Source organism: Bradyrhizobium sp. CCGUVB14 (genome assembly GCF_024199935.1).
GTDB lineage: Bacteria > Pseudomonadota > Alphaproteobacteria > Rhizobiales > Xanthobacteraceae > Bradyrhizobium.
Map to the genome: position 1 here is coordinate 8,160,993 of NZ_JANADS010000001.1, position 112,093 is coordinate 8,273,085.

Consider the following 112,093-nt stretch of genomic DNA (forward strand, 5'->3'; position numbering starts at 1 on the left):
CCGGGGTTGAACTTGACCAGCCAGTTACGGGTGAAGCTCGGAATGATGCGGCCGCCGATCAGCGAGATCAGCAGCACGACCACGCCGATACCGACGCGGATGCTGACATCGGCAGCGCCCTCGTAATGCGCTTCGAGATGGAAGGCGACATTGCCTGATAGCAGCAGCAGCACGAGCACTACGACGGGCAGATTGCGCCAATTGCCGCCGGCGATGATCTCGCGCGTTGCGGCCGCAACGACCAGCGTCAGGAAGGCCGCGTCGACGGCGAGCGCGAATGCCCAGCCGATCTCGGCGGACAGAACCACCGCCCCGCGCCCGGCAAGCCAGACCACCAACAGCGCGCCCAGCGACGTGCCCTGGATCGGCAGCCGTCCCGTCCAGTTCGGGATCGCCGTGAACAGGAACCCGGTGATCACAGCCGGCAGGAAGCCGTAGAGCATCTCGTGGACGTGCCAGTCCCGCGGCGCGAAGGCCGACGTCACCGACAGCTCGCCATAGAACATCGGCAGCCAGACCAGGATCGACAGCCCGGCCTGGATCGCGGCGAGCAGGAAAAAGGGCCGAAAGCTGTTCGCAAACAGCGGCCAGCCCTGAAAGTTACGGGATCGGGCGCCAGCCATGGGGCAACTCCTGTGAATTCGGACCATTACTTGGATCGTCATCTGGAAAAATACTGCCGTCCGGCCGGTCCGTTTTGCGCTATCGCAAACACCCCGACGATTGCAGGTGCCATCACACTCCCTGATGCCAAGGAGGCAGTATGGCCAAGGTCGACACATCGCTGGTTGCGCATTTGCCGCTGTTTGCCGGCGTCAAGCCGGAAGACCTCGAGGAGATCCTGCGCGAGGCCCGATCGGTGCGCTATCCCAGGAACACCGCCATCTTCGAGCAGGGCGCGGATGCGCAATCCTTCTTCCTGCTGCTGCATGGGCATGTCCGCGCGGCCAAGACCACACCGACCGGCGAGCAGATCGTGGTGCGCTATGTCACGCCCGGTGAAACCTTCGGACTGGCGATGGCGATCGGTGCCGCGCAATATCCGGCGACCGCCATGGCGGTCGATGACAGCGTCGCGCTGATCTGGCCGAATTCGGCCTGGCCGCGGCTGATCGAGCGGTTTCCGGCGCTTGCCGCCAACACGATGCAGACGGTCGGCAAACGGCTGCAGGAGAGCCACACCCGCATCCTGGAAATGTCGACCCAGCAGGTCGAGCAGCGCGTCGCGCATGCACTGCTGCGGCTCGCCAGCCAATCCGGCAAAAAGCTCGATCGCGGTATCGAGATCGATTTCCCGATCAGTCGCCAGGACATCGCGCAGATGACCGGCACCACGCTGCACACGGTGAGCCGCATCCTCAGCGGCTGGGAGAGCCTGGGCCTGGTCGAGAGTGGCCGCCAGCGCATCATCCTGCGCGATCCGCACCGGATCGTCGTGCTGGCGGAACGCAACCCGGACAGTGGTGCGGCCTGAAATATTCCCTCTCCCCGTTCTTACGGGGAGAGGGTTAGGGTGAGGGGCTTCTCTCCACACGCGAAATCGCTGTGAGACCTGTACCCCCTCACCCGGATTGCATCTTTGCGATGCAATCCGACCTCTCCCCGCAAGCGGGGCGAGGTGAACACGGCCTCAACCTCGGAAGACAGGAGTGAGGGCGCCTCCGCTTACGGCGAAAGCTCGCCCTCACCCGGGAGGCTGCGCGCCCCCGCGCAGACTCCAATTCGCCTCATGCCGGCACGCATTCGCTCAGCGCGGCGAGAAACTTGTCGCGGTCGATGCCGTGCTCGCGGCAAGCATCGTCCACGGTGTGGAAGGTCGCGATCGGACAGCCGACACAGGCCATCCTGAAGGCGAGGAACACGCGGATCGTGTGCGGCGCCGCACGCATGATATCATCGACCAGATCGTCGGATCGGAAGGGCATGGACAACTCCGTTCCGAACAGACGATAGCGGAGCGGGGCTGCGTTTCTTTGCTGAAGCGCAAGCTGGCGGCGACTACACCGCCCGGCTGTGCAACTGCTTGCCCGGATCGAGATGCGCATCGAACGCGGCGGCCACGCTGCGGACCAGGAAGCGCGAGTCGTTCGCGACCGCGAGGCGATCGCCGTCGAGCCTGACGACGCCGTCCGAGATCAACGGCTTCAGCCGCGGCGCGGATTGCAGCATCGCCTCCGACTTCGCGCCATGGCGCGCGCAGATGTCGCCGAGATCGGCGCCGAACTCGCACATGATGCGCTCGATGATGTCGGCACGCAGCCGATCGTCATCGGTGAGCCCATAGCCCTTCGCGGTGGCGAGGCGGCCATCCGCAATATGCTGCGCATAGGCACCGATCTGCACCGCGTTCTGGACATAGCCCTGCGGCAGATGTCCGATCGCACTGGCGCCAAAGCCGAGCAGCACCTCGCTCTGGTCGGTGGTGTAACCCTGGAAATTGCGCCGCAGCGTCCCCTGCTCGAAAGCCACCGCCATGGCGTCATCGGGACGCGCGAAATGATCGAGCCCGATCTGCACATAGCCGGCCTCCTTCAGCGCGTTGGCGATGGCGCAAGCCTGGTCGTGGCGCGCGAGGCCGTCCGGCAGATGCGCCTCATTGATCATGCGCTGGTGCTTCTTGAAATCGGGCACATGCGCGTAGCCGAACACCGAGAAGCGGGCCGGCGCCAGTTCGAGCGAGCGCCGCACCGTGTCCAGGCACGATGCGATCGTCTGGTGCGGCAGGCCGTAGATCAGGTCGAAATTGATCCCCCTGATGCCGGCGCGCTGGAGCATGTCGACGACGGAGGCCGTCTGCTCAAAGCTCTGCACCCGGTTGATCGCGCGCTGCACGACCGGATCGAAACTCTGCACGCCGAGGCTCGCGCGGTTGACGCCGGAGAGCCGCATGGCCTCCACCATCTCCGATGTCAGCGTGCGCGGATCGATCTCGACCGCGATCTCGGCCGAGGGCAGCACGAAGAACGCGTGACGCATCGTCGCCATCAACTCCGCAAAGGCCTCCGGCGCCATGATCGTCGGCGTACCGCCACCGAAATGGATGTGCTCGACCTTGATGCGGCGCCCGATGGCCTCGGCGACCCCTGAGATTTCGCTGCGCAGCGTCCGCTGATAGGCAGCGATCAGCCCGTCGCGGCGAACGATCTGGGTATGGCAGCCGCAATACCAGCACATCTCGCGACAGAACGGCACATGCAGATAGAGCGATGCACTGGCGCCCGCGGGCAGCTCGGACAGCCAGCGTGCGTAGGCGTCGGCGCCAACCGCCGGCGAGAAGTGCGGCGCGGTCGGATAGCTCGTGTAGCGCGGCAGTCTCTCTTCGCCGTAGCTCGCTGCGAGATCAGTCCTCATATCTTACCCATTCGTCGATTGATGCCGCCTGCGGATACGGCAAGCTGCGAATGGCACTGGATTACCCGCTTTCGAACCCGCGACCTTGCGCTCGCTCAAAGTCCGAGCACTGTGCCGCACACCGGAAAACCTCTTAAGGAATTCACCGGAGGCGAATCCGGCAAAAGCTTGTCGCAGCGCAAACACTCTTGCCGCAACAGGCGCACACTGCATCCGTCATCAAAACCCTTTCACATGAAGGATGCCTAGCGATGTTCACCCGCAGAGCCGCATTGATCAGCGCCGCCGCGACCGCCCTGATGCTCGCGACACCCGCCTTCGCTGCCAGCGATCTCAAGCTGCCGCGACAGAAGGTCGAGCTGGTCGCCCCGCCCTTCGTGCACGCGCACGAGCAGGCGACGACGCAAGCGCCCAAGATCATGGAGTTCAAGATGACCATCGAGGAGAAGAAGGTGGTCATCGACGACAAGGGCACCACCTTCCAGGCGATGACCTTCAACGGCTCGATGCCGGGCCCGCTGATGGTCGTGCATGAAGGCGACTATGTCGAGCTGACGCTGGTCAATCCCGCGACCAACAGCATGCCGCACAACATCGACTTCCACTCCGCGACCGGCGCGCTCGGCGGCGCCGAGCTCACGCTGGTCAATCCCGGCGAGCAGGTCGTGCTGCGCTGGAAGGCAACGCGGACCGGCGTGTTCGTCTATCACTGCGCCCCGGGCGGCCCGATGATCCCCTGGCATGTCGTCTCCGGCATGAACGGCGCCGTGATGGTGCTGCCGCGCGACGGGCTGAACGACGGCAAGGGCCACGCGCTGAAATACGACAAGATCTATTATGTCGGCGAGCAGGACATATACGTGCCGCGCGACGAGAAGGGCAATTTCAAATCCTACGACTCGCCGGGCGAAGCCTTCACCGACACCGAGGAGGTGATGAAGAAGCTGATCCCCTCGCACGTCGTGTTCAACGGCAAGGTCGGCGCGCTTACCGGCAAGAACGCGCTGACGGCCAAGGTCGGCGAGAACGTGCTGATCGTGCATTCGCAGGCCAATCGCGACAGCCGTCCGCATCTGATCGGCGGCCATGGCGACTATGTCTGGGAGACCGGAAAATTCTCCAACCCGCCGGAGACCGGGCTCGAGACCTGGTTCATCCGTGGCGGCTCGGCGGGAGCCGCGATGTACAAGTTCCTGCAGCCCGGCATCTATGCCTATGTCACGCACAACCTGATCGAGGCCGCCGACCTCGGCGCCACCGCGCACTTCAAGGTCGAAGGCAAGTGGAACGATGATCTGATGACCCAGGTGAAGGCGCCTGCTGAGATACCGGCTCCCAATACCAACTAGACGCGACAAGGGGCCGGCCATCGCCGGCCCCTTCTTCTTTCGGGGGAAAGTCATGCTGATTGCATTCAAGCTCAAATTGCTCCTCGCCTGTGCCGCCGGGTTCGCAGGACCGCTGGCCGTTGCGCCGCTGGTCTCCGAGATGTCGACGCGCGGCACGCAGGGCGAGCCTGTGACCGTCGAGATCGTGGCGGGCAGCTTCGCCTATCGCGAGGCCGGCGACTTCACGCGCGCCGGGCAGCAGGCCGAGGCGCCGCTGCGCACACTTCAGTTCGCGCGGCCGCTTCACATCATGCGCGAGCAGGTCTCCTCCGCGGACTACCAGCTTTGCGTGCGTGACGGCGAATGCCACGCGCTCGATCGCGGCGTGACGATCGCGCCCGACCGCCCCGCGGTACAGGTGAGCTGGCACGATGCACAGGCCTATGCCAGCTGGCTGTCGCGCAGGACCGGGCATCACTATCGCCTGCCGAGCGATGCGGAATGGGCTTTCGCGGCGGGCTCCCGATTCAAGGACGATGGCGCGCCGGTCGACGCGGACGATCCCGCGAAGCGCTGGATCAGCCGCTACGAGCGCGAATCCGAACGCGACCTGTCCGACACGACGGCCTATCCGTTCGGCAGGTTCGGCCTGAACGAGCGCGGCGTGTCCGATCTCGCCGGCAATGTCTGGGAGTGGACCTCGACCTGCTTCGTGCGCTCGCGCGTCGACGCTTCAGGCAATGCCGGCCGCCCGACGGTGAATTGCGGCGTGCGCGTCGCCGAAGGCGCGCACCGCGCCTATGTCACGGACTTCATCCGCGACGCCCGCGCCGGCGGCTGTGCGCAAGGCGTGCCGCCCGCCAATCTCGGCTTCCGCCTCGTGCGCGAGGAGCGGTCGTGGGTGGCGAGCGTGTCGGCCCGGTGGGGCAAGGTGTGGGCGGCGCGGTCGTAACCACACACGCCGTCGGCGCGATCAAATCGCGCGCGCAAACATCCGAAAGCCCGGTGCGCCGATGATCGCCTCGAAGGCGGGATCGCGTTTCTCTTCCGCAAGGACGAAGCCGGCCTTGGCATAGGCGCGCTCGGCGGGCTCGTTGCCGATCAGGAACGAGATCGTCGCGCGGGCAAAGCCGGCCGCCCGCCCCTTCTCCAGCGCATGGGCGATGAGCGCCTGCACCAGGCCGCGGCCGCGATAGGCAGGATCGGTTGCGACGTGCTCGATCATCCAGTCGCCTTCGCCGCCCTGCACCCAGCAGGCCCGCGTGTAGGCGGCGCGTTGGCGGATGGCATCCAGCTCTGTAGCCGAAAGCCCGGTCGCAAAACCGACTTCCTCGACCGCGCGCCAGGCCGAGAGCCCGGTGTTCGCCGCAGGCACGGCGCAGAGCGCCGCGACCGGCTTCCCGTCGATCTCAGCAACCAGGAACTGCGAGACGTGCCACATCGACACCGTGCGTGCCGTCGTCACGCGCGCGATGAAATCGAGGCATAGGGATTCGGGCCAACCGAGCGCGACGTCGAACCAGCCGCGCGACCGGTAGCCGCGCATCGATGACAGGATGATTCCTGCGATGAAATCGGCGTCTTCGGGACGCGCAGACCGTATCGTCATGCGCGCCCCTTGCGACGACCTTACGTGTTCTTCAGCGCGACGCGGAATTCGGCTTCGGTCTTGGCCTTGACCTCGTCGAGCGTGACGCCGTCGGCGAGCTCGATCAGCGCCATGCCGCCGTCGCCGTGCTTGTCGATGGTAAAGACGGCGAGATCGGTGACGACCATGTCGACCACGCGCTCGCCGGTCAGCGGCAGATTGCACTTCTTCAGGAGCTTGGCGCCGTCCTTGGCGGAATGCTCCATCACCACGACGACGCGCTTGACGCCGGCGACGAGGTCCATCGCGCCGCCCATGCCCTTGACCATCTTGCCGGGGATCATCCAGTTGGCGAGATCGCCGTTCTGGGCGACCTGCATGGCGCCGAGGATCGACAGATCCATATGGCCGCCGCGGATCATGCCGAAGGAATCCGCGCTCGAGAAATACGAGGTCGAGGGCAGCTCGCTCACGGTCTGCTTGCCGGCGTTGATCAGGTCGGCGTCCTCTTCGCCCTCATAGGGGAACGGGCCCATGCCGAGCATGCCGTTCTCGCTCTGCAGGCTGACGTCGACGCCGTCGGGGATGTAGTTCGAGACCAGCGTCGGGATGCCGATGCCGAGGTTGACGTAATAGCCGTCGCGCAATTCCTTCGCGGCGCGCGCAGCCATCTGTTCACGGGTCCAGGCCATATCGATCTCCTGATCTTAAGCTGCGGTGCGCGGGCGGGTGTTGCGGAATTCGATGCGCTTCTGGGCCGTACCGACCTCGACGATGCGCTTCACGAAGATGCCGGGCGTGTGGATGTGGTCGGGATTGAGTTCACCGGCGGGAACCAGATGCTCGACCTCGGCCACCGTGATCTTGGCGGCGGTCGCCATCATCGGGTTAAAGTTGCGCGCGGTCTTGCGGTAGATCAGGTTGCCGGCGGTGTCGCCCTTCCAGGCGTGTACGATGGCGAGGTCGGCGAACAGGCCGCGCTCCATCAGATATTTCTCGCCGTCGAACTCCTTCACTTCCTTGCCTTCGGCGATCAGCGTGCCGACGCCGGTCTTGGTGTAGAAGGCCGGGATGCCGGCGCCACCGGCGCGGATGCGCTCGGCCAGCGTGCCCTGCGGGTTGAATTCGAGTTCCAGCTCGCCGGCGAGGAATTGCTGGGCGAACAGCTTGTTCTCGCCGACATAGGACGAGATCATCTTCTTGATCTGGCGGGTCTCAAGGAGGCGGCTGAGCCCGATGCCATCGACGCCGGCATTGTTCGAGACAACCGTCAGACCCTTGACGCCGGAGTCGCGGATCGCATCCGACAGCGACTCGGCGATGCCGCAGAGGCCGAAGCCGCCCGACATGATCATCATGTTGTCCTTGAGAACGCCCTCAAGAGCCGACTTGGCGTCGGGATAGACCTTGTTCATGCAAAAACCCTCGACTGAAGCTGCGGCCGGCAGGCGTCGCGCCCTTATTGGCGGCGATTATTAGGCGAAATCGTCCGAAGCCGTCAATGATACGGGGTTCTCCGTTCCGAGAGCCGGTGGTAGAAGCTGCCCACGCCGTGGGCAGACCCGTCCGCGGCCTTGAAAGCGACAAGAAAACCCATCAAGTTGCGGGGGTTGGGCGTGGGGGCGCGCAGGTTTCCCGCCCCGCCCTTTTGGCTCCAGCGACCAACCCGATCAGGACATGCCATTGACCATGGCCCAAGGAATGAAGCGCCTCGGGACGCCGATCGCGGCGCTGCTCGGCGTCGCGCTGATCGCCCTGATCGCGACCTCCTGGCTCATCAACCGCGAAGCGTTGCGCAAGGCGGTGGAAGCGCAGATTCGCGACGTCACCGGGCTCGAGCTCAGCGTAGCCGGCAACATCGACATTTCCGTGCTGCCGGCGAGCTACATCTCCTTCCATGACGTCGGCCTCAAGGGCGGCGGCACCGCCGACCCTGCGCTCCATGTCGACGTGCTCACCGCCAATCTCAGGCTCCTGCCGCTATTGCTGCAACGGTTCGAGATCGCCGACCTGACGCTGCTGCGGCCGCACATCCATGTCAGCCTGAAGCCGGACGGCGAGAGCAACTGGACCCCCTTCATCCAGACCATCGCACGGACGATGAAGCCCGGCGCCGACAGCCAGGTCTCGTTCTCAGAGATCAGGATCCAGGACGGCGTGCTCAACTACGAGGACGTCGCCACGCAAGCCACCGAGAAGTTCGAGGACATCGATCTGTCGCTGGCCTGGCCCTCGATCTCCCGCTCCTTTGCCGCGACCGGGCAGTTCGACTGGCGCGGCGAGCGCGTCGACGGCTCGATCAGCTTTGCCGATTTCGTCGCGGCACTTTCGGGCGACCGCTCGGGCCTGAAGGCGCGGATCGCAAGCGCGCCGCTCAAGCTCGCCTTCGACGGCAGCGTCGCCAACCGCACCAGCCCGATGATGGAGGGCACGCTCACCATCGACAGCCCGTCCTTGCGCAACGCGCTGCGCTGGGCCGGCCAGCCGCAGCCCGGCAGCGGCGGCTTCGGTCGCTTCGCGCTGAAGGCGCGCGCCAATGTCGTCGGCGCCTCGATCGCGCTGACCAACGTCAATGTCGAGCTCGACGGCAATGCCGCCGAGGGCGTGATGACCTACGCCAATAACGGCCGGCAGACGCTGCAGGCGACGCTCGCCGCCGACGCGCTCGACTTCACGCCTTATATCTCCACCTTCCGCCTGCTCGCGAGCGGCGCGCGCGACTGGAACAGGCAGCTGTTCGATCTCAACGGGCTTTCCAGCACCGACCTCGACATGCGCCTGTCGGCAGCCAGGCTGACCGTCGGCCCGACCAAACTCGGCCGCACCGCGATCGGCGCGAATTTGCGCAACGGCACGCTGGCGCTCTCGGTCGGCGAAGCGCAGGTTTATGGCGGCATCGCCAAGGGCTCGTTCGGCATCTCGCGCTCCGACAGCGTCGCCGACATCAAGGCACAATTCCAGTTCACCGACGTCGATCTCCAGGCCTGCGCCTCCGAACTGTTCGGCCTGAACAAGCTGTCCGGCCGCGGCAATATCAACGTGTCGCTGCTCGCTTCCGGCTCCAGCCCGTTCGGCCTGGTGCAGTCGCTCGACGGCACCGCCACCGTGACCGGGCATGACGGCGCGATCGCGGGCTTCAACGCCGAGCAGCTCTTGAAACGGCTGGAGCGCCGGCCGCTGTCCGGCGGCGGCAATTTCCGCAACGGCTCGACGCCCTTCGACAATCTCACGATCGCCGTGAAATTCGCCGACGGGATCGCCACCGCCGAAGACATCCGCATCGAGGGACCTTCGGCGAAGATCACGCTGACCGGCACCGCATCGGTGCCGACGCGCGAATACGACATGAAGGGTGTGGCGAGCCTCAACACAACGTCCGGCTTTCAACTGCCCTTCATGGTGCAGGGCCCGTGGGACGATCCGCTGATCTTTCCCGATCCCGAGGCCCTGATCCGCCAATCGCCTGCGGCGTCTCCCTTCCTCGATCTCTTGAAGCAGCGCATCACCGGCGGAAAGCGACAGGCGCCGGAGGGATCGCCGACGGCCGAGAACGCCAAGGAGAGCGCGAAGTCCAACTGAGGACGGCGTCCGCGACATCAGCGAATTGATCGGGGCGAATTGATGCGGCGATCGCATCGATGCCCGCGTTAAGCATCTCCTTTAGCCTGATACCCCTCGACCTAGGTCTGACAACATGCCGCTAGATCGGATAGCGGCCATGGGCTAGTGTTTTATCCGACCGGTTAAAACACCGGCGGCTTGAGGGAGAAAAACGTGAAATCCAAGGTTATTGGCGCAGTATCACTGGCGGTCGCTGCGGCCGGGCTGTTTGCAGCCGCTGCACCCGCATTTGCGCAGCAAAAGACGATTACGGTCTGGTGGGGCAAGGGCTTCTATCGCTCCGAAGACGACGCGCTGCTCGAGACGATCAAGAAGTTCGAAGCCAAGACCGGCATCAAGGTCGAATTGTCGCAGTACGCGATCCAGGACATGATTCCGAAGACGGTCGCCGCACTCGACGCCGGCACCGTGCCCGATGTCGCCTATTCCGATTCCTATGACGTGCAGGCGCAGGGCAAGTGGGCCTATGAGGGCAAGCTCGAAGACCTGACCGACGTCATGGAGCCGATCAAGGACCGGTTCGTGCAGAACACGCTGGACGCCTCGATCCTCTATAACGACGTCACCAAGAAGAAGGCCTATTACGGCTTCCCGCTGAAGCAGCAGAGCATGCATGTCGAGATCTGGAGCGACATGCTCGAGAAGGCCGGCTTCAAGGTCGCCGACATTCCGACCGACTGGGCAGGCTACTGGACGTTCTGGTGCGACAAGGTGCAGCCGGCGATCCGCAAGGCCACCGGTCAGCGCATCTACGGTGTCGGCCAGCCGATGGGCGTGGAATCCACCGACGCCTTCCAATCCTTCTACACCTTCATGGACGCCTATCACGTCAAGCTGGTCGACGACGACGGCAAGCTGCTGGTCGACGATCCCAAGGTGCGCGAGAACCTGATCAGCGCGCTGAAGGACTACACCGACACCTACATCAAGGGCTGCACCCCGCCCTCCTCCACGACCTGGAAGGATCCGGACAACAACGTCGCCTTCCACAACAAGACCATCGTGATGACCCACAACTTCACGATCTCGATCGCGGCGAAGTGGTTCGAGGATTCGCAGAACCAGGCGCTCACGCAAGAGCAGCGCGACGCCGGCAAGAAGGCCTATGAGCAGGACATCGTCACGGCGTCCTTCCCGAAGGCGCCGGATGGTTCGACCATCCGCTACCGCTCCGACGTCAAGACCGGACTGATCTTCACCGCGGCCAAGAACAAGCCCGAGGCCAAGCAGTTCATCAGCTTCCTGCTCCAGGAAGACAATGTCCGCCCCTATATCGAGGGTGCGCTCGGCCGTTGGTTCCCGGTGACGAAGGAAAGCCAGGCCAGCCCGTTCTGGCAGGCCGACAAGCATCGCAAGGCGGTCTATAATCAGTTCACCGGCGGTACCGCGCCGTTCGACTTCACCAAGAACTGGAAGTTCACGATTCTCAACAACGAGAACATCTGGGCCAAGGCGATGAACCGGGTTGTCAGCGAGAAGGTCCCGGTCGACAAGGCCGTCGACGAGATGATCGCCCGCATCAAGCAGGTTGCAGGTTGAGTTCTCTTTCTTCCTCTCCCCGCTAGCGCGGGGAGAGGCAAAACGCTAACACCGGCCGCCTCGTGCGGCCGGAAGTCCTTTCAAAGAGTCCTGAAGAATGGCGATCACGCTCTCTGGCGATCAGTCGATCCCCGCCCCACCCCTGTCGCAGCGGCTGACCCCGGCGCAGGTCTGGGGCATCGTGCTGCTCGCGCCCTATCTGCTCGTTTTCCTCGCCTTCGTCGTCTACCCCGTCTGCTACGGGCTGTGGCTGGCGCGGGCCCCGTCCAACTATGTCGCGCTCTATAATGACCCGATCTTCGCGCGCGCTGCGGTCAACACGCTGATCTTCCTGGTCATCGGCATCAACATCAAGATGCTGATCGCGCTGTTCCTGTCCGGCTTCTTTGCCATGCAGCGCACCTGGATCAAATGGCTCTCGGTGATCTTCATCCTGCCCTGGGCGGTGCCGTCGATCCCGACCATCCTGTCGGTGCGCTTCATGCTCAACCCCGAATGGGGCGTGATCAACCACCTGATCTTCTCCTTCACCGGCGATGACGGCCCGAACTGGCTGAACGACCCGACAGTGGCGCTGAGCATGGCGATCGGCGTCCACATCTGGAAGTCGCTGCCGTTCTGGACGCTGATCCTGATCACCGGGCGCCTCGCGATCTCGCACGATCTGTTCGAGGCCGCCGAGGTCGACGGCGCCAGCTGGTGGCAGAAATTCCGCTTCATCACCTGGCCGTCGATGCAGACGCTCTATATCACCTGCACGCTGCTCTCGATGATCTGGACGCTCGGTGACTTCAACAGCGTCTATCTGCTCACCGGCGGCGGCCCGGCCGACCTCACGCACGTGCTGTCGACGCTCGGTATCCGCTATCTCCGGCTCGACCAGCTCTCACTCGCGATGGCCTCCATCGTCTGCGCGATGCCGTTCGTCCTGCCGCTCGTGTATTTCATGATGAAACGGTTGTCGCGATGAAGCTTCCCTCTCTCCGTGACGTCGCGACGGAAGCGCGGCTGCTGCTGATCGGCATTCCCGTCTTCCTGTGGACGATGATCCCGATCTACCACATGTTCCTGTTCGCGATCTCTCCGAAGGAGGACGCGTTCTCGGGCAAGCTGTGGCCGGACCATCCGACGCTGCACAACTTCGAGATCGTGTTCAAGCAGCAGCACTACTTCCTGCGCGACTTCTACGTCCAGTTCTGGAATTCGACGTTGATCGCAGCTGCGGTCGGCGCGCTGACGCTGTTCATCGCCACGGCCGCAGCGTTCTCGATCTCGCGGCTGAAGGTGCCGGGCGGGCGCATGGTGCTGAACCTCGCGCTGTTCACCTATTTCATCCCTGCGGCGTTCCTCGCGGTGCCGATGTACCGCACCATGGGCAATTACGGCCTGCTCAACAATCACTGGGCGCTGATCCTGGCGATGGTGACGATCGCCAGTCCTTACGCGATCTGGGTGCTCAAGCAGGCCTCCGACAAGCTGCCGGTCGAGCTGGATGAAGCCGCGGTGATGGACGGCGCCACCACGCTGCAGATCTTCCGCCTGGTCTATCTGCCGCTGATGATGCCTTCACTGGTCGCGATCGGCACCTATGCGGTGCTGCTGGCCTGGAACGAATATCTCTACGCGTTCCTGCTGCTCTCGAACGATCGCGAGATCACGCTTCCCGTCGCGCTCGGCAACTTCCTCGCCGCCGACGATTCGCCCTGGGAGCTGCTGATGACCACCGGCTTCATCTACGCGCTGCCGCCGGCCGCGGTCTACTACGCCTTCCGCCGCTACATGGTGGGCGGGCTGACAGCGGGCGCCGTGAAGTCCTGAACTTCGGCTGCGCGCTGCCCCCGGCGAGGGATGGCAGCGCGCTAGATGTCCTCAGGCCGCCTTGCGTACGGTCTGCAGAAACTCCGCGACGGCTTTCTTGAGCGCGCGCGCCTGATCCTGCAATGCCGAGGCCGCCGAGAGCGTGGCTTCGGCGCCGGCGTCGGTCTCTCCGGCCACGGTGCGAACCGCGCCGACCTGGTCGGTCACCGCCGCCGTGCCATTCGCCGCCTGCTCGACATTGCGGGCGATCTCGCTGGTCGCAGCGCCCTGCTCCTCGACCGCCGAGGCAATCGTGGTCGCGATCTCCGTCATCTCGGCGATGGTCTTTCCGATCTGGCCGATCGCGGCGACGGACTGTCCGGTCGAGCCCTGGATCTCGGCGACGAGCCCGGCGATCTCCTCGGTGGCGCGCGCGGTCTGCGTTGCAAGGCTCTTCACCTCGTTTGCGACCACGGCAAAACCCTTGCCGGCATCGCCGGCACGCGCAGACTCGATCGTGGCGTTGAGAGCCAGCAGATTGGTCTGGCTCGCGATCGCCTGGATCAGCTGAACCACTGTGCCGATCCGCTCGGCGGAATCCGACAGCGCGCGCATCAGCGCCTCGGTGCGGGAGGCCTCTTCCTTGGCCTGGTCCGACACCGATACGGAGCGGGCGACCTGGCTCGAAATCTCCTTGATCGAGGCGGCGAGTTGATGGGTCGCGGCCGCAACGGTCTGCACATTCGAGGAGGCCTGGGCCGATGTCGAGGCGACCTGCTCGGCGAGCGAGCGGCCGCGCTCGGCGACGCGGGCGAGACTCTGGGCGCTATGCCCCATCTCCTCGGCGCGGCTCGAGACGCCGCCAATGACGCCCTCCATGCCGCTGTCGAAGCGATCGGCAAGCTGAGCCATCATCGATGCACGTTCCGTCTCGGCTGCGGCGCGCTGCGCGGCAGCGCCCTGCTCCATGCGCCGGACGGTCTGAGCGTTCTGGCGGAACACTTCGACGGCTTCGGCCATATGGCCGATTTCGTCGCCGCGCTCGCCGCCCGGGATCGCCTCATCGAGCTCGCCCTTCGCGAGGCTCTGCATGCGCAGGGTCATCTGGCCGATCGGCCGCGACACGCTGCGCCCGAGCAGCCAGGCCAAGAGTGCCCCCAAAGCGAGTGCAGATGCCGCGACGGTGAACACGAGATTGCGCGTATGCTCGACCGATTCCGCCGTGAGCCGGCTCTGCTCGGTGCGCACCGCACCGAGAGCCTTGCTGATCTCGGCGGCCTTGGCGTCGATTGCACCGCTGGATTTGACGAGGTCGGCTTGTGCCTTGCGCAGCTCGCCCATCGCCGCAGAAAGCTCCGTCAGCGTCGCCGATTGGTCGGCCAGCACCTTCTTCAAGGCCGTAATCAGACTCTTCAATCGCGGCGCCTCGACAGCGGCGATCTCCGCCTCACTGTCGGCAATCGCGGCCTGCGCGTAGCCGATCGTCAGCGAGACGTCGTCGGCATCGACCTGGGCCTGGGTGATGGTGAAACGCAGCATCGCGACGCGCATCGCATCCACGGTGCCGGCAAGACGCAGCGGCTGGAGCAGGCGCTCGGGCTGGTTGGCGAGCGTCACATTGATCGCACCGACATCGAGGCCCGCCGAGGCACCGAGCGATTCGCCCTTGGTGCTGGCAATGCGCAGACGATCAACGGCACCGGCGACCGCCGTGAAGGATTTCCGGTAGGTCCCAAGCGCATCCACCAGCGCGCTTCGACCAGAGGCAATCGCCGGCAGACGCGCAAATTGCTGATCGACCTGATCAAACGTAGCGCCGAAATTGTCGATCGCCTTCATGGCGCTGTCGCGGTCGCCGAGATTGCGCGTGCGGATGAATTTCTCGACGGTGACGTTGGCCGAGAGCAGCGCGGCGTGCACCCTCGCCATGCCGGCATCGCCATCGGCGCTGGTGACGAGCTCGCCGACGGTGCCGCCGATCTCAGCCAGCCGCAACACGGCGAGCAGTGCCAATACGCAGAGAAAGCCCAGGACCAGCGCGAAGCCGCCGAAGATGCGTGGGCGGATGCCGATGCGCGACAGAAGCAATGTCAGGTTCATGATTTTTTCCGGAGAATTACGGCGTAGCCCGGATCCGGGCGAGCAGATCCTTGCCGAAGCGCTTCTCGAATTCGGGCTCCAATGGCTTCACGGCATCGATGAAGGGCTGGCGGTCGACCTTCTCGGTGATCTCCATGCCGCCCTTGCGAAGCTCCTCGATCTTCTTCGCCTCTTCCGCGACGCCACTCTTCCAGGTCGCCTCCGCGCCGGCCTTTGCTGCGGCGATGATGGCGGCCTGGTCCGCGGGCGCGAGGGCCTGGAACACTTCGCGATTGGCGACGAAAGCAATGGGGGCGAAGAAATGACCGGTGAGGCTGGCGTATTTTTGCACCTCCTCGAGATGGCTGGCGGCGATTGTCGCGACCGGGTTCTCCTGCCCATCGATGCGGCCGTCCTTCAGCGCGGAATACACCAGCGTGAACTCCATCGGCACGACCTCGGCGCCGAGCGCCTTGAAGGTCATCTGATAGACCTCGTTCGGCAGGACACGGATCTTCAACCCCTGGAGGTCGGCGGGCGAATGAATCGGTCGCTTCGAATTGGTGACATTGCGAAAGCCCTGCTTGCCGATCGCGAGCAGCACCAACCCCTTGTCGGCGAAATGCTTGGCGAACAGGGCGCCAACCGGCCCATCCGCAACCGCCTTGGCTTGCGCAGCATCGCGGAAGAGAAAGGGAACGTCGAAGACGCCGAATTCAGGAACGGCGGAGCTGACCACCGAGCCCGACAGCGTCGCCATGTCGACCACACCGCTGCGCATTGCGGCCAGGATCGCCGTCTCGCTGCCCAAGGCGTTGCCGGCCCGCGCATCCAGGATGATTCGGCCCTGCGCGACCTCGGCGAGCTTGCGGCGAAATTCGTCCGAGCCGATCTGTTGCGGCGACTGCGGCGAGCCGTTGTACACCAGCGACACCATCTGCGTCGCGGCAGCCGACGGCCGAACGGCAAGACAAAACAAGGCCAGCGCAGTGCTGGCCACACCAATATAGAATCGCTTCATCGCCCTCTTCCCCAAGCGAGGCGACGATAGCCAGATAAGCTATATGAACTGTTAACCTAGATTCCGGGCGGTGCCCAAGCGCCGCAAGTCAGCTCCTGGAACGGCTCTCCGCGCTCTTGCGCCGATACGCGAGCAGCAGCGCGATCATCGAGCCGAAGAAATAGCCGGCGGTTGCGCCCGAGATGGCGCGGCCGACGATGATGGCCACCGCGCGGTCGCCCGCATCGATCGCAGAGATCACGCTCACCGTGTACTGCAGAGTGAAAACGACGAGATTGCGGATCAGTGCGAACGCGCTGCCCGGACGGATGATTTCTCCGGTCTTGTGATCCACGTCGAACGGACGCGGCGTCAGCACGCCGAGAGGCAGAAGCACGAGGGCCGCCACGATCCACGCGACGATCGGCCATTGGGTATCCTGCTGCCCGAAGCCGATCCGCGAGACGCCCCAGACGATGAACACGATGGGGACGATCAGCGCGCGCCAGATCGCGACCTTGCGCGGCTGCATCGCCTTGATGCCCTGCCAGACGAGGTAAGCGAGCAGGATCCAGACCCAGGGCGGCGTATGGATCAGGATCTGATAGGCGAACATCATGACGACCTCCGGATCACAGCGGTGCTGCGCTCTCGCCCTGCGAGCTCGACAGCTTCGTGGCAAGCGAGGCGATGACGATGACGACCGCGATCAGGGCGATCACCAGCGTGCAGATCGCATTGATCTCGGGCTTCACACCCAGCCGCACCTCGGAATAGATCCGGATCGGCAGCGTCGCCGAGCCGGGCCCCGTGGTGAAGCTCGCGATCACGAGATCGTCGAGCGAGAGGGTGAAGGCGAGCATCCATCCGGCGACGATCGCGGGCGCGATCAGCGGCAGCGTCACCGACAGAAAGGCCCGAACGGGCGCGCAGCCGAGGTCCATCGCCGCCTCCTCCAGCGAGCGGTCGAGCGAACCGAGGCGCGACTGAACCACGACGGCGACGAAGCACATCGTCAGCGTGGTGTGGGCGATCGTCACCGTCCAGAAGCCGCGCTCGGCGTTCAGCGCCACGAACAGCAGCAACAGCGACAATCCCGTGATCACCTCCGGCATCACCAGCGGCGCATAGAGCATGCCGGAGAACAGCGTACGGCCACGAAAGCGTTCGCCACGAGACAGCGCCACCGCGGCCAGCGTACCGATCAGCGTGGCGATGGTCGCGGACGCAACCGCGACCCGCAGGCTCATCCAGGACGCCTCGATCATGGCCCGGTCGGCAAAGAGCTCGCGATACCAGCGCAGCGACCAGCCGCCCCACACCGTCACCAGCCGCGAGGCATTGAAGGAATAGATGACGAGAATGAGGATCGGCAGATAGAGGAAGCCGAGGCCGAGCGCGAGCGAAGCGATGTTGAAGCGGGACAGGCGGGAGAATTTGCGCATCTCACCGCTCCTCCAATTGCCGCCGCTGCAGCCGCTCGTAGAGCAGCAGCGGCAGCAGCAGCACCACGAGCAGCACGATCGCCGCGCTCGAGGCGACCGGCCAATCCTTGTTGGTGAAGAATTCGAGCCACAGGGTCTGGCCGATCATCAGCGAATTGGAGCCGGCGAGAAGATCCGGGATCACGAACTCACCGACAACAGGGATGAAGCACAACAGCACGCCGGCACCGACGCCTGGCAGTGACAGCGGGAAGGTCACCAGCCAGAACACCTGCCACGACGGCGCGCCGAGGTCGCTTGCGGCTTCCTCCAGCGCCGGCTCCATCTTGGCGAGCGTGGCGTAGAGCGGCAGGATCATGAACGGCAGATAGGAATAGACGATGCCGATATACATCGCGGTATCGGTGGACAGCCACACCACCGGCTCGCTGACCAGATGCAGCGCCAGCAGGATCTGATTGAGCAGGCCGTCATGCTGGAGGATGTTGATCCAGGCATAGATGCGGATCAGGAACGAGGTCCAGAACGGCACGATCACCAGCACCATCGCCACCGCCTGCCAACGCTTCGGCAGCCGCGCCATGCCATAGGCGATGGGATAGCCGATCAGCAGCAGCAACGCGGTCGCCGTCACCGCAACGGTGAGGCTGCGCAGATAGGCGAACACATAGATGTCGTCGGAGGCGAGCAGCCTGAAATTGTCGATCGAGAGCGCGGCAAAGGCCGCGCGGATCGCGGACCACCCCGCCGTCAGGTCGAACACCGGCTCGTAAGGCGGCTGCGCGATCGCCGTCTGCGACAGGCTGATCTTCAGCACGAAGCCGAACGGCACCAGGAAGAACAGCACCATCCAGACATAGGGCGCGATCGCGGCAAAGCGCGCCGGTCGCGCGAAAATCCGGCGCGCGCTCATGACGTCAGCACCACGCAATCGTCGGGCGTGAACCAGGCGACGATCTGCTGGTTCAGGCTATGGGCATCGACATCGAGGCGCGCACTGTTGGCGACGGACGCCCGCACCATGCCGCCGGTATCGAGCTTCACCTTGTAGGTGGTGGTGCCGCCGAGATAGCAGATGTCGGCGATCACGCCATCCAGCCGGTTGATCGCGTTTTCATGACCGGCCTCGCTCACGGGACCACGACGCGACAGCTTGACCTTCTCGGGGCGGATCGCGACCGAAAACCTGCTGTCGCCGAGGGGCTGGCGCGGCTCGGCCACCACCAGCGTACCCGCATCGCGCGTGCCGACGACCAGGCGATGACCGTCGCGCAATTTGGACTCGGCGTCGAACAGATTGATGTCGCCGACGAACTCCGCGATCCAGCGCGAGCGCGGTGCCTCGTAGAGCTCGCGGGGGCCCGCGACCTGGGCGAGCTTGCCGGCGTTCATCACGCCGATTCTATCAGCCATCGTCATCGCCTCTTCCTGGTCGTGGGTGACGATGATGAAGGTCATGCCGAGCCGGCGCTGCAGCTCCATCAGCTCGCCTTGCGTGCTTTCGCGCAATTTCTTGTCGAGGGCTGCGAGCGGCTCGTCGAGCAGCAACAATTGCGGCCGCCGCGCCAGCGCGCGGGCCAGCGCGACGCGCTGGCGCTGGCCGCCCGAGAGCTGATCGGGCTTGCGCTTCTCCAGCCCGTCGAGCTTCACCAGCGCAACCATCTCGGCCACGCGCGTCGCGATATCGGCGCGCGCCATGCGTGCGCGCTTGAGGCCAAAGGCGATGTTGTCGCGGACCGAGAGATGCGGAAACAGCGCGTAGTTCTGGAACATCATGTTAATCGGGCGCTCGTGCGGCAAAGCCTGCGCGATGTCCTTGCCGCCGAGCAGGATGCGCCCTTGGTCCGGCGCCTCGAAGCCCGCGAGCATGCGCAGAAGCGTGGTCTTGCCGCAGCCGCTGGGGCCCAGCAGCGCAAAGAACTCACCGGCCTTGATGTCGAGCGACACGCCGTCGACCGCGCGGAACGTCCCGAACGTCTTGGCCACGCCCTCGATGCGCAGCAACGGCTCACCCGCGGCAGGAATCGCATCTCCAGCCGCCTTGGCCGCGGCGCCCGTTCCAGACAACTCGTCAGTCATGGTCCCTGCCAACCCCAATGCCGCCGCACGCTAGCGGCGGATCGGCCTTTGCTCAACCAGTTCGAGGCGGATCGTTCACACCCGCCATGAACGCGGCCAGCGCGTCACGGTCCGCGGCCGGCATGGTCAGGCCGAGCTTGGAGCGGCGCCACAGGACGTCCTCTGGAAAGCGCGCCCATTCGTGAGCCATGAGATAGCGCACCTCGGCGCCGGTCAGGTCCGCGCCGAAGGCCGGTCCCAGCTCCTCGCGGGTCTTCGCCTCGCCCAGCACGGCCGGTAGTCGCGAGCCGTAGGCCGCGACCAAGCGCCGGGCCTGCGTCTCGCCGAGAAAGCGCCAGCGGTGGCGCGCGAGGTCGACCTCGGTCTCGAAACGATCCCAGGCAAAATCGCCGCCGGGCAGCGCTGCGCCGGCGGTCCAGCGCGGCGACATCGGATAAAACGGCGTCAGGCGCGTCACCGCCCGCTCCGCCCGCAACCGCGAGGTGGTGACGTCGCCGCCGAACATCGTGAGCAGCGGCGCCTTGCGCCGGCGCGCGTGGAACAGCGTCGTGCCGTCGCCGCGCCGTCCGGACACGGGCGTCAGATTGACGCCGGAGACCGTGCGCACCACGTCGGTCGGGGCAACACGCTCGCGAAAATAGCGGCTCGCGGCCTCGCAGAGATAGCTGACATCGGCGCCCGGCATCGCGACGATGGCGGGATCGCCGGTGAAATCGTGCGTGACCGTGCCGACCAGCGTGAAATCACGCTCGAACGGGCTGGCAAAAATCAGCCGTCCGTCGCTGTTCTGGAACACATAGACGTTGTCGGACTCGAACAGCCTGGGCACGACGATCTGGCTCATCTGCATGGCCGCCAGGGCCGGCTGCGGCTGCCGCAGCACGGTCTCTGCGACCATCGCCGTCCAGCCGCCGGTGGCATTGGCCAGCGCGCGTGCCGTGACGACGCGGCGATGGCCGCGGTCGACCAGCGCGAGCCGCCAGGTGTCGGTCCTGTCGGCACGCACGCATCGCGCCCCGGTCAGGATCGCGGCGCCGCGCTCGGCGGCATCCAGCGCCGTGAGCACCACCAGGCGCGAATCGTCGACGACGCAATCGGCATATTCGAACGCGATGCCGAACGGCCGTTTCAGCGCGTTGCCGACCGGATGATGGGTGATGTCGAGGGTGGCCGATCCGGGCAGGCCGCCGCGGTTCGTGAGGGCGTCATAAACGTATAATCCGGCGCGCAACAGCCATGGCGGACGTTCGTCCGAATGGGCGGGGATCACAAAGCTCATCGGCCGCACCAGATGCGGTGCGATCCGAAGCCAGGTCCGGCGCTCGGCCAGCGCCCGGCGCACCCGCCAGAAGCCGCGGCGCTCCAGCACGGATAAATCGCCATGGATCAGCCGCGGTGTCGCCGATGACGCGGCACCGCCGAGATCGCCCTGCTCGATGAGAATGACCCGCAGCCCGCGCCCCGCCGCATCGCGCGCGAGATTGACGCCGTTCAGGCCGCCACCAATGATCGCGAGGTCGTAATCTGCCATGAAGCCGTCGAAGGGAGCGATGCGCCCTTCTCACTAGCCGGTCTTGAGCGCAAGCTCCATGGCCTCGACGCGGCCGACGAGGTCGGCATATTTCCCGATGGGCAGCGGCTTGCCGAGCAAATAGCCCTGCACACCGTCGCAGCCTTCCCTGGCAAGGAAAGCGAGCTGGTCGATGGTCTCGACGCCCTCGGCGATGATCGACATTTCGAGGCCGTGACCGAGGTCGATCACGGCACGGACGATCGCGGCCGATTGCGGATTGCGGCCGAGATTGATGATGAAGGCGCGGTCGATCTTGATCTTGTCGAACGGGAACGCCTGGAGATAGCTCAGCGAGGAATAGCCGCTGCCGAAATCGTCCATCGAGATACGGACGCCCAGCGCCTTCAGGCGGCGCAAGAGCGCCAGGCCGCGATCGAAGTCCTCGATCAGCACGCCTTCGGTGATTTCGAGCTCGAGCCGGCCGGGGGCAAGCCCGGTCTCGATCAGGATCGCATGGACGAGCCCGACCACGTCGCCGTGCATGAACTGAGCCGGCGACAGATTGACCGCGACCTGCAGCGGCTTCGGCCACGACGCCGCCTCGCGGCAAGCCTCGCGCAGGATCCATTCGCCCATTTCGACGATCAGGCCGCTTTCTTCCGCAATCGGGATGAATTCGGCCGGCGAGACCTGGCCGCGCACCGGATGCTGCCAGCGCGCCAGGGCCTCGAAGCCGATGATCTCGCTCTCGGCGACGCTGTCGCGCGCGATGCCCTGGGGCTGGAACGCCAGCGACAGCTCGCCGTTCTTGATCGCCTTCGACAGATCCTGGTGCAGCACGCGACGGTCGCGGATCTGCTGGTCCATCTCGGGCTGGTAGAGGCTGATGGTGCCGCGCGATTTCTGCTTGGCGCGGAACAGAGCGGCACCGGCGTTGGCGAGCAGCGCCGCACCGTCGGGACCATTGTGCGGGAAGATCGACATGCCGGTGGTGATGCCGGCACGGACGGCGCGGCCATCGATGTGGAATTCGGGCGCGAGCGCGTCGCCGAGCTGCTGCGCCAGCGCAAGACCCGCATCGGGCTGCTTGCCGTCGATGATCAGGCCAAACTCGTCGCCGGAGAGGCGCGCCACCAGGCCGCCACGTGCGGCGTCCTGGAACCGCTGGGCCACCTCGATCAGCAGCTTGTCGCCAAGCGCATGGCCGAACACGTCGTTGACTTCCTTGAGGCCGTCGAGGTCGACGCACAGGACCGCGAACTCCTCGTCGGTGCCCTCGCAGGCCTCGATCATCTGGTTCAACGCCTGGAGGAAGGCGGCGCGGTTCGGCAAATCGGTGAGGCCGTCATGATAGGCCATGTGCGCCATCCGCGACTCGGTCTGCCGGCGGTTGGTCACGTCCTCGTGGGTCTTGATCAGATATTCCGGCTGGCCGGCGTCGTTGAGCACCGTGGCGCGCCGGGTCAGGAACAGGCGCAGGCCGTCCTTGGTGGAGATCGGATGCTCCTCGGTGATCATCCCGCGCTTCTTGATCGCGGCCTCGTCGCGCGCGATGATCAGCTTGGCTTCCTTGGCATTGAAGATGTCGGAGGCGGTCAGGCCAGTGGCTTCCTCACGCCTGCGGTTGAGGATCGTCTCGGCGCTGCGGTTGGCGAGCAGATAGCGGCCGTCCTTGACCTGCTCCACGATCAGCGCCACCGGAATATTGTCGACCACCAGCTCGAGGAATTTCTTGGTGTTCTCCAGCTCCACCGACAGCGATTGCCGATCGGTGATGTCCTCGAACACCACCAGCAGGAATTCCGGCTTGTTGCTCTCGTTGCGGACCACGATGCGGATTGAGGCCACCATGCGCCGGGCCTGGTCGCGTTCGACCTCGACCTCGAATTCGTTGCGATATTGTCCCTCCGGCGCCAGCAGCGCGGCGCGGTCGGTCGCCTCGATGCTCGCCGCCGATTTCGGGCCGAACAGCTCGCGGGCATTCTTGCCGACGACCTCATCGCGCGAAAAGCCCCAGAACCGCTCATAGGCGCTGTTGGCAAAGATGTAGCGGCCGTCCTCGATGTTTTTCGCGGCCACGCAGGCCGGCACATTGTCCAGCACCGTTTCCAGGAACTGCTTGGTCGAGGCGAGCTGCCGCGACAGCTTGCGCTGCTCGCTGACGTCGAGATGGGTGGCCACGGAGCCGCCGTTCGGCAGCACGAAATACTTGACCAGGATGGCGCGGCCATCAGGCAATTCGCTGATCAGCCCGTTGGAGCTTGCCGCCTTCTCGTAGAAGTCGTCATCGGAGACGGCGAGGACCCCGCGCTGGCGCCGCAACTCGAGGATGTCGTAGCCGGTCATGCCGGTCCACAGGTCCGAGCGCGTCAGGCCGTAGATCTCGATATAGCGGTCGTTGCAGAAGATGATGCGCCGCTGCGCATCCGTCATCACCACGCCCTGGTTGAGATTGTTCATGGCGGAGGAGACGAAGGCGTTGCGTCGCAACTGCGAACGCTTGCTCCGGCGCAGCGCGGAATGGATCCACAATGCGATGGCGGCCAGGAACGCGCAGACGACGACGCCCCCGATCAGGGCTTCCCAGACCAGATTGGGATCGAGATCGCCAAGAAAGCGCGACGGACTGAAGCTGTCGGCATAGGCACGCGAAGGCGCGACCGCGCTGGCCAGGCACACGACGGCCTGCACAGCAATCGGAAGCATGCTGCCTTCCTGCCAGTTCTTCTCAGCCATCAGCCACCCGCGATTTCAACTGCGGATTGTCTGGCTTCACGGGTTTGGATCGGGTAAACGCCTGTACGCCCAACAGAAAAATGTGACGCGAAATACGGCAATTGCCCTGACATGATAAATGCTTCCTTAATGGACAACGGCCGCGCGGCCCGTTTCCCAGGCAAACCGGCCCTCTCGGCAACTTCAACGGGACTTCTGCACAACCATGGATAGGGTCGACTGCGTCGTCATCGGAGCCGGCGTCGTCGGGCTCGCGGTGGCCCGGAAGCTGGCCCAGGCCGGGCGCGAAGTGATCGTGCTCGAAGAGGCCGAGGCCATCGGCACCATCACCTCCTCACGCAACAGCGAGGTGATCCATGCCGGGATCTACTACCGCGCCGGAAGCTGGATGGCGCGCATGTGCGTCAGCGGCAAGCACGCGCTCTACCGCTATTGCGGCGAGCGCGGCATCCCGCACAAGAATTGCGGCAAGCTGATCGTCGCGACCAATGCAAAGGAAACCGAGAAGCTACAATCGATCAAGGCGCATGCCGAGGCCAACGGCGTGCTCGACATGCAGTTGCTCTCGGGCGAAGCAGCGCGCGCGCTGGAGCCGGCGCTGGCCTGTGACGCCGCGCTGCTCTCGCCGTCGACCGGCATCATCGACAGCCATGCCTACATGCTCTCGCTGCGCGGGGAAGCCGAGGAAGCCGGCGCAGCCTTTGCGTTTCACACGCCGCTGATCCGCGCCAAGGCAGACGCTGGCGTGATCGAGATCGAAGCAGGCGGCGAAGCGCCGATGACGCTGCAATGCGACCTGCTCGTCAACGCCGCCGGGCTTTCGGCGACGACCGTGGCACGCCACATCGACGGCATGCCGATCGACCGGATTCCGCCGGCCTATCTCGCCAAGGGAAACTATTTCAGCTGTAACGCGCGCGCACCGTTCTCGCGCCTGATCTATCCCGTGCCCGAGCCCGGCGGGCTCGGCGTGCATCTCACCCTGGACATGGCGGGACAGGCGCGCTTTGGCCCCGACGTCGAATGGATCGAGACGATCGACTATGAAGTCGATCCGTCGCGTGCCGAGCGCTTCTATCCTGCGATCCGCAAATACTGGCCGACGCTTCCCGACGGCGCGTTGATGCCGAGCTATTCGGGCATCCGCCCGAAGATCGTGCCGCCGGCGGTGGCTACCCAGGATTTCCTGATGCAGGGTCCGCGCGACCATGGTGTCGCGGGTCTGGTCAATCTGTTCGGCATCGAATCGCCGGGACTGACATCGTCGCTCGCGATCGCGGACCACGTCGCAGAGCTCGCAGAAATTTAAGCGGCCGCGCAACGATCATTGCACGGCGCGCACCTAACAGCAGGGACGAGCGCAAACGCTCTCATCCCTGCCTGAAAGGATACGATCAAACTTTACGCTGTTACGGGGGTTACTAGTGAAGCGTGTCGCCGGTTTGCTTCAGACGCTCGATCTGGTCCTTGACCATCAACTTCCGGCGCTTCAACTCAACAATTTGCAGGTCGTCTGTTGAAAGGTGCACGAGAGCTTCGTGCAATTCGTTTTCGAGAACTTTGTGCTTCCGTTCCAATTCAACCAGATGTGCCTGAATTGTCATTCGAAACCTCCTCGGTAGGGGTGACCTTGGATTCGATCCGGACGAAGAAGTGTACACCGGCGATTCGTTCTGTCGATGGATATCCGTCGTCGCAGCGTCATTTTTGAAAATTCATATGTAATGAAGCGTGAGTAAGGAACCACGCGGTGAAAGATCCATGATATCAATGCGCTTGCGCGACACTGCTGCGAATCGTTGAAATATCTTGCGAGAGAGCGGTGCGCGAAGGTCGCAGATCGCTTGCGATCACGCCGCGCAAGGACGATAATTTCCACAGGGCATCCACAGCCTTAATCTCAAGCTAATCGGTTTTCGGCCACCGCAAACATGACCAATGAAGACGAGCGTGAGCTCGAAGCCGAGCTCACCCGGTTGCAGCAGGAACACCGAGATCTCGATGCGGCGATCGATGCACTGCATCAATCGCCCGCCCCCGACCTATTGCGGTTACAGCGGTTGAAGAAACGCAAGCTGTTGTTGCGCGACCGCATCGCCTTCATCGAAGACCAGATCACGCCCGACATCATCGCCTGATCCGCGAGCGGTCGCGGCTTGCGGCCCAAATGAATCCGCTTGACTCAAAAAGAACAAAAGAGGAACATAAATCCCGCCGCCGACGCCCCAGGAAACGCCCAAGAAATCGACCAAGAAAAACCTGCACGCACAACCCGCAAGGACACCGCAGATGTCAGTCCCCGCCCTTCTCGACAACAGCTATTACGAGCAAGCCTGCGATCAGGCGATCGCGATGTGTGACGGCAATCTGCGCAGCACCATCAAGGCGCTGATCATGGCCAACGAATATCTGGAAGCCGAACTGGAAGAGCTGCAGGCCGCGATCTCCGCCGGCTGCATTCCCGAGACCTCGCGCAGCTGGACGCGGGGCAAGAGCGGCGCCGCCTAGTTCTGATCACCGGAGCAACGCCATGTCGGATGTGACCTATTACGTTGCAATGCCTTTCCTGATCGATGCCGACGGATCGCCCGTCGCGGGCGCCGCCGAGGAGTGTCAGAGCTCGACGGCCGCGCTGCGACGCGCCGAGGCCTTGTCGCGCGGTGCCGGCCATATCGGCGCGGTCGCGTTCAGCCGCAGCGGCGATCCCATGACCGGCGAATTCGGCGACGCCACGCTGCTGCGGAGATTCGGCAACGTGCCGGAAGATCTGGCCACGCTGTAGGATCAGTTGCTCACGAGCCTGATCCGCGGCTCGTGCCGCCGGCGGGCCTTGCGCACATACATGGCGGCATCGGCCTCCTCCAGCGCGCGGACGGCATCGGACTGGGCACCGAGCAACGCGACGCCCGCGGAAGCGCCCGCCGTCACGTGCTGGCCGCGAAAGACAAAGGACAATTCGTCGATCGCCTGCTCGAAGATCGCGGCCTTCGCCTTGGCATCGGTCTCGCTGAGATTCCACAACAGCAGGGCGAACTCGTCACCGCCGAGACGTCCGACCACGTCGGAGGCGCGGATCTGCCGTGTCAGCGTCGCGGCAATTGCCTTCAGCACCTCGTCGCCGGCGGCATGGCCGAAGGAATCGTTGATCGGCTTCAGCCGGTCGACGTCGAGCACGATCAGTGCGCCGCTCGCGCGGTAGCGTTTCATGTAGGCCACGGCGCGCTGGAGCTCGCGCTCGAAGCCGCGCCGGTTGGGGATGTCCAGCAGGAAATCGGTGTCGGCCGCCGCCTCGAGCTCGACGACACGCCGCAGCGCCTGCGTGAGCTTGGTCCGCAGGGCGCGGATGGTCGCCTTGCTGGTATCCTCGCTCGGCTCTTTCCTGGTTTCCTTCCTCGTCCCCTTGGCAGCACGGACTGCCCGCGCGCGAGGCGGCGCCACAGCCCGCTTGGGTGCAGTTTTCGTTCGGCTTCCGCTGGTTTTTCGGCCCTTTTGGGCCTTCGCCGCGGTCGCCCTTTTTGGTTTCTTCATGGGCATCCTGCTCAATGAAGGCTTGCGGGGATTCACCAAGACAGGATAGTGCATTCCCTTCTCCTTGCCACCGCCTTGCGAGCCGCCGGCCGGAACCGTTAATCTGGCCTATCCTTCTGTTTTCCGAGCACAATTGACGTCATGACCGCGCCGATCGCCATTATCATGGGAAGCCAGTCGGACTGGGAGACGATGCGGCACGCCGCCGACACGCTCACAGCGCTTGGCATCACCTCCGACGCCCGCATCGTTTCGGCACACCGCACCCCCGACCGGCTCTTTGCCTTCGCCAAGGGCGCCAAGGCGGCCGGTTTCAAGGTCATCATCGCCGGTGCCGGCGGCGCGGCGCATCTGCCCGGCATGGCCGCGGCGCTGACGGAATTGCCGGTGTTCGGCGTGCCCGTCGAGTCCAGGACGCTGAAGGGCATCGATTCGCTGTATTCGATCGTTCAGATGCCGGCCGGCATTCCGGTCGGCACGCTCGCGATCGGCAAGGCCGGCGCGATCAACGCGGCGCTGCTCGCAGCGTCCGTGCTGGCGCTGTCCGATCCGGCCCTCGCCGACCGCCTGGCCGCCTGGCGCAAGGCCCAGACCGAGGCCGTTGCCGAGCGCCCGGAGGACAAGGCGTGACTGACGCAAAGCAGGTGAAGCTGAAGCCCGGCGACACCATCGGAATCCTCGGCGGCGGACAACTCGGACGGATGCTGGCCATGGCCGCCGCACGGCTCGGCCTGCGCTGCCAGGTGTTCTCGCCCGATCCGGATTCGCCGGCCTTCGACGTCGTGCTGAACGCGACCTGCGCCGAATATGCCGACGTCGAGGCACTGGAGATGTTCGCGCACGACGTCGACGTCATCACCTACGAATTCGAGAACGTGCCGGCCGCCGCCGCCATGGTGCTGGATGCGCGCCGCCCGGTGCTGCCGAACCGCAAGATCCTCGAGACCACCCAGGACCGGCTCGCCGAAAAGGATTTTGTTACAAGGCTCGGGATTGGCACTGCCGCTTATGCCGACGTCACCTCGGTGGCTTCGTTGCGCGAGGCTATCGTCAAGATCGGGCTTCCCGCCGTGCTGAAGACCCGCCGCTTCGGCTATGACGGCAAGGGCCAGGCCATCATCCGCGAAGGCGACGACATCGCGAAAGTCTGGACCAGCCTCGCCACCAAATCGGCGATCCTGGAAGCCTTCATCCCGTACGAGCGCGAGATCTCCGTGATCGCCGCGCGTTCAGCTTCGGGCCAGGTCGAATGCTTCGACGTCACCGAGAACGAGCACCGCGACCACATCTTGAAGATTTCCCGCGCGCCGGCGCCGATCCCGGATTCGCTCGCCGAAGAGGCGCGCAGCATCGCCGGCAAGATCGCGACCGCGCTCGACTATGTCGGCGTGCTGGCGGTGGAGATGTTCGTGCTCGCCAACGGCACCGGGCCGAAGGTGCTGGTCAACGAGATCGCTCCGCGCGTGCACAATTCCGGACACTGGACGCTCGACGGCGCGTCGGTCTCCCAGTTCGAGCAGCATATCCGCGCCATTGCCGGCTGGCCGCTCGGCAAGCCGGTGCGTCACGGTGAGGTCGTCACCATGACCAATCTGATCGGCGACGAGATCAATGATTACGAGAGCTGGCTGAGCGTGCCGGGCGCAACCGTTCACATCTACGGCAAGGGCGCGCCGCGCCCCGGCCGCAAGATGGGCCACGTCACCGAAGTCAGGCCTTCAAAAAGCAAGTGAGGGGACCGCAGTAAAAGCTGCGATCCCGCTCTTGGATTAGGCCGTCTTCACGCCCGCGACGACGCCCGAGGGCTCCTCGCTGAGCCAGCGATAGATCACTCCGCCCAGCGCCCCACCGATCAACGGCGCGACCCAGAACAGCCAGAGCTGCGCCAGTGCCCAGCCGCCGACGAACAGCGCGGGCCCCGTGCTGCGCGCCGGGTTCACCGACGTGTTGGTGACGGGGATGCTGACGAGATGGATCATCACCAGCGCAAGTCCGATCGCGAGCGGCGCAAAGCCCGCGGGCGCGCGGCCGTGAGTCGCGCCCATGATGACGAACAGAAACATCATGGTCATCACCACCTCGGTGACGAAGCAGACCACCATGCTGTACTGGCCGGGCGAATGCGCGTCATAGCCGTTGGAGGCAAAGCCCTTAGTGACGTCGAAGCCGGGCGCACCACTGGCGATCACATAGAGCAGCTCGGCGGCGATGATCGCGCCGCAGACCTGCGCGATCACGTAAGGCAGGATCTGGCCTGCCGGAAAGCGTCCACCGGCGGCAAGGCCGACCGTGACGGCCGGGTTGAGATGGCAGCCCGAGATATGGCCGATCGCATAGGCCATGGTGACGACGCTCAAGCCGAAGGCCAGGGACACACCGACCAGGCCGATGCCGACCTGCGGAAAGCCGGCCGCGATGACCGCGCTGCCGCAGCCCGCGAATGTGAGCCAGAATGTGCCGATGGCCTCGGCTGCGTATTTCTTCATATCCATGTGGCGTCTCCCCTGATTTCCAAGATTCCGGAACAATGTCCGCTGCGGCCCCGTTTTGGCGCCGAATCTCCCAAATCGAGGCCGCAAGAGAGTATTTTCGCCGCATTTAATGGCTGAACTTGGCCCGAAACCCCGCTTGGCAGGTGGACATGGCGGGTTTTGTCTGATACATCCGCGCCCTCAAGGTTAAGGGCTTGCGCTTTTTGCCATCCCCTTTGACTTACCAGAATTCAAATCCGATCCACTGAAGAGGATGCCGCGTGCAGGTTCTCGTTCGCGATAACAATGTCGACCAAGCCCTCAAGGCGCTGAAGAAGAAGATGCAGCGCGAGGGTATTTTCCGCGAGATGAAGCTCCGCGGTCACTACGAGAAGCCCTCCGAGAAGAAGGCCCGCGAAAAGGCCGAAGCCGTGCGCCGTGCGCGCAAGCTGGCCCGCAAGAAGCTGCAGCGCGAAGGCCTGCTGCCGATGAAGCCGAAGCCGGTGTTCGGCGCTGGCCCCGGTGGTGAGCGTGGTGGCCGTGGCGGCCCCGGTGCAGGTCCGCGCGGACCGCGCTGATCTTGCCGACGTTGCAGGACTGAGTTTTCAATGACGCGGGCCCCGGGCCCGCGTTATTATTTTGTGAGCAGTGCCTTTCTGGGACGGGGCACTACAGATGCGGCACCAGCGCGAGCGAACCGTAGATGGCCTCCCCTTTCCCCGAGCCCGGCTTGGCGCGGTTGCGCCGGATCTGGCGACAGCCGCTTGCGCTGACTTTGGTGGGGATCGCACTGTGCGGCTGCTCCTTCGATCTCGGCTCGCTGATGCCGGAGAAAGACAAGCCCCAGGAAGCGCCCAAGGCGGCCGCTGCCCCGGACAGCGCAGTCAGCGCCGGCAATGTCACCGAGGCCCAGGCCCACACCGTAAAAGCCCAGGCCCTGGTCAAGTCCGGCGAGACGCAGGCAGCACTCGACGAGTTCAATCGTGCCGTCGCGCTCGATCCCTACAATGCGCAGGCGCTCTACGGCCGCGCCCTGCTCTACCAAGGCAATAACGAGCACGACTTCGCGATCGCCGATTTCGGCGCCGCAAGCGGGCTCAATCCCCAGAAGGCCGAACCGCTGCTCGGCCGCGCCGTCAGCTATCTCGCCATCGGCAAGATCAAGGAGGCGGCGGCCGATCTCGATGAAGCCGCCGAGGCCGATCCGCACAATGCCCAGGTCTGGACGACCCGGGGACAGGCCTATGAGCGGCTGGGTGACAAGGCCAAGGCGGCGGCGTCCTACAACAAGGCGGTCGGCCTGCGCCCACGCGATGACGCCGCCCGCAGCGGCTTGGCCCGCGTCGGCGGCTGACGGTGTCGGGACGGCGCTGACGCCGTCTTAATCGGGGGTGGCGCCCTTCGGCAGAACCGCGTGGAACATCGACTTCATGCCCGACAGCATCTCGTCGGCGACATTGGTCTTGGGCCGCGGCGCGGGGGCGGCGGCACCGGCATCGGCGCGCAGATCCAGCGGCGGCGCGATCACGGGCACCGGAATGTCGGCCGGCGGCGTCAGCCGATTCGGGTTGTCGTTACCAATCGAGGCCGTGTAGGGCGGATTCGGCTGCGACGAGCCGCCATTGCCATAGGCCTCCGACGACGGCGTCGACACATTGATCGGGGGCGGCAGCGGGCTCACCGTCGACGGCACCGCAGTCACCACACGGGGCGGCTCGGGCACACGAGACGCTTCCTGAACCGCAGGCTCGGACTTCCGCTCGACCGCCTTGGCGTCGGGGAGCTTGATGTCGGTCGACTTGCTCTCGGTGGACTTGGTCTCGGTGGCTTTGGCTTCGGCGGCCTTCTCAGCAGCCTTGCCCTCGGGCGACTTGCGCAGGCGCTCGATGGCGGCCCGAGCCAGATCGTTGGCGTCGGGGGTCACGGCCGGAGCAGCCGGCGACGAATTGGCCTCAACCACCGGGGCCGCGGCGGGGGCTGCCGGGGTAGACGCCGGCGAGGACTTGGCGACCGCCTTCTCATGCGCCTGGGTGCGGCCGACGTCCGCAGCCTTGTCCGCAGCCTTGGCCTCGGCAGGCTTCTCGCCCGCGGGCTTGTCCGTCGCGCTCTTGTCGGAAATGCTCTTCTCGGAGACGCCCTTGGCCTTCACGCCGGGGGCCGGGAGATTGGCCACATCGGCGGGTTTGCCGTTCTTGCCGGCATCCGCAGGCGCCACCACCGCGGCTGGGGTATCCGCCGCCGGCCTGGCGTTGATGTAGTGATTGACGATGTAGGCCCCGATGATCGTCGCGAGCACCGAGGGGAAAATATCCATCGAAATTTTAGCGAGGTATTTCAGCATTTCTCGGCCACTCCCCGCGCGATCAGATGCGGGAACTTTGGGGCATTGTAAGGGATCAACTGCGACGGATCGATGGCAAAGGTTACGCGTGCCTTACGGCTTCAGCTCAATCTCAAGGAACACGATCTCGGTTGAGGTTTCGTTAAGTACGTCGTGTTGGACGCCGGCTTTGCGGAAGTAGGATTTCCCGGCCGCAAGCTGCGCCTTGGAACGCTCTCCACCGGGCGCCACGATGGTCATTTCGCCGGCCACGACGGGAACGATCACATAGTCCATTCCGTGGGTGTGATGCCCGGTCGCGCTGCCCGGGGCAAGCCGCCACTCGGTCACCCGGACCTCGTCATTGTCGACCTGAACCTCGGACTTGGCGGCAAGCATCGGAACTCTCCTCGGGGAATCGGTTCAGGGGACGAAGACCATGAACACGTAGACGGCAAATACCACCATATGGACCAGCCCGAACAGGACATTGGTCCTGCCGGTGCCGAAGGTCAGCATGCTCAACAAGAATGTCAGGAACAGCAGCGCCGTGTTCTGGGGATTGAGGCCCAGCACCAGGGGCTGGTCGAGCGCATAGGTGGCGATCCCGACCGCCGGGATGGTCAGGCCGATGGTGGCCAGCGAGGACCCGAGCGCCAGGTTAATGCTCTTCTGGAGGTCATTCCGGCGGGCGGCCGTGATCGCGGAGACGCCCTCCGGCATCAGGATCAGGAGCGCGACCAGCAGGCCCGCAAACGCCGGCGGAGCGCCGATCCTGTCGGCAACGGCGTCCACCACCAGCGAGAACTTCTTGGCGAGGAGAACGACGGCCAGCAGCGAGATCAGGAGCAGCACGATGCTGAGCACCAGCATCTTGCCCGGCAGATGGGCCGTCCCGCCCTCGCCGTCCGCCCGCTCGTGAACGAAGTAGTCCTTGTGCAGGACCATCTGGGTGTAGAGGAACACGCCATAGAGCACGATGGTCACGAGGTCGACGAAGCCGAGCTGAAGTGTCGAATAGATCGGCCCCGGCGTCGTCAGCGTGTAGTTGGGCATGATCAGCGTCAGCGTCGCGAGCGCAATCAGCACGCTGAGATAGACGTTGGCGCCGGAGAGCTGAAAACCCTGCTCGCGGTAGCGAAGCCCGCCGATGAACACGCAGAGGCCGACGAGGCCGTTGCAGACGATCATGACCACCGCAAAGACGGTGTCGCGCGCGAGCTCCGGCGCGGGCTTGTCGCCGAGCATGATCGTGGTGATCAGCGCGACCTCGATGATGGTCACCGCGAGCGTGAGCAGCAGCGTGCCGTAGGGCTCGCCGATCCGCTCCGCGATCACCTCGGAATGATGCACGGCCGCGAACACGGTGCCGAACAGGATCACCAGCAGGACGACCGCGAACAGGCCGCCGCCGGCCGACAGGGTGAAGCCGTAGCCGGTCACGGTGACGATCAGGAACAGCAGCACCGCCAGGGCGGGGAAAATCCAGGACGACCGCGGCATCGGTCCGTGTGTACTCATTCCAGCAATTCCTCCAAGCAACTGGAGGCCGAGTATGCGCGAGAACATCGCGCGCGTCAGCCCTCATGACCCGTTGATGAAGGCTCGCGCGGTCTCGGCGATACCGAAATTTCCGAGATCGTCATGCCCGCCGCCGGCGACGCGGACAAACTGCTTCGGCTCGCGGGCCAGCGCAAAAAGTTTTTCGCCGAATGCGATCGGAATAGTCTGGTCCTGCGCGCCGTGCACAATCAGCAGCGGGATCGCAACGCGCGCGATGCGCTGGTCCGAGTGGAAGGGATCGCGGATCAGGAGACGGACCGGGACGAACGGGAAATGAGCGGCCGCGACGTCGGCGATCGACGTATAAGGCGCCTCGAGGATCAGCTTTCCGACCGGGTGTTCGGACGCGATCGCGACGGCAACGCCGGTCCCGAGCGAGAAGCCCCAGGCTGCGATGCGCTGTGCGTCGTAGCGCTCCCTCGCAAATGAATAGGCGGCCGCGCCATCGCGCAGCAGCCCGTCCTCGCTCGGCGCACCGCTGGAGCCGGCATAGCCGCGATAGGACAGCGCAACGAGACCGGTACCGTCAGCCGTGATTGACTTGAAGCGCCCGGCAAGGCCGGCGAGGAAGTCGCCGTTGCCGTGGAAGAACAGCACCACCGAGCGGCCAGGCTTCGGCGGCACATGCCAGACGATGACCTTCTCGCCATCGGATGTGGTGAGGATGTGTTCCTCGGCCTGCGGAAATCCCGCCGCGGCCGGCGACTTGCGCTCGGTCGTCGGAATCGGAAACAGCATGTCCCGCTGCTTCACATAGAGCAGGACGAGACCGGCGAGATATCCGGCGGCAACGACGATGGCGATCCATTTCAGGACTGTCATCGCCTACCGCCGGCTCTCCGATGCTACATCGCCTTGACGATGTTCTCGGTGACCTTCTTGGCGTCGCCGAGCAGCATCATGGTGTTGTCGCGGTAGAACAGCGGATTGTCGATACCGGCATAACCCGACGCCAGCGACCGCTTGATGAACATCACCGTGCCGGCCTTCCAGACCTGGAGCACGGGCATGCCGTAGATCGGCGAGGTCTTGTCCTCTTCGGCCGCCGGGTTGGTGACGTCGTTGGCGCCGATCACGAAGGCGATGTCGGCCTGCGCGAATTCGGAGTTGATGTCCTCGAGCTCGAACACCTCGTCATAGGGCACGTTGGCCTCGGCGAGCAGCACGTTCATGTGGCCGGGCATGCGGCCCGCGACCGGATGAATGGCGTACTTCACCTCGACGCCTTCCTTCTTCAGGATGTCGCCCATTTCACGCAGCGCGTGCTGGGCCTGCGCCACCGCCATGCCGTAGCCGGGCACGATGATGACCTTGGAGGCGTTCTTCATAATGAAGGCCGCATCGTCCGCCGAGCCGAGCTTGGCCGGCTTCTGCTCGCCGCCTGCACCGCCGCCGGCCGCCGCGGTCTCGCCGCCGAAGCCGCCGAGGATGACCGAGATGAAGGACCGGTTCATCGCGTGGCACATGATGTAGGACAGGATCGCGCCGGAGGAGCCGACCAGCGCGCCGGTGATGATCAGCGCGGAGTTGCCCAGCGTGAAGCCGATGCCGGCCGCGGCCCAGCCCGAGTAGGAGTTGAGCATCGAGATCACGACCGGCATGTCGGCGCCGCCGATCGGGATGATCATGAGCACGCCGAGCGCCAGCGCCAGGATGACGATCATCCAGAAATCGAACGCGCTGCCCGACATCACCAGCCCGACGATGAAGACGACGAGCGCGATCGCCAGCGCGATGTTGATGATGTGGCGGAAAGGCAGGATGATCGGCGCGCCGCTCATGCGCGCCGACAGCTTCAGGAACGCGATCACCGAGCCGGTGAAGGTCAGCGCGCCGATGGCGACGCCGAGCGACATTTCGACCAGGCTCTGCGGATGGATGTTGCCGGGGGTGCCGATGTCGAAGGCCTCGGGCGCGTAGAACGCGCCGGCGGCGACCAGCACTGCGGCCATGCCGACCAGCGAGTGGAAGGCGGCGACCAGTTCCGGCATCGACGTCATCGGCACGCGACGCGCGATCACCGCGCCGATCGCGCCACCGATGGCGATGCCGACGATGACGAGCACCCAGGCGAGACCGTCCGCGGGCGGATGGTTGGCCAGCGTGGTGGCGACCGCGATCGCCATGCCGATCATGCCGAACAGATTGCCCTGGCGCGACGACGCCGGGCTCGACAGCCCGCGCAGCGACAGGATGAACAGCACTCCCGCCACGAGATACAAAAATGCAGAGAGGTTGGCGCTCATCTCAGGTCCCCATTGATCCCATCAGCCCGAGGTGGCCGCTTACTTCGACTTCTTCTTGTACATCGCCAGCATGCGCTGGGTGACAAGGAAGCCGCCGAAGATGTTGATGCAGGCAAAGATCAGCGCGACGAAGCCGAAGGCGCGCGCCCAGCCCGAACCGCTCGATACGTTGGCAACGCCGCCGGCCAGCAACGCGCCGACCACGATCACCGAAGAGATCGCATTGGTCACGCTCATCAGCGGCGTGTGCAGCGCCGGCGTCACCGACCACACCACGAAATAGCCGACGAAGACGGCGAGGACGAAGATCGACAGCCGGAAGATGAAGGGATCGACGACCTGTGCAGCATGCTCCATGACGGATCTCCTTACGCCTTCGGCTGGAAGTTCGGGTGGATCACGGCGCCGTCCTTGGTCAGCGCGGTGGCCTTGACGAGCTCGTCATCCCAGTTGACGGCGAGCTTCTTCTCTTTCTTGTCGACCATGGTCTCGATGAAGGAGAACAGATTGCGTGCGTAGAGGCTCGAGGCCGAGGCTGCGACGCGGCCGGCGACATTGGTGTAGCCGACGATCTTGATGCCATCGAGATCGACGACCTCGCCCGGCTTGGCGCCCTCGACATTGCCGCCGCGCTCGACGGCGAGATCGACCAGCACCGAACCCGGCTTCATCGACTTGACCATCTCGCCGGAAACGAGCTTCGGCGCGGGCCGGCCCGGGATCAGCGCGGTGGTGATGACGATGTCCTGCTTCTTGATGTGCTCGGCCGTGAGCGCGGCCTGCTTGGCCTGGTACTCCTTGGACATCTCCTTGGCGTAGCCGCCGGCGGTCTGCGCGTTCTTGAATTCCTCGTCCTCGACGGCGAGGAACTTCGCACCGAGCGATTCGACCTGCTCCTTGGTCGCGGGCCTCACGTCGGTCGCGGTGACGATGGCGCCGAGACGGCGCGCGGTCGCGATCGCCTGCAGGCCGGCGACGCCGACGCCCATCACGAACACCTTGGCGGCAGGCACGGTGCCGGCTGCGGTCATCATCATCGGGAAGGCGCGGCCGAAGGCCTCGGCGCCCTCGATCACGGCGCGATAGCCGGCGAGGTTGGCCTGCGACGACAGCACGTCCATCACCTGCGCGCGGGTGATGCGCGGCATCAATTCCATCGCGAAGGCGGCGACGCCGGCATCGGCGATCGTCTTCAGCGCCGCCTCGTTGCCGTAGGGGTCCATGATGGCGATGACGAGCGCACCGCGCTTGTACTGCGAAAGCTCGGACGCCTCGGGGCGCTTCACCTTGATGATGATGTCGGCGTCCTTCAGCGCATCGGCGCTGACCGTCGCGCCCACGGCGGTGAACTCGGAATCCGGCAGGCCCGATTTGAGGCCGGCGCCCGGCTCGACGGCGATCTCGGCGCCCAGCGCCTTGAACTTCTTCACCGTATCGGGCGAAGCGGCAACACGCGGCTCCGACGGATCGATTTCCTTGGCAACGGCGATCTTCATAGGCCCTCCGGCGACGCGGGAAAAAGCGCGCGCGCAAAAACTTAGCGTTACTCCCGCAACGTTGCTTACCGGCTTTGGAACCGGCTTGTTTGCAAATTTTGTGGGCAGCTGCCGCCGAAGATGGAGGCAGCCGCCAAAGACGAATTAGGTGAGGAAGATCGCCATCAAAATGACGATGAGCGCGACCGAGGCCGTGCCGTACTTCACGAGCTTGATGAAGCCCTCGTAGGTCTGCTCGTGGGCAACGTAGTCGTTGCCGTCGGCGGTGGTGTAGGCCACTTCGCTATGGTCAGCCATGATGATATCCCCAGTCGAAAGTCGAATTCTTCGGTTGGGATACCTTAAACCTTCGGGCAGGGCAACGGCACCGAAGCGCGGTTTTCCGGCAAATAGGCTCATTTGGAATCCCGATTATCGTGGATCCCACGCGCGACGCCGCATTCGCTGAACGCCGGTTCAACGAATGCTCTGCAGCCATCCTGCCCGAAATTCGGGCACTTGGCCCTCAGCCCATCGCCTCCAGCTCGTCGATCATCCCGGCGATGACCGAGAGTCCGCCGTCCCAGAACTTCGGGTCCTTGGCGTCGAGCCCGAACGGCCGCAGCAACTCGGAGTAGTGCTTGGTGCCGCCGGCCGCGAGCATGTCGAGATAGCGCTCGGCAAAGCCCTCGGCCGCGTTCTCGTAGACGGCATAGAGCGAATTCACGAGGCAATCGCCGAAGGCATAGGCGTAGACATAGAACGGCGAGTGGATGAAGTGCGGGATATACATCCAGTAGTTCTCATAGCCCGCCTTGATCTCGATCGCCGGTCCAAGGCTCTCGCCCTGCACCGACAGCCAGAGCTCGCCGAGCCGCGTCGCGGTGAGCTCGCCATTCTTGCGCTCGGTGTGAACCGCACGCTCGAACGAGTAGAACGCGATTTGCCGCACCACGGTATTGATCATGTCCTCGACCTTGCCGGCGAGCAGCGCCTGACGCTGCTTGGGACTCTTGGTCTGCGCCAATAGCCGCCGGAAGGTCAGCATCTCACCGAACACGCTGGCGGTTTCGGCGAGCGTCAACGGCGTCGGCGCCATCAGCGCGCCGTTCTTCGCAGCGAGCACCTGGTGCACGCCATGGCCGAGCTCGTGTGCGAGCGTCATCACGTCGCGGGGCTTGCCCTGGTAATTCATCAGCACATACGGATGCGCCGACGGCGTGGTCGGATGCGAGAAGGCACCCGGCGCCTTGCCCGGACGCACCGGCGCATCGATCCAGCGGTCGGTGAAGAAGCGCTCGGCGATATCGGCCATTTTGGGCGAGAAGCCGCGATAGGCCGTCAGCACCATGTTGCGCGCGTCGCCCCAGCCGATGACATCGGTCGCGGCGAACGGCAGCGGCGCGTTGCGATCCCAATAAGCCAGCCGCTTCTTGCCGAACCATTTTGCCTTCAGCGCGTAGTAGCGATGCGACAGCTTTGGATAGGCGGCGCGCACGGAGGCGACCAGCGCATCCACCACCTCGCGCTCGACGCGATTGTTCAAATGGCGGGAGTCCGCGACATCCTTGAAGCCGCGCCAGCGGTCCGAGATATCCTTGTCCTTGGCGAGCGTGTTGGTGATCAGCGCGAAGGTGCGCTCATTGGCCTTGAAGGTTTTTGCCAGCGCTTCCGCCGCGGCCTTGCGCTTGGCGCCGTCGCGGTCCTGCAGGAAATTCAGCGTCGGCTCGATCGCAAGCTCTTTGGCGCCGACCTTGAAGCGGAGGCCCGAGATGGTCTGGTCGAACAATCGATTGAACGCGGAATAGCCGGTTTGCGCCTTCTCCAGGAACAGCTGCTCGAGCTTGTCGTCGAGCTGATACGGCTTCTCCTTGCGCAGATCCTCGATCCACGGACGATAATGCGCGAGCTCGGCCGTTTGCATCGCGCGGTTCAAAATATCGTCATCGACGCGATTGAGCTCGAGCGCGAAGAACAGAAGATGCGTCGACGCCGCCGTCAACCGCTCGGAGACGTCGCCGTAAAACTTTGAAATCGCAGGGTCCACGCTGTCGCCGGCGTGGACGAGGCCGGCATATGAGCCGAGACGGCCAGCGAGATCGTCGATCGCCTCATAGCGCCGCACGGCTTCCGCGAGCCATTTTCCGCCATCTTCGTTTGCTGTGCCTGTTGCGAGCTTGCCCTTGTAGTCCGTCTCGAACGCGACGCAATCGGCATCCATCGTTTCGAGATCGCGCGCGACTTCCGGCGCATCGATCCCGGAATAGAGATCGGCGAGGTTCCACTCCGGAAGCTTGCCAGTCTTGCTCACGGGCTTGGAGGGCTTTGCCTTGACGGCAGATTTCTTGACGGCGGATTGCTTGGCAGCTGGCTTGCGGAGAGCAGGCTTTTTGAGGGCAGTCTTTTTGAGAGCAGTCTTTTTGAGGGCAGTCTTTCTGAGAGCAGTCTTGGAGCGCGAAGTCATTGTGTGGGAAACCTGTGTTCAACAAACGCTGCGGCGGGCGGGGGCATCAAGGTTTAAGAGTGCGTTAATCGGCTTCGGCCAGAGTGACCCGATTCGAGACAGATAGTAGTAGCGTGCGGGGAGCACCATGGCTGCCAGTATTTTGATCGCCGACGACGACGCCGTAGCCCGCCGTCTGATCGAGAACATGGTGCAGAAATGCGGCTATGAGACGATCGTCGTGGAGTCCGGCGACGCCGCAATCGCCACCCTCACCGCTCCCGATGCGCCGGCGATCGACGCCGTGATCCTCGACCTCGTCATGCCCGGCCTCGACGGCATGGGCGTGCTGGCGAAAATCCGCGAAGCGGGCCTCAGCGTCCCCGTCATCGTGCAGACTGCGCATGGCGGCATCGACAACGTGATCTCGGCGATGCGCGCAGGCGCTGCCGATTTCGTGGTCAAGCCGGTCGGCCTCGAGCGGCTCCAGGTCTCGTTGCGCAACGCGCTCAACGCCTCCGCACTCAAGGGCGAATTGCAGCGCATCCGTCACAGCCGCGAGGGCCGTCTGACCTTCTCCGACATCATCACGCGTGCCGAAGCGATGACGGGCGTGATGCGCGCGGCGCAGAAGGCGGCGAACTCCTCGATCCCGGTGCTGATCGAAGGCGAGTCCGGCGTCGGCAAGGAGATGTTCGCACGCGCCATCCACGGCAGCGGCGAGCGCAAGGCAAAGCCCTTCGTCGCCGTCAATTGCGGCGCGATCCCCGACAACCTCGTCGAGTCCATCCTGTTCGGCCACGAGAAGGGTGCCTTCACCGGCGCGACCGAGCGACATACCGGCAAGTTCATCGAGGCCCATGGCGGCACGTTGTTTCTGGACGAGGTCAGCGAGCTGCCGCTGACTGCGCAGGTCAAATTGCTCCGCGCACTGCAGGAAGGCGCCGTCGAGGCCGTCGGCGGCCGCAAGCCCGTCAAGGTCGACGTCCGGATCATCTCCGCGACCAATCGCAAGCTTCTGGAGCGGGTCAAGCAGGGACACTTCCGGGAAGATCTGTTCTATCGCCTGCACGTGCTGCCGCTGACGATCCCCTCGCTCAGGGCCCGGCGCGAAGACATTCCGCATCTCCTGCGACATTTCCTGGCGCGCTTTGCCGCCGAGGAGAACCGCCCCATCTCCGGCGTGAGCGGCGAGGCCGTCGCGCATCTCGCCCAGCTCGACTGGCCCGGTAACATCCGCCAGCTCGAAAACGCGGTCTACCGCGCGGTGGTGATGAGCGAGGGCGATCAGCTCGGTCTCGACGATTTCCCGCTGCTTGCGTCGCTTCCGCAGTCGGCGACGGAGATTCCGACCGCGCCGCTGATGATCGAGCCGATCGCAGCGCCCTCGGTCGTGTCGGGTAGTGAAATACCGATCGCGCCGCTGCCGCTGGCAGGGTCTCTCTCGATGTTGACACCCAACGGCGATGTCCGTCCTCTGGAAGACATGGAGAACGAGATCATCCGCTTCGCGATCTCGCACTACCGCGGACAGATGTCCGAGGTGGCACGTCGCCTCAAAATCGGCAGGTCCACGCTCTACCGCAAACTCGACGAAGCCGGGGTTCCCGGACATGGCGGGAAAAGCGGCGAGGAGACGCACTGAACCTGATGCGAACGGAGGTTCGCGCGGCTCGGCCTTGCGCCCGCAACCCGTTGAATTACGGCAAAATTCGGCGGCGAGCCAAACCGTGACTTGGAAGTGACAGACACCGGGAAAAGCGCGCGATGAAAGCGCACAATCCGTTGCAAAACAGCCTGTCTTGAAGTCAGTTTGTCGTGAGTTGTCCCGGGTAGCGCTGGCCGCCAAAACGGGGCCTGTATATCGTCTGCGTATGAATCGTTGCGTGCAGGCGTGCAACTTTCGAGAGGCCGGCGCGGTTTAGCCGAAACTCAATTAGGCGATAACGAAAGCTGTTCCACGGGGGACAGTTCACCCAAGGGGTGCGACACAATGCGTGACTGTTTGAACCACCGTGCAGGCTTTGACCGCGTTTTGGCGACGGTCGCGGCGACCTTCCTCACGGTATCGGCCGGCTCGGCGCTGGCGCAGGATCAGGCGCGCAGCAGCGCCGCCGAGCTAGCGATCGAAGCCGCGATCCCGCGCCCCGAGCCCGCAAACGTCCCGCCCCCGACCGCATCCGACATCAAGCTCGACACCACCGCCACCGTCCAGGATGCGCCGAAGGAAACTGCCAAGGAAACTGCAAAGGAAACTGCAAAGGACCCCGTGAAGGCCGAAGTCGCTCCGGCTCCGGACAAGGTCGAGACCAAGCCATCCGACGTCGCCACCACGCCGGCAGCCGACGCGCCGAAGAGCGAGACGGCCAAGACCGAGACGACCAAGACCGAGCCCGCCACCACCGAACCCGCCAAATCCGAACCCGCCAAGGCCGATACCGCGGCAGCACCGGCGGCCACCCCCGCTGCACCCGCGGCGGCGGCAGCGCCCCCGGCCGCCGAGCCCGTGAAGGCCGCGAGCAACGTCCCCGCCGCCGACCAGCCGGTCGCCGACAAGATCAAGGATATCATCGGCGCCAAGACCTCGCGCCATTTCGACCGCAAGAACGAGCGCGCTGCCGTCGAGAAATTCTACGGCGCCCGTGACTTCGCGCCGGTCTGGACGCAGGCCGGCAGCCTGACGGCCGCGGCCAAGGGCGTGATCGCACGGCTGAAGGATGCGGCCTCCGACGGTCTCAATGCCGCCGACTATCCGGTACCGGATTTCGCCGCTGCCACGACGCCCGACGCGCTCGCGGACGCCGAGCTGAAGCTCACCGCCAGCATGTTCGACTATGCGCGCCAGGCGCAGAGCGGCCGCATGCACTGGTCCCAGGTCAGCGCCGACATCCTCTATCCCGAGCATCCGACCGATCCGAACGACGTGCTGACCAAGGTCACGACGGCAGCCGACGCGTCCGCCGCCCTCGACAGCTACAACCCGCCGCAGAAGCTCTACAAGGAGCTGAAGGCGAAGCTGGCGCAGCTGCGTGGCCAGGGCGACGGCCCGGTGATCGAGATCACCGACGGCCCGACGCTGAAGTACACGCCCGCCAAGGGCAAGAAGCAGGCGGAAGTCGTGGTGCAGGATTCGCGTGTGCCCCAGCTCCGCACCAAGCTCGGCATCACCGAAAACGCCAGCGACGATCACTATGACGCCACGGTCGCCGAAGCCGTGCGCAAATTCCAGGACGGCGCCGAGATCAAGGCGACCGGCGTGCTCGACGCAGCGACCGTGAAAGCGCTGAACAGCCCGAAGCGCGACAAGCAGATCGACACCGTGCTGGTGAACATGGAGCGCTGGCGCTGGCTGCCGCGCGACCTCGGCGTGCCCTCGCTGGGCGACGCCTATGTCATCCTCAACATTCCCGACTACACGCTCAAGGTGATGCAGCGCGGCCAGCAGGTCTGGACCACCCGCGTCGTCACCGGCAAGCCGGGCCAGCACGCCACGCCGCTGCTGACCGAGACGATGAAGTACATCACGGTCAATCCGACCTGGAACGTGCCGCCGTCGATCGTCTATGGCGAATATCTGCCGGCGCTGCAGCAGGACCCGACCGTGCTTCAGCGCATGGGCCTGAAGCTCGAGCAGAACCGCGACGGCTCGGTGCACATCTCGCAGCCGCCCGGCGAAGCCAACGCGCTCGGCCGCATCCGCTTCAACTTCCCGAACAAGTTCCTGGTCTATCAGCACGACACCCCGGACAAGAACCTGTTCGCCAGGGAAGATCGCGCCTTCAGCCATGGCTGCATGCGCGTGCAGTATCCGGATCAGTATGCGTCCGTGCTGCTCAACATCGCCATGCCGGGCGAGAAGTACACCCCGGAGCGCGTGCGCAGCATGTACGGCTCGGGTGAGATCGACCTGAAATTCCCGACCCCGATCCCGGTCAATATCACCTATCAGACCGCGTTCGTGGATGACGGCGGCAAGCTGCAATTCCGCAAGGACGTCTATGGCCGCGACGCGACCATGATCAACATCCTGAAGAACAGCCGCGGCAAGGATCTCGAGAACGTCGTGGCCCACTCGCAGCCGAGCTATTCGCGCCCGGCGACGACGTTGCCGTCCGGCGTGGCGATCGCCAACAATGGCGGCGGCTTCGGCTCGTCCGGCCCGAACTTCTTCGAGCGGCTGTTCGGCGGTGGTGCCCCTGCCCAGCCGCCGGCCCCGGTCGGCCGTAAGCCCCAGCGGGTGTTCACCCGCTGAGCTCGAGTCCGACGCTCCAGCACAAGAAAATTCTTCAATAAAATCAGCGACCCCGCCCTCTGGACGGGGTCGTTTGACGTTAACCATTCGCTACCCGGGTTCCGGCAGCGGGCGTTTTTTTGCCACAGTCAACCGTTTAGGATTGTAGTCTGACTTGGTTTGGGGGCGGGAAGGTCAACCTCGAATTAACCTTCTCGTTTTAACAAAGCGTTCATCCTCTTTCGCGCGCTAACGGGGTTAGCGGGAGAGTCCATTTTGAACGCTCGTCGACTGGGTGGGCTCATACGTGCTGGCTGGTTTCGCACGCCAATTTGCTGCGGTGTCGTTGTCCCATGCGGGAGTGAAGGTCGGATCTCGGATCGGCCTCGCCTCGCTGGTGCTGCTTGCGGCTGCCGGTTCGGTTCATAACGCTGCCGCGCTGAACGAAACCAAGACCCTCTCCTTCCACCACACCCACTCCGGCGAAGATCTCACCGTCACCTTCAAGCGCGATGGCCGCTACGACGAAGCCGCGCTGAAGACGCTGAATCACTTCCTGCGCGACTGGCGCACCCAGGACGAGACGGTCATGGACCGTCACCTCTTCGATATCCTCTGGGAAGTCTATCGCGACGTCGACGGCAAGCAGCCGATCCAGATCATCTCGTCCTATCGCTCCCCCGCCACCAACGCCATGCTCCGCCGTCGCTCCTCGGGCGTGGCGCGCTTCAGCCAGCACATGCTGGGCCATGCGATGGACTTCTACATTCCGAACGTTCCGCTGGAGCAGATCCGCTTCGCCGGCCTGCGCCTGCAGCGCGGCGGCGTCGGCTTCTACCCGACCTCCGGCTCGCCCTTCGTGCATCTCGACACCGGCAGCATCCGGCACTGGCCGCGCATGACGCATGACCAGCTCGTCCGCGTCTTCCCGGATGGCCGCACGGTCCACGTTCCGACCGACGGCACACCGCTGAAGGGTTACGAGCTCGCCAAGGCCGACATCGAGCGGCGCGGCAGCGGCGACGACGGCGCCAGCAAACCGGGCTTCTTCGCTGCCCTGTTCAAGAGCAAGTCGGCGCCGGCCGCCGGCAGCGACGAGGACGACGAGGGCGCAGCCGAGAAGCCGGCGACACCGACCGTGGTCGCGGCCGCCGCCAAGCCGGCCGACCCGGTCCCGACGCCCCGCGCCAAGCCGTCAGTCGCCGCCGCGATCCAGCTCGCTTCGGCTGACGCGCAGCTCGTTGCGCCGCCCAAGCCGAAGCCCGCACCCGTGGCTGACAAACCGGCTGCCGTCAAATCTGCCGACGGAAAGCCCGAGACTCCGGCCGACATCATCAATGCCCGCGGCTTCTGGGATGCACCCGCCACGCCGCAGCAGGCGACGCCCGCCCAGGTCGCAGCCCTGAAGGCGCGCCAGGCACTCGCCGCCGCGACCGACCCGCAGCCGACCGCGAGCGTCTCCAACGCGACCCTTCAGGCGCTGGCTTACGCGCCGGCCGCCTCCCCGGTCGACCGCGCCAACGTCGTCGCCGCCTCTGCGCCGATCCCGCGCGGTGTGCGCCCGGTGTCCGCGGCCCGCAACGCCGCGCCGGCCACCGAGATCAACACGGTCGTCGGCAAGAGCACCGACGGCATGATCGCCACCGCGACCCGTCTCTCCGCCGCCAAGGGTGAGAGCATCTGGCTCAAGATCGTGATGCTGTCGCCGAGCGCCAGCCGCGCGATGTCGGTCACGCTGATGGGCGAGCTCGATATGGCGGCGATGCGCGGCTATTTCGTCAAGCCTCAGGCTGTGATCGCGATGGGCTTCACCGATGACCCGATGCAGGGTCTGTCCTGCGACAGTTTCTCGGGCAGCGCCACCGCCAAGCTCGAGACGACGTCGTTCGTCGTGCGCACCGCCGCGCTGCGCTGACGTCAAGCGCGGTCAGCGCTTCTTCCGCCGATCCAGATGATATGTCAGCGCCAGCGACAGGCAGATCGTGAGCTCCTGCTTTGGCAGCTTGCCCGTCACCGGCAGCAACAATGCTCTCGTCTGCCGATACTCGAACTGATCGGGAAAGCGCTCGCGAAACGTATCGACCAGCGTCGTCTTGCAGTTGAACAGAATGGCGGCGTGGTCGGAATCCTTGAGGCGGCCGAGCCGGATGGTCGAGCCGCTGCCGGTCTCATCGGTCAGGTAAGCGGGCTCGCCCCATTTCAGCGTTTCGGTGAGCCGGCCGACATTGTCATGCGCAGCAGCCGTCGCGAAAATGAGGTCACGCACCTGGAGCAGCCGCTCGCCGATCGGCGCTGGAAGAGCGCCGAAGGCACGGTTCACGTGACGCGGTAGCGGCGGTGCAGTCACCGACATCTCCCTCGATGCTTCTACGCCACCGGTGTCGTCCTGGCGAAAGCCAGGACCCATACCGCGGATTCCATCGATGAAAGCGCGGTGCCAGTCCCGCACGAGGGTAACGCAACGACTAGCCTTCGCAAATAACCACGGCCTGTGGTTATGGGTCCTGGCTTTCGCCAGGACGACAGCGAGGCCTCAGATCATCCCCAGCGCCTGCATGTAGGTCTCGAGAATCGTCTCGGCCTCGGCGCGCTCGTTCGGATCCTGCTTGCGCAGGCGCACGATGGTGCGCAGCGCCTTGACGTCGTAGCCGTTGCCCTTGCTCTCGGCATAGACATCGCGGATGTCGTCGGAGATCGCCTTCTTCTCTTCCTCCAGCCGCTCGATGCGCTCGATGATGGATTTGAGCTGGTCCTTGGCAAATTTCGTCGCGGGCTCGTCGTCGCGGACGGCGGCGGAGGTGGCCATCTTGGTACTCCCAATGGAACTGGCAAAACGAGGTGACGCCGGCAACCTCACCGCGCGTGCTGGCTAGACCCTTAGGGTTCGCGCCGACCGCGTTCAAGCAAGCATCGCGCTCGTCCACAGCGCGCCCACACCTTCCTGCAGGCGACCGAAGAAAGCTATTGTGTGGTGCGACTCAAAGCGGCGTGCCGGACAGTCGCCTCAGTGATTGTGGGGATGGACCTTCTTCATCGCCTCGAGCTGCTCGGGGCTGGCCGTGCCCTGGTACTTCGCCTTCCAGGTCTCGTAGGGCATGCCGTAGACGGCCTCCCGGCTCTCGTCCTTGCTCAAGCTCACGCCTTGCGCGTCGGCGGCGTCCTTGAGCCAGTTGGACAGGCAGTTGCGGCAAAAACCGGCCAGATTCATCAGGTCGATGTTCTGGACGTCGGTCCGCGTCTTCAGATGATCGACCAGGCGCCGGAAAGCGGCCGCCTCGAGCTCCGTTCTGGTTTTGTCGTCGATTGCCATAGCTGGATCCCTTGGCTGGCCCTGATGTCGTCACCCTTACGGGATCAGGTAGGGTCCTGTCACAGATTTTGCCATATCGCAGCGCAAACGGCCCCCGAGGCTGGTTCCGCCCGCCCCTACGCCAAATCGTCAATGATCTGATATAGCTTCCGCGACAATGATCGCCGAATCTCTCCCCGCCCCCCTTCGCCTGCTCGCCCGGTTGGTCCCGGTGCTGGTGGTTGGCCTGTTGTGCATCTGGGCCAGCCCGGCCGCGGCCGATTTCCGGCTTTGCAACAACACATCGAGCCGGGTCGGCATCGCGCTTGGCTACAAGGATGCCGACGGCTGGACCACCGAGGGCTGGTGGAACATCTCGTCCCGCTCCTGCGAGACGCTGCTGCGGGGCACGCTGGTCGCCCGTTACTATTACATTTACGCGATCGACTATGACCGCGGCGGTGAGTGGTCGGGGCAGGCCTTCATGTGCTCGCGCGACAAGGAATTCACCATCCGCGGCACCGAGGACTGCCTGGCGCGCGGCTATGACCGGACCGGCTATTTCGAGGTCGATACCGGCGAGCAGCGGGCCTGGACGGTCCAGCTCACCGACGCCAACGAGCAGCCTTCCCAGCAACGCGTCCCCGGGATGCCCGGCCCTGTTGGCCCCGGTGGCGGCGTTCCGGGTTTGCCCAATAGCCCGCCCGGTGGTACGCCCCCCGCCGCGCCTGGCCTTCCGCCAGCCCCCTCGCCACCGTCTGGAAATAAGCCATGAGGCGTCTTCGCCGTATCAAGATTCTCGCGACCCTCGGACCTGCCTCTTCGGATCTCGCGATGATCCGCCGCCTGTTCGAGGCCGGCGCCGACGTGTTCCGCATCAACATGAGCCACACCCCGCATGACAAGATGCGGGAGCTGGTGGCGACGATCCGCAATGTCGAGTCGAGCTACGGCCGCCCGATCGGCATCCTGGTCGACCTGCAAGGCCCGAAGCTCCGGCTTGGCGCCTTCGCCGAAGGCTCGGTCCAGCTCCAGAACGGCCAGACCTTCACGCTCGATTCCGACAAGACCCCGGGCGACGCCACGCGCGTCAATCTTCCGCATCCCGAGATCCTCGCTGCGCTGCGGCCCGGCCATGCCCTGCTGCTCGATGACGGCAAGGTGCGGCTGATCGCGGAGGAAACCTCGAAGGAGCACGCGGTGACGCGCGTCGTGGTCGGCGGCAAGATGTCCGACCGCAAGGGCGTCAGCCTGCCGGATACGGACCTGCCGGTCTCGGCGATGACGCCGAAGGACCGCGCCGACCTCGAGGCCGCGCTGGTCACCGGCGTCGACTGGATCGCGCTCTCCTTCGTGCAGCGCGCCGACGACGTGATCGAGGCCAAGAAGATGATCCGCGGCCGCGCCGCGGTGATGGCCAAGATCGAGAAGCCGCAGGCGATCGATCGCCTCGCCGACATCATCGAGGCCTCCGACGCGCTGATGGTGGCGCGCGGCGATCTCGGCGTCGAGCTGCCGCTGGAGCGCGTGCCGAGCCTGCAGAAGCAGATGACGCGCATGGCGCGCCGCGCCGGCAAGCCGGTGGTGATCGCGACCCAGATGCTGGAATCGATGATCCAGTCACCGGTACCGACCCGCGCCGAAGTCTCCGACGTCGCCACCGCCGTCTACGAGGGTGCCGACGCCATCATGCTGTCGGCGGAATCGGCGGCCGGCAAATTCCCGGTCGAAGCGGTCTCGACCATGAACCGCATCGGCGAGGAGGTCGAGCGCGACCCGACCTACCGGTCCGTGATCACGGCCCAGCGCCCCGCGCCGGAATCCACCGCCGGCGACGCCATTGCCGACGCCGCGCGGCAGATCGCCGAGACGCTCGACCTGCCCGCGTTGATCTGCTGGACCAGCTCGGGCTCGACCGCCGTGCGCGTTGCGCGCGAGCGGCCGAAGCCGCCGGTCGTGGCGATCACGCCGAACATCCAGGCCGGACGCCGGCTCGCCGTTGTGTGGGGCGTGCATTGCGTGGTGGCGGAAGATGCGCGCGACCAGGACGATATGGTGAGCCGCGCCGGCCAGATCGCCTTCCGCGATGGTTTCGTCCGCGCCGGCCAGCGCGTGATCATCGTCGCCGGCGTGCCGCTCGGCATTCCCGGCACCACCAACATGGTGCGCATCGCCTCGGTCGGTCCCGAGGGCGAAGCGCAGATGTGAGGCGGCAGGCAGGCCGCCAACAAAAAACGCGAAAACAACCCCATGCACAGTAGCCGGCCGGTCCGGCCGCTCTGCGCGGGTTTTGCGAAAAGACGGGCTCAGGCAACGGCCTGAGCGCGATCAGCTCGAGGCCGCCATCGCGTCAGGCCCCGACCAGCGCCTTGGTCGTCGGCAGCAGCGTCTGCTGCACCACCAGACCGCGGGCGCGGGCGTCCATGACGCCGACGGCGCGCAGCGCGAGCAGCGTCACGGTCTGAACAGCGTCGCGCATCTTCACGGGATCTTCGAGATTGTCGGGTGCGAGCGGACCGACCAGCGCTTCGTGCAGCGCACCCAGCAGCGCGGTCGCGGCCAACGCGGTGTCCTGCGCCGGCAGATGGCCGGCGCGTACGGCGGCGTCGATCCGGGCGGCGATCTCGCCGGCAATCTCGCGACGGCTGGCAAGGCGCGAGGCGCTGACATCGACATCGACAGGCTCGGCCAAAATGCCCCAGGCCAGCCGGCGCTGCGACAGCGTATGGACGGCCACCGTGGTCACGGCCGCCGCCAGCGCAGACGACGGGCCAGGCGCGGCATCGGCCGCGCGCCGGATCGCCGCGAGCTCGTCGCGGGAGACCTCGGAGATCAATTCGGAGATCAGCTCGGCCTTGGAGGGGAAGTAGCGATAGACGGTGCCGGCCGCCACGTTGGCCCGGACCGCGACCGGTGCGATCTGCACCGCCGCCATGCCGCCTTCGGCTGCGGCTTCCCTTGCCGCCGCCAGGATGGCGCTGCGCCGAGCCGCAAGGCGCTTAACCACTTGATGCGTTCGCCGATAAACCATGGCGCGCTTCCTGTCCCACACGCCTGCCGCACGCCCGCGGCCGAACGCTTCGTCACTGCACTAGATGCAAATCGCCCCGCAAAGACTGAACAACTATTCAGGGGGGATGACAAGAAGCAAATGCGTGATGCCGGTTTTCATCGCTCCACCCGCTTAGGCTGCGATTCGGCATATCCGAATCTCGAATGTTTCGGGCGACGGCGGCGGCATTCTGCTGCGTCTGCCGGATGGCAGCACCATTGCTCGACCGTACGCGACCTTTGCGCGCAAGGCAGCAAAATCCCCGCACGGATTCATGCAACCTTAACTGGCCGGCCATAGTCCTACGTGTATCAATCGGAATTCGGCAATGCGTTCCACCAGCGTATCTTCTGCGTCGCGCCCCGTTTTCGAAAAAGGCTGCGCCCATCAGCCGGCGCTTTGATGCTGCAACGCACGACAACCGCCGCTGACTTGCGAGAGGCCATGTCCGTGCCGGCGGCCGGAGGCCTGCGGCGATCAGGGATCACGAACCTGCGCGGACGAGCGCTTGCACCCATCGCCATCGTCGTCTGCTCGATGCTGGCCGGCGCGCTCTACACCTTCGCGATGGGCCAGGACGTCAACTGGGATTGGCAGAACTACCACGAATACAATGTCTGGGCCGTGCTCAACGGCCGCTATGGCGTCGATGCGGTCCCGCCGGGGTTTCAAACCTACTTCAATCCGATCGTCTATTTTCCGGTCTATTACCTCCGCCACTATCTGCCGTCGCCGCATGGGCTGATGATCATCGGCGCAATTCACGGCCTCAACCTCGCGCTGATCTGCCTGTTTGCACGTCTGGTCCTGGGACAAGCCGCGACCTTCGCGGCGATCGCGGCGGCGGTCGTCATCGCGGCCACAGGTCCGATGACGCTCTCGGAAGTGGGCACGAGCTTTTCCGACGTGCTGCTGGCATTGCCCGTGGTCGGCGGCTTCCTGCTGATCCTGGTTGCGGATCACCGGCCCGTAACCCGCTATCTGCTCGCCGGGCTCCTGATCGGCGCCGCGGTCGGGTTGAAGCTGACCAATGTGGTCTACGCGATAGGCGCAATCGCAGCACTGCTCGCCGCCGCGCGGCCGCTTCGCGCGGCTGTCCTGCTGGGACTCGGCGGGATCGTCGGCGCGGCACTCACCGGCGGCGAATGGTGCCTGATCGCCTGGCGCGACACCGGCAATCCGATCTTCCCGCTGTTCAATGCCGTCTTCCAGTCGGGCGAGGTGGCTTCCGTCAATCTGATGGATGCGCAGTTCATGCCGCACAGCGTGCCCGACGCGCTGGCCTATCCGTTCTATTGGCTGATGGGCGACCACCGAGGCGCGGAGCATCCGTTCCGCGACGCGCGTTTCGCGGTCGTGACGATCCTGCTCGTGCTCGGCCTCGTTGTGCGCATGACGCGCGCCAGCGCGATCCTCACGCGACGTGACGTGCAGTTGGTGGTGCTGTTCGCAGTCTCGTACCTGGCGTGGCTCGGCCTGTTCTCGATCCAGCGCTATGCGGTGGTTCTGGAACTGTTGTGCGGCCCGATGATCGTTGTGCTGATCGCGCGCCTCGCTGCGAGCGCGGGGCCGACATTGCGCACGGCGTTCCCCGTTCCGCCGAACGCGCTGATGGTGACGGTTGCAGCCGGGATCGCATTGTGGTCGCAGCCGGCGGACTGGTGGCACCGCCCCTGGTCAGACGTCTACCGGCCGAAGATCGCCGACGCGCTCGATCGGCCCGCGACCTACTTCATCCTCGGCAAGCCGCTCGCCTATATCGCGCCGCAGCTTCCGCCGCAGTCGCGCTTCTACCTGCTCGCCGATATCGGTGTGCCCATCGTTCCCGGCGGCATCTTCGACCAGCGCATCCGCGCCGGATTGAAGGCGCCGTTGCCCGGCGGTCTCCGCGAATTGCACATGCGCGGCGAGCCGGACCGCAGCGCGCTGCTGGATCGCTACGCGCTTGCCATCGATCCCACCCGGCCCTGTGTCGCCATCGAGGGCGCCCGCCCCGGCACGATGCTCGAAAGCTGCCCGCTGATTGAGCGGGCTTCGCATTAGCGTCGTACGATCGGCCCCGATCGGAAGCTGCTCGCGGAAGATCATTTCAGATATCGCGGGCCTTACCCACGATACGGTTACCCACGGCCCCGGTTCGGCGCTTACGGGCAGGAGCGGACATCGACCTGCCGACAATCCCCGGTGAAACCGTCGAAAATGACCCAAAGCAGCCCGATATCCGTTGCCGATGTCGTTAAAGCGTGACCAGCTGTACTGGCAGAGTTGTATCGACGTCCAAAAACCAAGCCTCCGCAAGACATCGCACATCTTCGATCGACTCGTTTGGGTGCGAGGTCGTGTTTATGAATCGGCCAGGATCATCGCCACCACCGACAACCAGCTCATCAATAACGTCCTCCACTCTGCGGCAGTCGGGGCCGATAACGCAAATCAAGACAACCTTGTCTTGGATGCATTGCTCAACGAATGCTTCAAGCTTCGGCGAATCCCAAGGTGGTGCATAGAGGATCACTCTTTGTGCATAATTCATCAAACCCGCCAATCGACGAAACTCGCAAGAGTCACGAGCGGTCTGAATGTATCATGGACGCCCTTACATGGGCCTGCGCTCGACATCTCAACTTTAGATGTCTGCTTCTGGCCAATCGCGACATTCGCTGCAGTTGCAAAAGGGCCGGTCGGGATCGGAGGACAGCGGACATTGCCGACGGTTTATGAGTACGCGGCCTAGATTTCGGATCGTGTGGTATCAGGTATATAAGTCCCTGCCGCGAGCTGCATCGATGCCGCTTCGGCAGCCCGCCAGGCTGCGCAGCGGCCGAGGATCAGTCCGAAGACGATGAGGATCGCCGGGAAGCCCACGGGCTGACCGAGAAACAGGAAGGTCGCGAGCAGCGCGAAGACGAGCGCCAGGGCCATCACCTCGTGGCGCGCGAAACCTTCCTCGAGGCCGGCGCGGATGAGAAAGGCCACCGCGATGCCCAGCACGACCAGGTCATACATGAAGAGATAGGGCGTCGTGAGCAGCGTTGCCGCCGCGAGCATCGCCGCCTTCAGCGCGTAAGGCACTCTGCTCCGCCACATCACGACCAGCACGACGGCAATTGCTGCCGTCAACACCCACTGGAAGATCCATCCGAGCTGCTCGGTGCCGCCGACATAGCGCACGAACGCGAAGATGCTCTGCATCTTGAACCAGGGGGCCCTGCCTTCGGTCAGGAAGGCCTGCGAGAACATCGGAATCCAGTGGAAGAAGGCCTGCCAGCTTTCGGTCCCGAATGCGAGCCAGGACGCCCCTGCGATCGTCACGGTGACGATGGCGGCGGTGAAAAGCACCGTCCATTCGGCGGCGGCGATCAGCACCAGCGGAAACAGCAGTCCGTATTGGGGCTTGTAGCTCAGAAGGCCGAGGCAGATTCCAGCCAGCACCGGTCGCGTCGGCAGCAGATAGAGCATGCCGCCGATCAGGGAGGCGGTGAGAAAACCGTTCTGCCCGACCAGGATGTTGATGAAGGTGGCGGGAAATCCAATCGCAAGCACCAGGCCCGCATTGCGCCCGATGATCGCGCGCATCACGGCGAGATAAGGCACCAGGCTGAACGCGGCCCAGCCGATGAAAGCCACCGCATAGGGAAACTGCGCGAGAAAAGATGCGACGAACAGGAAGGGCGGCGGATAGTGCCAGGCGAAATGGCCGACGAAATCCTGCTTGAGCAGAGCAAGCTCGACCTGCTTCTGGATGTCCCAATCCCAGGCCAGCGCGGGGTGGCCCTCCAGCGCCAGTTTTCCGGCCGCCCAGACATTGACGAAGTCCGTCGGGATGCCGCGTCCGTCCGCGCCGAAGATCCACACATGCGTGAGATAGGCCGTCGGGAAATACGCCAGCGTGACGATCGCCAGCACGAAGGAGATGTTGAGGAGCGTCGCAGGGAGCGTGCCGTGACGCGCAACGGCAGGCGGGGCGGACGAAGCTTCGGCCATGCGGCTTCCTTTAACGCAATACGGTGACGCGGATGCGTCCAAGCCATACACCCGAGGGACTTGAAGGAGGCTTAAGCGTGATCGTCGAATGCCCCGATGCTCCGGGCAAAGCAAAAGAGCCCCGTCGATGACGGGGCTCTTCGCTATTCCGTTGATCGTCTAGCTTACTTGAGGCTGGACGAGATCGAGCCGAACTTGGCGTTCAGCGTGGTGCCGAGGTTGTTGACGACGGTGATGATCGCCAGCGCGATGCCGGCGGCGATCAGGCCGTATTCGATGGCGGTGGCGCCGGATTCGTCCTTCACGAAACGCGAAACGAGGTTCTTCATAGACTGCTCCAAAGGATACACGTGGCTTCAACTGGTCTGGTCTTTTCGGCTTCCCAGCGCCGCCCGACCATGGAACTCAACGTAAGGGCAAAGACTTGCGCCGCAGTTAATTCGACTGCGTAAATGCGGAACCGTTTGTATGTATTCGCCGATGGTAAACCGAAATCTAAAACAATCGGTTAAATTGCACCGTCATGAAGCGAGGTAGCTCCGCCGATTTACGGGAAGTTATGATCGCCATGGTCAAATGCCGCCCGCTCGGCCAACAGGACCAAGAACAAGACGAGGCGGCATGTCCCTATCCTTCACCAACAGCATTGCAGTGCAGAGCCGCGCGCGCGCGCTGGTACCGCTATGCGTCGGCGCGGGCGCCTACCTGTTCTTCCTCTATATCGGCGACACCCTGCTTCAGGACTCCGACTCGTTCTGGCAGATCAAGATCGGGCAGTGGATCCTCGATCACCACGCCCTGCCCTACACCGACTTCTATTCGTTCACGCGCCCCGGCGAGCCCTGGATCTCCACATCCTGGCTGTCGCAGATCCTGTTCGCCATCTCCTACACACAATGGGACTGGGCCGGGCCCGTGATCCTCACCGCGCTCGCGATCGCGGCATCGGCTGCCGTTTTCGTCTACCTGCTCGAGGCGCATCTCGAAATTCCGCGCGCGGTCCTGTTCGCGATGCTGGCCGTGCTGCTGTCGCTGCACCATATTCTGGCGCGGCCGCACATGCTGGCCCTGCCGGTGATGATCGCGTGGGTCGGCATTCTCATGAATGCGGCCGACCGCAAGGTCACGCCGTCCTGGGTCTGGCTGCCGCTGATGTCGCTGTGGGCGAACCTGCATGGCGGCTTCGTGCTCGGCCTCGCGTTGATCGGCCCGATGGCGATCGAGGCGATCTGGACACTCGATTCCGGCAAGCAGGTCCGGCTGCTCGCACGCTGGTTCCTGTTCGGCGTCGCCGCGATGGCGGCCGCCTGCGTCACACCCTATGGCTGGCGCACGCTGCTGGGCGCGACCAACATCCTCAATCTCGGCGAGCTGCTGTCGGTCATCTCGGAATGGATGCCGGCGAATTTCGCCTCGTTCTCCGCCTTCGAAGCCGCGATCCTCGGCCTGATCGCGATCGGCCTGTTCCGTGGCATGACGCTGTCGCCGCCGCGCATCCTGCTGATCCTGCTGTTCACCTGGATGGGCCTCACCCATGTCAGAAGCATCGAGGCCTTTGCCTTCCTGGTGCCGCTGGTGCTGGCCAAGCCGCTCGGCGAGACATCGCCGCTGCCGCAAGCTGACGCGCAAGCCGGCGAGAGCTGGGCCGCGCGCTACGTCACCATCACCGGCGCGCTGATGATCGCGGCCGCGGCCTGGACCACGACCTCGATCTACATGTCGCATCACCGCTTCACCTTCACGATGGACCAGACGCCGGTCGCCGCCGTCGACCTGCTGCAACAACGCAAGGCGCAGCGCATCTTCAACGCCTACCAGTTCGGCGGCTATCTGATCTCGCGCGACATCCCGGTCTTCGTCGACGGCCGCGCCGAGCTCTATGGCGAGAAGTTCGTGATGGACTTCTTCAAGGCGGTCGAGGTCAAGAAGCTCGATAACCTGACGCGGCTGCTGGAAGAGTACAAGATCGACGCCACGCTGATGGGCGCCGACATGCCGGCCGCGCAGGTGCTCGATCATATCAAGGGCTGGAAGCGGCTCTATGCCGACAAAATCGCCGTGATCCATGTGCGGGATGGCGCGCCCGATGCGGCCGTGCCGGCCAAGCCATGAGCATCGCGGCCAGCGTTCCGATCGCGCGCGCCCAGCGCAATCTGGCGCCGCTGTGCATCGCGGCCGCGACCTTCCTGCTGTTGCTGGTGAGCGGCGACAGCCTGCTGCACGATCCGGACACGCTCTGGCAGATCAAGGTCGGCGCGTGGATCCTCGATCATCGCGCCGTGCCCTGGACCGACTTCTATTCGCTGACGCACCAGGGCGATGTCTGGCTCTCGACCTCCTGGCTGTCGCAGGTCCTGTTCGCGACCGCCCATGCCCATTGGGGATGGGCCGGGCCCGTCGTGCTGACCGCGGCCGCGATCGCGCTGGCAATGGCATTGCTGCTGACCTTCCTGCAACGGCATCTCGACCTGCCTTATGCGCTGGTGTTCTGCCTGCTGGCGATGACGCTGGCCGCGCCGCATCTGCTGGCCCGCCCGCATGTGCTGGCATTGCCGGTCATGGTTGCCTGGGCCGGAGGCCTGATGGCGGCGGCCGACCGCGGCCGCGCGCCGTCCTTCCTGCTGCTGCCATTGATGATGCTATGGGCTAATCTTCACGGCGGCTTCGTACTCGGCCTCGCCTTGACCGGCGCAATCGGGCTCGAAGCGCTCTGGCGCGCGGCGCCGTCGCGCCGGCTGGCGCTCGCAATGTGGTGGGCCGCGTTCGGGTTCGGCGCGCTGGCGGCGAGCTGCTGCACGCCCTATGGCCTGGACACGCTGCTCGGTGCGGCGCGCATTCTCAGCCTCGGAAAGTCCTTCTCCGTCATCGCCGAATGGCGCCCGGCCGATTTCAGCTCCTTCAGCCCGTTCGCAGGCGCGCTGCTCGGCCTGCTCGGTCTCGCGCTCACGCGCGGGCTGGCGCTGTCGCCGCCGCGCGTGCTGCTGATCCTCGGCACCACCTGGATGGCGCTGGCGCATGTCCGCAGCATCGAGACCTTTGGCGTGCTGGTGTCCCTGGTGCTGGCGCAGCCGCTCGGCGGCTGGTTCAGAGCTGTCCCTGATGCACCGCGCAGCCTGCGGATGGTCCCCGGCGCCCCGGCGGCGCTGGCCGCGGTGGCCATCGTGCTCGCGACCGCAAGCATAACCGCGACCTTTGCAGGCCGTCACACCTTCGAATTCTCCACGGCACAGACGCCGGTCGCGGCCGTCGATGTGCTGATCGATCGCAAGGCCGCGCGCATCTTCAACTCGTATGGTTTCGGCGGCTACCTGATCGTCCGCGACCTCAGGCCTTTCGTCGACGGACGATCGGAGCTCTACGGCGAAAAATTCCTGATGGACTATTTTGCCGCCGAAGACGGGCGCGACGTCTCCGGCCTCCTGCGCATGCTCGACGACAACAGGATCGACGCGACGCTGCTGACGCCGGATTCACCGGCGGCCCAGATGCTGGATCACATCAAGGGCTGGAAGCGGGCCTATGGTGATGAGATCGCGGTGGTGCATGTGCGGAACGATGCGGACGGGGCGGCTGCGACGCCCACGAAGTGAGGACGGCGCAATCAACATGCCCAACACGCAATCCGAATGGCTTCGCCAACTACCCTATTTGGTTCATACCAATAGAGAACTTGGCCTGATGCTGAGGGGTACCAAGCCCCTCGCCTATTTCGGGGATTTCGTTGGCCGCGAGCCAGAGATTTGTATTCGGTATTGGCGGATGTTCGACAGGCATGTTGCGGTCGGCCGCCTGATAAAGCACGAACTGATTGAAGCGTGTCCTGACGTTCCGCGACTCGCGCATCGCAGGTTGTTGTACGTCTTGCCGGGCCACGAGTGGCGGATTGATGCGATGCTGATGCTACTCGACGAACCCGGAGCATGGTCCGATGCGCGCGAACGGCGCTTTGGCGAATTGCTCGGCTACGAAAATTGGCAGATCGACTATTGGATCGCACATCGTCCATCGTTCGCCAACGCTTAGTGGGCAGGACCTCAAAGATTGATACTTCCGCCAGGATCGAGCGCTGCACTCCATCCGGGTTACAGGGACAGGCCCTCAATTCCCGGTCTACAATTCGTTCTGTGGGGCTCGCCGGCACGTCGCGAGACCTGGCAAGCAGTCTTGTCTCTTCGTTCCTGACGCAGTTCAATGCAGCCGGATCGGGGCGGCGAAAAGGGCCTCGAAGCAGACCGTGTCATGAAGAACCCGGACGCCATCGCTGTCATCATATCAGCGCTCCGTCACGTCCACGGTGACGACATCGCCCGAATGATGCTGGTCGAAGGCATGAGCCTGGCCAATCTGATCGACGCGATGTTTTCGGCGCCCCTGACGCACCGTGAGGCCGTTCGGGCGATCACCGATGGATTGGATGACTTCGTCATCACGCCCGACCTGGGGCTGATATGGCACCTGAAATATATCTACGGCGACCAGCCCGGCTCCCTGCATGTCGTGGACCTGGAGATCGCCACGCCGGACGGCACGCTGGCGAGCAAGGACGTCTGGCTTCGTCTCGCCTCCTGAGGCGATGGGCCAGGTCACCGCGGATAGGATCCATGCCGAGCGTTGTTGATGCCATTCGTCTTCGATTACGAAAACAGAAAGGTCCCGATCAGCAGGCCCACAGCGAAAGCGAGAAGCCCCAAAGTGGAGGCTGAGACGATGCGGATGAGGATGCGAACCTGCTCCTCATACTGCTCTTCTGCGGTCTTGTGAGACTGAGCCGCCATTGCAACTGCCCTGCCATTGCCCAGAATGGGCGAATGTACGCCCGAAATCATGGTCAACAAGAGGCATTTTGGCCCCGCCGTGATGCCCTCTTCGTGATCTGGCGGGCCCGGGCCGGATGGCGCGGAGCGAAATCCGGGCTACAACAGCAAAAGCGGCGCCCTCAATTTCCCGTCTGCAGCTCGCCAAAGCGCTCCCAGGTCTTGCCGTTGAAGCGCATGAACTGCATCTGGTCGACGGGGACATGGTCGGCCGCGCTGGTGTTGATCCTGATGCCGGGCAGCAGCATCGGCAGTTCGAGATCGTGGATCGCGTAGGCCTGCTTCAGGATGTTCTCGGTCGATAGATCGTCGCCGCAGGCCTTCAGCACTGCCTCCAGCGCCATCGCGCTGTTGTAGGAGTTGACGTAATTGGTGTCGTGCTGGTCGGCCTCCGGCACATATTTCGTCATGAACTCGCGCCAGGCCTTCACGCCGGGATCGTCCTTCCAGGCGGGATCGTCGGGGTCCTTCACATAAGCGGTTGAGAGAATGCCGGTGCCGGCTTCCACGCCGGCGGGCTCCATCACGGTCGAGATCCACACCGCGACGTTGGACAGGAAGGTCATCGGCCGCCAGCCGATCTCGAAGGATTTTCGGATCGCCTGCGCTGCAAATTTCGGTGTCGCCGCGATCACGAACACGTCGGCGCCCGAGGCCTTCAATTTCACGATCTGGGAATCGATGGTCGGGTCCTGGATCTCGTAGGTGGCATTGGTGACCACGGCATCGTATTTCTCGGCCAGCACGTCCTTGAGGCCGGCGAGATAGTCGCGGCCGTAATCGTCGTTCTGCGAGATCACGGCGAATTTCGCGTTCGGATTCCTGGCGAGCGCATAGCGCGCATAGAGCCGCGCCTCATAGCGGAACGGCGCCTGCACGCCCATCGTCGCCTGCGGATATTGCGCGATGTCGGCGAATTTGGAGGCGCCGGAGCCGATGAAGAGCTGCGGCACGTTCTTGCTCTGGAGATATTTCGCGATCGCCGTGTTATGCGCGGTGCCGATCGAGGAGAAGATCAGCGCGACCTCGTCGCTCTCCACCAGCCGTCGCGTTTGCTCGACCGATTTCGGCGGCGCGTAACTGTCGTCGAGCGAGATCAGATTGACCTTGCGGCCGTTGATGCCGCCCTTGTCGTTGAGCATCTTGAAATAGCCGACCTCGCCCTTGCCGAGCGCACCGAAGGCGGAGACCGGCCCGCTATAGGGCATGGTCTGGCCGATCCTGATCTCGGTGGCGGTGATGCCGCGCATCTCGGCGGCGATGGAGGCGCTGAATGCTACAAATGAAACGGCGCATAACGCGCCCAATGCCGCCGTCAAGCGCATCGGCTCCCCTCCCATTTGCCGGTGCGATCGCGCCGCACCTTTATTTGAAGGAAGCATGCCATGACATCGCGGCCAACTCCAATCATTATCGGGCGGCGATCACCGCGACCGTAAGGCGGTCGAAGCGCGAGCTGCAGATCGCCCAGCAGGAAGACGTGCCATGTTTCGCAATCTCTTCGCCGCACTTCTCATCACGATGTCGCTCGGCACGGCACATGCAGCACCGCGATGGCTGAACCTGCCGCCGACGCCGACCTTGCCCAAGGCAACGCAAAGCGGCTTCGCACCCGTCAACGGCATCAAGATCTGGTACGCACGTTTCGGCCGCGGCGAGCCGGTCCTTCTGCTGCATGGCGGCCTCGCCAATGCCAATTACTGGGGCCATCAGGTCCGCGCGCTGCAGCGGCATTATCAGGTCATCGTCATGGACAGTCGTGGACATGGGCGGAGCCACCGAAATCAGGAGCCGTATGGCTACGACCTGATGGCCTCGGACGTGGTCGCCCTGCTCGATCATCTCGGGATCAGGAAGGCCGCGATCGTCGGCTGGAGCGACGGCGCGATCATCGGCCTCGACATCGCGATGAAGCAGCCGGAGCGGGTGAGCAGGCTGTTTGCGTTCGCAGCGAATTCGGATCCGTCGGGCGTTGCCGATATCGCGTCGAGCGACGTCTTCAACGCCTACATCGCGCGGGCGGGCGAGGAGTACAAGCGCCTCTCGCCGACGCCGACCGAGTACAAGAGCTTCGTCGCGGAGATTACCAAGATGTGGGAGAGCCAGCCGAAATGGACGGCCTCCGATCTCGCAGGCATCAAGGTGCCGACCTGGATCGTCGACGGCGACCACGACGAGGCGATCAAGCGCGAGAACACCGAATTCATGGCGGCGAATATTCCCGGCGCCGGCCTGCTGATCCAGCCGGAGGTCAGCCACTTCTCGTTCCTGCAGGATCCCGGGCAGTTCACCGATGACGTGATGCGGTTTCTGGGGCGCGGCGGAGAGACGGCGGGCGCCGCGGCGAAGTGAGATATCGTAGGGTGGGCAAAGCGACAGCGTGCCCACGATCTCTATCATGCGTGCCGAGAGGTCGTGGGCACGGCGCTTGCGCGCCTTTGCCCACCCTACGGGAGCTGTGCTATTTCGCGGGCTTCGCGCGGTCCTTCACGGGGATCACGAGCTTCAAGCCGGACCAGACATCGTCGACGGCGCAGATCTTGATGTCGACGAGACCGTTCGCGAGCGCGGTCTCGCGCACCAGGGCTTCGGTGACGTCGGTCGCGACGCCGGATGCTTTCTTCGGCCACGACGCCCAGATCATCCCATCCGGCGCGATCGCCTTGCGGTAGCTGCGCAGTTTTGCGGCGAGGCCTTTGGCGTCGGCTGCGAACAGATGCACCATGTCGAGCGGCGCCTTCGCGGTCCTGGCGATGGTCACGTCGTCAGGGAGTTCGCCGACCACATCGCGGTAGGCGGTCGCAAGGCCATCCACAAAAATACAAAAGCCCGGCTTGATGCCGAGCTTTTGCACTATCGGTTTGCCGGAAGCGCCGGCCATGAAGCGTAGGCGTTACGCCTGCGGCTGCGGCTCCAGGCCGGGATCCGGATCGGGCCGCGGGCGCGACTTGCCGGCCGGCGGCACGGCGGAGGCACGCGGCGTGGTCGGCTCGAGCACGGACTCGCGGTTCGGCTTCTTGCCCTTGAGCAGGTCGACGATCTCGTCACCGGAGAGCGTTTCGAACTCGAGCAGGCCCTTGGCCAGCGCTTCGAGATCGGCGTGCTTCTCGGTGAGGATGCGGGTCGCTTCCTTGTAGCCTTCCTCGACCAGGCGGCGGATCTCGGAGTCGATCTTCTGCACGGTCGCCTCAGAGGCGTTCTGCGTCCGCGAGACCGACATGCCGAGGAACACCTCGTCCTGGTTCTCGCCGTAGGAGACGGTGCCGAGCTCTTCCGACAGGCCCCAGCGCGTCACCATCATCCGGGCAAGGCGGGTGGCTTGCTCGATGTCGGAGGCGGCACCGGACGTCACCTTCTCGCGGCCGAAGATCAGCTCTTCGGCGACGCGGCCGCCCATCATGATGGCGAGGCGCGAGGTCATCTGCTCCAGGGACATCGACAGCTTGTCGCGCTCGGGGAGCTGCATGACCATGCCGAGCGCACGGCCGCGCGGAATGATGGTCGCCTTGTGGATCGGATCGGTCGCGGGCACGTTGAGGCCGACGATGGCGTGGCCGCCCTCGTGATAGGCCGTCAGCAGCTTCTCTTCCTCGGTCATGACGAGCGACTTGCGCTCGGCGCCCATCATCACCTTGTCCTTGGCTTCCTCGAACTCGGCCTGGGTAACCATGCGCTTGTTGCGGCGCGCGGCGGTCAAGGCGGCTTCGTTGACGAGGTTCATCAGGTCGGCGCCGGAGAAACCGGGCGTGCCGCGCGCGATGGTCTTGAGGTTGATATCCGGGGCCAGCGGCACCTTGCGGACGTGGACCTTGAGGATCTGCTCGCGGCCGACGACGTCGGGATTGGGCACCACGACCTGGCGGTCGAAGCGGCCCGGACGCAGCAGCGCGGGGTCGAGCACGTCGGGACGGTTGGTCGCGGCGATCAGGATCACGCCCTCGTTCGCCTCGAAGCCGTCCATCTCGACCAGCAGCTGGTTCAGCGTCTGCTCGCGCTCGTCGTTGCCGCCGCCGAGACCGGCGCCGCGGTGACGACCGACCGCATCGATTTCGTCGATGAAGATGATGCAGGGCGCGTTCTTCTTGGCCTGCTCGAACATGTCACGCACACGGGAGGCGCCGACGCCGACGAACATTTCGACGAAGTCAGAACCCGAAATGGTGAAGAACGGCACGTTGGCTTCGCCCGCGACCGCACGCGCGATCAGGGTCTTACCGGTGCCGGGAGGGCCGACCAGCAGCACGCCGCGCGGAATGCGGCCGCCGAGGCGCTGGAATTTGCCGGGGTCGCGCAGGAATTCGACGATCTCCTGCAGGTCCTGCTTGGCTTCGTCGACGCCGGCGACGTCCTCGAAGGTGACGCGGCCGTGCGCTTCCGTGAGCATCTTCGCGCGCGACTTGCCAAAACCCATCGCCTTGCCGGCGCCGCCCTGCATCTGCCGCGACAGGAAGATCCAGACGCCGATCAGCGCGATGAAGGGCAGCCATGAGACCAGCAGCGAGACGAACCACGGCACGTTGTCGCCGGGCGGCTTCGCGGTGATCTGGACCTTGCTGTCGTACAGGCGCTTCACCAGCGTCGGGTCGTTCGGCGCATAGGTCTGGAAGCTGGAGCCGTTGGTGAAGGTGCCGTGGATGTCGGGACCCTGGATCACGACGTCACGGACGCGGCCCTGGTCAACTTCGCTCAGGAGCTGCGAGAAGGCGATGTCCTGCGAGGAGGCCCGCTGGCCCGGATTCTGGAAGAGCGTGAACAACGCCAACAGCAGCAAAACAATGATGACCCAGAGGGCGAAATTGCGCAGATTGGCGTTCATCGATCTTCCTTCGTGGTCGCGCGGATCGCGGCCTCATCCTTGGGCTTTACGAGGAAATCCCCAAGGAATCCTCATCGTTAGACGCATACAATTTAGGTGCCGCCCCGGTCGCTGCCAAGGGAACGAGATGGGACTATTTATCCCATCTTAGAGCGATTCCCGCTGAAATAATGGCATCAAAGCGGGCGTTTTTCCTGCCTGGTTAAGGTGTCCTGACGGCGCGTTGCCGAAACGGCCGGTGTCATGGTCCGCCCTCATCCGCCTTTGGGACCATTCCTGGACCGCCGGGCCGGCGCGGGCGCGATGTGGATACGCCCCCCGGCAAGGCTGATCAAGGCTCCCGCCAGGGTCTGCTTCAGGATGGCACGGCTATTTACGGGCGCACGGGAGCGGGCGGAGATGCCCTGGTCGCGCATGGCCTGATCGATCGCAGCCAGCAGGGTCTCGACCTTGCCGAGTTCCGCCGGCCCCTCGTGCCCGACCGCGTCGATGGCCCGCAGCAGCAGCCGCAGCCGGACTTCCTCGGGCAGGGTGGCGAAGGCTGCGGCCTCGAAACTGCGCACGTCCGGCTGCGGCGCATCGCCGCGATCCCGCAAACGGAGGAAGCGCTCGGCGCCGTCGGTCAGCACCTCGACCGCCACGTTGGCCCGGGCGAGCCGCGCCGAAAGACGAACCAGCGTGCGGGCATCGCCACCCTCGGCTGCGAGCTGCGGCAGCAGCGCGCGAAGCCTGGGCCGCGTGAAGGCCGCATCGCGGTTGGTGGGATCGTCGGCGAAACCGATTCCAGCCCGCTTCAGCGTCGCGATGAGCTGCGACTTCGGCACATCGAGCAGCGGGCGCGCCAGCACCAGGCCATCGCGCGTCGCGTGTCGCGCCATCGCCGACAGACCTGCGATGCCGCTGCCGCGGAGCAGCCGCATCAACAGGGTCTCGGCCTGGTCGTCGCGGGTATGCGCGGTCAGCACGTGGCTCGCGCCGGCTGCGCGCGCGGCCTGCGCAAGCAGGCGATAGCGGGCTTCGCGCGCGGCGGCCGGCAATCCCGTTGCCGGCTTTGCACCGCGCCAGCGCAGGGTCCGGTGTGTCAAGCCGAGTTCAGTGGCGAGCCGCTTGACCTCGCGCGCCTCGCGCGCCGCCTCCGCCCGCAGGCCATGATCGACGGTGACGACGATGAGCTCCGGGCCGCGCGCCAGGCTGCGCCGCCAGCGCGCCGCGAGCCACATCAGCGCGACCGAGTCGGGCCCGCCGGACACCGCGAGCACCAGCGCGGGCGCGCTCTTGAGCTCGGCGAAGAGCAGCTTCGCCTCGCGTGCCGAAATCGGAGAATTGTCGTCGTCGGACATGACGCGGCCCAGCAATCGCCAGTGAATGGCGGGCGCAACTTAGCGCAGTGCCATCCGCCCTGTCAGCGACCGCCGCGGCGGATCAGCACTTCACCCGCTTCTGCTCGCGATCCACCGCCGCTTTGACGCCAGCGGAGGCACGCGGATATTTGCGGCCGACCTCGCCGAAGGCGGCGCAGGCGGCTTCCTTCTCCTTCAGCGCCGCGAGGGACTGACCGAGCCGCAGCAACGCATCCGGCGCCTTGGCCGATTTGTCGTATTTGGTGGTGACGGCGAGGAAGGCCTCGGCCGAGTCGCGATATTGCTGGCGCTGGAAATAGCTTTCGCCGAGCCAGTATTGCGCGTCGCCGAGCAGCGGGTCGCTCGGATATTTCGCCGTGAAATTCTTCATGGTCTGCTCGGCGAGCGCATAGTCCTTGCGCTGCATGTAGCCGATGCCGAGGTCGAACTCGTCGCGCGGCGTGGCCGAGGGCGGCAGCGTCGCGAGAGCCGGACCACCGGTCTGCGCGGGAGAGCCCTGCTGCGCCGGCGGATAGCCCTGCTGGGCCGGTGCGGCTGCCTGCGGATAGCGGCCGCCAGTGTTGTTGAGGTCGAGCGGCTCGCCGGCAGCACGGCCACCGGGCGCGCCGCCCTGAGCCGGCATCGGCTGCTGGCCGCCGCCGAGCGCGCGCGGCGCGCCGGGCGCATTCGGCGTCTGGCTCGGGTCGAACGCATCACCACGGCGGCGCGTGCCGGGCGCGCCGGGGCCCGGCTGCTCCTGAACGATCGGCGCGGGAGCAGCGATCTGCGGCTGCTCGTAACCCGGCTGCGCAGCCTGTTGCTGCTGCGGAGGCTGCTGGCGATAGGGCGGCGCAACCTGGGCCGGCGGCACGGCCGCGGCGTTTGGCTGTGCCGGCTGTCCGGGCGCGCCACCCTCGAGCGCCCGCAGCCGATCCTCGAGCTGACGGTTGCGATATTGCAGCTCCTCGTTCTGGCCGGTGAGCTGGCGCAGCTGGTTTTCCAGCCGTTCGATCCGCATCTCGGGATCGCCGTCGTCCGACTGGGCGAAGGCGGGCGCGCACAAAGAGAGCAGCGCGGCGAACGCCACGGTGCCGGTAATTGCCTTGAATTTGGATGACATCTTGCCCTGACGACGAAAACGAAATCTGCGACGGAACATGCGACGCGCCACACTTTGAAAGGCAGTACGCCAAAAATGTGACTGGCACCACGGGGTTTCTGTCACAGATCGCTGAAACGAAACCGGCGCCCGAGAGGGCGCCGGCATAATCGGTTTCTGAAGATGAACGGCGGCTGACTGAACGTCAGGAGCTCGCGTTCAGCACGGTCACAGCGCGACGGTTCTGCGACCAGCAGGAGATGTCGTTACACACGGCCACCGGGCGCTCCTTGCCGTAGGAGATGGTGCGCATGCGGTTCGCATCGATGCCGCGCGAGGCGAGGAACGAGCGCACCGACTGGGCGCGGCGGGCGCCGAGTGCGATGTTGTATTCGCGGGTGCCGCGTTCGTCCGCGTGACCTTCGATGGTGAAGGAGTAGCGCGGATAGGTCTGCAGCCACTGCGCCTGCTTCTCCAGGGTCACGATCGCCTGCGGGGTCAGATCGGTCTGGTCGCTCTCGAAGAACACGCGGTCGCCCACGTTCACCACGAAGTCCTGCTGGCTGCCCGGCGTCGCCGCGCTCGCGTTCGCATCCAGGCCCGCGTTCTGCTTCGCGCAGGCGCCCATCGACAGTGCGATGGCAACCACCGCGGCCAGCTTCAATCCCTGGAGGATACGCATAGGATTCATCATTCCGGAGCCTCCACGCTCACGTTCGTCCACTGCTGTCCGGTCTACAGGGGGTTGGTTAAGCGAACGTTCCGTCAACCTTGACGGAACCTTGCCTCAGCCGGTCAAATGCCCCCAACCAGCGAAAAGCACCCACTATGGTTAATGGGTTGTAAATGTGGCGCGAGGGTGAAGGCAAGCCGCCTTAGCCGGCAAAAACGCTGAGTCTGCCGGAATTTTGGGCCTTTACGGAGAGTCTTGCGGGAACCGGCGTTAGCCGATCAGGCCACGGTGCTGGCCGGGACGAGCACCGGCCGGGACACGGCCTGGGTCTGGCCGGCACGATCGAACAGCATCCTTCGCTCGAAGGCGCTCGAGCGCATGATGGGAAAGCGGGTCAAGACCCGCTCCCGAAGCTTGGCGAAATCGGAGGCCATGAGAACCACTTTCCGCGAATGCCAGCCCGGGAACGGGCGCGGCTCCGTGAGGGTCTCATGCAGGAAGATCCGGCGATAAAACGCCTGGTGATCCGTACGCACCATCGCAAGTCCGAGATCGGCATTGAAATGATCGCAGGCCAGATAGGCCAGCCGCAGCGTCAGATAAGGGAGCTCGTGAAACCGCTGGCTCTTGTCCGGATCGGCAGCAAAACGTGCGGGATCGACGAAAACCTCGCCTCGGTCCAGGCGCGAGTTGAGAACATCGCCGAACAATTCCGTGGTGTAGGACATCCGCCATTCCGACGTCAGGACGTGCAGGCGGAGCGAGCTGCAAAGTTCTCCGTCGAGATAGATTCCGAAGATCCAGGCGTTGGGGGCATCGTCGTAAGTGTCGACGATCCGCTGAGACGCGTTCGGCGAGATCAGTCCGCCGTGCAGGTAGGCCCGGTAGCGCATCGCGTAGACCGCATCACGGTCCTCGGGGGTTTCGACGAGCCGATAATCGAGCCGGTCGAACAACCCTGCCCCTCGAATTTCGAGCGGCGCGCGCGGCTCGGCTCCTGACTTCATCTGATACTCCCGCCCCGCGGGCAACTTCCGCGAGTGTGGGCAAGATTAATGACTCCTTAACCGAATTGCAAAGGCTTCGAAATGTTAGGGTTAAGGATCAGGCCCCGTAAAACCCCGGGGAAATACAGGGAAACATTGAGGAAATGGGGACGGCTGGGAGCGCGGCGTTAGCCAAACGACCGCGAGGAGATCGAGACGATCTGAGCGTCCGCCATGCGGCGGCCATGCGAGGCATCGAGCAACTGACGGATCCTGACGGCGGGTACCGGCCGGCTGAACAGGTAGCCCTGCCCTTCGGAAACGGTGCCGTCGGCGCTCACCAGCTCGAGCTGCTCGTTGGTCTCGATGCCCTCGACCACGACCGACATGCCGAGGTCGGCCGACAGCCGCGCCACGCCGCGCAACAGCGTCAGCGGGCGGTCGGCGTCGATGCCCTCGAGGAAGGAGCGGTCGATCTTGACCTTCTGCATCGGGAAGTTGTGCAGATAGCTGAGGCTCGAATAGCCGGTGCCGAAATCGTCCAGCGAGATGCGCACGCCGAGCGCATGCAGCTGTGACAGGATATCGTGGGTGAGCTGGGTGTTACGCAGCAGCGAGGATTCGGTGATCTCGATCTCGAGGCGGAACGCCGGCAGGCCCGAGACCTCGAGCGCGTAACGGATCTCGCTCAGCACGTCGCGCTGGTGGAATTGCTGCGGCGAGAAGTTGACGGCGACGCTGACGCCCTCCGGCCATTTCATGCATTCCATGCACGCGCGGCGCAGGATCCAGCGGCCGAGATCGACGATCAGGCCCATGTCCTCGGCGACCGGGATGATGTCGACCGGCGAGACCGTGCCGCGCACCGGATGATTCCAGCGCAGCAGCGCTTCGCAGGTGGTGATCTTGCCGGACTTCAGATTGACCAGCGGCTGGTAGAACAGCTCGAACTCCTCGTTGGCGAGTGCCTTGCGCAGATCGAGCTCGAGGATACGGCGCGCCTCGACGGTGGCCGCCATCTCGTCGCGGAAGAAGCAGAAGGTGCCGCGGCCGTCGGCCTTGGCGCGGTAAAGCGCCATGTCGGCGTTCTTGAGCAGCGTGTCGGCGCTGGCGCCATCCGGCGAGGTCAGCGCGATGCCGACGCTGGCGCCGATCTCGACCAGGTGATTGTCGATCCGGTAGCGCTCGCTCAGGCGCTCGACGATGCGGCGGGCGAGGCTCGCGGCATCTTCGGCCGCGTTGATATTCTGCTGGAACACGACGAACTCGTCGCCGCCGAAGCGGGCGACGAAATCCTCGGGCCGCAGCATCTCGCGCAGACGGTTGGCCACCGCACAGAGGAGCTGATCGCCGCAGGGATGGCCGAGCGTGTCGTTGACTTGCTTGAACTGGTCGAGGTCGACGAACAGCAGCGCGGAGAGCCGGTCGGAATGGCGCGAGGCCGCCAGCAGGGATTCGATCTCGTTGCGGAAATGGACGCGGTTGGGGAGCGCCGTCAATTCGTCGTAACGGGCAAGATGGGTGATCTTGGCCTCGGCATTGCGCCGCTCGGTCACGTCCTCGAGCAGCAGCACTGCGCCGCCGTCGGCCATCGGCTGCACCGTCCAGGACAAGGACCGGTTTCGCTCCGCGTCGGGATCGACGGTCACGATCTCGTTCGCATGCGAGTTTTCGATCTCGGTGACGATCATCTCGCCGCTCGCGGCCGAGATGGAGCCGGAGCTGACGCACGCGGCCATGATGTCACGCGCGGTGATGCCGCTTCGAACGAGATCCTCGGGCAGCTCCAGCATCGCGCTGAACCGGTGGTTCATCACGGCGAGCTGCCTGTCGACGCGGAACATGCACAGGCCGTGCGGCATGTTGTTCAGGGCGGTGTCGAACTGGCCGGCGAGCGCCGCTTCGCGCTCCCGCGCCACAACGGCACGCATGAATATTCGGTGCAGATTGGCCGAGAGCTGCATGATCGCCAGCAGGAATGCGGCGCTCACGACTGACATGGCGATGTAGTAGGGCGTGCCCCACGACGCCAGCGCGATCACGGCCGGACCGAACATGAGGCCGGCCTGCAGATGGTATATCGATGGCCGTCCGTAGGCCCGTCCTGCGCCTCCCCCGACGATTCCCGTGGTGATGGAGAGGGCGATCATGTGGACCACGGCGTCGTCAGTGCTCACCAGAGCGAGCCCGCACCATGTTCCGATGGCTGCGGCCTGGATCAGCGCGCCCATCAGATAGCGCCTCTGCCAGACCACGGCTTCTTCGGCTGTCAGGCTGGCTTTGCGGGGCAGGAAGCGCCGCAGATCGAACAGGCGGAGAGCTCCAGCCAAGATGATCAGGGCCACCGTCGCCCAGGTCAGAGTTTGTCCGGTCCTCAGCGCCGTGATGGCGGCCCCGATGGCGACGAAGACGATACCCGCAAACAGCGGACCGGGCGCTTCGAACAGGGAATCATTCAGCGCCGCCGACACCGGGGGCGCCGCCTGTCCTTGATCGGATTTTCCGGTCTGGCTTGCGAACTGCATTTTCGTTTGTACGCGCGTCCTGTTTGGCGCGTACTTTTACCCACACCTGATGAAGCCTTTCTGAGGGAACATCGTTAAAGTCGAGTTGTTTTTCGGCAATAGCGAAACTGTTTCCGCTGAAATATCAAGCAACTAGGCAAGCCTTGCCGGGCGCAAGGTGAAGGAAAGCTTGCCGCGCGCGCGAAAAGCGGAAAAATCGGCGCTTTTTTTTCGAAAAAACATCGCGCGTCGTCAGACGCGCGATCGACCTATTGGCCCGCGGTCGCGGACAGCAGCGGCGACCAAGCCGGATCGGAGGCGAAGCCCGGCGTCGGCACTTTCAGCTCGTTGCGGCCGGAGATGTCGACCGAGAACAGCGACGGCCCACCGCTGCCGCCGGGATCACGGAAGAACATGATCACGCGGCCGTTCGGCGAGAAGGTCGGGCCTTCATTGTGATAGCCGGAGGTGAGGAGCCGCTCGCCGGAGCCGTCCGGCTTCATGACGCCGATCGAGAACTGCCCACCGCCCTGCCTGGTGAAGGCGATATAATCGCCGCGCGGCGACCACACCGGCGTCGAATAGGTGGCGTTGTTGTCGTCCTTCGAGAAAGAGATGCGCTGCGCCTGTCCGCCGCCCGCCGCCATCACATAGATCTGCGACCTGCCGCCGCGATCGGACTCGAAGCAGATGCGGGTGCCGTCCGGCGAGTAGGACGGCGACGTGTCGATCGCCGGCGTGTCGGTGAGGCGCGTGGTCGAGCGCGAGCGCAGATCCATCACGAACAGATTGGAATTGCCGCCCTGCTGCAGGCTCATGATGACGCGCTGGCCGTCCGGCGAGAAGCGCGGCGCAAAGGTCATGCCGGGGAAGTTGCCGACGATCTCGCGCTGGCCGGTCTCGATGTTGAAGAGATAGACCTTCGGATCGCCCTGCCCGAACTCCATATAGGTGATCTCTTGCGAGTTCGGCGAGAAGCGCGGCGTCAGCACGAGATCGGCGCCGCGGGTGAGGTAGCGCACATTGGCGCCGTCCTGGTCCATCATCGCCAGCCGCTTGACGCGGCGCTCCTTCGGCCCGGACTCGTCGACGAACACGACGCGGCTGTCGAAATAGCCCTTTTCGCCGGTCATCTGCTCGTAGATCTGGTCGGAGATGATGTGGGCGATGCGGCGCCAATATTCCGGCGAGGTGAAATATTGCTGGCCGGCGAGCTGCTGGCCGGTGACCACGTCCCACAGGCGGAATTCGGCCTTGAGGCGGCCGTCCGGCTGCCGCGTCATGCGACCGGTGACGAGGGCCTGCGCGTTGAGGGTCTTCCAGTTCTGGAATTGCGGCGCGACGTCGATGTTGCTGATGCGCTCGATGAAGGCGGCCTGGTCGATCGGGGCGAACAGGCCCGAGCGCTTCAGATTGTTGGTGATGACCTGCGTCACGCCGTTGCTGACATCGCCGTCGGCGGGCGAGCCCGGTACGAAACCAGTGATCGCGATCGGGATCGGACGAAACTCGGTGGGATCGATGCGAAGCCGCGGCGGCTGACCTTGCGCGAAGGCCTGTCCGCCCCCGAGCAACGCGAGCGTAGACCCGGTCAGGGTCATGAAGCGGCGGCGGTTCATCGATCGAACGTCATTCATCGGAAAATTCTTTTGTTCGGATGTCACAACATGTCTTTCAGGCCGAAAGTCATCGGAATGAGCTTCCAGCTGTCGTATTGCTGCTTCGGCAGGAACGAATAAACCTGGCACTGCACGATGGCGCGCTTGGCGCTCTCCGCCACCGCCTGGGCGATCGACCGCGACGGTCCTCGCACCGCGACGATGACCGGCTCCGACGCCAGCGATCCGTCGACCTTCATGGGAATGTCGATGTCGGCTTCGTACAGGTTGGCGTCCTGCCCGTTATAGGTGGGCGTGAAGCAGCGCTTGACCGCGCCCTGGAACGCACCTTGCCAAGTCGCGACGTTGCTGACGGCAGTTCCGGTCGTCGAGCCCAGCGATGCTGACGCATTCAGCGCCGATCCCGTTTGCTCGTGCCGGGTCGCGGCGCGCTTGTCGAGGTCGCGGGCGATCTGCGCGGGGTCGAAGGTGCGCTCCTTGGGCTTCGGCTGCTGCTGCGGCTGCACAGCCGCAACCTTCTGCTCCACGGGCTTCGGCGGCGGCTTCTTGGTGTCGAGCTTCTTCTGCAGCTCCGCGATCGGATCTTCCTTGGCCGGATCAGGCTTCTTCTCCTGCGGCTTCGGCTCTTCCTTCGGCTTGGTCTCGGCGACCGGCTTCGGCGGATCGGGCTTCTTCTCGACCGGCTTTTCGACAGGCTTCGGCGGCGGATCGGGGGTCGAGTTGGTCTTGATCAGCTCTTTCTTCTCGGTGACCTTGCCGACGGCATCTTCCTCGGGCTTGGCCTCGGCGATCTTCTCGACCTTGGGCTTCGGCTCTTCCTTCTTGCCGGTCTTCTGGCCCGACATCATCTGCGCGAGCTGATCGCTGGAAATGATGTCGACCGGAAGCGACTCCTCCGGCGCGATGAAGGCCTTGCTGCTAAAGGTGAGCAGCCCCCATCCAATCACGAGGACGTGGAGCACGATCGACGCAACGAGTGTCTTGTCGACGTTCACCTTCACCGGCCTAGGACCCCTGATCCGCTTCCGTGACGAGCGCCAGCTTCTTGAAGCCCGCACCCGACAGCAGGCCCATGACCTTTGCCACCGTGCCGTAATCCGCCTTCTTGTCGGCGCGCAGATAGATGCGTTCCTCGAGCCCGCCGCGCGCGTCCGTGATCGCCTTCAGCTTCGGGATCAGCTCGTTGATCTGGATCTCGGCGTCGGCGATGAACACCTTGCCCTTGATGTCGACCGACATCTGGATCGGCTTCTGGTCGTTCTGATCGAGGCTCTTGGCCTGCGTCGACGGCAGATCGAGCGGAACACCCACCGTGAGCAGCGGCGCCGACACCATGAAGATGATGAGCAGCACCAGCATCACGTCGACCATCGGCGTGACGTTGATCTCGGCCATGACCGGCTTGCGCCGGCTGCGGCGCCCGCCGCCTCCGGACGAACTGGCTACGTTCATGCCCATGGCTTGGTGCCCAATCTCGCCTTCACACTATACATGCCGTCCGTCAGCCCCGCTCGTCGATCTGACGGGACAGAATGGCTGAAAATTCATCAGCGAAGCCCTCGAGCCGCTGGGCCTGCCGGTTCACCTCGGAAGTGAACTTATTGTAGAAAATAGTGGCAGGAATGGCGGCGATAAGGCCGACCGCGGTCGCAAACAGCGCCTCCGCGATGCCGGGCGCCACCACCGCCAGGGAGGTATTCTTCGACGCCGCGATCGACTGGAAGCTCGACATGATGCCCCAGACCGTGCCGAACAGGCCGACGAAGGGGCCGGCGGAGCCGACGGTCGCAAGCACCAGGAGCCGGCGTTCCAGCCGTTCCACCTCGCGGGCGATCGAGACGTTCATGACCTTGTCGATGCGCATCTGCAGGCCCGCGACCGAGCGGGCGTGGCTTTCGAAAGAGCGCTTCCATTCGCGCATCGCCGCGACGAAACAGGCCGCCATGGAATGGGTCGGCTTGGCCGAGAGCGTGCGATAGAGCTCCTCGATCGACTCGCCGGACCAGAACGCCTGCTCGAACCGGTCCATCGAGCGGCGGGTGCGGGCATAGAGGAAGATCTTGTCGATCGCGATGGCCCAGACCCAGACCGAGCAGGACAAGAGGCCCAGCATGACGCATTTCACGATCCAGTGAGCCTGCCAGAACAGCGCGATCAGCGACACGTCGGCGGACGCCACAACCGGAAGGGTGGACTGAGCCACGTCGGCCGGATTCATCAGAAATATCCTCTCAAGACGATCGCTTTTGGGCGATCGTTGTCTATGTCGCGGCTAGCAAAATGGCTGCCGGTTCCCCAACCGCCGCGCTAGAACCGGCGCGGCCGGCAAGCCCGCTCAAAGCCTTGTCTTTCTGGGGTGCAGGGGCTCGTCCAAAGCCGCCGCCTGCATTCCCTGCCAAGATGTCAAAACTAAGGGCCTCGACGACAGCTCCGGGCGCGATTGTCCATAATTACCAGAGCCCGCCGATGGTTAATGCCGGGTTACCAGGGACGAATTTGGCCGCGGGAAAGCGAGACGGCGCCGAGGGATGGGGGGCGGAAGGGCAAGCGCGAGGCAGGATGTCGCGTGGCCGCACCGAGTGAGTGAGCAAACTCCCGGACCCACAGGAGGTCGGTTCCCTCCCCCCTTGCGGGGGAGGGTTAGGGAGAGGGGTGCCACACGGGGATTCGCCTCGTGGCGAAGAAATCCGGACGCTCTGACAAACACCATTTGCTGAGCCACCCCTCTCCCCCGCCCTCCCCCGCAAGGGGGGAGGGAGCGCAGTTGGACTGGTGGCCGGCACCCTTGGACCTCGACGGCCGATTTGCCCGACGAACGCCGCCTGATAAATTGGGCCTGCATCACCAACAAGGGCCGGAGACAGCCGGCCTTGCCTTGGGAGCAAGCCGTGCAACATGCGGGAACAAGCCTGCGGTGGATGACCGCCGCCATCGTATCCGTCAGCCTCGTCACCTTCGGCCCCGCGCGCGCGGCATCGGTCGCACCGATCGCCGCGGAAAACGGCATGGTCGTCTCTGCGCAACATCTGGCGACCCAAGTGGGCGTCGACGTGCTCAAGCGCGGCGGCAATGCCGTCGATGCCGCCGTGGCCGTCGGCTATGCCCTCGCCGTCGTCTATCCGGCCGCCGGCAATCTCGGTGGCGGCGGCTTCATGACGATCCAGCTCGCCGACGGCCGCAAGACCTTCCTCGATTTCCGCGAGACCGCCCCCAAGGGCGCGACTGCGAACATGTACCTCGACAAGGACGGCAACGTCATCAAGGGCATCTCGACCAAGGGACACCTCGCGGTGGGTGTGCCGGGATCCGTCTCGGGCATGGAATATGCGCGCGAAAAATACGGCACCATGAAGCGCGCCGACCTGCTCGCTCCCGCGATCCAGCTCGCCGAACAAGGCTTTGCGCTGGACCAGGGCGACATCGACCTGCTGCTCACCACCACCGCGGACTTTCAGGACGATCCAGCCTCCGCCGCCATCTTCCTCAACAACGGTCAGCCGTACCGGGTCGGCGAGAAGCTGGTGCAGTCGGAGCTCGCCAAGACGCTGCGCGAGATCAGCGGCAAAGGCACCGACGGCTTCTATAAAGGCTGGGTCGGCAGCGCCATCGTGGCCTCGAGCCAGGCCGGCAAGGGCCTGATCACGCAGGACGACCTCGACAATTACAAGACGCGCGAGCTCGCGCCGGTCGAATGCGACTATCGCGGCTATCACGTGGTGTCGGCGCCGCCGCCGAGTTCGGGCGGCGTCATCATCTGCGAGATCCTGAATATCCTGGAAGGCTATCAGCTGAAGGAGCTCGGCTATCACTCGGCAGCGGCCGTGCATGTGCAGATCGAAGCCATGCGGCACGCTTACGTGGACCGCAACAGCTACCTCGGCGATCCGGATTTTGTGAAGAATCCGCTCGATCGCCTGCTCGACAAGGCTTACGCGGCCAAGATCCGTGCGGTGATCGATCCGAACAAGGCCGGAATCTCCAAGGACATCAAGCCAGGCGTCGCGCCGCACGAGGGCAGTAACACCACGCACTATTCCATCGCCGACAAGGACGGCAACGCGGTCTCGGTCACGTACACGCTGAACGACTGGTTCGGCGCCAAGGTGACCGCTGCGAAGACCGGCGTGCTGCTCAACGATGAGATGGACGACTTCACCGCGAAAGTCGGGGTGCCGAACCTTTACGGCCTGGTGCAGGGCGAGGCCAATTCCATCGCTCCCGGCAAGCGGCCGCTGTCGTCGATGAGCCCAACCATCGTCACCAAGGACGGCAAGACCGTCATGGTGGTGGGCACGCCCGGCGGCAGCCGCATCATCACGGCTGTCCTGCAGACCATGATCAACGCGATCGACTACGACATGAATGCGCAGGAAGCCGTCGACATGCCGCGCATCCACCAGCAATGGCTGCCTGATCTGACCAATGTCGAGAATTACGCGCTGTCACCCGACACGCGCAAAATTCTGGAGGGCATGGGTCACAATTTCGGGCCGCCGCAACCGGCCAACCACCTGGCGGTCATCATCGTCGGCGCGCCGTCACTGGGCGGCCAGCAGGTCGGCAACAACCGCTACTACGGCGCCAACGATCCGCGGCGCAACTCGGGACTTGCCGCCGGGTATTGATCGCTCATGACTGTCATACCCCGCGAAGGCGGGGTATCCAGTACGCCGTGGCCCTTCCGCATCTCAATGTCGTCTCTGGAATACTGGATTGCCCGCCTTCGCGGGCAATGACAGCGGGAGGCCATGATCGGCCCCCTGCTCTCACCACTTCTCCTTCGAGGTCCGCACGTCGAGCTCGAACGACCAGGCGCGCTCGGGCTGGCGGTAGAGGAATGCGAAGGCATCGACGATGCCCTCGATGCTGATCAGGCTGTCCTCGCGGCCGGCAGCGTCGGGGAAGCGCGAGAAAATCTTGTCGCCGGCGATCGCGCCGTCGACCACGACATGGCCGACATGGATGCCGTCTCCCGCATATTCCTTGGCCATGGCCTGCGCCAGCGTGCGTATGCCGGCCTTGGCCGAGTTGAACGCGCCGTAGCCGGAGCGTCCGCGCAGCGAGGCGCTGGCGCCGGTGAAGAGCAGCGTTCCTGTCTTCTTCGGCACCATGCGGCGCACCGCTTCGCGGCCGAACAGGAAGCCGCCGAAGCAGACCACGCGCCAGGCATTCTCGAAATAATCGGCGTCCATCTCGATGATCTTTCCCGGCGTGTTGTTGCCGGCGTTGTAGATCGCGAGGTCGAGGTCTTGGCCGGCGGCATCGAACAGGGCTGTGATGTCGCTCTCCTTGGTCGCGTCGGCGATGACAGGCGTAGCGACGCCGCCGGCCTTCGCGATGTCATCCACGACCGCCTGCAACGCCGACTGCGTCCGGCCCGCGACGATCACCCTGAGCCCCTCGGCTGCAAAACGCTTGCAGAGCTGGGCTCCAAGGCCGCGCTCCGGTCCGACGCCGATCACGATTGCCGTCTTCATTGCACGCTCCAACATTTGAAAAGCTGATGATGGGATCAATCACGCCACCGAGGCAGGCTCGGGGCAGTTGGTGAGCCGCGCGGGATTGCCGACCGCGGTACAGCCGCCGGGCACATCCGATGTCACGACCGTGCCGGCGCCGATTTTTGCGAAATCACCGACGCTGATGTCGCCGAGAATGGTCGCGCCGGCGCCGATATAGACACCGCGCCCGATCCGGGGTGAGCGCGTCGGCAATTCACTGCCGCGGCCGATGCTGGCGTTCTGCAGGATCGTGACCTCGTCGCCGATCACGACATTGGCGCCGATGACGATGCCGGTGGCGTGGTCGAGATAGACGGACGAGCCGATCTGCGCGGCCGGATGGATGCTGACCTGCAGGACGTTCGACGCCTCGTTCTGAAACAACAGCGCCGCATCGCGATGGTCATGACGCCACAGCCAGTGCGAGACGCGCCAGGCCTGGAGCGCGACATAGCCTTTGAAATGCAGCAGCGGCGCCAACAGGCTGGCGATGGCCGGATCGCTGCGCACGATGGCCTGCAAATCGCGGCCGGCCGCTTCGATCAATTCGGGGGAGCCGCGAAAGGCTTTCAGGGAAAATGCCGTGAAGCGTTCGCGCTCGCCGGCACGGCCGCCAAGCCGGCGCCCGATCAGATCGGCGAGCGCCGCCGCGAGATCATCATGGGGCAGAATGGCGTCGGCCACGGCCCTGCCGAAGACGGGATCGGCGGCAGCAGTGCGCTGCGCCTCGTCGCGAATGGTCTGCCAGAGGTCGTCGCTCGCCATGACCGCAGCTGGTGCCATCGTCGCCTCCGGTATTTTAATGCTTCCCTATATAGGTGGTGGGCAAAGCGGCGCCAGCGGCGCGGCCGACCCGAGCATCATGCCGCAGCTCCCCGTGAGGCTACGAGCTTGCATGCCAGATGCCCGCGACCATATAGTCCGGCGGATTTCCGGCCGACGCTGTGTTGGCCGGGACTCTCAAAAGCATCTCAAGCCCGCGCGGTGGTCCGCCATCCGCGGGTTTTTCGTACCCGATGATCTTCGGTCCGGCCGAAGCAAATCCCAGATAATGTTACCCGAGGTCACGCCAAGACATGTCGCCCAACGCGCCCACCGACGACCAGCACGACGACATCATGTACCCCTCCGCCGTGCCGTTCGTGCTGGTGCATCTCGGCTGCTTCGCAGCCATCTGGTCGGGCGTCACCTGGCAGGCCGTCGCGATCTGCGCTTCGCTGTACGTCGTGCGCATGTTCGGGGTCACCGCGGGCTACCACCGCTATTTCTCGCATCGGGCTTATGCGACCAGCCGGGTGTTTCAGTTCATGCTGGCCTTCATTGCGCAAAGCAGCGCGCAGAAGAGCGTGTTGTGGTGGGCGGCCAAGCACCGGCACCATCATCTGCATTCCGACACCGAACACGACACGCACTCGCCGCGGCATCGCGGCTTCCTGTACAGCCATCTCGGCTGGATCTTCTACCGGGAGCACGACACGACCGACCTCGTGAAGGTTGGTGATCTCGCGGTCTATCCGGAGCTGATGTGGCTGCATCGGCTCGAGCTGCTGCCCGCCTTCGTGCTTGCAGCACTCTGCTTCGCGTTCGCAGGCTGGTCGGGCCTGGTCGTCGGTTTCCTCTGGAGCACGGTGCTGGTCTATCACGCGACCTTCTGCATCAATTCCCTCGCCCACGTGCATGGACGCAAGCGCTACGTGACGGGCGACGATTCCCGTAACAACTGGCTGCTGGCGCTGCTCACCATGGGCGAAGGCTGGCACAACAATCACCACGCCTACCAGAGCAGCGTGCGACAGGGCTTTCGCTGGTGGGAAATCGACATGACTTATTACGTGCTGAAGGTGCTGTCGTGGTGCGGAATCGTCTGGAACATGAAGGCGCCGCCCGAGCAGGTGCTGCGCAACGAGCAGCCGCTCGGCGCGCGGGTCATCAATCGCGCAGCCCGCGAGCTCGCCGGGCGGTTCGACGCGCACGCCCTCGCGCACGCGATCTCGTCGGCGCTGCACCGGGCCGATCCGACCCATTTGCAACTGCCGACGCTGCACGACATCCTCAATCGCGCGCATGACGGCGTCGATGCGCTGACGCATCTGCATCTGCCGAAGATTCCGACCCGCGACGAGTTTCTCGCGGAAGCAAGGGCAATGTTCGCGCGAACGCGATCACTCAACGAGATCGTCGACCACGCCTACGAGCACTTCCTGACGTCGGTTCGTGCGCAGGTCGTGACCGTGCGCTGAAGCTCGCGGATCGGGTTCTATGGCGCCGGACGGTCCTGCGGATGGTTGTAGACGACACCACAGAGCTGACGGCCGCAGCTGCGGACATGGCAGTCGGGATCGCCAGCGCAGCTGCCATAGACGAAGCCGATATAGCCCAGCACCGCGATGGCGGTCGCGCCGAGCAGCAGGCGGGTGGTGAGGTCCATGACGTCATCCAACAGAAAATCGGCACGCGAACGGCGCACACGTCTTAGTGTCAGTACGTCCGATGTTGGTTCTCCAACTGGTTCGGCGCGTCATGGCCGGGCTTGTCCCGGCCATCCACGCCTTACTCCGACGCACCAAGAACGTGGATGCCCGGGACAAGCCCGGGCATGACGATTCTTTGAAGCCCTCCCCCAAAACCAAACCGCCCGCCTGCGGGGTGCGCAGGCGGGCGGCTCGGGGCCATCAGGACTTTGGGGGCATGCGCCTGAAGGCTTTGAGAGGGATCAACCCTGCTGCTGGTCGGTCGGCGGCGGGGTCGGACGCGTCTTGTGCTGGGCCATGAACTGGTCGAACTCTTCCTTGTCCTTGGCGTGACGCAGACGGTCGAGGAAGTTCTTGAACTCGACCTGCTCTTCCTCGAGCCGGCGCAGCGTTTCAGTGCGGTACTCGTCGAAGGCGCGATTGCCGGAGGACGGCGGGCCGAAGCCAAAGCCGCCGAAGCCTCGGCGCTCCATGCGGTCGCGCATGCGGTCCATCTTGTATTGCATCCGCTCCATCTTGTTCTGCCAGCGATCAGAGTTGCTCCAGCACGACATTCTTCTGCTCCCGAGTGTGAAAAAGAGAAGGGCTAAACCGATCGGCCACCAGATGATGAAGCCGAGAATGGTCACGGCAATCCAGCCAGGATGCCAGGGCGTATCGAGCATGTGGGGCCGCTCGTACTGCTGCTGTTGGTCCGAGGGGCCGCGCCAGCGATTGACATCAGCGGTGTAGGCCATTTCCCTTCTCCATCACGGCATCTGCCGTTGTGAATGTAAATAACATTTACATAGCTAGACCATCCCGCGATTTTGTCAAGCTGACCGCCAAACACGGTCTCGTAATTATTTGCGCAACTTTATTTCGGCTTGCCCCAGGGGCCGCCGGGAGGGACGCCGGAACCGGAGGGAGCCTCCGGCGGCACCGGCGGCGGCTCGGCGCTTGTCGCCTGCGGCCTGCGGTCGGTCGGGAAGCCGAGGCCGCGCAGATAGATCAGCACCTCGGCCTCGAGCAGCTCGTCCGGCGACATCGGCAGCTTTCGTCGCGCGGCGTCCCCGCGCGAGAACAGCGAGGCGACGCCATGCGCCATCGACCAGATGTGCAGGGCCATCATCATCGCCGGCGGGCGCGGCGTGCCGGGCGGCGCCAGCGCCGCAAGACGCTCCGCGGCGGCGCGAATGACGTTGAAAGCACGCTCGCTTGCGGCCTGCAGCGCCGCATTGGCATCGACCGGCAGGCCGGATTCGAACATCGCGTTGTAGAAAGCGGGCTCCTCGCGGGCGAAGGCGAGATAGGCCCGGCCGACACGCTCGAACGCGGTGACGGTGTCGGGGCGCCCATCGTCCCAGGCTGCCGTGAGACGCGCTTCGAACTGCTCAAAACCACGCTGGGCGATCGAGGACAGCAGTTCGTCACGGTCGCGAAAATGCCGGTAAGGCGCCGCCGCGCTGACGCCGGCCATGCGCGCGGCATCGGCAAAGGTGAACCCGGCCGCGCCCTTCTCGGCGATCAGCCCGAGGGCGGCCTGCAGAAGTGCTTCCTTCAGATTGCCGTGGTGATAGCCGCGCTCGGCGCGGCGCTGCTCCTTGCGCCAGCTCATGTGAACAACTTTTACATGAGCCGCGCGTGAAGGTCACTAGCAGGGGCGGGTTTTGGTGAACCCGTATTTCCCGCAAAGGCGCAGCCTAGCCACCCGGAATCGGCAGCACCGGCATGATCTCGACCCGCTCGCCGGGGAAGATCGCGAAATGCGGGTGGTTCTCGAACATCTTGGCCGCGGCCTCGTGCGAGGCGGCGCGGACCACGGTGAAGGCGCCCATCTCGTTGGCGATGTCGGCGACGCCCTTGGCATCGACCTTCTTGGTCTTGCCGAGCGGGCCGCCCATGGCCTGGATCGCGCCTTGGTGCTTCTCGACCCAGCCCTTCCAGGCTGCCATGCCCTCCATCTCCTTGGCCTTGCGCTCGGCGTCGGACATCGCATTCCACGCAGCAAATTTCGGGCTGTCCTTGCTGCCGAGGAAAACGGCGAGATAGGTGTCGGTGCTCATCGGTTCGCTCCCTTGTTGATCGTTTGATGCCGCGATGTCGCGGCCGCTAGGTCTTCAGATCGTCAAAGCCGGCGGCCGCGGCCTGCACGTCAGGCGGAAAGTCGGACATTTCCTGCACCTGGCGGATCTCGATGATCTCATTGGCGGAAGCCGGGCACTTCTTCGCCCAGGCGATCGCCTCCTCGCGCGAGCCGACCTCGATCATCCAATAGCCGCCCAGCACTTCCTTGGCTTCCGCGAACGGGCCGTCGGTCACGACAGGCAGGCCGGTGGCAAACGAGACGCGGGCGCCCATCGACGGCGGATGCAGGCCGTCCAGCGTGATCAGCACGCCGGCATCCTTCAGCGCCTCGTTGTAGCGCATCATCGCGGCGACGCGTTCGGGATCGAGTTGCACGTCCGCCGGCGCGGTCTCGTAGCCGAGCGGGATCATCAGCATCATGAATCGCATACGGTCCTCACTGGCCCTGTCATTCCACATGGCGCGCCGCGACATGCGCCGCGAAGCGCACCACGGAATGGCGGGAAGATCAGCAGACCACATGGCCCGCACTCCCTTGTAAGACGAACGGCGTTCTACAAGGCCGACAGAGCCGTGAAAATTATTCCGGAGGTCATTGCGACTCACGCGGCGGCGTGCAGGCCCCGAACCGCGACCGGGCGGATGGGCACGCGACAGCTCGTCGCGGCAGAACATATTTTTCGAAACGCGACCGTACAACTACGGACGGACGCACGCACTCGTATGAACCCCGCCGTGCTTATGAAGCCAGAACGCGCGTGAACTGAACGACATCGGAATCACACGTGAAATTACGGAAGGCCCGCAGCTGTGTGCAGTTGTTTACAGTTGCTCAATCCGCTCATGCAACTTTTCAGATCAAGTGTGGCGGTACCGTGATTCATGAACCGCCCCAAATCATTGCGGAGCATCAATTGTTCAATTTTCAGAGCAAGAAAGTCAGGCACGCAGTCGCCGAGGTCGAGGCGCTCGACCGGTCGCAGGCGGTGATCGAGTTCGGTCTCGACGGCACCATTCTCGATGCCAATGAAAATCTGCTGAAGATGAGCGGCTATTCGCTCGCGGAGATCAAGGGCAAGCATCACAGCATCTTCGTGAGCCCGGCCGAGCGCGAGAGCGCCCGCTACCGCGATTTCTGGGCCAGCCTGAACCGCGGCGAGTTCCAGACCACGCAATACAGGCGCTACGGCAAGGACGGCAGGGAAGTCTGGGTTCACGCCTCCTACGCGCCGCTGCTCGACGAGAGCGGAAAAGTCGTCAGCTTCATCAAGTTCGCCACCGACATCACCGCGTACAAGATGAGGAGCATGGAGGAAGCGGGCAAGCTCGCTGCGATCAGCCGTGCCCAGGCCGTGATCGAGTTCAACATGGACGGCACCATCGTCACCGCCAACGAGAACTTCCTCAATGCGGTGGGCTACTCGCTCGACGAGATCCAGGGCAAGCATCATAGCATGTTCGTGACGCCGGAGGATCGCGCCGGCTCCGCCTATGCCGATTTCTGGGCGCGGCTGAACCGCGGCCAGTTCGAAGCCGCCGAATACAAGCGGCTCGGCAAGGGCGGCAAGGAAATCTGGATTCTCGCGACCTACAACCCGATCCTCGACGAGATGGGCCGGCCGTTCAAGGTGGTGAAGTTCGCAACCGACGTCACCGCGCAGAAGATGAAGGCCGCCGACAATGACGGCCAGCTCGCCGCGATCCAGAAGTCGCAGGCGGTGATCGAGTTCAACATGGACGGCACCATCCGCACCGCCAACCAGAATTTCCTGAGCGCGATGGGCTATTCGCTGGCCGAGATCAAGGGCCAGCACCACTCCATGTTCGTCGAGCCGAACGAAAAGAATTCGGCCGCCTACCGCCAGTTCTGGGAGACGCTCAATCGCGGCGAATACCAGGCCGCCGAGTACAAGCGGCTCGCCAAGGGCGGCCGCGAGATCTGGATCCAGGCGTCGTACAATCCGATCTTCGACCTCAACGGCAAGCCCTACAAGGTGGTGAAATACGCCACGGACATCACCGCGCAGGCGATCGGCCGAAAGAAGGCCGACAACGCGCGCGGGCTGATCGAAGCGGTCGCGGCCGGCAGCGAGCAGATGAGCGCCTCGATCCGCGAGATCTCCGCGACCATGGCGAAGTCGCGCGAGAACTCCAAGGTTGCGACCACGAGGGTCGACGCCGCCGACGGCCAGGCGCAACGGCTGAACGCGGCCGCGCAGGCCATGAGCGGCATCGTCGAGATGATCGCCGGCATCACCAGCCAGATCAATCTGCTCGCACTCAACGCCACGATCGAATCGGCGCGTGCGGGTGAAGCCGGCCGGGGCTTCGCCGTGGTCGCCTCCGAGGTGAAGAACCTCGCCAACCAGGCCAAGCAGGCGACCGACACGATCACCTCCGAAATCGACGCGCTGAATACCATCTCCGGCGACGTCGCGAGCTCACTGACAGCGATCAAGATCGCTATCGCCGGCGTCAACGAGTTCATCGCCTCGACCGCCGCCGCGGTCGAGGAGCAGAGCGCCGTGACCGCGGACATGTCGGCGAACATGCAGCGCGCGTCGGCGGAACTGTCGTAGAGCAAACGCCCTCCCCATCATCCTGAAGCGCTCGCCGTGCAAAGCACGGTGAGCCTCGCAGGATGAATGCGGCCGGGCCGTCGCTCTTCCAGGCTTCCGCTTCGCTCCGGCACCTCAGGGGTGACGGACCACGATTGAGGTTGCCGCCCCTCTACCGCTCCCACCGCCGCGTCGGCTCGCTTGCCGCTTCCGGCAACGCCTCGAACACCGGGGCGGCCAGCACGGCATGGATGTGGAGCGTCGACGTGCCCGAATTGCGAAAGCCGTGCTGACGGCCGGCGGGGACCAGCAGCGACTGGCCGGCCGTGACCGCGATCCGTTCACCCTCGATCCACATCTCAGCATCGCCCTCGCGCACGGTCAGCACCTCCTCGACCGGATGGCTATGCCTCGGCGCCCCCGTGCCGGGATGGACCCATTGCTCGAAGATGCAGAGCGCGGTTGCGCCATTGCGCGCGGATGTCACCATGCGCGTCTTCACACCCGGCCGCCATTCCTCGAGCGGGTTCGCGCTGGGAGCGATGAGCATGGTCAGGGCCTTTCTCGTCGGGACCAAAGCGAAGTAAAAGACCAATCCCAGGGGATGCCCTCCCCTTTCGAACACAGGACAGAATAGCAAATGCCGCAGGCCCCGCAAAAAGTCGCCCTCGTCACCGGAGCCGCACGCGGCATCGGGCTTGCGACTGCGAAGAAATTCCTGGCCGAGGGCTGGCGCGTGGCGCTGCTCGACATCGAGGGAGAGTTGCTCGGCCGGGCGGTCACCGAGATCGGACGCAGCGAGACGACGCTGGCGATCACCTGCGACGTATCCGATACGGCAGCCGTGGGCGCTGCGATGGCGGTGATCATGGACCGCTTCGGCCGCCTCGATGCGCTGGTCAACAATGCCGGCGTTGCCGTGTTTGCCCCCGTGCTGGAGACCAGCGATGCCGACTGGAACCGGATCATGGCGGTCAACCTCAACGGCCCGTTCCTCTGCACGAAGGCGGCCGCACCGCTGATGCGCGAGCAAGGCGGCGGCGCCATCGTCAACATCACCTCGATCTCGGCCGTGCGCGCCTCGACGCTGCGCTCGGCCTACGGCACCAGCAAGGCTGGACTTGCGCATCTCACCAAGCAGCTCGCGGTCGAGCTGGCCTCGCTCAACATCCGCGTCAATGCGGTAGCGCCAGGGCCGGTCGACACCGCGATGGCGAAGCAGGTGCACACCAAGGAGATCCGCGCCGACTATCACGACGCCATCCCGCTCAACCGCTACGGCCTGGAGGAGGAACTCGCAGAAGCGATCTTCTTCCTGTGCTCGGAGCGCGCGAGCTACATCACGGGCCAAATTTTGGCCGTCGATGGCGGCTTCGATGCGGCCGGCATCGGCCTGCCGACGCTGCGCGGCGAACGGCGGAACGGGTAGGCACAAATCTCGTAGGGCGGGCAAAGCGCAGCGTGCCCACAATCTGAACAATTCGAGGTGACAATGGTGGGCACGGCGCTTGCGCACCTTTGCGCACCCTCCGAGATTGAGTTTGTGGAGACGCCATGCGACGCCTCGCCCTGTTCGCGATATCGACAGCTTTGCTCGCTTCCGTTCCCGCCAAAGCCGAGATCCGCATCATCCAGAGCCCCGGCGGACAGGTCGGGCCATTCCTCGATCTGTTCGAGAAGGTGCGCGAGAGCGGCGATCGCGTGGTGATCGACGGTCCCTGCCTGTCCGCCTGCACGCTGGTTCTCAGTATCGTGCCGGGCGAGCGCATCTGCGTCACCAAACGTGCCGTGCTTGGTTTCCACGCGGCGCGTTCGGTCGACCGGCGCGGACGCTTCTATGCCGAGCCGGAAGCATCCGAAGCCGTGCTTGCGGCCTATCCGGGTCCGGTTCGCGACTGGATCAGCCGTCACGGCGGCCTCACCTCGCGCCTGCTGTTGCTCAGGGGACGCGATCTCGCCGCGATCTATCCGCGTTGTCGATGACGTCGCGACGACGGGCGACGGTCTGACCGCGAAGAATCCCCTGCTGTCCGACGATTAGGCATCGGCCGATGATTCCGGCCCTTGGAACGCGAAATCCGCTCAACTACGTCGCAATGCGTGCACAATTTACGCGATTTCCCGCTTTCTCCTGGCGTTTATGATGATGCTGGCCAGACCGGGGCCGTCGCGCATCGCGATGACTGCGCGACCGTCACATCCCGGCAGCGGTCGCGGAATATAATGGTTCCACATTTTCAAGATCAGTCATTTTCAAATGGGACGCATATGGAGTCCATCGATTTTCGCTACCGCCTGTCGGATGAGGGGCGGATCGTCCTCGGCCCGCTGAGTTCGGAAGAAACCCGCGAATTCGAAGAGCTGACGCGGCGTGACCGCGAGGGCCTGATCGACCTGACCTCCGAACTGCGGCTGCTCGAGTTGTATGTGAAGTACATGGGCTCGGACGCCAAGGTTTCGCTCGTGCCATCGGAACCTGCGTCGCACGTGCGCGAGACGCCGCGGCGGCGAAAGCTCCCGCCACGTCATCACGCGCGGCAACGCAATCTCGTGGTTCCCATGATCGTCGTGATGGGCATGAGCTTCATGCTGATCGCGCTGTTCATCAGCTGATGCACGATGCTGCGTCCACAAGCTTCGCGTGAGCTACGTCACACTAAAGCCAAGGTTGAGCTGACATAGATAAACACGGCGACACCGATGTCCGCAGGGGAATTCATGACAAGCATCAGCACCGACGGACCTGTCGATTCGCAAGCTCAGTCATCACTTCAGCGGAAAGGGAGCGATCAGGCCTTCACCCTGACGTTCCTTGTCACGAGCGCGGTCGCAACGGTCGGCTGGCTCTACGTGCTCGCACAGGGAGCCGTGGCCGTGGCGGGCTGGTTTTTCTCTCAGTAAAAGAGAATCTGCATCACCGGCGCGAGCTTCACGCTGGCGCAGATCAGCATTCCCCAAAGAGCAAAATTGATTTGTAGCGCCGCTGCCATCGGTCGCTCCCTTCCAAGTCACGCCCACCCTAATTTGTAGGTATTGTGAACAAACTTAGCGATTCGGACGCGAAGTTCACAGCCTAATCTTGCGCCAGTTGTTGTGCGATGCAATTCGCTTCGTGTCACAAACACGCTCGCGCGCTTTCGCAAAGTGAATCGCGCGCACGAATCTCCTTTCGGCCATGCCGGTGACGTCGTTTTCCCTCAAGTCCCGTGTACGCGTTGCGACGCAAAGTTTTTCACGCGAATTCGCGTGGTGTACCGCACGGAAGGCCCGGGATGGCTCGACACATTCTCGTCTTGCTCAGTTTTTGCGCAGCGCTCGTGGGATGCGCAAGCGCGCCGGCGGCGGAGCGTCGTCCGATCGCATGGGACGGGCTCGGTCAGAATCCCAATCGTCCAGCTGTCACAAAACGCCGCCTTGCCAATCACACGGCACCGGAGAGCGATCCCAATATTGAGCGGCAACGGGTGCTGGGCACGCTGCGTCCCTACTCCGACGCTTGGTGGGCGGTCCAGGGCGAGATCGAGGCCGAGAACGACAGGCAGCTCGGCTCGAAGCTCGTGATCTGCCGGAGCTGCGTGACGCAGCCGCCGGATGAGGACGTGACCGGATCGATCCGCTGACGAGGGCGCTTCCTCTCTCAAGACGTCGAGAGAGGAAGCCAGCTCGGGGAGGCAACGGAGCGTCGCGCTCACATTCCTTCGGCGGGGCAGTTCACCATCCAGGGAATGCCGAACTTGTCGACGCACATGCCGAAGCCCTTGGCCCAGAACGTCTTGGCGAAGGGCATGGTGACGGTTCCGCCGTCGGCGAGCGCGTTGAACTTGCGTTCGCCCTCCGCGGGATCCGCAACGGTGATCGAGACCGCAAAGCCCTGCGGCTTGTGGTAGTGATCAGGCGGCGCGTCGGAGGCCATCAGGACGTTCCCGCCGGGCAGCGACATCCGTGCATGCATGATCATCTTCTCTCGTCCGGGGGAAGGTTGCATATCGGCGGGCCCTTCGCTCGCGCGCATCATCATCTCGATCTTGCCGCCGAGCACCTTGGCGTAATGGTTGAACGCCGCTTCGCAGGTGTCCTGATAGAACAGATAGGGATTGAGCATCGCTTCTCTCCTCTTTGCTTCTGGGCGGTGACTGGCGTTACTTCTCGGTGAGCTTCTTCAGGCTGGCGAGGCCGGCCTCGAAGTCCTTGCCGATCATGGTGTCCATGTTGATGAAGACCTGCATCACCTTGGACATGAAGGGAGCCGGACCATACATCGCCCATGTGACCAGTGTGGCATCGCCTTGCGGCACAAAGGTGAACTCGGCGGTGTTGTGACCTTCGAAAGGCCGTTCGAAATCGAGCTTGATGCGGAGTTTCGACGGCGTGCTCGCCTCGAGGATCTCCATATGGCCGGCACCAACATTGTTGTTGCCATCCCAGGCATAGGTCGCGCCCTTCCCTTTCACAGTTCCCCCGTAGGTGCGCTTCATGGCGGGGTCGCGCCCTTCATAGGGCGACCAGCTGGTCCAGAAGTGGAAATCGGAGACGAGCGGATAGATCGCCTCGGCCGGCGCCTTCAGCGCGAGCGAGCGCTCGACACGGAACGTGTCGGGCTTTGTCAATGCGAAGACGAGGACGCCCGCGATCCCGACCGCGAGCACGATGGCGACAATGGCAATGGCTTTCAGCATGAATGACTCCCTGGATACGGGATTAAGACGAAGGGAGACGACGGCGGCCGACAATTCGGAACGAATAATTTGATTGGGTCGTCATGGCCGGGCTTGTCCCGGCCATCCACGTTCTTGGCGAAGAAAGACGTGGGTGCCCAGGTCAAGCCCGGGCATGACGCCGAGGAGAGAGTTGGCCGTCACTTCGCCTTGGCGCCCTGCCTGGCCCCGCCATTGGCTCCCTTCGGCTGGCTGTCCCGGATCAGCCGATCAATGTGCATGCGGATGTGGGCGGCCTCGGCCGAGGTGTTGGCCAGCGCGATGGCGCGGTCGAAGGCGACCCGGGCTTCGTCGTTACGGCCGAGCTGCATCAGGAAGGCGCCGCGCACGCCGAAGAAATGGAAATAATTGGCCAGCTTGGGCGCCAGCGGCTCGATCAGGTCGAGCGCGGCCTGCGGCCCGCGCACCTTGGAGACCGCGACCGCGCGATTGAGTGTCACCACCGGCGAGGGCTGCACCACTTCGAGCGCGCCGTAGAGCAGGTCGATCTGGGTCCAGTCGGTCTCCTCCGGCGTCGCCGCGCGCGCATGCAATGCGGCGATCGCGGCCTGGATCTGGTAGGGCCCGCTGCGGCGATGGCGCATCGCCTTGTCGATCAGCGCGAGGCCCTCCGCGATCATGGTGCGGTTCCACAGCGAACGGTCCTGGTCGTCGAGCAGGATCAGCGAACCATCCGCGGCAAAGCGCGCAGCGCTGCGTGCGTGCTGCAACAGGATCAGGGCCGTCAGCCCCATGATCTCCGGCTCGCTCTGGAACAGGCGCAGCAGCAACCGCGCCAGCCGGATCGCCTCCTCGCACAACGGCTTGCGGATCTCGGCGGTGTCGCCGCTCGCCGAATAGCCCTCGTTGAAGATCAGATAGATCATCGCAGCGACACCGGCGAGCCGCTCGGAGCGCTCGATCGCACCGGGCGTTTCGAACGGCGTCCCGGCCTCGGCGACCTTGGCCTTGGCGCGGGTGATGCGCTGCTCCATCGCCGCGTCGGAGACCAGGAAGGCGCGCGCGATCTGCTTGACGGTCAGGCCTGACACGATGCGCAGCGCAAGCGCGATCTGCTGCGTCGCCGGCAGTTGCGGATGGCAGCAGATGAACATCAGCCGCAAGATGTCGTCGCGGTAGTGCGAGCCGTCGAGCCGCTCGGCGAGCGCGCCTTCGGCATCGTCGAGATCGGAGATCGCCTGGTCGTCCTCCGGCAGCGGCTGCTGCTTGCGGGTGCGGCGCACCTCGTCGATCGCGACGTTGCGGCCGACCATGATCAGCCAGGCCGCGGGATCGCGCGGAGGCCCGTTCTGCGGCCACGTCTTGAGCGCGCGCAGGCAGGCGTTCTGAAACGCCTCCTCGGCCGTATCGAGATCGCGGAAATAGCGGAGTAGCGCACCCACCGCCTGGGGTCGCGCCGAGGTCAGCGCGGTCTCGATCCAGGCGGTATCAGTGTCGCTCACGCCGAAATTCCTCCGGGGCGGAATACGCCGACGGGCCGCACCTCATAGGCGCCGCCGGGGTTGGCAGCGCCAAGGTCGCGCGCGACGTCGAGCGCCTCGTCGAGGTTCTTGCAGTCGACGATGTAGAAGCCGAGCAGCTGCTCCTTGGTCTCGGCATAGGGGCCGTCGAGCACCAGCGGCGGGTCTTCCTTGCGCAAGGTCGCCGCCGCCGTGGTCGGCAGCAGCCGGGCCACCGGCCCGAGCCGGCCCTGCTGTGTGAGCTTCTCCTGCACCACGGCGAGCTTCTTCATCACGGCTTCGTCCTGGTCCTTGCTCCAGGAGCCGACGAAGTCCTCGTCGTGATAGCAAAGGATCGCATAAAGCATGGGCAGCACCTTCCCTGAACGCTTGTTTTAAAGACGATCCACTATGCCCCGCCCCGACAGGGCTGCGGAAAAAAACTGCAAGAAAAATCCGGCGGATCATGCCAAGGAGGGCCTTCAAAAGCGGAACCCACGAGGCACTTCGAATGACCAAAGGCACACTGGCCGTCCTGATCAACAGCACGCAGCAGAACTGGCTGCCGGAGCGCTGGAAGGCCCGGTTCGACGCGGTCTGCGGCGGCCGCCGCGTGGTGCTGCTGCCGGATGCCGGGCTCGATCCGGCCGAGGTGCACTATGCCGCGGTGTGGAAGCCGGTACCGGGTGACCTCGGCTCGTTTCCGAATCTGCGAGCCATCTTCAACCTCGGCGCCGGCGTCGATGCGCTGATGGCCGACAAGAGCCTGCCCAGCGTGCCGCTGGTGCGCGTCGCCGTGCCCGACCTCACCAACCGCATGACCGAATATGTCGTGCTGCACGTGCTGATGCACCACCGCCAGGAGCTTTACTTGCGCGACTCACAACGCGCAAAGCGCTGGGAGCCGAAATATCAGTGGCCGGCGAGCGCGGTCACGGTCGGCGTCATGGGATTAGGCACGCTCGGCGCCGACGCGGCCGACGTGCTGCGGCGGCTCGGCTTCCGCGTCGCCGGCTGGAGCCGCAGCCCGCGCACGATCGACGGCGTCGAATGTTTCCACGGCACGGCTGGAATGGACGCGTTCCTGCGCAAGATCGACATCCTGGTGTCGCTGCTGCCGCTGACGCCGGATACGCACGGCATCCTCAACCGTGACGTCTTCACCAAGCTCAACCGCAACAGCCCGCTCGGTGCGCCCGTGCTGATCAATGCCGGCCGCGGGGCCTTGCAGAACGAAGCCGACATCCTGGCCTGCCTCGACGACGGCACGCTGGGCGCCGCCTCGCTCGACGTCTTCGTCCAGGAGCCGCAGCCGAAGGACAGCCGGTTCTGGACCCACCCCAAGGTGGTGCTGACCCCGCACAACGCGGCCGACACGGACGCGGACGCGATCTCGGCCTACGTCGCCGAGCAGATCGCTAGGTTCGAGGCGGGTGGCGCGCTGGAGAACGTGGTGGATCGCGGGCGGGGGTATTAGGGCTCGATCCGCCTGAAAGAGGCAGCTTCGCGCCTCACACGCATTGCCGTCCCCGCGAACGCGGGGACCCATACCGCGGAATCCATCGATCACGGCCGGTCGCAGTACCGAACGACGAGTCTTCGCCTAACCTCACTCGACGCGCTCCAGCCTCCTAGAAATCGACGACGACATAAGCGTCCTCGACCGTGACGGGGTATCGCTCCGCCACATAGGGCCCCATCACGAGGTCGGAACCGGCTTCGAGCTTCACCTCGAAGCTGCGCACCTTGGTCCGGCGCGGATCGCACCAGGATTGGCCGGTCGCCATGTCGAATTCCCAACCGTGCCAGGGACAGCGCAAGAACTCACCCCGGCGTTCCAGGCGATAGTCGCCCGGGCCGGACGACTGGCTGAGGCCGGTGACCACGCCAGAGCAGATCGCGGCCCCACCGTGCGGACAGCGGTTGAGCAGCGCATGCAGGCGCCCCTCGACATTGAACACACCAATCTCGCGCCCGTCGACGACGACGACCTTGCGCGCACCGGGCGGCAGCTCGGCTGCCGGGCAGACCACATGGCGGCTCATGCGAGGCGATACAATGCCAGGGCATTGTCCCTGAAGATCATGCGGCGCTGCTGCTCGGTCATGGGGAATTTGAAAGCAAAGGACGGATTGTCGTAGTCCCAGTGCGGATAGTCCGACGAGTAAAGCAGGCGATCCCATCCGATCCAGTCGATGATCTCGGTGATGTGGCGAGCCTGCGCCGGCTCCTCGATCGGCTGCGTCGTCCACCAGATGTGCTCGCGCAGATATTCCGAGGGACGCCGCTTGAGATGCGCGACCTCCTTGCGGAACTTGTCGAAATGCTTGTCCATGCGCCACGCCAGCGCCGGAGCCCAGCCGAAGCCGCCCTCGACCAACACGACCTTCAGCTTCGGGAAGCGCTCGAACACGCCCTCGATGATCAGGCTGCTGGCGAGGGCTTCCATGCAGGCCACGAAGACATAGTGCTCCTGCAAATAGAAGGTCGGCCAGCCGGAGCCCGTGGAAGGATGACCGCCATTGTAGCCGACCGGATGCAGCCCGATCGGCAGGCCGGCACGCTCTGCAGCCTCATAGATCGGCCAATAGCGCCGATGACCCAGCGGATCCGATGGCCGCGACGACAGCATGATCTGCACATAGCGGCGATCGCCGGCGCAACGTTCGATCTCGGCCACAGCCGCTTCGGGAAACTCCTGCGGCACGACGATGCCGGCGCGAAGCCGCGGCTCCTCGCGTACCCAGCGATCGATCTGCCAGTCGTTGGTGGCGCGCGAAAGCGCTGCCGCAAGACCGGGATTTCGCTCCTCCATGCCCCCCTTGCTGAGCGCCATCAGCAGGCCGAATTCGACATTGACGGGATCGAGATGCTGCCTGCGCAGAAGATCGAGATCCGACCCCGCCGGACCGCCCTTCTCGGGGAGCGAATCGGCACGCATGCCCGCGGCCATCATGCGCGGATACATCAGCCCGCTCTGCAGCGCCTGCCGCACATGGACGCCATGGGTCTCATAGTGCTCGCGCCAGCGCGGTTCGAGATAGGGCAAGAGCTCGCCGGGCGTGCGGTGAGCCGGGTGGATGTCGCAATCGACGACCGCGAGCGTCTGCCGGGCCTTTTGTTCGACGAAGGGTGCGTTCATCTCACGTCCTCCTTCGCTCGCCCGGCGGCGACGGCCGCGCCCTGCGCCAGGCGGGGATAGGTTGCGAGCGCATTGTCGATGAGAATCTTCTGCAGCGAGTCCGGCGGCAGCCCGTCGGGCAGCACATCGTCGCCGTCAAACTGCCAGTGCGGATAGTCGGTGGCGAACAGCAGCACCGCGTCAGACCCGATGCGATCGAGCGTCTGCGCGACCGCTGTCGCATCGGGTGCATCGAACGGCTGGATCGAGAAGCGCAAATGCTCGTGGATGATCGTGGACGGCCAGCGGTCCACCCAGGGCACTTCCGGCCGCGCACCGCGCCAGGTCTTGTCGGTGCGCCACACGGTCATCGGCAACCAGCTCACGCCGGACTCGAGCATCACGACCTTGAGGCGCGGAAAGCGACGGAACACACCCTCTGCGACCAGGCTTATGGTCTGGTTGGCGAAAGCCTGTGCCTGCGCGACGTAGTCCTCGAGCTGATAGGACGGCCAGCCCACGATCGTCGGCGCGTACCGATAGGTGCTGCCCGCATGGACGGCGATGACAAACCCGTGCCGTTCCGCCGCCTCATAGAGCGGGAAGAACTCGCGTCGGCCGAGCAGCTTTTCGCCCATCACCGGCAGTACCACTTGCACAAAGCGCCGGTCGGGCGCGAGGCGCTCGATCTCGGCAACGGCCTGCGCCGGATCTTGCGGCGACACCAGAATGGACCCGCGCAGCCTCGGCTCGCGATCCAGCCATTCCGCCCGCAGCCAGTCGTTCACGGCACGGCAGATCGCTGCCGCCATGTCGTCGTTGTAGAGCGTGATCGCGCCGTGCATTACGTTGGCGATGCCGAACTGGAGATCGAAAGCATCGAGGACATGGGCACGCAGCCTATCGAGATCGCTCGACCCGGCCTGTGTGGCGCGCCAATCGGCACGCGCGGTGATCGGTGCATTCGGCGGATAGCTCATCATCGCGAACGACATCCGGTCGATCGCACGGTTGGTGATCTGGTCACGCCAGTAGTCGTCGAGATACGGCAGGAGCTGCGCCATGCTCGGCATCGGCGGATGCAGGTCGCAATCGATCGCGCCTGCGAAGGGCATTTTCATGTTTCGGACTCCATCGTTTCGCGCCAACGCGTCTAGGCTGCGGCCGTCTGATCGATCTTGGGTGCGGCTGCCGCATGCTTGCGCTGCGCGATTCCCAGCACCAAGACGCAAGCCGCCACCACCAGCGGCGGCAGAGCGGCCAGCAGGAACAGGTTCGAGAAGGGCAGATGCTGCGCGAGCAGTATCCCGGCGACCAGCGGTCCGCTGATCGAGCCGATCTTGGCGACCGACAGCGCCCAGCCGACGGCCGTGGTGCGGTTGGCGCTGGAATAGAACTGTCCGACCGAGCTGTTCAGGCCCTGGTGACCGCCCACCACGAAGAAGCCGACGCACACCATCGTCGCCAGGTAGGTGCTGTCACCAAGACCGAGCCAGCCGAGCGAAGCGACCAGCGGTGACGCAATCAGCGGCACGATCGCTATGGCAATGACGCCGAAACGATCGAGCACTCGCCCGATGGTGAGACCGCCGACGGCACCTCCGAGGCTGAACACGGTCAAGCCCATGGCCGCCTGCGCGGGCGTATGCCCCGACGCTTCCGCCAGGATCGGCGTCCAGCTGTTGAGGAAGAACATCGTGATCGAGCTCGCGATATAAGCCACCCACAGGAATGGGGTGATGACCGCAAGCCGTCCGTCGAACAGCGTCGGAAGTTGTGACATCAGCCCGGTGCCGGCGCCAGATCCGGATGTCTCGTCACGCAGGACGAAGCGGGTCGTCGCCTTCGCTTGGAGCGAGGGCTCGATCCGGTTCAGGATGCGCGCGATTTCCGCGGGTTCGCGATTGCGTACCACGAGGAACTTGATCGACTCCGGAAGCGCGAAGTAGCACAGCGCAGCGCCCAGCAGGGGCAGCACACCGCCGATCCAGAACACGATGGTCCAGCCGAAGTGCGGCACGAGACCGGCAGCGATGAAGCCGCCGATGCTGCTGCCCGCGACATAGCCGACCATGATGATCGCGACCGCCGTGCCGCGATACCGGCTAGGCGCATATTCGAGGTTGAGCGCGTAGCACAACGGCGACAAGCCACCGATGCCGATGCCTGCGAGGAAGCGAAGCACGATCAGGCTGGTGATGTCGTTGGCCCACACCGTCGCCAGTGTGAAGCTGCCGAACACCAGCATGGAGGCGACGATCGACAGACGACGGCCGATGCGGTCGCCGAGCGATCCGAACACGAGGCCGCCGACGAGGATGCCGAAAATGCCTGCACTGAAGACGATCCCGAGCGAGGCCCGGTCGATGCCCCAGTCCCGGATGATCGACGGCGCGGCAAAGGCCATTGCCTGAAGATCATAACCGTCCAGGAACATCATCGTGGTGGACAGGATCAGAACCGTCAGGACCAGGCCGTTGCGGCGCTGACGTTCGATGACATCGGTGACATCGATGATGTCAGATGCACTCATGCTCATCCTCCCGTAGCCGTTCGTTCTTTAGTGACGGCTTGTGGTAGCCGGGAAGCCTATTTCCTTCGGGAATGGAGGAGAATATGCTATTTTGCGCGATCATCTTTTCCAGGTTGGATTAAATGGCCGATAGCCTGCTGAATATGAAGGCATTTCTGGCGACGGCACGGGCCGGAAGCTTCTCAGAGGCGGGCCGGCAGCTTGGGGTGGCACCATCGGTCATCACCAAGCGCGTCGGACAACTGGAATGGTCGCTGAAGACGACGCTGTTGCGGCGGAGCACGCGGCGTCTTGCGCTGACCGAGGTCGGCGAGCGCTACCTCGACAGCGTCCGCCAGATCGTGCGCGAATACGACGAGATGGCGAAGGGGATCATGCGATCCCCGAACGAGCTCGAAGGCCAGTTGCGCATCAAGGCGCCGGCGTCGCCGATGATCATCGACCTCGCGCAATTGCTGTCGTCGTTTCAGATCAAGTACCCGCGCGTGACGCTCGACGCGGTGTTGGTGGACCGCACGGTGAACCCGGTCGAGGAAGGCTTTGACATCGTGCTCACCATGATGCCGTCATCCTTCGATGGCGTGCTCGAGGAGCCCCTGCACGTCTTCGAACGCGTGCTGTGTGCGGCGCCCTCTTATCTGGCGCGGCGCGGCCATCCCCGGCACGCCCGTGATCTCGTCAATCACGATTGCATCGTGTTTTCGCCGATCGGGCCGGCATGGACCTTCGAAGGGCGCAACGGCGTGACGACGGTGACGGTTCGGCCGCACCTCGTGACCAACAACGGCGCGCTCGTCATCGACAGCCTCTGCGCCGGCAGCGGAATAGCCATTGCTTCGCGCACCGCCGTGGCCGATCGGCTCAAGTCCGGCGCGCTGGTCGAGATGCTCCCGCAACTCCAGGTCCCCGATCTCTGGGTTAAGGCGCTTGTTCCCGCCACGCGCTCCAACCTCGCTCGCGTGCAGACACTGCTGGGCTCCCTGCGCGACGCCTTCCGCGAGGCCGCGACATCGGCGCCGGCACTCGGCCGGGAGGCATGACGCCAGAGAAGATTTTTTGGGCGAAACTCTAATCCTCAGTCGTCGCCGAACGTCTCCTGGGATTACGCGTCCCGCGCTGGCGCTTGGCACACCCAAGGAGACGGCTCAGGGTTTCGGGCCCGCTCCCACCATCACGTCAATCGCTCCCTTCACGATTCCCTCCAGCTCCTTGCGCGAAACGCGCGCGCGGGAGCGGATGGCGATGGTGTGGATGGTGGCGGACGCGAGTTGCGCCAGTGCGGCGGGATCGGCACTCGCCGGGAGTTCGCCCTTCTCCCTGGCGCGGCGGAAGCAATTCGCGAAAGCCTTGTCGAGCTCCGACAGCCCCTCCAGCACCATGGCGCGAATCTCCGGGTCGCCCACCGCTTCGGACGCCGCCGTCACCACGGTGAAACAGCCGCGCGGGCCGGTCTCGCCGGAGAGATAGATATTCAGCGCGGCAGCGTAGATGCGCTCCAGCCGCTGGCGCACCGGCATCTCCTCGCGAAAGATCTCGACCATCGATGCGCGCGCGTCCTCGCGATAGCGCTGGTAGCTCTTGATGTAGAGCTCGCGCTTGTCGCCGAATGCGCCGTAGAGGCTCGGGCGATTCATGCCGGTGGCTTCACTGAGATCATCGAGCGAGGTCGCGGCAAAGCCCTGCTTGCGAAACAGGTCGAGCGCCTTGCCGAGCGCGACGTCCGGCTCGTAGGCGCGCGGCCGTCCGCGGCGCTTGGGTTCACCGCGACGCCCGGGCTCAGTGGCAGCAGCTGGCGGCTTTGATTTTTGTACCATCTCGCAAATTAATCCTTGACCTTCGACATAATATGCAAGACAGTACAAAAATCAATCTGGCCAGGTTGAGCGACACTCACAAAGAGAATTGCCCAAGGAGGCTACAGATGGATCTCTATTTCTCGCCGCTCGCCTGCTCCATGGCGACGCGCGTCGCGCTCTATGAGGCCGGCGCCGAGGCGAATTATCTCGAAGTCGATCCGCCGACCAAGAAAGTGCTCAACGACGGCTCCGACTTTCGCGCCGTCAATCCGATCGGCCTGGTGCCGACGCTGCGCACCGACGAGGGCGTGGTGCTGACCGAGAACGCGGCGATCCTGCAATATGTCGCCGACCGTTTTCCGCAATCGGGCCTCGGCGCCGCGGCAGGCATCGATCGCACGCGGCTGCATCAATGGCTCTGCTTCATCGGCACCGAGCTGCACAAAGGCCTGTTCGTGCCTGTGCTCGACCGCAAGGCGTCGCAGGACGTGAAAGCCTACGTGCTGGAGAAGAACCTGTCGCGGCTCGACTATCTCGACAACTACCTGAAGGGGCGCGAGTTCCTGCTCGAGCATTTCAGCGTCGCTGATGCCTATCTCGTCACGGTCATCAACTGGACCATGGCGACGCCGCCGATCGAGCTCGCCAAATGGCCGAACGTGAAGGCCTATTACGAGCGCCTGCGGCAGCGGCCGTCGATCGCGAAAGCGATCGCGGAGGAGTTCGAGCTGTACAAGGCCGAACAGGCTCGAAAGAAGGCGGCGGCGTAACGCCGACGCTTATCGGTTCGCATGACGACGTCGTCCCGGTTGGGCCTGGACGACGTCGCTGTTCGAGCAATCAGCTATTTCGGGGCTTGCAGCACGATCCCATAGCGGCCGTAGATCCGATCGATCGTACCGTCGTTCCGAAGCCGTTCCAGCGCCCGGTCGATGGCTTCGCGCAACGCGTCATCCGGGCGGAGCATGCCGACAGCGACGTTCCAATTGAGATCGGCCTCGCCTTCGTCGCGATCCAGGATCCGGAGCGCCTTGTCCGGATGCGTCAGATTGAAATAGCTCGCTGCGGTTGGCGTGACTGCGGCGGCGTCGATCTCATGATTCGACACGGCATCGAGGCTGTCGGTCTCGAATCCGAATGTCGATGTCGGGACTCGCCGCTGACCGATGATCATGGCTGCAACGGATCCGACCTGCACGCCCACTTTGGTCGACCCGTTGAGGCTCTTGAACGAGGTCAGCGCGCTGGATGAGGGCACCGCGAGCGCGACGCCCGTGCGATAATATGGTTTCGATATCCTCAATCGGGTTTCGCCCTGCGCTTCGCGGTCGGCGATGACGTCGAGCAAGATGTCACAGCCCGCACTGCGCATCTGGTACTGAGTGATGATCCAGTCGGGCCTGAGCGAAACGCCAAGCTCGCGCGCGAACGCGTTGCCCAGCTCGATCTGAAATCCCGGAGGGTCACCAGCCTTGTTGGCGAAGGGCAACGAGTTGGGGTGGGCGCATAGTCCGAGCACACCGGAGTCGCGGATCGCCTCGAGGGAGCGGGCCTGCGCCACACCGTTGAGTCCCAGCAGTGCGACGACCACGAAGGGGAGACAGGTCTTCATGAGATGTCCAGTGTGGATCCGTACTTTCTTGCCGACTTAGCCTTCGCTCGGCTTCAGGGCACGAATATATTTGATGATCTCGTCGATCTGCGCATCGTTGAACACGGCGCCGAAGGCAGGCATGGCGCCTTCCTTGCCGTTCTTGATGCGAATGCGCAGGAAGTCGTCGTCTCGCTTGGTGTCCATGAGCTGCGGCCCCTTCCCGGCCGCACGACCGCCGGCGGAGTGACACCAGCCACAGGTCGTCGCGAACAACTGTCCGACATCGAGCTGCTCGCTGTCCGGCGCGGGCGACGCAGGCTGCTGCGCGCGGGACGGCAAGGCTGAAATCGTGAGGAGCACGGCAAGTGTCGGCGCCGACAATGTCGCAAGGGTCCAAGCCAATCGCATACCGGCCAAACCTACCTCTCGGAAATCCAATTCGCGCCGCGGCTCGGCGGCCCCGCTTCGACGGGGGAGGGAGTAGCGTCATGCTGCTCCCTCCCAGCGCCACGAGGGCTTATTTCAGACTGTAGACGATGAGCGCGCCGTCGTCGCGCGGCATGCTCTTGTAGACGCCGCCGAACGTCGGCGCGTAATCATCGGAGGCCATGCCGCCGAAGCCGGCAACGACCGCGATGTACTGCTTGCCATTGACGGCATAGCTGATGATGCCGCCCTGATGGCCGGTGCCGTCGCCGTGGCTCCAGAGCTCGGCACCGGAATCGGCATCATAGGCGTGAACCGTGCCTCGCGAGTCCGGCACGAACACCAGATTGCCTCCGGTCGACATGACGCTTCCGAGCGGTGGCTCAGGGAAACGCACTTCCCACTTCTTGACGCCGGTGATGGGGTCGCGCGCGTCGAGATGGCCATAGATCTCACCGCTGGGCGGTGGCGCGATCTTGAAGTCGGCGCCAATGTTGAGCTGAGCCTGAGGAGCAACGATCGGAGTCGTCTTCTGAACTTCGAGCGTCATGCACCATTCCTGGCCGAGCTTGTAATAAAGCCCGGTCTTCGGGTTGTACGACCCGGCGTTCCAGCTCACCCCACCGGAAATGTGCGGGCACAACGGCTCGGATACCTTGCCGGCCGAGAAATCGCGACGACCGATCAGCTCACCCGTCTTGGGATCGATGTCCTTGACGAAATTGCTGTTCTGCGTGATCCGCCAGACGTTCTTGACGCCGAGGTTGCGGTCATAGACGAAGATGTATCCGCTCTTGTTCGGATGGACGACGTACTTCTGACCGTCGCGATCGAGCATCACGAACTCGCCGACCGCGCTGTCGAAGTCCCAGGCGTCGTGAGGCAGTTCCTGGTGATAGGATTTCAGCTTGCCGGTATCGACATCGAGCGCGATCACCGAGGTGGTATAGAGATTATCTCCCGGACGCGCGCCCTGCGTCTTGTAATCGGCTCCCGACCAGTCGTAGAGCGGCGCCGGGTTGGCGGTGCCCCACAGGATGGTGTTGTTCTCGGCATCGAAGGTGCCCGGCATCCAGCCGCCGCCGCCGCCAGTGCGCCAGGAGTCATTGCCCCAGGTCTTCGTGGCTTCGTCGGTGCCGGCAACCGTCAGGAATTCCCATTTCTTCTTGCCGGTGGTGGCATCAACACCGAAGATCGGGCCCCGGCCCGGCCATTCGCCGCCCTGTGCGCCGATCACCACCGTACCCTTGGCGTAAAGCGGTGCTCCGGTGAAACCAACGGTCAGTTTCTGGGAATCAATCAGCTTGGTGTCCCACATCACCTTTCCGCTCTTCATGTCGAGCGCGATGAGATGGCCATCCATTGTCCCCACATAGACCTTTCCCTCGCCGAGGGCGGCGCCGCGATTGTAGGGCGAATGAGTCTGCCGCGCGACCAGGGCTTCATCCAGCTCCGGGAAGTAGGACCAGATCACCTCGCCGGTAGCGCCGTTCAGCGCAAAGGTGCGGCTATAGGAGCCGGTGTAGTAGAGCACGCCATCGGCCGCGAGCGGCATCGATTGCAGCCCCCGGGTCGAACGTCCGGGGATGTGGATCCAGGCCACGCCCAGATTGCCCACATTGCTGGTGTTGATCTGTGAGAGAGGGCTGTAGTGATACGACTTGTACGAACCGTGATAGGTGAGCCAATCGTTCTGACCGGCGGACTCGATCCGGGCAGTATCCACGGCTTGAGCCCACGCTGCCGACGCCGCAAGTGTCGCTGCAACGAGAACAGGTAAGCCCGAGTTAAGCCACTGCTTCCTCATGTGCACTTCCTCCCGCTTTATGTTTGATCATTGCGTCTTGTAGGCGCCGCTGCGAGGGATGTTGGCAGGTCAAGATACGTCGATCGCTCTCCGTCGGGCATGATATGCCAACGGATGTCCCCCTCTTTCGGCGCATATCGCCAATGGAGCTATGTTCACTGGAGTGGTTGCGATTGTACTTCTGTTCGCGGGCACAGCGTACGCCGGATCGCGGGGAGTGCAACGACGGAATGCGCGCACGGCGCGGATTTGACACGCGGACGCGAAATTAAAACGGCAGCCGCGCTGACCGTTTCGTCTCGATCGACAAATCCCGGACCGAAATGTCTTGGTGGTCGTCTTGGCGGAAGTGTCTTGGCGGTCGTGCACGACCGCCAAGATCGAGGCGATGCAAGGCCAGATCGTCAGCGCTTCACCCGCGTCCGTAGATCGCCATGGCCTTGTCCGAAGACACCAGCCCGCTCTCGACATCGTCCTGCACCGCCGCGCGATCGCGCTCGCCCGGTGCGCCGATGCCGGCGCCGCCCGGCGTCATCACCACCAACCGGTCATCCGGCGGAATGGTCTGAAAGCCCTTGCCGCGCATCTTCTGGCCGGACTTCAGGCCGACATAGCCGGCCTCGCCATTCTGGCCGCCGTCACGGCCACGTGGCGGATTCTCGATGCGATCGAAGGCCGCGAGGATATCGAAGGGCGCGTCGATGCCGGTGCCGACCTCGATGATCTGGCCGAGGCCGCCGCGGGTGCGCCCTGCTCCGCCGGAATCCGGACGCAGTTCCTTGCGCCAGAAGATCAGCGGCGTCTGCGTCTCGGCGATCTCGACCGGCGTACCGCGCACGCCGCTGGGATAGGCGGTTGCCGACAAGCCATCCTTGCCGAAGCGCGCACCGGTGCCGCCGTTGGAGGTCACCGCCATCGAGAATCCGTAATTGCCGCCGACGCCCGAGCGGGTCTGGCCGCGCACGTTGAGATTCCACAGGCACGAGGTGCCTTCAGCAGGCACGCGCTCGGGAATGATCTGGCGCAGGCAGCCGAACACGACGTCGGGCAGCATCTGTCCGATAATGTGGCGCGAGGCGACCGGTGCCGGCTTCGGCGCGTTCAGGATCGCACCCAGAGGTGCCGACACCGTCAGCGGCGAGAGCGAGCCGGCATTGTTCGGGATCTGCGAGGCAACGACGCAGCCGAGGCCGAACACGGTATAGGCCGTGGTGTAGGACAGCGGCACGTTGATGCCGAACTTCGAGGCCGCCGAAGTGCCGTCGAAATCGACGTGGATGCCTTCGTCCGAAATCGTCAGCGTCGCAGCGAGCGTCACCGGCGCATCGTAGCCGTCGACCACCATGGTGTTGCGCCACGCGCCCTTCGGCAATTTCGCGATCTCGGCGAGCACAGCCTCGCGCGAGCGATCACAGATGTAGTCACCGAGCTCGTCGAGCGTGTCGATGCCGAACTCGGTCATCATCTCGACCAGGCGCTCGCAGCCGACGTCGTTGCAGCCGGCGAGCGAATAGGTGTCGCCCTCGGTGTCGATCGGCAGCCGCGTGTTGGTGCGGATCATCGCCATCAGCGTCTCGTTGACGACGCCCTGGCCGATCAGCTTCAGCATGGGAATGTAGAGCCCCTCCATGAACACGTCGGTGGCGTCGGGGCCGAAGCCGATGCCGCCGATGTCCATGAGATGGCTGGTGCAGGAGAACAGCGCGACGATCTTGCCGTCCTTGAAGCAGGGTGTGGTGACGACGAAGTCGTTGAGATGGCCGGTGCCCATCCAGGGATCGTTGGTGATGTAGGCATCACCTTGCTTCATCGTCTCCAGCGGAAAATGATTGATGAAGTGCTTGACCGATTCCGCCATCGAATTGACGTGACCGGGCGTGCCGGTCACGGCCTGTGCCAGCATCCGCCCCCTGAGGTCGAACACGCCGGCCGAGAGGTCGCCGCATTCGCGCACGATCGGGCTGAACGCGGTGCGGAGCAGCACCTGCCCCTGCTCCTCGACCACGGCGATCAGCCGGTGCCACATGATCTGGAGGTCGATCAGGCTCGCGCCTTTGGTCTTGCTCATGATCAGGCCGCCTTCCGTTCCATGACGATGCTGCCGGCACCGTCGATATGTGCGTCGAAACTGTTCGAGACGAAGGTGGAGGTTTCGTCCTCGGCGATCACCGCAGGCCCCGCAATCGTCGCGCCCGGCGCCATGTCCTCGCGGCGATAGAGCGGGATCTCGATCACCTCGCCTGCCCGGCCGTCGAAGAATTTGCGGCTGCCGGAGGCCTTGGCCGCGGGCTTACGCGTGACGGCGGCGACAACAGAGGGATTACGTGCCTCCGTCGTCGCAAGCACCGACCAGCTCAGCACCTCGATCGCGGCGCCCGGGATCGGACGTTCGAACATCGCCGAATAGTCCGCCTCGAACTTTTGCCGCAGGCCGGCGAGATCGGCCGACGTCAGCGACCGGTTCGGCAGCTCGACGGTGATCTCGTGGCCCTGGCCGACATAGCGCATGAACGCGGCGCGGCGCTCGCGCACCGGCGCGCCGGCAGCGCCTGGCTCGACCAGTGCACGCGCTTCGGTCACCATTTCCTGCAGGAGTTCGGAAACTGCGGCCGTATCGAAATCGTCGAGCCGCACGTGGCGGCTGCGCACGAGCTCATAGGCGATCGGCGCGGCGAGGAAGCCAACCGCCGAACCGACGCCGGCGTTCGAAGGCACGATGACCCTGGAAACACCGATCTTCTCGGCGACACGCGCAGCATGCAGCGGCGCGGCACCGCCAAAGGCAATCAGCGTGTGCTGGCCAACGATCTCGCCACGCTCGACCGCGTGCACGCGCGCCGCACTCGCCATATTCTCGCAGACGACCTCGTGCACGGCATAGGCCGCGGTTTCCGCCGACAGGCCCAGCGCCTCGCCGACATCGCGCAGCAGCGCCTGCTTCGAAAGCTCTGGATCCAGCTTGATCGTGCCGGCCGCAAAGGTGTCGGGGTCGATCATGCCGAGCGCGACGTCGGCATCGGTCACGGCCGGACGCTGGCCGCCGCGGCCGTAGCAGGCCGGTCCCGGTTCGGAGGACGCGCTCTCGGGGCCGACGGTCACACGCTTCATCGCATCGACATGGGCGATCGAGCCGCCGCCTGCGCCGATCTCGACCATCTCGATCACGGGAATGCGCACCGGCAGGCCGGAGCCCTTGAGGAAGCGCGCGGCACGATCGACCTCGAACACGCGCGAAGTCTCGGGCTGGTATTTCTCGATCAGGCAAATCTTTGCCGTGGTGCCGCCCATGTCGAAAGAGAGCACCTTGCTCTCGCCGAGACGCGCCGCGATCTGCGCCGCGAAGATGGCGCCGCCGGCGGGACCGGATTCGACCAGACGCACCGGAAAGCGCCGCGCCGTCTCGATCGAGGTGACGCCGCCGCCTGACGTGACGAGATAGATGGCGCCACGGAACTGCTCGACCTGCAAGGCGTCGGCCATGCGGGCGAGATAGCCGTCGATCAGCGGCTGCACATAGGCGTTGGCCACCGCGGTGGACGTGCGCTCATATTCGCGGATTTCCGGACACACGGCCGACGATACCGTCACGGAGATGCCGGGCATCTCCTCGCCCAAAATCGCGGCAGTACGTCGCTCGTGCTCGGGATTGGCGTAGGAATGCAGGAACGCGATCGCGACGCTCTCGACCCTCAGCTCACGCAATCTTGGCGCGAGCGCACGCACGGCCGCTTCGTCCAGCGGGAGGCGAACCGCGCCATGTGCGTCAATGCGCTCGGGCACGGTGAAGCGCAGGCTGCGCGGCGCCAGCGGCTTCGGCTTGTCGATGCTGAGGTCATACTGGTCATAACGGCTCTCGGTGCCGATATCGAGCACGTCGCGAAAACCCTCGGTCGCGATCAGCGCCGTTTTGGCACCGCGCCGCTCGATGATGGCGTTGGTCGCCAGCGTCGTGCCGTGGATGAACACGTCGATGTCGCTGATATGCGCGCGCGCATCGGTGAGGATGAGACGCATGCCGTCCAGCACCGCCTGTTCGGGCCGTTGCGGCGTCGTCAGCACCTTGCGGGTTTTGCGTACTTCGCCCACGTCCAGCACGATGTCGGTGAACGTGCCACCGATATCAACGGCAAGCCGCACTTCGGCTCCTTCAAGCATTCCAAAATTCTCCGGCTGATCGTCAAGACTGAGGGCAAAAACACAGCAATTTCCGTGCCATCGGGCACACGCGGAACGCTGCACCAGGCTATTCTGCTTGGCACCTATGCAATAGGCAAGACGTGTTCGCGCCGCATCAGATCAGAGCAGGAATGCAAGCGCCGCCTCGCAGCGCTCCTCGACCTTGAGCGTCAGAAGATCGTCGGCGCGGGTGCGTCCGAGATTGATCGCGGCGATCGGAATCTGGCGATCCGCGGCAGCCTTCACGAAGCGGAAGCCGGAATAGACCATCAGTGACGACCCGACGATCAGCATCGCGTCGGCCTGCGCCAGATGATCCTGCGCGGTCGCCACCACATCGCGCGGGACGTTTTCTCCGAAGAACACGACGTCGGGCTTGAGAATGCCGCCGCAGGCTTCGCACGCAGGCACGTTGAACGAGGAGAAATCCGCATGCTCCAGATCGGCGTCGCCATCAGGCGCGTCCGCCGCATCGAGCGTCAGCCACTCAGCATTGGCGCGGCCGAGCGCATCCTGGAATTCGTTGCGCGGCGTCTTAGCCCCGCAGCCCATGCAGCGGACCAGATCGAGCCGTCCGTGCAAATCGATCACCTGCCGGTGGCCGGCGGATTGATGCAGCCGGTCGACATTCTGGGTCAGCAGCATCTCGCACCGCCCGCTCGCCTCGAGCCGGGCGAGCGCATGATGCGCATCGTTCGGGCGGGCCTGGCCGAATCGCCGCCAGCCGATCAGGCTACGCGCCCAGTAGCGCTGGCGCGTGAGCTCTTCGGACATGAAGGCCTGGAAGTTGACCGGCTGGGTCCGCTTCCAGTTGCCGTGGCTGTCGCGATAGTCGGGAATGCCCGAATTGGTGCTGCAGCCCGCGCCGGTCAGCACGAACAGTTTTTCGTGCCGGCCGACGAATTCCTTGAGCGGGGGGTTTGTCATGGCGCAGATGTAGTCTGCGCCGACCGGTTTTGCCAGATCACGGCCGCGCGGGCGGCTCGAATCCGGCGATCAGCTTCACGAGCTCGCTCTGTCGCGCGGTGCCGGTTTTGCGGAAGACATTGTGGAGATGCGTCTTGACCGTCGCCTGCGTCAGGCCGAGGGCCACGGCAAGGGCCTTCACACCGCTCACCTTCATGACGGCATCGAGCACGCGGATCTCGCTGGCCGTGAGCTTGTAGAGCTTTGCCAGCGCCTCCAGCGGCGGCGGACTTGCGGGCGAGGTCTTGCGGACGAACACGGCGGCGACGGCGGAATGCAGCGCGCCGGTGCGCTGTCGGTCGCCGGAGGTGAGCGGCAGCACGTTGGCGAACCAGCGGCCTTGCGAGGTCGCGAGCGGGATCGGGCCGGCGCTGTCGGCCGGCACATTGCCGTTCTCGGCGGCGACAAGCGCGTCGCGTAATGCGCGCTGCGCCTCGGGAGCGGCGGCGAACAGCAATCCGTTTCGTTCAGTGACCAGCGCGGCCTCGTCCAGCACCATGCGTCCGGGCGCGTTGGTGAAGACGAGGCGTCCGTTGGGGCCAACCAGAAAGACGGCGGCCGTGACGCTGTCGAGCGTCTGGGTCAACACCGCCTGAGCCGCCTTGTTCTGATCGAACAGCCGCCCGATCGAGACCGCGCGCTGGAAATGCGGCACGATCAGCGCGAACCGGTGGCGAGCGCCGGGGCTGACGAGGCCGTCCTTCTCATGCAAACGCACGCTGACGATCGATGAATTGGTTGCCCCCTTCTCCAGATTCGCCCCGAGCGCGTCGATCATGCCCTGCGGCTTCATCCACTCTTCGTAGAAGCGCGTCTCCGCCATCTCCTCGAAGGGGACGAAGTCGGTGGATGCATAGACGAGACCTGCCTCGCAGAACGTGGCCGCCGGGAAGCAGGGATTCAACGGAAGATATTTCTCGAGATAGAGCTTGGTGAAGTCCGGCGCTTCATTGAAGAGGTGCAGCACCGCGGTTTGCTCGGTGGCCGCGTCGTGCCAGAACAAGGCGCCGGAGGAACCGCCGACGAACAGGCAGGCTTGCTCCAGCGCACGCGGCCACAGGCTCGGATCGAGTGCGGCGTCGTAGACGAGGCCGATCACCTCTGAAAGCAAAGCGGCTTCAGACGTCACGGCCGGCTCTCAAGCATTTCGAACAAGGCATTTGGCATTTGCGCCTTCAGTCACACACTATCACGATGTCGACAGCGACGGCAGAACTTCAACCGTACGAATGATGCAGGGCTCCATGTCCGAAGCGGCGACGTGACATTGCCGATGGCTTACGCTGTGAGCGTTTTGCTGTTTCGTTGAGCAAGATGTCACGGGGTCGGGACCGTCGTTGATCATTTCGAGGGAGCGCTCGGCTTGGTTGGCGCAGCCTGCTTTTGCGACACCACGGCCTTGGCCGCCGGCGGTTCCGGCGCAGCAGGCGCGACCGGCGCGGACTGCCCGACTGACAACGACACGCCGAACACACGCCATTGCCCGTCGACCGGCGCGAACAGCAGTTCAAAATTCACCTGCGACGGCACCGATGGAAAAAACCCGGCCATGTGCAACAGCCCGTTTGGCTCGATCTGCGGCAGCAGCGATAATTGCGGATCGATGACGGCGACACCGGAGAGATCGAGCTTGTCGCCGCGGTGCTTGGCAAAAATCTCCGCGAGCCTTGCCGCGGTGTTGACCTGGAAGCCCGGCGCGCCGAGATCGCGCAGCACCGTGTAGTTGCCGGTCTTGTTGGCCTGATCGACCGCAAGCAGCGTCGAGCGGATCAGCATCAACACGCCGTTGCGGTCGATATTGGCGGGCTTGGCTGCCGGTTGCTGCTGCGGGGGCGCAGCCTGATGCGGCTGTGGCGGCGTCTGCTGCGCAGACGTCGTCACCGCATCGGCCACGACAAGCCCAAGAACTAAAAGCCCAAGAACCAGAAGCCCCAGGCCTGCGCCCAACCATCGCAGTTTCATTGCAAGCAGACCTCCGAGCCGCCGGGACTGTGGGCCAGGAGACAGGATCGGACATCAACCGTTCGGTTGAGTTCGCCTGTGGGTATCGCGCCGAGGCTGCGGTTCTTTCCGACTGTTGCTGGATTGCATCGCGAGACTTCCCGGGGTCAGCTCGCCCAATTGTCGCGAAACTCCGGAAACAACGTCAGCCCCCCGCAGGCATAGATGGTCTGCCCGGTGATGTAGCTGGCATCATCCGAGGCAAGGAAGGCGAAGACGGCGGCGATCTCTTCCGGTGCGCCGACGCGCCCGAGCGGGATATGGCTCGCGACGTTGGCGCGCTTGTCGGCATCGCCGGTCCATGCCGCATTGATCGGCGTGTCGATCGCGCCAGGACCGACCGCATTGACGCGGATGCCGCGGCCGGCAAATTCCAGCGCCAATGTGCGGGTCAGATTGGCCATGCCGCCCTTGCTGATCGAATAAGCGAGATAGCCCGGCTTGGGGATGATCTGATGCACGCTGGAGCAATTGATGATGCAGCCGGCCCCGCCGCGCGCAACGAAATGCGCGAGGGCCTTCTGCGCGCAGAGCACGGCGCCATTGAGGTTGACGTCGATGATGCGGCGATAGGTTTCGATATCGAGCGCCTCGCTCGGCGATTCCCGCTGGAAGCCGGCATTGTTGACGAGACAATCGAGACGCTTCCAACGTGCCAGGATCGTCTCGAACATCGCAGCCACCTCATCGTCGTTGCTGACGTCGGCCTTGACGATGACATGATCGAGCTTGCCGTGGCCGCGATCGCCCGATCCGGTCCTTGCGAGCGCAAGCGTCTCCTCCGCCTTCTCGGGGTGATCGACATAATTGATGGCAACAGTCGCCCCTTCCTGGGCGAGCCTGACAGCAACGGCGCGGCCGATGCCCTGGGACGCGCCGGTCACCATCGCATATCGGCCGACAAGGCGTGAGGGAAAGGTAGCTGAGAGGTCGGTCTGTGGCATGAGCTTTCTCCGGAATGCATCATCATGGATGGAACCGGTCTTTTGTTCCATCCGTCAACGCATCGCTGGGATTCATTCCGCGCGGCGCGCGATCGGCGAAGTCAGGATCTGGTACAGAATAATGGCGCCAAAGGTGGCGGTGCCGATCCCGCCGAGGGTGAACGCACCGAATTTCAGCGTGAGATCGCCGGCGCCTGCGGTCAGCGCCACGGCGACGGTGATCAGGTTCGCCGGGTTGGCGAAATCGACCTTGTTCTCGACCCAGATCCGGCCGGCCATCGCCGCGATCAATCCGAACAGCACGATCGAAAGGCCGCCGATGACGGGACCCGGGATCGACAGGATCAGCGCGCCGAATTTCGGCGAGAAGCCGAGCAACAGCGACCCGGTTGCGGCGAAGGCAAACAGCAAGGTCGAATAGACCTTCGTCGCCGCCATGACGCCGATGTTCTCGGCATAGGTGGTGACGCCGGTGCCGCCGCCGCAGCCGGCCACGATCGTCGCGAGGCTGTCGGCGAACAAGGCGCGGCCGAGATAGCCATCGAGGCTACGGCCCGTCATGGCGCCGACCGCCTTGATGTGACCGAGGTTCTCGGCGACCAGAATGACCGCGACCGGCGCGATCAGAAAGATCGCATCGGCATGGAAGGTCGGCGTCGTGAAGTTCGGCAGGCCGAACCACGGCGCCGCCGAAAGCTGCGTGAAGTCGATCGGCTTGCCGAAGCCCAGGCCGTTCGCGAACAGCAGGTACAACAGATATCCACCGATCGCGCCGAGGATGATCGGCAGTCGGCGCCAAAGCCCCGGGGCGGCCACGGCGAGCACACCGATGATCAGAACCGTCGCGAGCCCGATCCAGGTCTCGAACGCATTGGCGCTCACCGCCTTGACCGCCACGGGCGCGAGGTTGAGGCCGATCGCGGCAACCACGGCGCCGGTGACGGCCGGCGGCATCAAACGCTCGACCCAACCGATCCCCGACCACATCACGATCAGCGCGATCACGCCGTACAGCACACCGGCCGCGACGATGCCGCCGAGCGCAACCGACAGGTTCGGGTTCGGCCCATGCCCGGCATAGCTGGTGGAGGCGAGGACGACGGCAATGAACGCGAAGCTCGAGCCGAGATAGCTCGGCACGCGTCCCGCAACGATGACGAAGAAGATCAGCGTGCCGACGCCGGAGAACAGGACCGCAACATTGGGATCGAACCCCATCAGCAGCGGCGCGATGATCGTCGATCCCGACATTGCAACGCAATGCTGGAGACCGGAGACGATGGTCTGGCCCCACGGCAGCCGCTCCTCCGGCATGATCACGCCCGAGGTCTTCAGCTTCCAACGCGGAAAATAGCTGTTCGCGTGCTCGTCCGAGCCCGTTGCGTTCGACATGTTCCCCCCATTGCGGTGCAGCGATTGATCTTCGTGCGATCCGACAAAAATGTGATT

At 64.5% G+C, this 112,093-nt stretch carries 110 protein-coding genes (1 of these 110 running past the window's edge); 37 read left to right on the forward strand and 73 right to left on the reverse strand.

Translation table 11 applies throughout. The annotated features are described in order from the left end of the window. Positions 1–623 carry the 5' portion of an NnrS family protein gene (locus NLM32_RS38175; protein ID WP_254133834.1) on the reverse strand. The gene continues 589 nt to the left of window position 1, outside the view, so the window shows 623 of its 1,212 coding nt (coding positions 1–623); it begins with the start codon at positions 621–623; the stop codon falls past the left edge of the window. A 140-nt stretch (positions 624–763) separates the two neighbouring features. Here NLM32_RS38175 and NLM32_RS38180 point away from each other — a divergent pair, with 140 nt between their 5' ends. Further along, positions 764–1,474: a Crp/Fnr family transcriptional regulator gene (locus NLM32_RS38180; protein WP_254133835.1), complete on the forward strand. Its 711-nt coding sequence runs from the start codon at positions 764–766 to the stop codon at positions 1,472–1,474. A 253-nt stretch (positions 1,475–1,727) separates the two neighbouring features. Here the strand turns inward: NLM32_RS38180 and NLM32_RS38185 are convergent, their stop codons facing one another. Both NLM32_RS38185 and hemN read right to left on the reverse strand, forming a co-directional pair. After that, positions 1,728–1,925: a DUF1858 domain-containing protein gene (locus tag NLM32_RS38185; RefSeq protein WP_234680425.1), complete on the reverse strand. Its 198-nt coding sequence runs from the start codon at positions 1,923–1,925 to the stop codon at positions 1,728–1,730. 73 nt (positions 1,926–1,998) lie between these two features. After that, positions 1,999–3,351 (reverse strand): oxygen-independent coproporphyrinogen III oxidase, encoded by a 1,353-nt coding sequence (gene hemN, locus NLM32_RS38190; RefSeq protein ID WP_254133836.1) that lies wholly within the window; start codon positions 3,349–3,351, stop codon positions 1,999–2,001. Positions 3,352–3,602: 251 nt separating this feature from the next. Between hemN and nirK the strand changes: the two genes are divergently transcribed. Both nirK and NLM32_RS38200 read left to right on the forward strand, forming a co-directional pair. Next, entirely contained in the window at positions 3,603–4,700 is a 1,098-nt protein-coding gene (gene nirK / locus NLM32_RS38195) for a copper-containing nitrite reductase (protein ID WP_254133837.1), read from the forward strand. A gap of 52 nt (positions 4,701–4,752) precedes the next feature. Continuing rightward, positions 4,753–5,631 (forward strand): SUMF1/EgtB/PvdO family nonheme iron enzyme, encoded by an 879-nt coding sequence (locus NLM32_RS38200; protein WP_254133838.1) that lies wholly within the window; start codon positions 4,753–4,755, stop codon positions 5,629–5,631. Positions 5,632–5,652: 21 nt separating this feature from the next. On the opposite strand, the gene NLM32_RS38205 is transcribed toward NLM32_RS38200, so the two are convergent. The 3 genes from NLM32_RS38205 to NLM32_RS38215 are packed head-to-tail and all read right to left on the reverse strand — an operon-like array spanning position 5,653 to position 7,682. Further along, positions 5,653–6,288, reverse strand: a complete 636-nt coding sequence (locus NLM32_RS38205) for a GNAT family N-acetyltransferase (protein WP_254133839.1) — start codon at positions 6,286–6,288, stop codon at positions 5,653–5,655. A gap of 20 nt (positions 6,289–6,308) precedes the next feature. Next, positions 6,309–6,959, reverse strand: a complete 651-nt coding sequence (locus NLM32_RS38210; RefSeq protein WP_212298191.1) for a CoA transferase subunit B — start codon at positions 6,957–6,959, stop codon at positions 6,309–6,311. 15 nt (positions 6,960–6,974) lie between these two features. After that, on the reverse strand, positions 6,975–7,682 hold the full coding sequence (locus NLM32_RS38215; protein WP_254133840.1) for a CoA transferase subunit A: 708 nt from the start codon (positions 7,680–7,682) through the stop codon (positions 6,975–6,977). Positions 7,683–7,956: 274 nt separating this feature from the next. Between NLM32_RS38215 and NLM32_RS38220 the strand changes: the two genes are divergently transcribed. From NLM32_RS38220 to NLM32_RS38235, 4 genes are all read left to right on the forward strand, one after another. Then, a complete protein-coding gene (locus NLM32_RS38220) occupies positions 7,957–9,846 on the forward strand; it encodes an AsmA family protein (protein WP_254133841.1) in 1,890 nt (629 codons plus the stop codon). A 195-nt stretch (positions 9,847–10,041) separates the two neighbouring features. Beyond that, a complete protein-coding gene (locus NLM32_RS38225; RefSeq protein ID WP_254133842.1) occupies positions 10,042–11,427 on the forward strand; it encodes an ABC transporter substrate-binding protein in 1,386 nt (461 codons plus the stop codon). A gap of 97 nt (positions 11,428–11,524) precedes the next feature. Continuing rightward, on the forward strand, positions 11,525–12,397 hold the full coding sequence (locus tag NLM32_RS38230) for a carbohydrate ABC transporter permease (RefSeq protein ID WP_254133843.1): 873 nt from the start codon (positions 11,525–11,527) through the stop codon (positions 12,395–12,397). Further along, the gene (locus NLM32_RS38235; RefSeq protein ID WP_254133844.1) at positions 12,394–13,245 is read left to right on the forward strand and encodes a carbohydrate ABC transporter permease; all 852 of its coding nucleotides are present in this window, start codon (positions 12,394–12,396) and stop codon (positions 13,243–13,245) included. The genes NLM32_RS38230 and NLM32_RS38235 overlap by 4 nt, the downstream gene beginning before the upstream one ends. 51 nt (positions 13,246–13,296) lie before the next feature. Here NLM32_RS38235 and NLM32_RS38240 read toward each other — a convergent pair whose 3' ends face one another. The 8 genes from NLM32_RS38240 to NLM32_RS38275 all read right to left on the reverse strand — a co-directional run bounded on the left by NLM32_RS38240 (position 13,297) and on the right by NLM32_RS38275 (position 24,076). After that, positions 13,297–15,324 (reverse strand): methyl-accepting chemotaxis protein, encoded by a 2,028-nt coding sequence (locus NLM32_RS38240; RefSeq protein ID WP_254133845.1) that lies wholly within the window; start codon positions 15,322–15,324, stop codon positions 13,297–13,299. 16 nt (positions 15,325–15,340) lie between these two features. Then, positions 15,341–16,324 (reverse strand): TRAP transporter substrate-binding protein, encoded by a 984-nt coding sequence (locus tag NLM32_RS38245; protein ID WP_375143606.1) that lies wholly within the window; start codon positions 16,322–16,324, stop codon positions 15,341–15,343. 88 nt (positions 16,325–16,412) lie between these two features. Then, the gene (locus NLM32_RS38250) at positions 16,413–16,922 is read right to left on the reverse strand and encodes a DUF6622 family protein (RefSeq protein ID WP_254133846.1); all 510 of its coding nucleotides are present in this window, start codon (positions 16,920–16,922) and stop codon (positions 16,413–16,415) included. A 13-nt stretch (positions 16,923–16,935) separates the two neighbouring features. Further along, positions 16,936–17,748 carry an ABC transporter permease gene (locus tag NLM32_RS38255; RefSeq protein WP_254133847.1) on the reverse strand — a complete coding sequence of 271 codons (813 nt, stop codon included), beginning with the start codon at positions 17,746–17,748 and terminating at the stop codon, positions 16,936–16,938. 1 nt (position 17,749) lies between these two features. Beyond that, positions 17,750–18,661 carry an ABC transporter permease gene (locus tag NLM32_RS38260; protein ID WP_254133848.1) on the reverse strand — a complete coding sequence of 304 codons (912 nt, stop codon included), beginning with the start codon at positions 18,659–18,661 and terminating at the stop codon, positions 17,750–17,752. Then, complete coding sequence (locus NLM32_RS38265) at positions 18,658–19,827, reverse strand: ABC transporter ATP-binding protein (RefSeq protein WP_254133849.1); 1,170 nt, start codon at positions 19,825–19,827, stop codon at positions 18,658–18,660. The genes NLM32_RS38260 and NLM32_RS38265 overlap by 4 nt, the downstream gene beginning before the upstream one ends. 52 nt (positions 19,828–19,879) lie before the next feature. Then, positions 19,880–21,358 (reverse strand): glycerol-3-phosphate dehydrogenase, encoded by a 1,479-nt coding sequence (locus NLM32_RS38270; RefSeq protein WP_254133850.1) that lies wholly within the window; start codon positions 21,356–21,358, stop codon positions 19,880–19,882. 33 nt (positions 21,359–21,391) lie between these two features. Next, on the reverse strand, positions 21,392–24,076 hold the full coding sequence (locus tag NLM32_RS38275) for an EAL domain-containing protein (RefSeq protein WP_254133851.1): 2,685 nt from the start codon (positions 24,074–24,076) through the stop codon (positions 21,392–21,394). A 205-nt stretch (positions 24,077–24,281) separates the two neighbouring features. On the opposite strand from NLM32_RS38275, the gene NLM32_RS38280 reads away from it, so the two are divergent. Next, positions 24,282–25,385 carry an NAD(P)/FAD-dependent oxidoreductase gene (locus NLM32_RS38280; protein ID WP_254133852.1) on the forward strand — a complete coding sequence of 368 codons (1,104 nt, stop codon included), beginning with the start codon at positions 24,282–24,284 and terminating at the stop codon, positions 25,383–25,385. 112 nt (positions 25,386–25,497) lie between these two features. On the opposite strand, the gene NLM32_RS38285 is transcribed toward NLM32_RS38280, so the two are convergent. Beyond that, positions 25,498–25,680, reverse strand: coding sequence for a YdcH family protein (locus NLM32_RS38285; protein WP_254133853.1), 183 nt, complete (start codon positions 25,678–25,680; stop codon positions 25,498–25,500). A gap of 327 nt (positions 25,681–26,007) precedes the next feature. Here NLM32_RS38285 and NLM32_RS38290 point away from each other — a divergent pair, with 327 nt between their 5' ends. From NLM32_RS38290 to NLM32_RS38300, 3 genes are all read left to right on the forward strand, one after another. After that, positions 26,008–26,214: a YdcH family protein gene (locus tag NLM32_RS38290; protein ID WP_008546179.1), complete on the forward strand. Its 207-nt coding sequence runs from the start codon at positions 26,008–26,010 to the stop codon at positions 26,212–26,214. Between the two features lie 151 nt (positions 26,215–26,365). Continuing rightward, a complete protein-coding gene (locus tag NLM32_RS38295) occupies positions 26,366–26,584 on the forward strand; it encodes a hypothetical protein (RefSeq protein WP_254133854.1) in 219 nt (72 codons plus the stop codon). A 22-nt stretch (positions 26,585–26,606) separates the two neighbouring features. Next, positions 26,607–26,858, forward strand: coding sequence for a hypothetical protein (locus tag NLM32_RS38300; protein WP_028138362.1), 252 nt, complete (start codon positions 26,607–26,609; stop codon positions 26,856–26,858). Positions 26,859–26,860: 2 nt separating this feature from the next. On the opposite strand, the gene NLM32_RS38305 is transcribed toward NLM32_RS38300, so the two are convergent. Beyond that, complete coding sequence (locus NLM32_RS38305; protein WP_375143607.1) at positions 26,861–27,658, reverse strand: GGDEF domain-containing protein; 798 nt, start codon at positions 27,656–27,658, stop codon at positions 26,861–26,863. A gap of 87 nt (positions 27,659–27,745) precedes the next feature. Between NLM32_RS38305 and purE the strand changes: the two genes are divergently transcribed. Next, positions 27,746–28,234, forward strand: coding sequence for a 5-(carboxyamino)imidazole ribonucleotide mutase (gene purE / locus NLM32_RS38310; RefSeq protein ID WP_254133856.1), 489 nt, complete (start codon positions 27,746–27,748; stop codon positions 28,232–28,234). After that, positions 28,231–29,337, forward strand: a complete 1,107-nt coding sequence (locus NLM32_RS38315) for a 5-(carboxyamino)imidazole ribonucleotide synthase (RefSeq protein WP_254133857.1) — start codon at positions 28,231–28,233, stop codon at positions 29,335–29,337. The genes purE and NLM32_RS38315 overlap by 4 nt, the downstream gene beginning before the upstream one ends. 36 nt (positions 29,338–29,373) lie before the next feature. On the opposite strand, the gene aqpZ is transcribed toward NLM32_RS38315, so the two are convergent. Next, positions 29,374–30,096 carry an aquaporin Z gene (gene aqpZ, locus NLM32_RS38320; RefSeq protein ID WP_254133858.1) on the reverse strand — a complete coding sequence of 241 codons (723 nt, stop codon included), beginning with the start codon at positions 30,094–30,096 and terminating at the stop codon, positions 29,374–29,376. 260 nt (positions 30,097–30,356) lie between these two features. Between aqpZ and rpsU the strand changes: the two genes are divergently transcribed. Together rpsU and NLM32_RS38330 are read left to right on the forward strand one after the other, a co-directional pair. Then, positions 30,357–30,653, forward strand: coding sequence for a 30S ribosomal protein S21 (gene rpsU, locus NLM32_RS38325; protein WP_027545547.1), 297 nt, complete (start codon positions 30,357–30,359; stop codon positions 30,651–30,653). Between the two features lie 125 nt (positions 30,654–30,778). Continuing rightward, the gene (locus NLM32_RS38330; RefSeq protein ID WP_254133859.1) at positions 30,779–31,429 is read left to right on the forward strand and encodes a tetratricopeptide repeat protein; all 651 of its coding nucleotides are present in this window, start codon (positions 30,779–30,781) and stop codon (positions 31,427–31,429) included. Between the two features lie 27 nt (positions 31,430–31,456). Here the strand turns inward: NLM32_RS38330 and NLM32_RS38335 are convergent, their stop codons facing one another. The 9 genes from NLM32_RS38335 to NLM32_RS38375 all read right to left on the reverse strand — a co-directional run bounded on the left by NLM32_RS38335 (position 31,457) and on the right by NLM32_RS38375 (position 40,143). Further along, complete coding sequence (locus NLM32_RS38335; RefSeq protein ID WP_254133860.1) at positions 31,457–32,416, reverse strand: hypothetical protein; 960 nt, start codon at positions 32,414–32,416, stop codon at positions 31,457–31,459. A gap of 93 nt (positions 32,417–32,509) precedes the next feature. After that, positions 32,510–32,794: a cupin domain-containing protein gene (locus tag NLM32_RS38340; RefSeq protein WP_188105482.1), complete on the reverse strand. Its 285-nt coding sequence runs from the start codon at positions 32,792–32,794 to the stop codon at positions 32,510–32,512. Positions 32,795–32,818: 24 nt separating this feature from the next. Continuing rightward, complete coding sequence (locus NLM32_RS38345) at positions 32,819–33,916, reverse strand: calcium:proton antiporter (RefSeq protein WP_254133861.1); 1,098 nt, start codon at positions 33,914–33,916, stop codon at positions 32,819–32,821. A gap of 63 nt (positions 33,917–33,979) precedes the next feature. After that, a complete protein-coding gene (locus tag NLM32_RS38350; protein WP_254133862.1) occupies positions 33,980–34,780 on the reverse strand; it encodes an alpha/beta hydrolase in 801 nt (266 codons plus the stop codon). 23 nt (positions 34,781–34,803) lie between these two features. Then, positions 34,804–36,204 (reverse strand): NAD(P)(+) transhydrogenase (Re/Si-specific) subunit beta, encoded by a 1,401-nt coding sequence (locus NLM32_RS38355; RefSeq protein ID WP_254133863.1) that lies wholly within the window; start codon positions 36,202–36,204, stop codon positions 34,804–34,806. Between the two features lie 39 nt (positions 36,205–36,243). Further along, positions 36,244–36,561, reverse strand: a complete 318-nt coding sequence (locus NLM32_RS38360; RefSeq protein ID WP_014492434.1) for a proton-translocating transhydrogenase family protein — start codon at positions 36,559–36,561, stop codon at positions 36,244–36,246. A gap of 11 nt (positions 36,562–36,572) precedes the next feature. Continuing rightward, a complete protein-coding gene (locus NLM32_RS38365) occupies positions 36,573–37,700 on the reverse strand; it encodes a Re/Si-specific NAD(P)(+) transhydrogenase subunit alpha (protein ID WP_254133864.1) in 1,128 nt (375 codons plus the stop codon). 144 nt (positions 37,701–37,844) lie between these two features. Continuing rightward, positions 37,845–37,997, reverse strand: a complete 153-nt coding sequence (locus NLM32_RS38370) for an aa3-type cytochrome c oxidase subunit IV (RefSeq protein WP_008136857.1) — start codon at positions 37,995–37,997, stop codon at positions 37,845–37,847. Positions 37,998–38,205: 208 nt separating this feature from the next. Continuing rightward, positions 38,206–40,143, reverse strand: a complete 1,938-nt coding sequence (locus tag NLM32_RS38375; protein WP_254133865.1) for a M3 family oligoendopeptidase — start codon at positions 40,141–40,143, stop codon at positions 38,206–38,208. 127 nt (positions 40,144–40,270) lie between these two features. Here NLM32_RS38375 and NLM32_RS38380 point away from each other — a divergent pair, with 127 nt between their 5' ends. From NLM32_RS38380 to NLM32_RS38390, 3 genes are all read left to right on the forward strand, one after another. Next, positions 40,271–41,767, forward strand: coding sequence for a sigma-54 dependent transcriptional regulator (locus NLM32_RS38380; protein ID WP_254133866.1), 1,497 nt, complete (start codon positions 40,271–40,273; stop codon positions 41,765–41,767). Between the two features lie 348 nt (positions 41,768–42,115). Then, complete coding sequence (locus NLM32_RS38385; protein ID WP_254133867.1) at positions 42,116–44,374, forward strand: murein L,D-transpeptidase; 2,259 nt, start codon at positions 42,116–42,118, stop codon at positions 44,372–44,374. A 274-nt stretch (positions 44,375–44,648) separates the two neighbouring features. Further along, complete coding sequence (locus NLM32_RS38390) at positions 44,649–46,268, forward strand: DUF882 domain-containing protein (RefSeq protein WP_254133868.1); 1,620 nt, start codon at positions 44,649–44,651, stop codon at positions 46,266–46,268. Positions 46,269–46,280: 12 nt separating this feature from the next. On the opposite strand, the gene NLM32_RS38395 is transcribed toward NLM32_RS38390, so the two are convergent. From NLM32_RS38395 to NLM32_RS38405, 3 genes are all read right to left on the reverse strand, one after another. After that, positions 46,281–46,700, reverse strand: coding sequence for a DUF1801 domain-containing protein (locus tag NLM32_RS38395; RefSeq protein ID WP_254133869.1), 420 nt, complete (start codon positions 46,698–46,700; stop codon positions 46,281–46,283). 186 nt (positions 46,701–46,886) lie between these two features. Continuing rightward, the gene (locus NLM32_RS38400) at positions 46,887–47,159 is read right to left on the reverse strand and encodes a DUF2312 domain-containing protein (protein ID WP_008546273.1); all 273 of its coding nucleotides are present in this window, start codon (positions 47,157–47,159) and stop codon (positions 46,887–46,889) included. Positions 47,160–47,357: 198 nt separating this feature from the next. Next, positions 47,358–47,663 carry a DUF1244 domain-containing protein gene (locus NLM32_RS38405; protein ID WP_254133870.1) on the reverse strand — a complete coding sequence of 102 codons (306 nt, stop codon included), beginning with the start codon at positions 47,661–47,663 and terminating at the stop codon, positions 47,358–47,360. A 157-nt stretch (positions 47,664–47,820) separates the two neighbouring features. Between NLM32_RS38405 and NLM32_RS38410 the strand changes: the two genes are divergently transcribed. Then, positions 47,821–48,417, forward strand: coding sequence for a DUF1036 domain-containing protein (locus NLM32_RS38410; protein WP_254133871.1), 597 nt, complete (start codon positions 47,821–47,823; stop codon positions 48,415–48,417). Beyond that, positions 48,414–49,850 (forward strand): pyruvate kinase, encoded by a 1,437-nt coding sequence (pyk, locus tag NLM32_RS38415; RefSeq protein ID WP_254133872.1) that lies wholly within the window; start codon positions 48,414–48,416, stop codon positions 49,848–49,850. The genes NLM32_RS38410 and pyk overlap by 4 nt, the downstream gene beginning before the upstream one ends. A 142-nt stretch (positions 49,851–49,992) precedes the next feature. Here pyk and NLM32_RS38420 read toward each other — a convergent pair whose 3' ends face one another. Continuing rightward, positions 49,993–50,673, reverse strand: coding sequence for a TetR/AcrR family transcriptional regulator (locus tag NLM32_RS38420; protein WP_200469738.1), 681 nt, complete (start codon positions 50,671–50,673; stop codon positions 49,993–49,995). Positions 50,674–51,138: 465 nt separating this feature from the next. Between NLM32_RS38420 and NLM32_RS38425 the strand changes: the two genes are divergently transcribed. Beyond that, a complete protein-coding gene (locus tag NLM32_RS38425; protein WP_254133873.1) occupies positions 51,139–52,737 on the forward strand; it encodes a glycosyltransferase 87 family protein in 1,599 nt (532 codons plus the stop codon). A 193-nt stretch (positions 52,738–52,930) separates the two neighbouring features. Here the strand turns inward: NLM32_RS38425 and NLM32_RS38430 are convergent, their stop codons facing one another. The 3 genes from NLM32_RS38430 to NLM32_RS38440 all read right to left on the reverse strand — a co-directional run bounded on the left by NLM32_RS38430 (position 52,931) and on the right by NLM32_RS38440 (position 55,007). Continuing rightward, the gene (locus NLM32_RS38430) at positions 52,931–53,227 is read right to left on the reverse strand and encodes a hypothetical protein (RefSeq protein ID WP_254133874.1); all 297 of its coding nucleotides are present in this window, start codon (positions 53,225–53,227) and stop codon (positions 52,931–52,933) included. A 197-nt stretch (positions 53,228–53,424) separates the two neighbouring features. Beyond that, a complete protein-coding gene (locus NLM32_RS38435; protein WP_254133875.1) occupies positions 53,425–54,678 on the reverse strand; it encodes a glycosyltransferase family 87 protein in 1,254 nt (417 codons plus the stop codon). 164 nt (positions 54,679–54,842) lie between these two features. Further along, the gene (locus NLM32_RS38440) at positions 54,843–55,007 is read right to left on the reverse strand and encodes a Flp family type IVb pilin (protein ID WP_045002731.1); all 165 of its coding nucleotides are present in this window, start codon (positions 55,005–55,007) and stop codon (positions 54,843–54,845) included. A 292-nt stretch (positions 55,008–55,299) separates the two neighbouring features. Here NLM32_RS38440 and NLM32_RS38445 point away from each other — a divergent pair, with 292 nt between their 5' ends. From NLM32_RS38445 to NLM32_RS38460, 4 genes are all read left to right on the forward strand, one after another. Next, on the forward strand, positions 55,300–56,790 hold the full coding sequence (locus NLM32_RS38445; protein ID WP_254133876.1) for a hypothetical protein: 1,491 nt from the start codon (positions 55,300–55,302) through the stop codon (positions 56,788–56,790). Next, positions 56,787–58,268 carry a hypothetical protein gene (locus tag NLM32_RS38450; protein WP_254133877.1) on the forward strand — a complete coding sequence of 494 codons (1,482 nt, stop codon included), beginning with the start codon at positions 56,787–56,789 and terminating at the stop codon, positions 58,266–58,268. Before NLM32_RS38445 ends, NLM32_RS38450 begins: the two co-directional genes overlap by 4 nt. 16 nt (positions 58,269–58,284) lie before the next feature. After that, complete coding sequence (locus NLM32_RS38455; RefSeq protein WP_254133878.1) at positions 58,285–58,701, forward strand: hypothetical protein; 417 nt, start codon at positions 58,285–58,287, stop codon at positions 58,699–58,701. A 216-nt stretch (positions 58,702–58,917) separates the two neighbouring features. Next, entirely contained in the window at positions 58,918–59,247 is a 330-nt protein-coding gene (locus NLM32_RS38460) for a hypothetical protein (RefSeq protein WP_254133879.1), read from the forward strand. 65 nt (positions 59,248–59,312) lie between these two features. Here the strand turns inward: NLM32_RS38460 and NLM32_RS38465 are convergent, their stop codons facing one another. Both NLM32_RS38465 and NLM32_RS38470 read right to left on the reverse strand, forming a co-directional pair. Further along, the gene (locus NLM32_RS38465; protein WP_254133880.1) at positions 59,313–59,510 is read right to left on the reverse strand and encodes a hypothetical protein; all 198 of its coding nucleotides are present in this window, start codon (positions 59,508–59,510) and stop codon (positions 59,313–59,315) included. Positions 59,511–59,614: 104 nt separating this feature from the next. Then, a complete protein-coding gene (locus NLM32_RS38470; protein WP_254133881.1) occupies positions 59,615–60,817 on the reverse strand; it encodes an ABC transporter substrate-binding protein in 1,203 nt (400 codons plus the stop codon). Positions 60,818–60,977: 160 nt separating this feature from the next. On the opposite strand from NLM32_RS38470, the gene NLM32_RS38475 reads away from it, so the two are divergent. Next, a complete protein-coding gene (locus tag NLM32_RS38475) occupies positions 60,978–61,844 on the forward strand; it encodes an alpha/beta fold hydrolase (protein WP_254133882.1) in 867 nt (288 codons plus the stop codon). Positions 61,845–61,953: 109 nt separating this feature from the next. On the opposite strand, the gene NLM32_RS38480 is transcribed toward NLM32_RS38475, so the two are convergent. From NLM32_RS38480 to tolQ, 11 genes are all read right to left on the reverse strand, one after another. Then, positions 61,954–62,373, reverse strand: a complete 420-nt coding sequence (locus tag NLM32_RS38480; protein ID WP_254133883.1) for a DUF3052 family protein — start codon at positions 62,371–62,373, stop codon at positions 61,954–61,956. 12 nt (positions 62,374–62,385) lie between these two features. Further along, complete coding sequence (gene ftsH, locus NLM32_RS38485) at positions 62,386–64,308, reverse strand: ATP-dependent zinc metalloprotease FtsH (protein WP_254133884.1); 1,923 nt, start codon at positions 64,306–64,308, stop codon at positions 62,386–62,388. A 254-nt stretch (positions 64,309–64,562) separates the two neighbouring features. After that, positions 64,563–65,648 carry a tRNA lysidine(34) synthetase TilS gene (gene tilS, locus NLM32_RS38490; protein WP_254133885.1) on the reverse strand — a complete coding sequence of 362 codons (1,086 nt, stop codon included), beginning with the start codon at positions 65,646–65,648 and terminating at the stop codon, positions 64,563–64,565. A gap of 82 nt (positions 65,649–65,730) precedes the next feature. Then, complete coding sequence (gene ybgF, locus NLM32_RS38495) at positions 65,731–66,768, reverse strand: tol-pal system protein YbgF (protein WP_254133886.1); 1,038 nt, start codon at positions 66,766–66,768, stop codon at positions 65,731–65,733. Positions 66,769–66,952: 184 nt separating this feature from the next. Further along, the gene (gene pal / locus NLM32_RS38500; protein WP_254133887.1) at positions 66,953–67,441 is read right to left on the reverse strand and encodes a peptidoglycan-associated lipoprotein Pal; all 489 of its coding nucleotides are present in this window, start codon (positions 67,439–67,441) and stop codon (positions 66,953–66,955) included. A 257-nt stretch (positions 67,442–67,698) separates the two neighbouring features. Continuing rightward, the gene (locus tag NLM32_RS38505) at positions 67,699–68,427 is read right to left on the reverse strand and encodes a hypothetical protein (RefSeq protein WP_254133888.1); all 729 of its coding nucleotides are present in this window, start codon (positions 68,425–68,427) and stop codon (positions 67,699–67,701) included. A gap of 167 nt (positions 68,428–68,594) precedes the next feature. Beyond that, entirely contained in the window at positions 68,595–70,931 is a 2,337-nt protein-coding gene (locus NLM32_RS38510) for a bifunctional diguanylate cyclase/phosphodiesterase (RefSeq protein WP_254133889.1), read from the reverse strand. Positions 70,932–71,179: 248 nt separating this feature from the next. Then, positions 71,180–72,547, reverse strand: coding sequence for a Tol-Pal system beta propeller repeat protein TolB (gene tolB / locus NLM32_RS38515; RefSeq protein ID WP_375143608.1), 1,368 nt, complete (start codon positions 72,545–72,547; stop codon positions 71,180–71,182). A gap of 23 nt (positions 72,548–72,570) precedes the next feature. After that, positions 72,571–73,530: a cell envelope integrity protein TolA gene (locus NLM32_RS38520; RefSeq protein WP_254133890.1), complete on the reverse strand. Its 960-nt coding sequence runs from the start codon at positions 73,528–73,530 to the stop codon at positions 72,571–72,573. 4 nt (positions 73,531–73,534) lie between these two features. After that, a complete protein-coding gene (tolR, locus tag NLM32_RS38525) occupies positions 73,535–73,987 on the reverse strand; it encodes a protein TolR (RefSeq protein WP_254133891.1) in 453 nt (150 codons plus the stop codon). A 43-nt stretch (positions 73,988–74,030) separates the two neighbouring features. Beyond that, positions 74,031–74,747: a protein TolQ gene (gene tolQ, locus NLM32_RS38530; protein WP_254133892.1), complete on the reverse strand. Its 717-nt coding sequence runs from the start codon at positions 74,745–74,747 to the stop codon at positions 74,031–74,033. A 700-nt stretch (positions 74,748–75,447) separates the two neighbouring features. On the opposite strand from tolQ, the gene ggt reads away from it, so the two are divergent. Continuing rightward, positions 75,448–77,154 (forward strand): gamma-glutamyltransferase, encoded by a 1,707-nt coding sequence (gene ggt, locus NLM32_RS38535; protein ID WP_254135523.1) that lies wholly within the window; start codon positions 75,448–75,450, stop codon positions 77,152–77,154. 141 nt (positions 77,155–77,295) lie between these two features. Here ggt and NLM32_RS38540 read toward each other — a convergent pair whose 3' ends face one another. Together NLM32_RS38540 and NLM32_RS38545 are read right to left on the reverse strand one after the other, a co-directional pair. Beyond that, a complete protein-coding gene (locus NLM32_RS38540; RefSeq protein ID WP_254133893.1) occupies positions 77,296–78,006 on the reverse strand; it encodes an SDR family NAD(P)-dependent oxidoreductase in 711 nt (236 codons plus the stop codon). Positions 78,007–78,045: 39 nt separating this feature from the next. Continuing rightward, entirely contained in the window at positions 78,046–78,813 is a 768-nt protein-coding gene (locus NLM32_RS38545; RefSeq protein ID WP_254133894.1) for a serine acetyltransferase, read from the reverse strand. A gap of 293 nt (positions 78,814–79,106) precedes the next feature. Here NLM32_RS38545 and NLM32_RS38550 point away from each other — a divergent pair, with 293 nt between their 5' ends. Continuing rightward, positions 79,107–80,270 carry an acyl-CoA desaturase gene (locus tag NLM32_RS38550; protein ID WP_254133895.1) on the forward strand — a complete coding sequence of 388 codons (1,164 nt, stop codon included), beginning with the start codon at positions 79,107–79,109 and terminating at the stop codon, positions 80,268–80,270. A 17-nt stretch (positions 80,271–80,287) separates the two neighbouring features. Here the strand turns inward: NLM32_RS38550 and NLM32_RS38555 are convergent, their stop codons facing one another. From NLM32_RS38555 to NLM32_RS38575, 5 genes are all read right to left on the reverse strand, one after another. Further along, a complete protein-coding gene (locus NLM32_RS38555; protein ID WP_254133896.1) occupies positions 80,288–80,458 on the reverse strand; it encodes a hypothetical protein in 171 nt (56 codons plus the stop codon). A 285-nt stretch (positions 80,459–80,743) separates the two neighbouring features. Then, complete coding sequence (locus NLM32_RS38560) at positions 80,744–81,238, reverse strand: DUF2852 domain-containing protein (protein WP_254133897.1); 495 nt, start codon at positions 81,236–81,238, stop codon at positions 80,744–80,746. Positions 81,239–81,357: 119 nt separating this feature from the next. Continuing rightward, complete coding sequence (locus NLM32_RS38565) at positions 81,358–82,098, reverse strand: TetR/AcrR family transcriptional regulator (protein ID WP_254133898.1); 741 nt, start codon at positions 82,096–82,098, stop codon at positions 81,358–81,360. An 85-nt stretch (positions 82,099–82,183) separates the two neighbouring features. Continuing rightward, positions 82,184–82,546: a hypothetical protein gene (locus NLM32_RS38570; protein ID WP_254133899.1), complete on the reverse strand. Its 363-nt coding sequence runs from the start codon at positions 82,544–82,546 to the stop codon at positions 82,184–82,186. 46 nt (positions 82,547–82,592) lie between these two features. Next, positions 82,593–82,997, reverse strand: coding sequence for a YciI family protein (locus NLM32_RS38575; protein WP_254133900.1), 405 nt, complete (start codon positions 82,995–82,997; stop codon positions 82,593–82,595). 485 nt (positions 82,998–83,482) lie between these two features. On the opposite strand from NLM32_RS38575, the gene NLM32_RS38580 reads away from it, so the two are divergent. Beyond that, positions 83,483–85,147, forward strand: coding sequence for a PAS domain-containing methyl-accepting chemotaxis protein (locus NLM32_RS38580; protein WP_254133901.1), 1,665 nt, complete (start codon positions 83,483–83,485; stop codon positions 85,145–85,147). 151 nt (positions 85,148–85,298) lie between these two features. On the opposite strand, the gene NLM32_RS38585 is transcribed toward NLM32_RS38580, so the two are convergent. Further along, on the reverse strand, positions 85,299–85,676 hold the full coding sequence (locus tag NLM32_RS38585; protein WP_254133902.1) for a cupin domain-containing protein: 378 nt from the start codon (positions 85,674–85,676) through the stop codon (positions 85,299–85,301). Between the two features lie 90 nt (positions 85,677–85,766). Between NLM32_RS38585 and NLM32_RS38590 the strand changes: the two genes are divergently transcribed. From NLM32_RS38590 to NLM32_RS38610, 5 genes are all read left to right on the forward strand, one after another. Continuing rightward, positions 85,767–86,555 (forward strand): SDR family NAD(P)-dependent oxidoreductase, encoded by a 789-nt coding sequence (locus tag NLM32_RS38590; RefSeq protein ID WP_254133903.1) that lies wholly within the window; start codon positions 85,767–85,769, stop codon positions 86,553–86,555. Between the two features lie 125 nt (positions 86,556–86,680). After that, on the forward strand, positions 86,681–87,109 hold the full coding sequence (locus NLM32_RS38595; RefSeq protein WP_254133904.1) for a hypothetical protein: 429 nt from the start codon (positions 86,681–86,683) through the stop codon (positions 87,107–87,109). Between the two features lie 81 nt (positions 87,110–87,190). Further along, positions 87,191–87,739 (forward strand): hypothetical protein, encoded by a 549-nt coding sequence (locus NLM32_RS38600; protein ID WP_254133905.1) that lies wholly within the window; start codon positions 87,191–87,193, stop codon positions 87,737–87,739. A 105-nt stretch (positions 87,740–87,844) separates the two neighbouring features. After that, positions 87,845–88,027, forward strand: a complete 183-nt coding sequence (locus NLM32_RS38605) for a hypothetical protein (RefSeq protein ID WP_254133906.1) — start codon at positions 87,845–87,847, stop codon at positions 88,025–88,027. Positions 88,028–88,398: 371 nt separating this feature from the next. Next, positions 88,399–88,746 (forward strand): hypothetical protein, encoded by a 348-nt coding sequence (locus NLM32_RS38610; protein WP_254133907.1) that lies wholly within the window; start codon positions 88,399–88,401, stop codon positions 88,744–88,746. A gap of 68 nt (positions 88,747–88,814) precedes the next feature. Here NLM32_RS38610 and NLM32_RS38615 read toward each other — a convergent pair whose 3' ends face one another. The 4 genes from NLM32_RS38615 to NLM32_RS38630 all read right to left on the reverse strand — a co-directional run bounded on the left by NLM32_RS38615 (position 88,815) and on the right by NLM32_RS38630 (position 91,648). After that, the gene (locus NLM32_RS38615) at positions 88,815–89,228 is read right to left on the reverse strand and encodes a VOC family protein (protein WP_254133908.1); all 414 of its coding nucleotides are present in this window, start codon (positions 89,226–89,228) and stop codon (positions 88,815–88,817) included. Positions 89,229–89,265: 37 nt separating this feature from the next. After that, positions 89,266–89,802 (reverse strand): SRPBCC family protein, encoded by a 537-nt coding sequence (locus NLM32_RS38620; protein WP_254133909.1) that lies wholly within the window; start codon positions 89,800–89,802, stop codon positions 89,266–89,268. A gap of 179 nt (positions 89,803–89,981) precedes the next feature. After that, the gene (locus NLM32_RS38625) at positions 89,982–91,283 is read right to left on the reverse strand and encodes an RNA polymerase sigma factor (protein ID WP_254133910.1); all 1,302 of its coding nucleotides are present in this window, start codon (positions 91,281–91,283) and stop codon (positions 89,982–89,984) included. Next, entirely contained in the window at positions 91,280–91,648 is a 369-nt protein-coding gene (locus tag NLM32_RS38630) for a YciI family protein (protein WP_129275136.1), read from the reverse strand. Before NLM32_RS38630 ends, NLM32_RS38625 begins: the two co-directional genes overlap by 4 nt. A gap of 143 nt (positions 91,649–91,791) precedes the next feature. Between NLM32_RS38630 and NLM32_RS38635 the strand changes: the two genes are divergently transcribed. After that, positions 91,792–92,757, forward strand: coding sequence for a glyoxylate/hydroxypyruvate reductase A (locus tag NLM32_RS38635; RefSeq protein ID WP_254133911.1), 966 nt, complete (start codon positions 91,792–91,794; stop codon positions 92,755–92,757). Between the two features lie 154 nt (positions 92,758–92,911). On the opposite strand, the gene NLM32_RS38640 is transcribed toward NLM32_RS38635, so the two are convergent. From NLM32_RS38640 to NLM32_RS38655, 4 genes are read right to left on the reverse strand one after another with little or no spacing between them, the layout of a single operon-like run. Next, positions 92,912–93,325 (reverse strand): Rieske (2Fe-2S) protein, encoded by a 414-nt coding sequence (locus tag NLM32_RS38640; protein WP_212298258.1) that lies wholly within the window; start codon positions 93,323–93,325, stop codon positions 92,912–92,914. Then, positions 93,322–94,422 (reverse strand): amidohydrolase family protein, encoded by a 1,101-nt coding sequence (locus tag NLM32_RS38645; protein ID WP_254133912.1) that lies wholly within the window; start codon positions 94,420–94,422, stop codon positions 93,322–93,324. The genes NLM32_RS38640 and NLM32_RS38645 overlap by 4 nt, the downstream gene beginning before the upstream one ends. Beyond that, positions 94,419–95,522 carry an amidohydrolase family protein gene (locus NLM32_RS38650; protein WP_254133913.1) on the reverse strand — a complete coding sequence of 368 codons (1,104 nt, stop codon included), beginning with the start codon at positions 95,520–95,522 and terminating at the stop codon, positions 94,419–94,421. Before NLM32_RS38650 ends, NLM32_RS38645 begins: the two co-directional genes overlap by 4 nt. Before the next feature lie 32 nt (positions 95,523–95,554). Further along, positions 95,555–96,934 carry an MFS transporter gene (locus NLM32_RS38655; protein WP_254133914.1) on the reverse strand — a complete coding sequence of 460 codons (1,380 nt, stop codon included), beginning with the start codon at positions 96,932–96,934 and terminating at the stop codon, positions 95,555–95,557. 122 nt (positions 96,935–97,056) lie between these two features. Between NLM32_RS38655 and NLM32_RS38660 the strand changes: the two genes are divergently transcribed. Then, positions 97,057–97,974, forward strand: coding sequence for a LysR family transcriptional regulator (locus tag NLM32_RS38660; protein WP_254133915.1), 918 nt, complete (start codon positions 97,057–97,059; stop codon positions 97,972–97,974). A gap of 105 nt (positions 97,975–98,079) precedes the next feature. Here NLM32_RS38660 and NLM32_RS38665 read toward each other — a convergent pair whose 3' ends face one another. Continuing rightward, positions 98,080–98,748, reverse strand: a complete 669-nt coding sequence (locus NLM32_RS38665) for a TetR/AcrR family transcriptional regulator (protein WP_254133916.1) — start codon at positions 98,746–98,748, stop codon at positions 98,080–98,082. A 107-nt stretch (positions 98,749–98,855) separates the two neighbouring features. Here NLM32_RS38665 and NLM32_RS38670 point away from each other — a divergent pair, with 107 nt between their 5' ends. Next, entirely contained in the window at positions 98,856–99,500 is a 645-nt protein-coding gene (locus NLM32_RS38670; protein WP_254133917.1) for a glutathione binding-like protein, read from the forward strand. Positions 99,501–99,574: 74 nt separating this feature from the next. Here NLM32_RS38670 and NLM32_RS38675 read toward each other — a convergent pair whose 3' ends face one another. The 10 genes from NLM32_RS38675 to NLM32_RS38720 all read right to left on the reverse strand — a co-directional run bounded on the left by NLM32_RS38675 (position 99,575) and on the right by NLM32_RS38720 (position 112,036). Next, positions 99,575–100,342: an ABC transporter substrate-binding protein gene (locus tag NLM32_RS38675; RefSeq protein ID WP_254133918.1), complete on the reverse strand. Its 768-nt coding sequence runs from the start codon at positions 100,340–100,342 to the stop codon at positions 99,575–99,577. Positions 100,343–100,378: 36 nt separating this feature from the next. After that, positions 100,379–100,684 carry a cytochrome c gene (locus tag NLM32_RS38680; RefSeq protein WP_254133919.1) on the reverse strand — a complete coding sequence of 102 codons (306 nt, stop codon included), beginning with the start codon at positions 100,682–100,684 and terminating at the stop codon, positions 100,379–100,381. Between the two features lie 157 nt (positions 100,685–100,841). After that, the gene (locus NLM32_RS38685; protein ID WP_254133920.1) at positions 100,842–102,557 is read right to left on the reverse strand and encodes a PQQ-binding-like beta-propeller repeat protein; all 1,716 of its coding nucleotides are present in this window, start codon (positions 102,555–102,557) and stop codon (positions 100,842–100,844) included. Between the two features lie 412 nt (positions 102,558–102,969). Beyond that, positions 102,970–104,625, reverse strand: coding sequence for a hydantoinase B/oxoprolinase family protein (locus tag NLM32_RS38690; protein ID WP_254133921.1), 1,656 nt, complete (start codon positions 104,623–104,625; stop codon positions 102,970–102,972). A gap of 2 nt (positions 104,626–104,627) precedes the next feature. Next, a complete protein-coding gene (locus tag NLM32_RS38695) occupies positions 104,628–106,712 on the reverse strand; it encodes a hydantoinase/oxoprolinase family protein (RefSeq protein WP_254133922.1) in 2,085 nt (694 codons plus the stop codon). 141 nt (positions 106,713–106,853) lie between these two features. Beyond that, complete coding sequence (locus NLM32_RS38700; protein WP_254133923.1) at positions 106,854–107,660, reverse strand: NAD-dependent protein deacetylase; 807 nt, start codon at positions 107,658–107,660, stop codon at positions 106,854–106,856. Between the two features lie 37 nt (positions 107,661–107,697). Further along, positions 107,698–108,828 (reverse strand): helix-turn-helix transcriptional regulator, encoded by a 1,131-nt coding sequence (locus NLM32_RS38705; RefSeq protein ID WP_254133924.1) that lies wholly within the window; start codon positions 108,826–108,828, stop codon positions 107,698–107,700. A gap of 212 nt (positions 108,829–109,040) precedes the next feature. Further along, positions 109,041–109,661 (reverse strand): hypothetical protein, encoded by a 621-nt coding sequence (locus NLM32_RS38710; RefSeq protein ID WP_254133925.1) that lies wholly within the window; start codon positions 109,659–109,661, stop codon positions 109,041–109,043. Between the two features lie 146 nt (positions 109,662–109,807). Further along, a complete protein-coding gene (locus tag NLM32_RS38715) occupies positions 109,808–110,644 on the reverse strand; it encodes an SDR family oxidoreductase (protein WP_254133926.1) in 837 nt (278 codons plus the stop codon). A 72-nt stretch (positions 110,645–110,716) separates the two neighbouring features. Next, positions 110,717–112,036, reverse strand: a complete 1,320-nt coding sequence (locus tag NLM32_RS38720) for a solute carrier family 23 protein (RefSeq protein WP_254133927.1) — start codon at positions 112,034–112,036, stop codon at positions 110,717–110,719. Positions 112,037–112,093 lie beyond the last annotated feature (57 nt).

What these genes read in the sequence shown, in the direction of transcription:
- tolQ (WP_254133892.1), bottom strand. Translation starts at nt 74,747, where the DNA reads ATGAATCCGGCCGACGTGGCTCAGTCCACCCTTCCGGTTGTGGCGTCC.
- NLM32_RS38635 (WP_254133911.1), top strand. Translation starts at nt 91,792, where the DNA reads ATGACCAAAGGCACACTGGCCGTCCTGATCAACAGCACGCAGCAGAAC.
- NLM32_RS38570 (WP_254133899.1), bottom strand. Translation starts at nt 82,546, where the DNA reads ATGAGCACCGACACCTATCTCGCCGTTTTCCTCGGCAGCAAGGACAGC.
- NLM32_RS38585 (WP_254133902.1), bottom strand. Translation starts at nt 85,676, where the DNA reads ATGCTCATCGCTCCCAGCGCGAACCCGCTCGAGGAATGGCGGCCGGGT.
- NLM32_RS38605 (WP_254133906.1), top strand. Translation starts at nt 87,845, where the DNA reads ATGACAAGCATCAGCACCGACGGACCTGTCGATTCGCAAGCTCAGTCA.
- NLM32_RS38340 (WP_188105482.1), bottom strand. Translation starts at nt 32,794, where the DNA reads ATGCTTGCCGCCAAGTCCGAGGTTCAGGTCGACAATGACGAGGTCCGG.
- NLM32_RS38590 (WP_254133903.1), top strand. Translation starts at nt 85,767, where the DNA reads ATGCCGCAGGCCCCGCAAAAAGTCGCCCTCGTCACCGGAGCCGCACGC.
- NLM32_RS38235 (WP_254133844.1), top strand. Translation starts at nt 12,394, where the DNA reads ATGAAGCTTCCCTCTCTCCGTGACGTCGCGACGGAAGCGCGGCTGCTG.
- NLM32_RS38285 (WP_254133853.1), bottom strand. Translation starts at nt 25,680, where the DNA reads ATGACAATTCAGGCACATCTGGTTGAATTGGAACGGAAGCACAAAGTT.
- ggt (WP_254135523.1), top strand. Translation starts at nt 75,448, where the DNA reads ATGACCGCCGCCATCGTATCCGTCAGCCTCGTCACCTTCGGCCCCGCG.
- NLM32_RS38250 (WP_254133846.1), bottom strand. Translation starts at nt 16,922, where the DNA reads ATGATGTTCGCCTATCAGATCCTGATCCATACGCCGCCCTGGGTCTGG.
- NLM32_RS38330 (WP_254133859.1), top strand. Translation starts at nt 30,779, where the DNA reads ATGGCCTCCCCTTTCCCCGAGCCCGGCTTGGCGCGGTTGCGCCGGATC.
- NLM32_RS38480 (WP_254133883.1), bottom strand. Translation starts at nt 62,373, where the DNA reads ATGGCCGGCGCTTCCGGCAAACCGATAGTGCAAAAGCTCGGCATCAAG.
- NLM32_RS38545 (WP_254133894.1), bottom strand. Translation starts at nt 78,813, where the DNA reads ATGGCACCAGCTGCGGTCATGGCGAGCGACGACCTCTGGCAGACCATT.
- NLM32_RS38675 (WP_254133918.1), bottom strand. Translation starts at nt 100,342, where the DNA reads ATGAAGACCTGTCTCCCCTTCGTGGTCGTCGCACTGCTGGGACTCAAC.
- NLM32_RS38450 (WP_254133877.1), top strand. Translation starts at nt 56,787, where the DNA reads ATGAGCATCGCGGCCAGCGTTCCGATCGCGCGCGCCCAGCGCAATCTG.
- NLM32_RS38380 (WP_254133866.1), top strand. Translation starts at nt 40,271, where the DNA reads ATGGCTGCCAGTATTTTGATCGCCGACGACGACGCCGTAGCCCGCCGT.
- NLM32_RS38345 (WP_254133861.1), bottom strand. Translation starts at nt 33,916, where the DNA reads ATGAGTACACACGGACCGATGCCGCGGTCGTCCTGGATTTTCCCCGCC.
- NLM32_RS38560 (WP_254133897.1), bottom strand. Translation starts at nt 81,238, where the DNA reads ATGGCCTACACCGCTGATGTCAATCGCTGGCGCGGCCCCTCGGACCAA.
- NLM32_RS38555 (WP_254133896.1), bottom strand. Translation starts at nt 80,458, where the DNA reads ATGGACCTCACCACCCGCCTGCTGCTCGGCGCGACCGCCATCGCGGTG.
- NLM32_RS38375 (WP_254133865.1), bottom strand. Translation starts at nt 40,143, where the DNA reads ATGACTTCGCGCTCCAAGACTGCTCTCAGAAAGACTGCCCTCAAAAAG.
- NLM32_RS38425 (WP_254133873.1), top strand. Translation starts at nt 51,139, where the DNA reads ATGTCCGTGCCGGCGGCCGGAGGCCTGCGGCGATCAGGGATCACGAAC.
- NLM32_RS38615 (WP_254133908.1), bottom strand. Translation starts at nt 89,228, where the DNA reads ATGCTCAATCCCTATCTGTTCTATCAGGACACCTGCGAAGCGGCGTTC.
- pal (WP_254133887.1), bottom strand. Translation starts at nt 67,441, where the DNA reads ATGATGAATCCTATGCGTATCCTCCAGGGATTGAAGCTGGCCGCGGTG.
- NLM32_RS38650 (WP_254133913.1), bottom strand. Translation starts at nt 95,522, where the DNA reads ATGAAAATGCCCTTCGCAGGCGCGATCGATTGCGACCTGCATCCGCCG.
- NLM32_RS38510 (WP_254133889.1), bottom strand. Translation starts at nt 70,931, where the DNA reads ATGCAGTTCGCAAGCCAGACCGGAAAATCCGATCAAGGACAGGCGGCG.
- NLM32_RS38575 (WP_254133900.1), bottom strand. Translation starts at nt 82,997, where the DNA reads ATGCGATTCATGATGCTGATGATCCCGCTCGGCTACGAGACCGCGCCG.
- hemN (WP_254133836.1), bottom strand. Translation starts at nt 3,351, where the DNA reads ATGAGGACTGATCTCGCAGCGAGCTACGGCGAAGAGAGACTGCCGCGC.
- NLM32_RS38210 (WP_212298191.1), bottom strand. Translation starts at nt 6,959, where the DNA reads ATGGCCTGGACCCGTGAACAGATGGCTGCGCGCGCCGCGAAGGAATTG.
- NLM32_RS38455 (WP_254133878.1), top strand. Translation starts at nt 58,285, where the DNA reads ATGCCCAACACGCAATCCGAATGGCTTCGCCAACTACCCTATTTGGTT.
- tolR (WP_254133891.1), bottom strand. Translation starts at nt 73,987, where the DNA reads ATGGGCATGAACGTAGCCAGTTCGTCCGGAGGCGGCGGGCGCCGCAGC.
- NLM32_RS38255 (WP_254133847.1), bottom strand. Translation starts at nt 17,748, where the DNA reads ATGCGCAAATTCTCCCGCCTGTCCCGCTTCAACATCGCTTCGCTCGCG.
- NLM32_RS38630 (WP_129275136.1), bottom strand. Translation starts at nt 91,648, where the DNA reads ATGCTTTATGCGATCCTTTGCTATCACGACGAGGACTTCGTCGGCTCC.
- NLM32_RS38550 (WP_254133895.1), top strand. Translation starts at nt 79,107, where the DNA reads ATGTCGCCCAACGCGCCCACCGACGACCAGCACGACGACATCATGTAC.
- ftsH (WP_254133884.1), bottom strand. Translation starts at nt 64,308, where the DNA reads ATGAACGCCAATCTGCGCAATTTCGCCCTCTGGGTCATCATTGTTTTG.
- NLM32_RS38660 (WP_254133915.1), top strand. Translation starts at nt 97,057, where the DNA reads ATGGCCGATAGCCTGCTGAATATGAAGGCATTTCTGGCGACGGCACGG.
- NLM32_RS38610 (WP_254133907.1), top strand. Translation starts at nt 88,399, where the DNA reads ATGGCTCGACACATTCTCGTCTTGCTCAGTTTTTGCGCAGCGCTCGTG.
- ybgF (WP_254133886.1), bottom strand. Translation starts at nt 66,768, where the DNA reads ATGTCATCCAAATTCAAGGCAATTACCGGCACCGTGGCGTTCGCCGCG.
- tilS (WP_254133885.1), bottom strand. Translation starts at nt 65,648, where the DNA reads ATGTCCGACGACGACAATTCTCCGATTTCGGCACGCGAGGCGAAGCTG.
- aqpZ (WP_254133858.1), bottom strand. Translation starts at nt 30,096, where the DNA reads ATGGATATGAAGAAATACGCAGCCGAGGCCATCGGCACATTCTGGCTC.
- NLM32_RS38220 (WP_254133841.1), top strand. Translation starts at nt 7,957, where the DNA reads ATGGCCCAAGGAATGAAGCGCCTCGGGACGCCGATCGCGGCGCTGCTC.
- NLM32_RS38300 (WP_028138362.1), top strand. Translation starts at nt 26,607, where the DNA reads ATGTCGGATGTGACCTATTACGTTGCAATGCCTTTCCTGATCGATGCC.
- NLM32_RS38620 (WP_254133909.1), bottom strand. Translation starts at nt 89,802, where the DNA reads ATGCTGAAAGCCATTGCCATTGTCGCCATCGTGCTCGCGGTCGGGATC.
- NLM32_RS38290 (WP_008546179.1), top strand. Translation starts at nt 26,008, where the DNA reads ATGACCAATGAAGACGAGCGTGAGCTCGAAGCCGAGCTCACCCGGTTG.
- NLM32_RS38665 (WP_254133916.1), bottom strand. Translation starts at nt 98,748, where the DNA reads ATGGTACAAAAATCAAAGCCGCCAGCTGCTGCCACTGAGCCCGGGCGT.
- NLM32_RS38335 (WP_254133860.1), bottom strand. Translation starts at nt 32,416, where the DNA reads ATGCTGAAATACCTCGCTAAAATTTCGATGGATATTTTCCCCTCGGTG.
- NLM32_RS38690 (WP_254133921.1), bottom strand. Translation starts at nt 104,625, where the DNA reads ATGAGCAAGACCAAAGGCGCGAGCCTGATCGACCTCCAGATCATGTGG.
- purE (WP_254133856.1), top strand. Translation starts at nt 27,746, where the DNA reads ATGACCGCGCCGATCGCCATTATCATGGGAAGCCAGTCGGACTGGGAG.
- NLM32_RS38200 (WP_254133838.1), top strand. Translation starts at nt 4,753, where the DNA reads ATGCTGATTGCATTCAAGCTCAAATTGCTCCTCGCCTGTGCCGCCGGG.
- NLM32_RS38405 (WP_254133870.1), bottom strand. Translation starts at nt 47,663, where the DNA reads ATGGCAATCGACGACAAAACCAGAACGGAGCTCGAGGCGGCCGCTTTC.
- NLM32_RS38275 (WP_254133851.1), bottom strand. Translation starts at nt 24,076, where the DNA reads ATGGCTGAGAAGAACTGGCAGGAAGGCAGCATGCTTCCGATTGCTGTG.
- NLM32_RS38350 (WP_254133862.1), bottom strand. Translation starts at nt 34,780, where the DNA reads ATGACAGTCCTGAAATGGATCGCCATCGTCGTTGCCGCCGGATATCTC.
- NLM32_RS38355 (WP_254133863.1), bottom strand. Translation starts at nt 36,204, where the DNA reads ATGAGCGCCAACCTCTCTGCATTTTTGTATCTCGTGGCGGGAGTGCTG.
- NLM32_RS38445 (WP_254133876.1), top strand. Translation starts at nt 55,300, where the DNA reads ATGTCCCTATCCTTCACCAACAGCATTGCAGTGCAGAGCCGCGCGCGC.
- NLM32_RS38245 (WP_375143606.1), bottom strand. Translation starts at nt 16,324, where the DNA reads ATGAAGCGATTCTATATTGGTGTGGCCAGCACTGCGCTGGCCTTGTTT.
- NLM32_RS38435 (WP_254133875.1), bottom strand. Translation starts at nt 54,678, where the DNA reads ATGGCCGAAGCTTCGTCCGCCCCGCCTGCCGTTGCGCGTCACGGCACG.
- tolB (WP_375143608.1), bottom strand. Translation starts at nt 72,547, where the DNA reads ATGAATGACGTTCGATCGATGAACCGCCGCCGCTTCATGACCCTGACC.
- NLM32_RS38410 (WP_254133871.1), top strand. Translation starts at nt 47,821, where the DNA reads ATGATCGCCGAATCTCTCCCCGCCCCCCTTCGCCTGCTCGCCCGGTTG.
- NLM32_RS38645 (WP_254133912.1), bottom strand. Translation starts at nt 94,422, where the DNA reads ATGAACGCACCCTTCGTCGAACAAAAGGCCCGGCAGACGCTCGCGGTC.
- pyk (WP_254133872.1), top strand. Translation starts at nt 48,414, where the DNA reads ATGAGGCGTCTTCGCCGTATCAAGATTCTCGCGACCCTCGGACCTGCC.
- NLM32_RS38505 (WP_254133888.1), bottom strand. Translation starts at nt 68,427, where the DNA reads ATGAAGTCAGGAGCCGAGCCGCGCGCGCCGCTCGAAATTCGAGGGGCA.
- NLM32_RS38430 (WP_254133874.1), bottom strand. Translation starts at nt 53,227, where the DNA reads ATGAATTATGCACAAAGAGTGATCCTCTATGCACCACCTTGGGATTCG.
- NLM32_RS38460 (WP_254133879.1), top strand. Translation starts at nt 58,918, where the DNA reads ATGAAGAACCCGGACGCCATCGCTGTCATCATATCAGCGCTCCGTCAC.
- NLM32_RS38280 (WP_254133852.1), top strand. Translation starts at nt 24,282, where the DNA reads ATGGATAGGGTCGACTGCGTCGTCATCGGAGCCGGCGTCGTCGGGCTC.
- NLM32_RS38700 (WP_254133923.1), bottom strand. Translation starts at nt 107,660, where the DNA reads ATGACAAACCCCCCGCTCAAGGAATTCGTCGGCCGGCACGAAAAACTG.
- NLM32_RS38475 (WP_254133882.1), top strand. Translation starts at nt 60,978, where the DNA reads ATGTTTCGCAATCTCTTCGCCGCACTTCTCATCACGATGTCGCTCGGC.
- NLM32_RS38670 (WP_254133917.1), top strand. Translation starts at nt 98,856, where the DNA reads ATGGATCTCTATTTCTCGCCGCTCGCCTGCTCCATGGCGACGCGCGTC.
- NLM32_RS38260 (WP_254133848.1), bottom strand. Translation starts at nt 18,661, where the DNA reads ATGAGCGCGCGCCGGATTTTCGCGCGACCGGCGCGCTTTGCCGCGATC.
- NLM32_RS38205 (WP_254133839.1), bottom strand. Translation starts at nt 6,288, where the DNA reads ATGACGATACGGTCTGCGCGTCCCGAAGACGCCGATTTCATCGCAGGA.
- NLM32_RS38685 (WP_254133920.1), bottom strand. Translation starts at nt 102,557, where the DNA reads ATGAGGAAGCAGTGGCTTAACTCGGGCTTACCTGTTCTCGTTGCAGCG.
- NLM32_RS38695 (WP_254133922.1), bottom strand. Translation starts at nt 106,712, where the DNA reads ATGCTTGAAGGAGCCGAAGTGCGGCTTGCCGTTGATATCGGTGGCACG.
- NLM32_RS38240 (WP_254133845.1), bottom strand. Translation starts at nt 15,324, where the DNA reads ATGAACCTGACATTGCTTCTGTCGCGCATCGGCATCCGCCCACGCATC.
- NLM32_RS38385 (WP_254133867.1), top strand. Translation starts at nt 42,116, where the DNA reads ATGCGTGACTGTTTGAACCACCGTGCAGGCTTTGACCGCGTTTTGGCG.
- NLM32_RS38180 (WP_254133835.1), top strand. Translation starts at nt 764, where the DNA reads ATGGCCAAGGTCGACACATCGCTGGTTGCGCATTTGCCGCTGTTTGCC.
- NLM32_RS38370 (WP_008136857.1), bottom strand. Translation starts at nt 37,997, where the DNA reads ATGGCTGACCATAGCGAAGTGGCCTACACCACCGCCGACGGCAACGAC.
- NLM32_RS38720 (WP_254133927.1), bottom strand. Translation starts at nt 112,036, where the DNA reads ATGTCGAACGCAACGGGCTCGGACGAGCACGCGAACAGCTATTTTCCG.
- NLM32_RS38215 (WP_254133840.1), bottom strand. Translation starts at nt 7,682, where the DNA reads ATGAACAAGGTCTATCCCGACGCCAAGTCGGCTCTTGAGGGCGTTCTC.
- NLM32_RS38400 (WP_008546273.1), bottom strand. Translation starts at nt 47,159, where the DNA reads ATGGCCACCTCCGCCGCCGTCCGCGACGACGAGCCCGCGACGAAATTT.
- NLM32_RS38360 (WP_014492434.1), bottom strand. Translation starts at nt 36,561, where the DNA reads ATGGAGCATGCTGCACAGGTCGTCGATCCCTTCATCTTCCGGCTGTCG.
- NLM32_RS38710 (WP_254133925.1), bottom strand. Translation starts at nt 109,661, where the DNA reads ATGAAACTGCGATGGTTGGGCGCAGGCCTGGGGCTTCTGGTTCTTGGG.
- NLM32_RS38565 (WP_254133898.1), bottom strand. Translation starts at nt 82,098, where the DNA reads ATGAGCTGGCGCAAGGAGCAGCGCCGCGCCGAGCGCGGCTATCACCAC.
- NLM32_RS38595 (WP_254133904.1), top strand. Translation starts at nt 86,681, where the DNA reads ATGCGACGCCTCGCCCTGTTCGCGATATCGACAGCTTTGCTCGCTTCC.
- NLM32_RS38305 (WP_375143607.1), bottom strand. Translation starts at nt 27,658, where the DNA reads ATGCACTATCCTGTCTTGGTGAATCCCCGCAAGCCTTCATTGAGCAGG.
- NLM32_RS38295 (WP_254133854.1), top strand. Translation starts at nt 26,366, where the DNA reads ATGTCAGTCCCCGCCCTTCTCGACAACAGCTATTACGAGCAAGCCTGC.
- NLM32_RS38265 (WP_254133849.1), bottom strand. Translation starts at nt 19,827, where the DNA reads ATGACTGACGAGTTGTCTGGAACGGGCGCCGCGGCCAAGGCGGCTGGA.
- NLM32_RS38270 (WP_254133850.1), bottom strand. Translation starts at nt 21,358, where the DNA reads ATGGCAGATTACGACCTCGCGATCATTGGTGGCGGCCTGAACGGCGTC.
- NLM32_RS38440 (WP_045002731.1), bottom strand. Translation starts at nt 55,007, where the DNA reads ATGAAGAACCTCGTTTCGCGTTTCGTGAAGGACGAATCCGGCGCCACC.
- NLM32_RS38365 (WP_254133864.1), bottom strand. Translation starts at nt 37,700, where the DNA reads ATGAAGATCGCCGTTGCCAAGGAAATCGATCCGTCGGAGCCGCGTGTT.
- NLM32_RS38655 (WP_254133914.1), bottom strand. Translation starts at nt 96,934, where the DNA reads ATGAGTGCATCTGACATCATCGATGTCACCGATGTCATCGAACGTCAG.
- NLM32_RS38230 (WP_254133843.1), top strand. Translation starts at nt 11,525, where the DNA reads ATGGCGATCACGCTCTCTGGCGATCAGTCGATCCCCGCCCCACCCCTG.
- NLM32_RS38540 (WP_254133893.1), bottom strand. Translation starts at nt 78,006, where the DNA reads ATGAAGACGGCAATCGTGATCGGCGTCGGACCGGAGCGCGGCCTTGGA.
- NLM32_RS38185 (WP_234680425.1), bottom strand. Translation starts at nt 1,925, where the DNA reads ATGCCCTTCCGATCCGACGATCTGGTCGATGATATCATGCGTGCGGCG.
- NLM32_RS38640 (WP_212298258.1), bottom strand. Translation starts at nt 93,325, where the DNA reads ATGAGCCGCCATGTGGTCTGCCCGGCAGCCGAGCTGCCGCCCGGTGCG.
- NLM32_RS38715 (WP_254133926.1), bottom strand. Translation starts at nt 110,644, where the DNA reads ATGCCACAGACCGACCTCTCAGCTACCTTTCCCTCACGCCTTGTCGGC.
- NLM32_RS38470 (WP_254133881.1), bottom strand. Translation starts at nt 60,817, where the DNA reads ATGCGCTTGACGGCGGCATTGGGCGCGTTATGCGCCGTTTCATTTGTA.
- nirK (WP_254133837.1), top strand. Translation starts at nt 3,603, where the DNA reads ATGTTCACCCGCAGAGCCGCATTGATCAGCGCCGCCGCGACCGCCCTG.
- NLM32_RS38420 (WP_200469738.1), bottom strand. Translation starts at nt 50,673, where the DNA reads ATGGTTTATCGGCGAACGCATCAAGTGGTTAAGCGCCTTGCGGCTCGG.